This is a genomic window from Arthrobacter sp. NtRootA1 (assembly GCF_019976975.1).
GTDB lineage: Bacteria > Actinomycetota > Actinomycetes > Actinomycetales > Micrococcaceae > Arthrobacter > Arthrobacter aromaticivorans.
This window is the reverse complement of the sequence record NZ_AP024630.1, coordinates 3,156,974-3,272,316: the sequence shown is the minus strand read 5'-3', so window position 1 is coordinate 3,272,316 and position 115,343 is coordinate 3,156,974. Positions and strand designations below refer to the sequence as shown.

Sequence of the window (115,343 nt, the reverse complement as noted above, 5' to 3'; positions counted from 1 at the left end):
TGCTCGGGGCCGGGGAGGACATCGGCACCAGCCACCGCGGCGTCGACCCGCTGCTGGACGCGCACCACCAGGCCGGCGTCCAGCGAGGAGGCCTTCGACCGGCGCATCCGGGCCGCCTGTTCCTGCTCTTCGCGCAGCGCCGCGATCCTCGAACGCAGAACCGGCCGCGTGGAGCCGTCCTCCACCGGAACCAGTTCCCGCGAGACCCGGGTCATCGCGGCGATGTCGTCGACCGGGAGGTCGGCGATCGCCTCGGACTGGCCTGACTGGTCGAGGTACTCCATGGCCGCCAGCAGCAGCCGGCGGCGTTCGGCCGCGGCTGCGGTGAACTCCCGCCGGGCCCGCTCGCCGATCTCGACATCGGCCACGAAGTCATAGCCCAGGTGATGCAGGTCCAGTGCCTTGACCTCGTCGAAGGGGTGTACGGTCCCGGTCTCGATCGACAGCTGGGTGGAGAGCGCCGTATCCCCGCCGGCGACGGCGCTGCGCTGGTCAGCAGGACCGGCGACGAGCACCAGCCCCGAGTCGGCCAGGTCGGTGCGCAGCTCCTGGAGCCGTTCGTCGTAGACCTGCTTCATCGTCTCGATGCGCGCGTCCAGCACCGCCCGTCCGGCCTTGCCCGCGGTCAGGTGCCGTCCGCCGGGCTGGCCGTAGATTTCGCGGCCCATCTCCTCGGCCTGGTCGGCGTCCTTCATCCGCTGCAGCGAGGCGTCCTGGCGCAGCGCCATCAGCGAGAGCAGGCGCTGGCCGTACGCGGCGACCTCCTGCTGCTGGGCGTACCACTGGCTGGCGTCGCCGACAAACGGCAGGAAGTGCTGGTACTTGCTCATCACCCGCCGGTGCCAGTCCTCTTCGTAGCGGTAGAAGTCGTAGAGCGGCCGGGAGTCCTCTACGGCCACTTCAGCCTTCTCGGCACGCTCCCATTGCCGTGCCAGGTCCCGGTAGGCGCTGGCTTTGGACTTGTGATGCTGCAGGCGGGAGGCATAGCTGCGCAGCCGGAAGCCGAAGGAGACGACATCGTCCTCCGAGCTGCCGTGCTGCTGCTGGCGCTCTGCGGCCAGGGCGGCCATCTCGGCGTAGTCCATACCCATCACCTCAAGCATCGGCGTACGCACCCGCAGCTCCTCCTCGGGCAGGGCGCGCAGCATCTGGTAGACGCCGTTGACCGCCCGCTCGGTGATCTGGCTGCGACCCGCGTCGACCAGGCGCTGCCACGCGTCGGTGGGCAGGCCCTCGGCCTTGCGGCGCTGATTGGCGTACTCCACGACCCTCTCCATTGCCGCCGGCAGCGGAGAGCCCGGCCGCTCCAGCTGCTCGGCCACCAGCTCGGAGACCAGACGGTTGGCTTTGCGCATCCGCAGATCGTTGGTTCCGGCGCGCCACAGCGAGCGGTCGGCGGGCAGGCAGGCCAGCAGGAACTGGGGGAGGGCCTCTGAGCGCATGCGCTCGTGTGCCCAGCGCTTGATGAAGGTCGTCACGTTCCTGCGCTCGTAACCGACGGCGCTGGACAGGTGCGCGACGGCCTGCTTCTCGTCCAGCCAGGCGTCCACGCCGCGCCGCAACCGGGACTTGTGCCGGTCCAGAAGCTTGCCCCGCTGGGTGCCGTCCTTAGCCAGGTGGCCGTGTCCGGCGTCGACCATCGCCAGGTGGCAGTGGACGTGCTCGGTGTCGACCTGGATCACGCCGACGTAGCGCAGGTCGTCGAAACCGCTCGTGCCCGAGCTCATCCGCTCCAACCCGTGCATGATCGCCATCCGCAGCTTCATCTGGTCGATGTGGCCGCGGTAGTCCCCGCGGCCTTCGCAGTGAAAGTCCTCGCCGACGATGCGGTGCCGTTTCAGGTATTCCTCATCGAAGGAGAGCACGGTCTTCAGCACCGTCTTGCCGCTCTCGAAGTGTTTCTGGATGTCCCGGGATGCAGCCCGCAGCTGCTCGTCGGAGAGCGACACTGAGCCGTAGCCGAAGGCCACGCCGCCATCGCCCTGGGCCTGGCGCATTATCGTCTTGGCCTCGACCCTGCTCGTCCCGGCGCGCTCGACCGCGCAATCGCGGGCCATGTAGCGCAGGATGAAGTCGTCCGTGCGCAGCCGCTGGATCGGCGCGAGCGACTCAGTCGCCTGCTCGCGCGCCATGTACCGGGTGACGTAGTCGCCGGGGGTGCCGCCCCGGGACCCCTTGCCGCCGGGCAGCGGCACACTGAACTCGTTGACGATGACCACTGACTGCTTCAGGCCCATCCCGCCTCATCCCTCCGTCGTGTGAATGCACAGAACCCCGGCCGCTGTCCTCCAGCGACCGGGGCCCGTCCTGACTGCTCTGCCCGCCTCGGCCTCAGTGGCCCAGGCCGTGCCCGTCTTCCTCGCCGAAGTCGAGGTCGGCGGCGCGGCGGGAGGCCTCGCGCTTGCGCTCCTCGAGCGTCGGCGCGGGCACCTCCTGCCCGGTGGCCTCCTCATCCAGACCAAAGTCCAGATCGTGGGTCGCGCCGGCATCCGGCTCCGCGTCCGCAGGGACGGCAGCATCCTCCGGTCCGTCCAGGTGCAGGGCCGGGGCCACACGCTGGTGATACAGGTGCTCGGGCGTGCCCTCAGTGCGCTCCAGCTCAGCCTGATACCGCTCGCGCTCCGCGGTGATCTCGGCCTCGACCGCCAGCAACTGCGCGGTGACGCCCTCGGCAGCCGGCTGCTGCGCCTCCGGCCGCTGGAGGTTCTCCGCCTGCGCGACCAAGTCGAGCTCGTCCTCGCTGAACAGCGAGTTGATCGCGTCGGAGCGGGCCCGCAGGCCCCGCTGGTCGACGACGGACTCAACCAGACCATGACCATCCTTGGAGCGATCAGCGAAGTAGGCCGCCAGGTCGTACTCGGTGGAGGCCAGGTCGATCTCGAGATCGGCGATGCGGTGCACGTTCATAGAGACCACGGGGGCATCGGCCTGGTCCCCGGACGGGGTGAGCACGAGGGCATCCACCCTGGCGGGCAGCTCCCACTCGATCCCCGTGAGCTGGTCGGGCACGGTGAACGAAGGGCTGAAGTAGCCCTTGGCCGCCAGTGCGACCAGCTGCTCGTCGTCGAACTCGTAGAAGGCGTCGACCTTCTCGCCCTGGCCGTGCGAGTAGGTCACCTGGGTGATCCCGTACGGAAGCGGCTCGGCGGGAGTGATCGAGCGCAGCTCGCCCACGACGTGCAGATAGGGCCGGTAGTTCTCCTCCTTGCCGCGGTGCTTGAGCTCGACAGAGTCGACCAGCACCCCGATCTGGGCATCGAGGCCGTCGTAGCGGTGCGCCTGCACGCCACGCTCCCGCAGGGCCCGGTCGGCCCACACGTCATTCATCATCAGTCCAGCAGTGCGCATCAGTTGCTCCTCTTCCGGTTGGTCTTCTGGCTCGGGCGGGTGGTCCTGGGGGCGGCGGTGGCCGGGGTCAGCGCCGGGGTGCGGGCGTCGCGCACAGCCTGGATCCGGCGGGTGGACCAGCGCCACATCCCGCGCATCGCGGCGATCTCCGCGGCGGCCAGCAACAGGACCACAAACAGCAGCGGGGCGATCCACATCGCGACGGTCCCGGCCATGGTCAGGTCGCCGCTTGCTGCGCCCGACTGCCGGTGCAGCCACGCGCCGAGCATCGGGATCACGACCATCGCAGTCATCGAGGCCAGCACGTAGTCGGCGATGAGCACGACCGAGCGGAAGAACACCGCCCAGATCAGCACCGGCGATCCGCCGGAGCCCTTCCCGGGGGCCAGGCGGCGCAGCGCGCCGGCCAGCTTCGAAGGGCCACGCCCGGCCTTCGGCTTGGCCGGGGCCCTCTCGACGGGGACTGCAGTGGCAGCCTCCACCCGGGCTTCGTGCTCGGTCGCGCTGCCGGTCTTGTCCAGAGTCTGGATCGTCATTTGTCTCGTCCTTCGTTGTTGTCGTGTCGTGTCTGTGCGGGTGTCCCGCCGGTCAGCCGCTGTGGCTGGGTCCGGGGCTGGCGGTCTCGGCCGGTGAAGCAGAGGCAGGCGGCCTCTGCGCGACAAGCTGGTCCCGCGTCCGGCCCGAGGCCCGGTACGCTTCGAACGAGGCGACCGTGCCGTCCTGTCCGGTGGCGAAGGTGAAGACCACGTACTCACTTTTGGCCGTGGACTTGCCGTCGGCGGAGACCGGGTCCAGGCGCGCCACTCCGATGTAGGAGTAGTCCAGGCCCTTCACCGCGGCAACGTCGACGTCGAAGTCGGCCAGCTGGTACGCCGTCCCCGCGCCCTTTCCGGCACCGGTCGCTGCCATCCATTCCGGGATGAACTCGGTGAGGATCCGGGACGAGGTTCCGAGAAACGCGTACCGGGCATCGAGGGCGGCCTGCGTCTCCTTAACGGTCCGCGAGGCAGCCGAGGAATCCGTCAGGCTCAGCAGCACCGAGCGCGCTGCGGCCCGGTCCCGGTCGGCCCGCTCGGCATCCATCCCCGGCAGGGCAGCCAGCAACCGGGCGTGCTTGGTCTCAAGTGCCGCCTGCGCGTCCTCCTGCTTGCCCTGGAGCTGGACGATGAGCTGGTCGGCCTTGGCGTCGGCGTCCGCAGAACCGTCGGCCAGCAGTGCCAGGGCCAGAGAGAGCAGCGACAGCGCCAGCAGCGTTCCGGTGCTGCAGACCAGGACCTTCCCGGCCCTCGCGCGCACCCAGTCCTTCACGTCCTCGATCACGGTGCCTTCACCTCCTGCCGCAGGGCCTCGCCCGTGGTCGTCGTTCCGGTCTGGACCCCGGAGAAGCTCTTGCGGGTCATGTCGTAGTCAGCCCGGGCCCAGGCCAGTACCGCCGGGGCCTGCCCGGCCGCCGGGCGGGTCTGCACCGCCAACCAGGTGACCCGGATCGTGCCGTCCACCTCGACCGAGTAAGGGCGCTGGGCGACCCACTTGAAGCCGGAGTCGAAGCTCATCGGAATCTCGTTGCCCGCGGCGACGTCCTTGTCGGAGGCCAGCAGGTACCAGGGTTGGAGCGTGGCCTGCCCGACGTCGGGGGCGAAGTGCGGGGTGAGGTTCCGGCGCGTCGGCTCGGCGGCAGCCTGGTCCAGCGTCCCGCCCGAGTCCGCCACCGAGGGTGTCAGGTGGCGGTACTCGTTCTGCAACCGGGCGATCTGTTCCGCAGCTCCCTGTGCGGTGACCAGGGCGCGGTCAGCGTCCTCGGCCTCCGGGAGGGCGTCGGTGCGCACCTCGGCGGTGCGGATCTGCTCGCGAAGGGAGACGATCTGCTGAGCCTTGTCGTGGCTGACAGTGGCCTCGCCACCAGAGAGACCTGCGCCGGCCAGGAAGCAGAGCAGCGCAGCTGCCCCCATGCACACCCCGCCGATGGCCGCCCGGCGGCTCATCAGTGCACCCGGGACATTTCCGTCCCCAGTGGGGTCGGCGTCGCCCGGTGCCGCACCGGCGTCCGGCGCGGCCACGAAGCGGGTCTTGCGGACAGGCTTGTCGGCCTGCACACCCGACTCGCCGATCTTTGTCGATGCCATTGCCCCTCAACTCGCTCTTCGTCTCGAATACCAGTACAACTCTATCAAGAAGATGAGTCGAAAGGGAGTCGGATCATCTGGAATGACGAGTCGAACCGCCAGCGGGAATGGCGGACAGACCAGAGACCTTCCCTTGCGCGTCGACGGTGAGGTACACCAGCACGGTCCGGTACGACTTGACCCGATCCGGTGCCACCTTGTTCTGGGACACCGCATCGGAGGTAGCCGCCACCTCGACCTGCACGGCATACGTGTACTCGTCCGCGGTGACCTTCACGACCTCGAGGTCCGCGTCGGCATTGACCGCCGAGTTCAGCCCTTGGGTGTCGATGTAGTAGTAGCGCTTGCCCGAGGCGTCTTCGTTGAAGCGCGCCGGCGGCATGAACTGCTTCAGGAACTGCTCGTCCTCGGACAGGTGGTAGCGCTCTTTCAGGTCCCGGCGAGCGGCCTCGTAGGCCTGGCCGGAGTCCCAGGTGAATGCCGTCTTCACCAGGCGGTCCACGATCTGGGTGTCGTCGTGGATCCGGCTCTGGCTCACGCCGAGCGACTGCATGACATCCTGCTCGACCTGCTCGGACTTCGCGGTCCCGACCGAGGCAAGCTGACCCTGAAGGCCCGTGATCGTCTGCTGCTGCTGATCCAGTGCGCTGCGCTGGGACCCCCATGTCAGGCCGGTCACCGTCACGGCGGTAACCAGCAGTACCGCGACCCCGACCACCAGAGCGTTGCGCCGCATGAAGCCCTGTCCCGGCGCTGCCGTTTCGTCCGTGCCGTCAACCTGCTGCTCCTGCACCATCAGCCCTCTCCGCTTCCGTTGCCCGTCGTCGATGCGCCCTGCTGGTGCTCCGCGCCGGCGGCGGTCACCACGACCTTGAGATCGGCGAAAGTCCCGGCCTTCCCGTCGTAGGAGTAGGCCGCGTTCGCCCACGCCAGCACCTGTCCACCCGCGGTGTCCCGGCACAGCCAGATCACCCGCGCCGTGCGCGTGGTGCCCGTGGCGTCCTGGGTGGCGAGGTCCGGCATCACCGACTCGACCGACCAGGCGTATGCTCCGGGCGAGGAAGCCTTCAAACCCTCGTAGCGCACATACCAGGGGAACCGCGGGTCGATCTGCGTGCTCGGGTCGAACGGCGTCACAGAGGTCCAGGAGTAGGCCCCCTTCTCGTCGGCCAGGAACGAGCGCGGGCTGAACAGGGGTGCCAGCGTCCGGCGGTGCTCGGCGATCTGCAGTGTCGCGGCGTTCGGCGTACCGTTGCCCGCATTGGGCTGTGTCGCCGCCTCGTGGTGCAGCTGCGCGAAGCGCTGCTGGGCCTCCGCGACCTTCTGGGCGTCCTTTGCGGCTGCCTCCATCAGCCGCGTCATCTTTCCGGTCAGATCCGGGTCGACCGGAGTGCTCCTGGCATCCTCGATCTGGACCTCGAGCGCGGAGATCCGGTCGGCGTTGGCCGCGTGCTCCGTCTCGAATCCCTTGCCGCTCACTCCCGCGGCCGCCGCGAGCCCGAGGATCGCCACGCCCATCGCGGCGCTCAAGACCAGGCGCGTCCGCCGCGCCGAGTCCTCCGGAGTGCGTGCCTGCCGCTCTCCTCGCCGGTCGGAGCGCCAGCCCTCGAAGCGGGCCTCGAGTTCGACCCCGCTGACCCGCCTTCGGGTGGCGGGGGCCTTCAGCTTCTTCGGCGCGCCGTCCTCGTCCTCGACCGTGTCCCCGGCCCTGCCACGCGCATCATCGTCCGCACTCGTCACGATGCCCGCCCTTTCTCGCGTTGTCCTCATACATGACTCCCAAGTCTATCTGCAATGGTCATTCAATAACGAGTCTGCCCCATTCGACAGGTTATTGCGCACGGATCGGGACGCAGAAAGGGCCGGTGCCCGGATCGTCCGGACACCGGCCCTGCTTCCGCCGGCTACGCCGGCAGGTTGCCGCCCGTGGTGATGAGGTCCGTGACGTCGACGAACACCCACCCCTCGGACTTCATCCGCTCCGCACTGTCAACGCGAACGCGGCCCATGAACGCGCAGTAGCCGGCCTCACCGAGGATGACCTTGTCGCCCTGCACGCCCAGCACCACGAGGGTGTGGCCCGCGGACCCCGTACCCGGCCCGGAACCGACCGAGTACGCCGTCGGTATACTCGAGACCTGCTTGCCCGTCATGGACGCGATCGCGTGGGCTGTCTGGATGCCGTCGCCCGGCGGGTACTGCTGGAACGAGGTGTACTTGTTCATGAAGTAGACCGAGAACGACACGCAGTTCATGGCGTGGTTCTCGCCGCAGGAGCCCGGTCCGCCAGCGCCGTACTTGTCGTCCAGGAACTTGTCGCCCTCCTGGTTGTACAGGTCGATCAGCTGCCGGGCCTGCTCCTCGTTCATGCCGCCGTCGACGAGGCTGCCCGGGCGCACCTTGGTGTCGCTGTCGCAGTTGCCGAAGATGGAGCGGATCCCGCTGCCGACCGTGTCGACAATGCCGCCCACGATGTCCTGGACCCCGCCCACGACCGAGGTGTCGACGGTCCAGCCGCTCATCTTGCCGAACCACATCTCGGCGTCGGCCTTACGCTCCTGCAGCTGTGAGGCGTTGTCGGCCGAGCGCTCCCACTTGTCGTGGAAGTGCAGTGCAGCAGCAGAGGGAGAGCCCTGCGAGGTCTTGATCATGTCCTTGAACACGGCCACGTCCCCCGGGCTGTCGCCCTCCGCCATGAATGCCAGCTGGGCCTTGATGGTGTACCAGTCCAGGTTCTTGGACTTGGCATAGTCCAGGACCATCGTGGTGCGCCCGTTCGACCACTGGCCCAGACCGATGCCGCCGTGCGACTGGCCGGGGATGTGGGTGAAGTTCCCGTCCCAGGCGGTCTGCTTGCGCGGGCCGATCTGGTAGGGCTCGTTGTAGATGCCCTCCACGCTGGTGGGGTCCACGCCCGACTCCTGCGACCAGTTGCCCAGGATGCCCGCGATGTTCTCCTCTGGCATACCCCAGGTCTTCAGCACGGAGTAGACCGCCCGGGCGTTCGCCTCGGTGTTCGCCGGGACGTCAGCGCCGGGGCCGTTGCGGCTGACGTTGACGATGCAGTTGGTCATGGTCGAGCCGCGGCCGCCATCGAGGCCGGCCTGGTCGAGCACACCCGTGAGGACCGTGCTGAGCACAGCCACCGCGGCAACGGTCGCAGCCACCCCGGATGCGGCCGTGGCCACCGGGGCGACGGTGGCCGTAACGGTGACCCCGAACACGGCTCCTGCTGCCTTGCCGACCAGCCCGCCCAGTGCGATGAACGGCGCTGCGATCGTGTGCCCGACCGCCTTGGCAATCCCGAGGATGAAACCCCAGATCATGCTGGCCGCGTTGGCGGCCATCGCGAGCATTGCGAAGAACATGGTCTTGAGCCACTTCAGGAAGGCCATGACCATGAGAAGCCCCGCAGCCGGGGGAGCGGCCGCCGCGGTGCCGCCGACGGCGACACCCTTAGCGGTCTTGGACAGCAGCTGGCCGTCCTTCTCCTTCTGCGAGGTCCGCTCGTAGCCGGTGCCCCCGGCACCAAGCCGCTTGTCGGCAGACTCGGCGTCCGGACCTCCGCCGGTGACCTTGGACGCACCGTCGACAACATCCTTGCCGGTCTCCAGGCCCACATTCTTGGCAGCGCCGACCGCTGCCCCGGGCAGCGCGCCGACACCGCCGGCGGCGGCTCCGGCCTGCGCCCCGGCGACAGCTCCCGAGGCAGCCGCTCCCGCGTACCGGCCGGCACCGCGGCGGACCGCGCTGCTGCCGTCACCCTCGACCGCCTTGCGGGCAGCTCCCCCGGCCGCCCCGGCGGCGACACCGTCGAGGCTCTTGGCAACCTTGGCAGCCTTGCTGGTCTTGCTGGCTGTGTCGGCCGCACCTGCGGCCTTGCCAGCGGCAGCCCCTGCGTTCGGGGCCGGTGCGGCTCCCAGGTGCTTCGACCCGCGGCCCGCAGGCGTCGGGTCCACGGGCTGCGGCGCGGGGGAGGCCCCTGGGGTTTTCGGCAGGCCCTTGGCTGAATCCCCGGACGTGGAAGGAGTGGAGGCCGCTCCGGTACAGGGCCCGGCGCGGCGTTCGCCGGACCCCTCACGACGAGGAGGCTGCGACTCCTCCTTCGCACCCCCGTCGGCGGACCTGCGGTCCCCGCGGGGCGATGCAGCGCGCCGGGCCGGTTCATCCCGCCGCGTCGGCTTGTCGATGGCCATAAGCTTGTCCTTTCCGGCTCGATGCCTGGGTGGTGACTGCCCGCTCCGTGGAGCGCGCTCAGTGGTAGACGGTCAGGAAGTCCCCGGCCGAGTTCGCAGTGCTGTTGGACTGCACATCGCGCAGCTTCACGTCCAGACCGAGCAGCTCGAGCAGAAGCCCGGACTGGTACTCCGACTTGGCCTTGCCGTAGTCCTGGTAGGCCTGGGACAGGTTGTTCATCACGTTCGTGAGCGGGCGCATCGTCACATCGGAGGACCGGTAGTCCTTCTTCAGGTCGGTGCCGTCGGAGAGGACCCACTTCATGTCCGAGACCTGCTGGCTCGTGCTGTCGCTGCCCTCGGCGCGCTTGTCGGCGAGGAACTGCACATAGCCCTTACCGGCGGGCACGAGCGTGTCGAGGTAGCCGTCATAGACGTTGCCCGCGCGCCAGTTGAAGTCGAATCCGCCGGGCACGACATGGCCCGTCTTCAGCTCCAGCGTCGCCTTCCCGTCCTTGGCCTCGGCCGCCGAGGCACCAGCCACCTGATCACCTGCGATGGAGGTCGGAACGGCCGGCGGACGGAGGAAAAGCCCATCGACCTTGGTGGTCGCCAGGTCGGAGGTGTACGACTCGACCTGCTTCAGGCTCGTGCGCATCGCGAGCAGCTTCTGGTCGAGCTTGTCCCGCGTCTGCTGCTCCTGGGTCTTCAGCACGACGTCGTAATAGGCCCGGGCCGGGTCGAAGCTGGCCGTGTCCAGGGCCGGGATGTCGGTGGTGCCCGACGCACCCGGGTTGATGATCACGCGCCACTGGTCGTACTTCTTGAAGCTCGAGTCGCCCACGACCTGGTCATCCCTGCTCTGCTGCCGCTCGTCGTAGGTCAGCTCGGCGTTCGCGCGGACGGTCAGGTTGAGCACCTGCCGGTCGAAGGGCCGGTCCGCGTCCAGGAGGACCCCGACGTAACCGGTCGAGCCGAAGACGTGGAAGGTGCCCCTGATTCCGCTGGTGCTGACCTTTTCGGTCTGCAGCTTGTCGTTGGTGCCCAGCAGGAAGGCCTGGTAGTCCGCCGCGTTGTACGAGATCGCCGCGCTGGCGGGGAAGTGCATCATGACCAGTGCCCTGTTGCCGGTGTGATTGGTGTAGACCCCGTCGACCGTGCCCTTGAGCTGGGTCTTCGAGGAGGTGAACTCGGTGTTGTAGAGCGCGGTGTGCGACACCGCGTCGCTGCCCGCCTTGAAGGCGGCGGCACCCGAGCCGGCCACCACGACCAGCCCCATCACAGCGAAGATGCCGAAGAACACCCCGAAGCGCTCGATTGCGTGGTGCGAGTCGAGCTTGAACCGCTTGCCGAAGGCCAGCGCCTTGTCCTTGATCCCCATGTCCGTTCCCGTTCGTCCTGTTCCTTGCTCTGCCTGTCCTGCTCGTCGTCAGCGCCGTCGTCCGACCCCGGAAACGACGCACCGGGCCGGTTGAGGCCTGGTGACCTCAACCGACCCGGTGCGGTCCGTCGACGCTTTGTGTGCCCGGCCGTTGATTCCTGCCGCGCCGGGCTTAGCCCAGGACGCCGCTGGTCAGTACGTGGCTGACCGTCTGCACGAGGACCGAGCCGCCGCCGAGGTCCTCGAGGGTCTTCTGGCCGCCGGAGCCGATGGTGTTGATCAGCGACCACCCGCCGGTGCCGAGCGCGCCGCCGACCAGGATGAGCAGGGCGATGGTGCCCCAGCCCTGCTGCTGGCCCGCGGACTGCGGGGTAGCCATCAGCTTCTTGATCAGGAGCACGCCGCCCCAGACCAGTCCGACCGCACCCAGGAGCATGAGCAGCAGCCCGCCCCAGAGCTGGATCTGGGACTTCGCGTTCTCCAGGAAGCTCGTCAGGTCCCACGCCGCGGTGGGCAGGGCGACCCGCTCGAATGCCGCCTCGTAAATCTTCGTCATGGTTCTTTCCTCTCGCCTATCGAATGGTCGCTTGCATGACATGTGTCACGAGGCGACTGGCATAACCGATTCGCCTAGACAGAGCACAGCGCCCTATCAATGGTCTCTCCCGATGCGACGTGACTCCCCGTTGAGCGGAACGAAATGCCTACAATCATGCGGCCGACCCCTCTCTAGGGACTCGTATACGTGCACATCTTCAGTGACCAATCTACATCATTCGAGTCATCAGTCATAGTCGTATCAGTGACGAGTCGGATACGATTCCGGAATGTGCTCGAAGACCAGCGCAAACGAGGTGTCGGCGCAATGACTGACGTTCTGCTCAAAAACGTGTAGATTTCACATGACGGGGCGCGCGGTGTGCGGCTCCGGCACGGCTCGGCATACGCTTCTTGCTGAGCCCTTCGCGCCCATGTACCCGACCAGGAGCCCAAACCAGATGAATGCCTTGCCCGGAGACCTCTTCGCCCGCCGATTGCGACAGGAGAGGGAACGCCTGGGCATCAGCCAGGCTGAGCTGGCCCGCAGGATCGCCGAGATTCTAGGAACGAACGTCGATCCTTCGGCGGTAACCCGGATAGAGCAGCAGATCCGCGCCGTCCGCCTGGATGAGGCGGTCGCCGCCTCCAAGGCCCTGGACGTCCCCCTGGCGATCCTGGTCGCCGAGGATCCGGAGGCAGAGAGCGAGGCCCAGCTGCAGCAATACCTCGCTGACCTCGCAGCGGCCCAGCGCGAATGGGAGAAGAACAGGTTGGAGGTGCTGCGGCTCTCCAAGGCCATTCAGGTGCTCGGCGGCGGCGCGCAACTCAAAGGTGTCGTCGACTTCCGCCTCCTGGAAAGCATCGACGCCCGCGTTCCGGTCGAAGAGGACGACCAGCACGGGCACCGGGTTGCCCCCGGCATCGAGGGGTCTACAACCCCAGACGCATGACGCTGTTGCGTGCCGCAGGATTGAACTCGCGGTCGTAAACGTCTACCGTCGCTGCCCGGCTCCACCGGCCGGCGCGCATGATCTCCTCCGTGCTCGCACCGTTGCGCCGTGCCTGGGTGACGTGCCCGGCCCGCAGCGAGTGGAAGCCGTAGGCGGCAGGGTTCATCCCCGCCTCGACCATGCGCGAGAGCAGCATCGTGTGCAGCGCGTCGCCGCTCACCGCCCGTGCATGGATCCGGGCGTCCTTCCTGTTGCGGTAGGTTGCCCGGAGCAGGGGCGCGCCCGAGGCCAGGTCGGCGCTGCTGATGAGCGCCGTCGAGCCGGCGGCCCCGCAGACGTGCTCCTCGAGACCGTACGAGAACAGCTGCTGCATGATCCCGCGACGTCGTGTGCGGGCGTTGTCCTGCCGGGCGAGCCCGAGCAGCGCGACCCAGCGGTGCACCGCACACGGGGGACAGGATGCCGGCGAGCTCCCGAACGGCAGCACGACCACGTCCGGCAGCGCGTTCTCCGGGTCGGCCTTCGAGGCCCCCACATGAACGTGGACACCATCGACCGGGTGCAGCTCGAGCCGGTTCAGCGTCAGGGCCGCCGCCTCGCTCCTGCGCAGGGCCCCTGCGAACCCGAGCCACACCGCCAGGGCGTCCCTGGTGGCTGACACGCCTGCCGGATATGTGTCGTGCTCCATCACCGCGATGATCCGAACCACGTCGTCCAGAAGCAGCGGGCGCTTGCGCCGGGGCCTGGTGGCCCGCAGCTTGGCCAGCCCGCGCACGAGATCCACCACGCCGCGGTGGGCCGTGGGATCCAGAAACCCGCCACGCAGGTGCCTCTCGCCGATACCGGCCAGGCGCTGGCGGATCGTCGCGACGGAGAACCGGGGGAGCCCGTCGTCATCGAGCTGCGTGGACATCCAGGCGACGTACCAGCGCACCGCCTCGGGGTGCGCAGGCAGCGCCTCCAGACTGTGGCCGGCGCAAAAGTCCTCGAAGGCACGCCACGCGTTGGCGTAGGCACGCCGGGTGGCCGCCGACAGGGTGTGGCCTTCCAAGGACCGCGAGATCTCCTCGAGCTCGCGCAGCTCGTCGTCCACCTCCGGCTCCAGCGGGACCGTCGGGGCGCTCAGTGCTGCAAGCCTCGCCTGTGCTGCCATGACTCCAGTCTCGACTCACTGGCCGGAGAATCCAAGTCGCAATGGTCTGTTAGTGGCGATTCCCCATGTCCGCGATCGACGGGGCGACTTCGAACCGGGTCTCTGGTAAGTGCGCTTATCGGGGCATGGAGAAGGACTGCCTTCGCGTGACGCGGTGATCGTTGAATCACTCACAACCAGCGCATAGTCATGCACTCGGCTGCAGGGACATGAAGAACGAAAAGCCAGAGCTGTCCAGCGCCCGGTGGGACAATCAAGAGAATGACGACTGCCCTGCCCGATCTCTGGCTCGACTGGTGCTCGGTCGTGGGTAAGCCCACCGAGTTGGTCGACGACGCCACCCTTGCTCTCTTCTCCAGGCAGGTCGGAGCATCGCGCGCTGTGCTGGCCTCGTTACGGCGAATGATCAGTCAGGAGCCAACCGTCGCCCCGGCCTGGCCGCGCTGCCACAAAGACAACCCCGAATCGCTCCGTCGGCTGGTGAAGCGCGCCACCGTACTGATCCAAGATCCTGCGACCCAATGGGTCTTCCGTCTGCGCCTGCGGCGAATGCTCTTCGCCGCGGTGATGATCGCGCCGCCCGGGCACGGGGGACTGGGCCTGGACCGAGCAGGTGCGCTGGGGCTCAGGCCGAATGAGATGCAACGGCTGCGCCCACGTATCGGCGTCGCACCCGATGCGCAGTCCTGCCCCGCATGCGCCGCGTGGTCGTGGCTCGACGTCATCGGCACCAACAACGGGTGGTCACACGAATCCGTCAGAGCACTGGGCCGCCGCCGTGACCAGAAGGACGACGAGCACCGTCATCTGCTTCCCGACGCGAGTCCCGACTGGCTCCTCTGCGTCGGGATGCTGCCGGCGATCGATCGGTGGGGCTACATCGACCCTTATTCCTCAATGCACCCCTCGTCACTCTCGGCGGTCATCCGCGCCATGGACGCCCTGCTCGAGGGCCCCGTGCCTGTCCCAGCTCCAGTGTCGGATCCCGAACCTCGTCCCGCCGCGCGCGCGATCTCGCCGCAGGAAGAAGAGCGGATCCTCGCCAGGGCCGACGAGCTAACCGCCCGTGTCGCCAAGATCCTCCGCGAGTACGGCTGACGCTGGAAGCAACGGCTGCCCGAGCTCGCCGAGCTGCGTAAAACTCGTGGACCGATTCAGGAAGCGAATCAGGCTCCGAAAGGCCTCCACCAGCTAGATTTGCCCCGTGCCGGCCGAGGGGCCTTCTTATGCGCTGACATACTGTCTCTATCATGGTGACGTTACTCCATTTACTGGATAACCATCGGGTCAAAGCTCGACGTGCTAAGGAAGATCGGAGTTGGGGGATGGCAACTGGAACCGAGGCTGGGCTGCTGGAGAGTCCGAAGCCGCAGTCGGTCTACAAGCATGGGATTCTTGAGCAGTACGTCATTAGGTTCGCAACGATGACGGCGAGCAAGCTGACGCCGAAGAGGGCGGTGCTGTTCGACGGCTTTGCCGGTCGGGGACGCTTTGACACCGGCGAGGCAGGATCCGCCGAGCGCATGATGATCGCTGCTCAGAAGGCTAAGAATTCCACGACGATCGACCTCTTCCTTGTGGAGAGGAACCGTGAGGACTTTGTGTCTCTCGACAAGGTGGCCGATGAGTACCGTAACCGTGGCATCCATGTTGACAGCCGGAACGGGGATTGCGGGCAGCACCTCGACGAGGTCAGGCGGCTCGCCGCCGGCGCGAGCCTGTTCGTTTTCCTTGACCCCTGCGGCGCGGGGCTGCCTATGGATTCGATCAAGGACGTACTCCATAAACGAGGTTCATGGCCTCGCACAGAGGTACTGCTGAATTTCAACGCTGACCTCATTCGCCGTGCTGGCGGACAGCTGAAGAAGGGGCAGTTCGGCCTTGGGGGCGTCGCCAAAGCTGACGCGGTGTGCGGAGGTCAATGGTGGCGTGACGTGGCATTGCACGCGCACACGGCTTCCGGCGGAACCTCCTGGGAGGCGGCAGCGGACGCCGTCGCACACGAGTACGCCCGACGACTCGCGGCCGGCACCAACTATGGCAGCGTCGTCGCGCCGGTGCGACGGCAGGTTCATCACCAGCCCGTGTACTACTTGATTTTCCTCACCCAGGCTCCGTATGGCTTCTGGGTGTTCGGAGCTGCCGCGGCAAAGGCACGGGAAGAATGGATCGACTGCCTCGGACCAGACCCCGACGAACGTGAGGGCATGCTCTGGGACACTGTCGCAGATCAGTTCGAACGGGAACACGACTCGGCGACCAAACACATCACCGACAATCTGCGTTCTTTGGTGTCGGACGGTCGGCCGAAGGCGGTCGTCGACCACGTCCGGGAGGTCTATGGCGATCTCTACGGCGAGGCCAAGGAGACGGCCTTCTCGGCCGCACTTCGCGCGCTCGTGAAGTCAGGCGAGATCGAGTTCGCCACCAAAGGAGCCAAGTCTTATCAACACGTCATTCGCAAGGCCGCTGGCTAGGCTAACGCTGCTGCGAATCGCGGCATATCGTCCCAGGTGCGCCCTCCGAGTTCGCGTCCGTTGGCCTTTGGCGTCCGCCCGCCCCACTGCTTGAAGAAGAACGCCACATCGGCTTCAAGGCACTGGTCGCGGATGTCCTCGGCCCAGGTCGGATCCATGGGTCGTGCGCGCGGACCGGACTCGCCACCGACGATCACCCAGTCGATGCTTTCAAGGTTCAGTGTCGGCAATGCTGTGATGAGCGGTTCGCAGGACAGAAATCGTGTTGCGGCTGGTACAGCTCGAAGGTAGTCAATGCGATCGACGACATCAAACGACTCCACCGAGACTCCCATCCACAGGTTGTCTGGCCAGTCGAGCTTGTCTGCCACCCTCGCCATCCGGTGTGCCCGCTTGGTCAGCACCTGGTAGGTGTGCTGTGGTGTCTGGCGCATGACGTCAAAGATGTCGCGAATGAAGTCGAGCGGAACCTTGGCGTGGAACAAGTCGCTCATCGAATTCACGAAGACAATTTTGGGTTTGCGCCAGCTAAGGGGCTGCTTCAATGCTGCCGGGTGCGTCGTGACCCCGAATCCAGGACCGGAGGTCCGGGGGTCACCGTCGGTCTGGTACTTCTCCGCACCCATGGCCTTCAGACGCTTCGCGAGCGCCAGAGCGTAACAGTTATCGCACCCTGCAGCGACCCGATCGCAACCTGTGACAGGGTTCCATGTCACCTCAGTCCACTCAATCCCACTGTTCGTCGACACAGTCTCACCCTTCTCATAACCACTGCGACTAGCAATGCGTTCCATGCAGTTGCTGATCGTCGCGCGAACCGCGGTTATCCGACCGGCGCATGGATCTAGATCTTGGCCCGATCATCTCACGGCACGAGCGACGTATGGCTTCGCACCACGCCGCTCGTGCCGTGAGATCTACCGATTGGACTTTCGAATCCAGGCGCGGTATCCCCAACGAACTGTTGCTCGACCGAGCGATCAGGCAAGAAGAAGATCAGTCCATGCCCCATCGCGGCGCGTTGATCATGGTGATACGCCATTCGCTTGTTGAGCCTCTGCCTCCTCGTCGAAGGGGACATCAACTTGCACGAGCTGATGGATCTCACCGGAAGGAAGCGCGAGGTACTGCACGGTATCGGGCAGATCGATCTGTGAAGGCATTACCCGTTCGCGAAAAGCTGCCTGCCGGCCAGCGATCGACTTCTTGGTTTCTCGCCAGCGACCCGTGAGCTCCACCGTGGTGAGCGCCTGCGTTACTTGAGCCTCGAGACTCTCAGCTTGTTTCACATCCGCTGCGTGTCGCTCAAGAGACTTTCGGAACGCAAGGTACTGGTTATCAGGATCGGCAAGCGCTGCTTTCGTGGCGTCTGCGAGAAGAGCTTTTCGTCCGAGAGCGACAGCGGCGCGAGCGAAGTGAAGTTCGCGAAAGAAGTGGTCGTGATCTTTCGTTTTGCCACCTAGGGCTTCTTCGAGTTTGCGATAGTCGACGGCACCGCTGGCGCTGTCAGACTTCAGGAGTGACTGGATGGTGGACCAGGTTTCCTCCAAGAATACGTCCGCCTTGTGGAACTCCTCTCCGGCTTTTTGCTGTACAACGTCCAGATCGGGAAGATTGCCGTCGAGTATGGAACTGATTGCTGCAGACAGTCGTTTGTCCGTCGTCCGCTGGGCCGCAATACGCGTGTCTACGTATCGCTTCTCCTGACGTCCCAGGATCGTCTCGACCCGCCGCTGATGGACTCGCTGTTCTCGCTGAGCCAGCATGTCAATAGCCATCACCGACGCACCCACTGCCAAGACCGGCCAGCCAGCAATCGCTGCACCTCCCACCCCCACCGGGTACAGGACGGCCTGAGCTGAGATACTGGCGGGTCCGCGCGCGAATCCGCGGAACCCGCTGGTTCCAACCGCGCGAACAAGCTCGGCACCCTTCGGCAGCACTACCTTGAAAAGTGTGGCACTCTTTGGATCCACTGCACGGACGATGTTGGTGAGTGCTTGCTGAAGGGCCGCATTCACTGGAACCGACTTGTACTTTGTAAGCTCAATGTCGGTGATCGGATAGTACTCGTACGCCATGGGAATTGAAGCGACCTCAAGGGCCTGCTCGACTGAGACAGATGCACCGGTTGTAGACAAGACGGCCTCTGGAACCAGGATCCCCGAAGCGGGGAGAACCTGAACGGGTGCCAAGGTCTCGCTCGGCGAAGGCTCAGCCGCCAGTGCGGTTCTTGCCGCGTTGTCTCCGCGAGCACTTCTGTGCCTGCGAAGAGTGAGAGTAAGGAGCCCGCCAGCGGATACGACGACTGCGACTGCCAACGCGATCCAGAGTTCGGTCATTGCGACAGCCTAACGTGATATTCCGGACGATGTCCTGCAGGTCAAGCCTCGCAACTCATGCAGGCTTAACCCGTTCAAACCCAGTCAAACCCTAAGAAGACGTGCAGTTGAAGCTAGGATGGCTTTTATTCGACGTTCCAATCCCGACTGGAGGCTGCACCGTGGCCGAACCATGGCTGTCCGCCGATGGCATTGCCGCGCACCTGGGGATCACGAAAGACACGGTCTACACGTGGATCAGTGATAAACGCATGCCGGCCCACAAGGTCGGCAGGCTCTGGAAGTTCCAGGCAAGCGAGGTCGATGAGTGGGTCCGCAGCGGTGGCACTGCAGCATCGAGCGACGTCGAGAAGTCGAGCTGACGGCCGCAGCTGAAGGAATATCTCTCGGACAAAGCCGGAACTACTTGCCTGAAAAACTGAAAGGGGGGTGACACGTGATCGAGCAACATACCGCAGCGCAGCGCTATGCGCTCTCATTTACCAGTGGTGCCCTCCTCCTGCATGAGGCGGCGATCGTTGCGCCCATCTATTTGCGAGAGCGCGAGTGGGCAAAAGTCCGAACCGAGATCGCCGCGGAGAACCTACTGCAAGCACGCACGCTTGCCTCTGGGTCCAGGCTCGCGCGAGAGATTGTCCAGCGGCTCGCCGTTCTCACGGGCGACGAGATTGAACTGCTCATCGAGGCAACGTCAACGGAGCGCGGGCACTTGATGTGGGCGGCGGCCTGTCGTCGATATGACTTTATCGGAGAGTTCGCTGAGGAGGTCGTACGAGAGCGGTTTCTCTTGCTGACTCCGACGCTCACACATGACGATTTCGACAGCTTCATGCGTGGCAAGTCTCTGTGGCACACCGAACTGGCTGAACTCAAGGAATCCACGCGGCGCAAGTTGCGTTCAAACTTGTTCCGGATGCTTATGGAGGCGGGCTTGCTTACCGACGGCGGAGGCATACAGCAGGCCGTGATGTCTCAACGCGTCGCCAGGGCTTTGGCGGCGGGTACTCCGAATGACCTGCGCTTTTTCCCGACCACCGATACTGCTTCCAGGAGGGCCCAGTCGTGACACGGACCGAGCTATCTAACCAGGAAGAGCACCTGTTCGCTGTTCTCAGTGGCAGACGATTTCTCCAGATGGAGGGCCTGAGCAACGAGGTGCCGTTCTTCATCTACCCCTACGAACCCGAGGATGCACTCGGGGTCGCGGGATCGAAGAAGCGCATCAAGAACCGGCTCGCGAACAAGGGCATCGTGGTCCGCGAGGTCAACCTCTACGATCTGTCGGTGGAGATTCTCAAGGAACGCGGAGTCTGGGATCGGTTGATCGCGCTCGAACCCGAGCAGGATAAGGCCGACTTCCGTGAGTTGCTCCAGGGGATGCTCGACCCGCAGCTCCACATCGCGTCCGCGATTCGCGCCAAGCTCGACGAGGGTGACTTCGACATCTTCTTCCTCACAGGCATAGGCGAGGTATTCCCGTACATTCGTTCGCACAACGTGCTGCACAACTTGCAGAGCGTCGTGACCGATAAGCCGATGCTCATGTTTTTCCCCGGCCGCTACGAGCAGTCCGACACGCTGGGGTCATCCCTGGTGCTGTTCGGTCGGCTCAAAGACGACCAGTACTACCGAGCCAAGAACATCTTGGAACAGGAGGCTTGACTCGATGAATCTGAACCAGATCTTCGCCAAGGACGTCCAGCGCCCGATAGAGGGTGTCATCAAGGCTGACGACACCGCGCATCTAGGTACCGAAGTTGATGAGTACGTCTTGACCAACGAGGCAGCCAAGGGCATGGAGCTGTTGCTTGAGGCATACACGGACTACACCAACGCCAACGGCGTGTGGATCTCGGGCTTCTTCGGTTCCGGTAAGTCGCACTTGTTGAAGTTGCTTGCGCACCTCCTCGGCGACGTGGAAAGCCAGGACTTCCCTCGGGCGCGTGTCTCCGAGAGTTTCCGGTCCAAGGCGCAGGATGCGTTTCTGCCGGCGCTTTTGACTAAGGCTGAGCGGATCCCGGCGAAGAGCCTCCTGTTCAACATCGACCAGAAGGCTACGCTCATCACGAAGGACCAGACCGACGCCTTGCTGAAGGTGTTCGTCAAGGTCTTCGATGAGAGCCGCGGCTACTTCGGTAACCAGGGTCATGTTGCCCGGTTCGAGCGGGATCTGGACAATCGAGGCCAGTACGAGGCGTTCAAAGCCGCATACGCCCGCATCTCCGGGCGGGACTGGGCGCAGGGACGTGAAGAGGGCGTGCTCGAAGAGGTCAACGTGGCCAAGGCGTACGCCGAGGTCAGCGGCCAAACCGAGGGTACGCCGGCCAACATCCTCACCAAATACCGCAACGAGTATTCGGTCTCCATCGAGGACTTCGCCGACGAGGTGAAGGCGTGGCTCGACAAGCAAGAAGACGGCTACAGGCTGAACTTCTACGTCGATGAGGTCGGCCAGTTCATCGGATCGAACACGCACCTGATGCTGAACCTCCAGACCATCGCCGAGTCGCTCAACACCAAGTGCCAGGGCCGGGCGTGGGTGTTCGTGACCTCCCAGGAAGACATGGACAAGGTCGTCGGCGACCGCACCAGGCAGCAAGGCAACGACTTCTCCAAGATTCAAGCCCGGTTCGCCACCCGTGTAAAGCTCACCAGCGCCGATGTGGAAGAGGTCATCCGCAAGCGACTGCTGGAGAAGAACGAGGCGGGCGAGGCCGCGCTGAATTCGATCTATGCAGAGCAGCACGCCAACTTCAAGACCCTGTTCGACTTCGTAGACGGCGCGAAGACATACCGCAACTACACCGACGAGGCACACTTTGTCGGCACGTACCCGTTCGTCAGCTACCAGTTCCCGCTGTTCCAGGCGGCGATCGAAGGCATCTCTGACCACAACGTGTTCGAGGGCCGCAACAGCTCAGTCGGTGAACGCTCGATGCTCGGCGTCGTGCAGCAGGTCGCTAAGGGCGTCGGCGACGTCGAGGTTGGCAGGCTGGCGACCTTCGACCACATGTTTGCGGGCATCCGCGCTTCACTGAAGTCAGCCGCGCAGCGTTCGATCGACGTTGCCGAGCGCAACCTGGACAACGAACTGGCTGTGCGGCTGCTCAAAGCGCTGTTCCTGGTGAAGTACGTCGAGGGTTTCCACGCCACCCCGCGCAACCTGACCGTGCTGGTTTACGACCGTTTCGGGCTCGACCTGCCCGCACTGTCCAAGCAGGTGCAGGAGGCACTGACGCTGCTGGAGACGCAGACTTACGTGCAGCGCAACGGCAACCTCTACGAATACTTGACCAATGAAGAGCAGGTCATCGAGGAGGAGATAAAGAACGTCGATATCGACGCCTCGGAGGTCAGTGGTCGTCTGTTCAAGATCGTTTCCGGTGACGTCGTTCGCCAGAGCAAGCTGCGGTACGCCAAGAACGGACAGGACTTCGCATTCGGATACAAGCTTGACGATCAGGTGTACGGGCAGCAACGCGAACTGACAATCCACTTCATCAGCCCGGAGTACCCGTTCGGCCCCGAAGAGACCCGGATGCACAGTGCGGGCAAGGACGAGCTGCGCGTCATCCTGGAGCCCGATGAGCGTGCACTTTCGGACTTGCGCCTGCTGATCAAGACGGAGAAGTACACCAAGCGCAAGCAGACGACTTCGCTGTCCGCAATCGAGGACCAAATCCTGCGCTCGAAGGCGACGCAGAACGTCGAGCGCGAGAAGGAACTCATCGAGCGAGTCCGCCGGGCAGTTGGCAAGGCTGCCCTCGTGATCAACGCCGCCGACGTGACCTCTTCCTCGCAAGACGCCATCACGCGCGTCACCGACGGCTTCCAGGACCTCATCAGCCGAACCTACACCCAGCTCAGCCTGCTCGGCGGGGTTACGTATAGCGAGCAGCAGGTTGCCACCTTCGCTAACCCGGACCTGTCAGGCATGTTCGATGATTCGGCGCTGTCGATGCTGGCTGTCCCAGGTGATGAGGTACTTTCGTTCGTGCTGCAGCGCGACCGGCTCGGTGAGCAGGTAACGGTCACGACGATCGTGGATGCATTCCAGACCAAGCCCTACGGATGGGATCTCGCCTCGATAGAGGTCGTCATCGCCTGGCTCGTTGGAAACTCGAAGATCACGGTCACCGTCGATGGAAACGTGCTGAAGCGGACCGAGGTCGCTGCCATACTCCGCAACACGCAAAAGCACTCGCACGCGGTGCTCGGCCCGCAGAAGCTCTTCGAGGAGCGCAAGGTCGCGTCGTTCCGCAAGTTCTGCTCCGACTTCTTCGACGAGGCCACCCCACCGAAAGATCCGCTGGAGCTGGCCCGACACGGCAGCGAAAGGCTGGGGGCAAAGCTCGATGAGCTGAAGGCTCGGGTGAACGGGTCGAAGTACCCGTTCGTGGAGCAATTGGCTGCCCCCATCGCCTTGATCGAACGGGCCGTGGGCAAGCCCGATGACTGGTACCTGGTTGAGTTCAGTCTTAGCGACGAGCTGCTCGACGCCAAAGAGAGCGTTATCGACCCCATCCAGTCGTTCCTGGGCGGCGGCCAGAAGGTCATTTACGACGATGCTGGCGCGCTGCTCGCCGCGAACGCGAACAACCTCGGCTACCTGCCCCAAGGAAGCGACGCTGATGTCGTCAAGCGGATCCTGGACGACCCGAACGCCTTCCGCGGTAACCGCATGACCCAACTCAAGCAGGCCGCAGACGCCCTCCGTGCGCAGGTCGAGGAGGCACTCGCTGCCAACCGCAGGATGGTCATAGAGGTTATCGAAGGACGCAAGAACGAGGTACTCGACAGCGCCTACTACAGCAATGCCACCGAGGAAGCACAGCAGCGGGTCAACCGAACAATCGACCAGATCCTCGCACGCGTCCGTAATGAACCGCAGATCGCGCTCATCCGCGAGCAGGGCAACAGCTTCGAGGAAAACACCTACCCGGCGCTGCTCGACCAGCTCGCATCCTCTGCCCGGCCCACGGGCGGCGAAGACGACACTGCGACAGCGCCTAGGCAGACCATCTCGGTAAGGACGATCACCGTGCCCGGTGCCCACGGTGTTTTGGAGAACCCGGAGGACGTCGACCGGTACCTTGATGCGCTCCGCAGCGCGCTGCTGAACACGCTCAACGACGGAAAGCGAATCGCACTCTGATGGAAACCGCACCGCTGAAGTCATTCGCCGCCTGGGCGCGCACAGCTATCATCCGCGAAGTGACAGCCCGCATCTCCGTCGTCCTCGCATCGCAAGAGTTGCGCCAGGAGCAGCCCAAGGCCATCGCCGCACTTGAGAAGGCCGTCTACACCGCCGGCGGCGGCAACAACGGCCGTGACACGGTAGCTGACAAGGTTGCCTACACCTGGTTCAACCGCATCATCGCGCTGCGGTTCATGGACGCCAACGGCTATACGGGCATCGGCGTCGTCTCGCCCGAACGGGGCCACAAGGGAGGCCAGCCCGAGGTTCTTGCCGAAGCCAAGCGCGGGAACATCGACAGCACGGTCGTGACGAACAAGCGCACGGCTGAGACCGTCACTAGTTTGCTCAACGGCACGCGCCGCAGTGACGACCCGCAGGGCGAGGCGTACGCGCTGCTGCTTGCTGAGTACTGCCGCCATTGGAACCGCTCTATGCCGTTCATGTTCGAGCGGGAGGGCGATTACACCGAACTGCTCATCCCCGCGAACCTGCTCGCCGATGACTCTGTCCTGGCCCGCGCCGCGACCGTGCTCACCGAAGAGGTCTGCGAGGACGTCGAGGTCATCGGCTGGCTTTACCAGTTCTATATCTCGGAGCGGAAGGACGAGGTCTTCGCCGGGTTCAAGAAGAGCCGGAAGGCCGGCGCGGTTGAGATTCCCGCTGCCACCCAGCTCTTCACCCCGCACTGGATCGTCCGCTACCTCGTCGAGAACTCACTCGGAAACCTCTGGCTGCTGAACCGGCCCACCTCGCGCCTGGCTGAGCAGATGGACTATTACATCGCTCCGGTCGATGAGGAGACCGACTACCTCAAGATCAGTAAGCCGGAGGAGCTTAAGATCATTGACCCCGCCTGTGGCTCGGGGCACATGCTCACTTACGCATTCGACTTGCTCTACATCATCTACGAAGAGGAGGGTTACGCACCGTCCGAGATCCCCGGGCTTATCCTTGCAAACAACCTCTTCGGCACAGAGATCGACCCGCGGGCGGGAGCCCTCGCAGCCTTCGCGTTGACAATGAAGGCTCGGGCTAAACAGCGCACGTTCTTCAACAAGCAGGTCCCGCCGAGCATATGCGTGATTGAACCCATCTGGTTCCGACCGGACGAAATTGACTTCCTCGTTACTCGTAGTGGTGACCGGCGCGAGGAGGAAGCGTTCTGGAACCAGTTTGCCAAGGCCGACACCCTCGGTTCTCTAATCCAGCCCAATCCCGACGTAACCGCCCGGCTCGCGCACCATCTCGATACGCTAGACGCGAGTGACGACATGCTGAAGGCGGGCACGATCGAGTTGGCAAAGCGTGTAGTCGAACAGGCCACCTACCTAGTGGGTTCCTACGTTGCAGTCATAGCGAATCCGCCCTACATGAGCAGCGCTACTATGAACGCACAGTTGACCGACTTCGGCCGCGAGGCGTTTCCCTCTTCTAAGTCAGACCTATTCGCGATGTTCATTGAGCGGAGTCTTGAACTTGTAGTGCCGCGTGGTCTTTGCGCGATGGTCACCATGCAGTCCTGGATGTTCCTTGCCTCGTTCGAGGATCTTCGACGGCTGGTCCTAGGGCGTGCTCCAGTTCAGGGACTTTTGCACCTGGGGGCGGGGGCTTTCGACACGATCGGCGGTGCGGTTGTGTCAACCTCTGCGTTCGTGCTTCAGCGCGAGGCACCTTTGGAGCGAATGGGGGTCTATGTGGACCTCACTAGGGGCCGATCCGAGGCCGAGAAGCAAGCACAACTGCGCGAAGCGATCGACCGAAAGGACAACGTCTACTACGTCCGGTCCCAAGAGTTCCTTGTGGTTCCACGTTCGCCCTTCACGTATTCCCTCAATGAGCGGACTGTTTTCGCACGGCCCAGCATCGGTGCAGTGATGGAGTCCGGTGGTCGACTGAAAACACATGGAAACGCCAAATACGTTCGCTATCACTGGGAAGTTGCTGCATCGACCAGCCGTTGGCGTCCTTTCCATAACGGAGGCGGACAGGCTGCCTACTACGGAAACGACGAAGAAGTAGTCGACTGGAGCGATGACGCCGTTTCAACGTACGGGCGGCACGGCGGGTTGCCCAAGGCAGCTACTTTCGACATGCCTGGCCTTACTTGGTCGATGGTAGGTTCCGTCGATAACTCGTTTCGAATCCGGGAAGGTGGCGAGCTCTTCAGTTCGGCCAGTCCGACACTTGTCTCCCCTTCCAAACCAGTCGCTCTTGCCTATTGCGCCGCGCTCAACACACCGACAATGGCGTCGCTGCTCCGCGCCATCAATCCGACGATCAATAACTACGTTGCGGACGTCGCCGCACTCCCTCAGCTAGACGTTGCGTCTTTGGACAGTCTGGTCCAGATTGGCGAGGCAGGACTAATGACCGCGATGGCGAGGGCAGCTCGTTCTGAAACAAGTCGTGTCTTCACAAGCTTAGGTATGTCCGGACACAATTTGTCGCTTCAGGCTTGGATCGAGGAGCAAGCCCGGACCCTTGAGGCCGCGATCGCCAGCGAATTTGACCTTCGTGCGCAGGCCGAAGGAGTGGTGTCGGCAGACTTTGGAGTCTCAGCGCGACCTGTTGTCGGCGAGGACTCAGTACCTGCTGGGTACGTGTCTGAGAGGGTTCGCGACGTTATGTCATTCGCCGTCGGTTGCATGCTCGGGCGCTATAGTCTTGACGAGCCCGGGCTGATCCTGGCTGACCAAGGCGCGGCCCTGCATGATTACCTTGCGAAGGTTCCCATGCCCACCTTCACCCCTGATGCAGACAACGTGATTCCGATTGTCGATGGGGACTGGTTCGAGGACGACATCGCAGAGCGATTCCGTCAGTTCCTTCGAGCTGCGTTCGGAGAGCAGCATTTCGAGGCGAACCTGCGGTTCATCATCCAAACGCTCGGCGTGAAGAACCTGCGCGACTACTTTGTGAGGACCTTCTATAAGGACCATGTTCAGCGGTACAGGAAGCGCCCGATCTACTGGCTGTTCTCCAGTCCCAAGGGGTCGTTCAACGCGCTGATTTACATGCACCGCTATACACCGTCGACCGTCTCTACGGTGCTCAACGAGTACTTGCGTGAGTTCAAGGCGAAACTGGAGGCCAGTCGTCAGCACCTTGAGCGCCTCGCCGCGGGCAGCGGCTCAGCGAGGGAGAAGGCTGCAGCTCAGAAGGAGATCGACCGCCTACGCAATGTCGTGCTCGAACTCGACGAGTACGAGCACGACGTGCTGTACCCGCTGGCAACCCAGCAGGTACAGATCGACCTCGACGACGGCGTGAAGGTGAACTACCCGAAGCTCGGTGCCGCGCTGAAGAAGATCCCCGGCCTCGAGGCAAGCGATGAGTGATACATCCTCCGTCCGGCCTCACCTGGAGCGTCGTTTCGAGAGTCAGCGGGTGGTGTTTTGGCACGACCCTGAAGGGGAGTACACCGCTGACCTCGACACGCTCGGCCTGGAGGGCGTGAAGACTGTGCGCGTCACTAACGACGAATACGCGGTCAAGAACCGGCTGCTGCACGACGAGCCCAAAACGAAGTTCCTTGTTTACCGCTCGGGTGCCGTGCCTACGGGGATCGGCAACTGGCTGCTTGACCTGGAGCTGGCCTACGGCGTGTTCACAGCGGACCGGACCTCTCTAGTGCGGCAGGAACTCGGGCTCACCGCCGACGGTATCGACGAGGTCGTACTGGCGTCCGAGAGCTTCTTCCGCGTGGCCAAGCGCGTACAGGGCCTGAAGAAGCTGCTTGACGCTGATGATGACGCCCGGCTGCTGCAAGCCAAGATGTCGGCCGTTCTGCTCGGTCAAAGCGAGCACAGCCTGCTGGAAATCACGCGCACCCTGCTGATCGAGAACGCCAGCGGTACGGATGCAAAGTACAGCGCGCTGGCCGAGCACGGCCTCGACGACTTCTACTGGCAGGGTGCGGCATCGATCTACGGCTACATGTCGCCGAGCCCCAGCATCGGCGATCTTGTGCTGTGGGTGTTCCGGCAGGCTAACGCCGGATTCAAGTCCGAACGACCCGGCGGCTTGCGCAACATCCAGCTCGACTTCGGGAGCTTTCGCAACGATCGGCGCAGCCAGGAAGCATTAGCGACGCTCGCAAAGCGCGCAGCGCGAGACCTGGACTATGCCAGCACCATCGAGGACGCAAGCTTCCGCGACCTGTTGGGCAACGACCTGTTCGAGGAGGCTGACCGCAAGATCATCAGCGACCTGGCGCGCGGTGTCGCTGAGAGAACGGTCCCAGCCCGCGAGGTTACAGAGGTCATCCGCAGTCGCCAGAGCAGCATCTGGGTCGACGGGTACCGCAAACTGTATGCAGCGATCGGCTGCGCCTCGGAGCTCCTGACCGCGCTCAGCACGCTCAACCTGTCGATGCAGTCATTCGACGAAGGGCTGGAGCGATACCGGGATAACTGGTTCCGCATCGACCAGCTCTACCGGCAGTTCACATACGCGGCCCGCACCGCAGAGTTCGCCGGGCCGCTGGAGGCGCTGCGCGCCCAGGTGGAGAAGTTCTACGCTAACAAGTTTCTCTACGACCTGGGCAACGCCTGGCAACAACAGGTCGATGGCATCGACCGGTGGCGTTCCGCCGTCCTCCGACCGCAAACCTCTTTCTACACCGACCACGTAGCGCCCATCACGAGGGACGGCCGACGCAAGGCCGTCGTCATCATCTCGGACGCCCTGCGCTATGAGATCGCCGACGAACTAGGCTCACGCGTCCGCCAGGAAGACCGCTACGACGCGGACCTGAAAGCCATGCTCGGCGTTCTGCCCAGCTACACCCAGCTCGGCATGGCAGCGCTACTGCCACATAGCACGATCGGACACTCCAAGGACGGCGATCCCGTCATGGCCGACGGCCAGCGCACGGACGGCACCGCGAACCGCAGCAAGATCCTCGACGCCGTGGACGGGAAAGCGATCCAGGCCGAGAACGTGTTTTCCCTTACCCGGGACGAACTGCGGGAGCTGTACCAGCAGCACCAAACGCTATACATCTACCACAACCGCATCGATGCGACCGGGGACAAAGCAGGCACCGAGCGCCAGGTCTTCGAGGCAGCCGAGGACACGCTTCGCGAACTGGTCGATCTGGTCAAGCGACTGACCAACGCGAACGCGACCAACATCCTCATCACAGCCGACCACGGCTTCCTGTTCCAGGACACGGCACTCGAGGACGCCTTCTACCTGTCGACCCTGCCGCAAGGCGACGACATTAAGGTGATCAACCGCCGTTACGTCCTCGGTCACGGGTTGAAGGAAGTCCCTGCGTTCAAGACCTTCACGTCAGCTCAACTGGGCCTCGATGGAGACCTTGACGTGCAGATACCAAAGTCGATTCATCGGCTGCGGCTTCCCGGAGCAGGCTCACGATTCGTCCACGGCGGTGCGGCCCTGCAGGAGATCGTCGTCCCAGTGCTGGCGATCAACAAGAAGCGCAAGAGCGACGTGCGAACGGTCAACGTCAAGATCATGCCCGAGTCTGACAAAATCACCACAGGTCAGCTGGTCATCAAGCTGTTCCAGACGGAGCCGGTGAGCGACAAGGTTCACCCCCTTGTGCTGCGCGCGGGGCTCTACGTCGGCGAAAGCCTCATATCCAACCAAGTCTCGCTCACGTTTGACCAGGACTCGACAGACCAGCGTGACCGCTATCAGAACGCGCACATGCTGCTCAGTCAGGACGCAAACGACTACAACAACCGCTCGGTGGAGTTCCGGCTTGAAGAAGTCATCCCGGGCACCAACCAGTGGCGTGTCTACGCCAAGGCGAGCTACACGCTGAAGCGATCGTTCGCCTCGGACTTCGACTTCTAAGGAGAGTGCGGCTATGAGCGAAGTGAGCGAGGTCAGTCCAGAGATATCCTCTGGGGCCAACGCACCGGCAGACGCCACTCCGGTGCAGAGCGACCTGGACCGTAAGATCAACCAGCTCTTCCCGGGCGTTGTAGTCCGCAAGGACCTGGTGAAGGCCGTCAAGGGCAACGCCATTGTGCCCTCCTATGTGCTGGAGTACCTACTCGGCCAATATGCTGCCTCCGACGACGAAGCCACCATCCAGGCAGGCATCGACACGGTGCGCAAGATCCTCGCCGAACACTACGTAAACCGGAACCAGTCCGAACTCGTGAAATCCACGATCAAGGAGCGTGGGCGTCACCGCATCATTGACAAAGTGACGGTCACGCTCAACGAAAAGGATGATGTCTACCAGGCAGAGTTCGCCAACCTCGGCATCAAGGGCGTGCTCGTCGAATCCGCGACGATCAAGGCCCACCCAAAGCTGCTTGTCGGTGGTGTTTGGTGTATCTGCGACATCGAGTACTTCCACAGTGACGACGCCCGAATGGTGCCGTGGATACTGGGGTCGATCAAGCCCATCCAGTTGTCGAAGTTCGACTTCGAGGGCTATCTCGCGGCGCGGAGCGAGTTCACAACCGGCGAATGGACTGACCTGCTCGTGCAGTCGATCGGGTTCAATCCCGAACTGTTCGGACGCCGTGCAAAGCTCATCCAGCTTGTGCGGCTCATCCCATTCGTCGAGCGAAACTACAACCTCGTCGAACTCGGGCCCAAAGGCACCGGTAAATCGCACATCTTCTCGGAGTTCTCACCCCACGGCATGCTCATCTCCGGTGGCGAGGTCACGGTCCCCAAGCTGTTCGTCAACAACTCCAACGGCCGCATCGGGCTGGTCGGCTACTGGGATGTCGTCGCGTTCGACGAGTTCGCGGGTAAGAAGAAGCGCACCGACAAGGCGCTCGTCGACATCATGAAGAACTTCATGGCAAACAAGTCGTTTTCCCGCGGCGTCGAGACGCTCGGCGCGGAGGCGTCAATGGTGTTCGTCGGCAACACGTCGCACACCGTGCCCTACATGCTCAAACACTCCGACCTGTTCGACGAGCTTCCCGAAAGCTACCACGACTCGGCGTACCTCGACCGCCTGCACCACTACATCCCAGGCTGGGAAGTCGACACCATCCGAGGTGAGATGTTCTCCAACGGGTACGGGTTCGTCGTCGACTACATCGCCGAGGTGCTCAAGTCGATGCGTTCGGCGGACTACTCCGACCGCTACCAGCAGCACTTCACACTGTCATCGGACATCTCGACACGAGATCGCGACGGAATCCACAAGACCTTCTCCGGGCTGATGAAAATCCTTTACCCGCACGGGGAAGCCTCGGCCGAAGAAATCGAAGAGATCCTGCAGTTCGCCATCGAGGGCCGCAAGCGCGTCAAAGACCAGATCCTCCGCATCGACTCAACGATGGCAAACGTAAAGTTCGGCTACCTCGACAAGGCCGGTACATGGCATTCAGTCTCCACGCTTGAAGAGGATGAGTACCCGGCGTACTACTACCGTGAGCGCCGCGTAAGCACTGACGCGGAGGAGGCGACGGGCGATCCAACTGGACACGCCGCGACTTCTGCGGAAGACGGTCAACCAATTGCGCCCTCGCCTATCACCGTAAAACCGCTGTTTGAGGGCCACCAGGAGTTCCAGGAGAACCAGCGTGGAGTCTCCTTCGAGACTCTCTTGGTCCCGTACCTGCGTGGAGCCACGCAGATCACCATAACTGACCCTTACATCCGGCAGTTCCACCAGGCACGTAATCTCATGGAACTCATCGAGTGCATCGCGGCCACCAAGGACGCGGCCGACGAAGTGAGTGTCCGGCTCGTTACTTCTGAGAACACCGAGGGACAGGACAAACTCCGCAAGCAGTACGAACTATTGCTGAAGGTCAAGCAGGGAGCCTCTGTCGCCGGCATCAACGTCGACATCATCTTCGACGGAGCCATCCATGATCGGTCCATCCTCACCGACACCGGATGGAGGATCCTGCTCGGCCGCGGGTTGGACATCTTTCAGTACATCACGGGCGACGCCTTCGAGCTGGCCACCAAGCTTCAGGAATACCGTCAAGTCAAGGCTTTTGGCATAACTTACATCCGGGACGACGCGTGAGCGCAGCTCGTTACTAATGTGTCCGGCAGACTTACCCAGGCCCGGTGGCTGAGTTTTGCGCGGTTCCCAATTGCGTCACGCGATCCCTGATGTCAGCAAGCGGTTCCGTCAACTGGTCTGCTATGCCGGCCAGATACACGAAGGCCTCAGTGCCTAGCAGCACCATGCTCGGCAGCATCGCACGGAAGTGATTGTGCGGGGTTGGTTCCATGTGAAGATGCATTCCGGGCTCATCAGGGTCGAACTCGACATAGGCTTCTGAACTGGTCAGCGTTGCGTGGGATTCTTGGGTGTCCGTAAGCCAGATTTGGAAAAGAATGTGGTAATCGGGGATGTCGTTCATCAAGGACTTGAGGTCTTTAAAGGAGACGCTGTCCGATCCGGGATCCGCTTCGGATTTGAGTAATTCGATGATATCCAGCGCGCGATCGGGTAGAGGGGTGCCGGCCTCTGCCGCAAGTGTGACGTTGCCCAAGCTATGTTTGCGCTTGTTCAATGCTGCTTCGACGAATCTGCGGGTGTCGACGGTGGTGGCCCAGTGGAGCCTGATGACGTGTTCAACGACGGAGCGTCGGAGCGGGGCGCACTCGACGCCGAGTCCGCGCTGTTCTAAGAGCCTGATGGCCTCGGCAGTGCGTAGGGTTCGCATAAGCCACCCCCACGCGATGCCGACGGCACGGACCGCTGCCTCGTCATCTCGGTTCCATTCACCAAGCGGAGTCGGCGGCAGCGGCGGTAACTTTTCGATCAGTGTTCTGAAGTCCGCCAGGATTTTATCTTCTTCGCCGTCACCCGGGCTCTTCGTGGTCGTCATGCTTCAAGACTGACGCCCGATTTGGCCAGCCGCAATTCACGACAGCGAGTGAACCGCACAAGGTCTTGAGCAAAGCGCGGCAGCCTCCGAAGCGCTGCCGGCACCACTGGGACGAGTTGCCGGTCGTCGTGGCATAGAGATGAAGCTGTGCACGCCGTGGTCCGGACACCTAAAATATGTGGATGCCAATCCTGTCAGCTCTGCTCGGCTCGGGCACGCAGTCGCCGCCGCATACGTGTCCCATCCGGACACGACCAAGCGACGGGCCACTATAGCTGCCGCGCCCGGCTCGTGACGTAAGGTGTTGCAGTGTCTGATTTTGCTCTCGACTTAGCTGCGGAGACAACAGTTTCGCTGGTGCCGGCTTCGCGTGCTTCCCTCACTCTCGGCCATGTGCTGACCGGCATGGGCGCGGACCGTGACCCGGCGGTCCGGCTGGACGATGTTTTGCTGATCCGCCATGCCTTCAGGCCCGGCGACCCCACCGCGCTGCGTGGCCCCGAAGATCTGACCGAGGAACGGGTCATTGCCTACACAAGGGAGCAGGGTCTCTCACCCAGGCAATTCCCCGCCGACCCTTCCCAATACTGGGTGATCCTGATCGCCGACGGTAAGCGCCGCTCGCGGCTGTGGGGCACCTTGGAGAACCACGGAGAGCTGGCCGCAGAGCGCACTGAGGTGAACCGTTTCTTCGACCTGCGCATGTCGGGTTTCCTTGCGCCCCTCAATGACCGGCTCGTGATCGAATGGGACAGCCCGCGGAACTGGCACCGGCGCGCCTCCAGCGCCGCGAACCTGCCGGTATTGGAGATAGCCGACCGGGACAAGGTTCCCTTCCCTGGGTTCGACGGCGTACTGCTCAATTACCACGAGCTCCGCGACATGGTGGAGAACCCACGCTATGCCGATTGGCGGGCTGCCTTGAAGGAAGTACAGGGCATCTACCTCATCACCGACTCCACCAACGGCAAGCAATACGTTGGAAAGGCGGATGGTGCTGAGCGCATTCTCGGACGGTGGACGAGCTACGCGCGCGACGGTCACGGCGGGAACGTCGCGCTGCGCGAGCTTGTCTACGACAGCGCAGCCGGCGAAACGACAAAGACAGACCACGCCCGGCATTTTGTCTTCAGCCTTCTTCGCGTGTTCGGACCCAGCACACCCTCCACAGAGGTGGATTCAGCAGAGTCTCACTACAAAGACGCACTGATGACACGACAATTCGGCCTCAACAGAAACTGATCGACCGATGACACCACGTCCACGCCGCGCCTGGCAGGCGGCAGTAAAAGCCAAGCAAGAGTCCAAGGAACTGGGCGAGCTGCACGCGATCGAACCAGCCTCCCGGCGCAGCGATGGCTCACCCAAAGTGGGCCCTGGCCAGGTTTACGTGGTGAGCTCCGGCAAGGTCTATCACCCGGCCTGGTGCAACTCAGTGGGCAACGTCTGGGACGACAACCCCAAACGGCTACTGGTCGTCGAGGAGACCGGTGTTGGCGGCCGTCACGCCTGCAAAGCCTGCGACGAACCCCTGCAGGCCTGACTTTGCATATTTAGCGGATACGACTGAGTCAGGCCTCCGGCGGTCCTCTCCGTAAGAGACGGTCCGCCCGCATAGGATGATCCCATGTCTGAACCCGAGCCAATCATGATCCGGAACAGTCTGCCGAACATCCTCGCAAATGAGGCGTATGGCCCGGATTGGAAACGCACGCAGGATGTCATGGTGGTCATAACAGTAGGTGGTACTTCCACTCACCTGGCTTTGAAGTCTGCACCCACCACGACGCTATGCGGTCAGAATTCCCGGTTCGTGGCCCGCGCCTGGTTTCTCCTCAGCGGCTGCATGAAGTGTTCAAAGGCTGGTCTCAAACAGGGCATCGCCACAATCACCGATACAGACGGCACACTCATCGACCTGGCGACCAACACCGAGAGCAAGCTGCCGGAGCACTAAGCTCTTGCCGCTTCGAAGGCAGCTTCCTGAATCTCCATTGAGGGACCGGGCCAGACCTGAGTGATTGCCTTGGTCAGGACTACAGAGCGCTCCTTAATGTCGGCTTCAGTCCAGAGATCGATGTGGCTCTGGATGATTTCTTTGTTGAGCACCAGGAGGCTGAAGGCGTCGAGCAGCGTCCGCTTACCCTTGCCGGACTCACCACCGTCGACGAGTCCCGTGGCGTCGCTGTCTGTCCACGGACGGTTGGATAGCGAACCATTGAGTGACTTGGTCACGAGCGTAAGATTACCGATCGTGTTTACGACCCGGTCACGGACAGCTGCCTCTTCGGGAGTGAGTCTTGGCGGCGGATCCCAGTGGGTTCGCCAACCTTGCGGCATGACGTGCTCGATTTCCAATCCCCATGGAAGCTCGACTGCTTCGTACTTCGTGCTTTGGTTGCGAAGTTGTTGCTCTACAGCACGGAGGACTACCTGGAGCCGCCACTGGCGGATGTTCCCGTAGAGCTTCACATCAGGGAGTGTCGTGAGCATCTCTTGATCGGAAGGCCAGTAACGGGTCTCCGCGGTCTGCTCCGAAAGAAACTTCCTTATGGCGTTTCCGGCTTCGCGAGCATCAACGCTCCCGAGCGACTTCAAGGTGGCGACCATGAAGCGGTTTACATCCTTGGAGGTCTTCCGCAGGAGTGTGCGGCGGATAACCCAACTTTCGATGGCATCCAGTGCTATCCGCACCTGGTCGCGGGGAACCGAGTGGTTCTCGGAGAGGAGCCAGAGGAAGAGGGGGGTGGTGGCCGCCAGCTCCATCGTTTCGATAACCCGGGAGCGGAACCGTCCTTCGGGCGTCGCTACGTCGAGTTCGCTGAGGCCCCGGTAGGTGTCGGCATCCTTCCGCAGTTCCGTCAGCAAGGCTTCCGCCTTGGCGGGAGTGGACAGTCGCGACCCTGCGTAGTCCGCGAAAACTCTGAACACCAACTCCGCTTTGACTTCTTCCTGTAAGCGCATCGTGAGCCAGTACTGCAGAAAGATGTCCACGCGAGACCGAATCTGACGGCCTTGGGAGATTTCAGCCCGCCACCATACGGTATCGAAGTCGGCCCAGTGCGTCCTGGACCACTTGTCCACGTCAGCACCAATCTGTTCGCCCTTGCGGAAGACCCAGTTCTTGATGAGGTCCGCTTTCAGCAGAGGTGTGCCCCCGGTCGTTCAGCGTTTCGAAGATCAGCTGTGAGTCTTCATGTCCTGACAAGTCGATGGCGACGACGACCAGTCGATGTTCAAGCGTCGAGCATAATTCCTTGGCGCGGAGCTCTTCAGTTCCGGGTGGGACGATCCCTTCCTCATCCGGCGTTCCTATCAGCCACTGTTCTATTTCGCGCCGGAAAAAGTCGTGGGCCTCGATGACTCGATGCTCCTCGACCCGCGGTTCCTCTGGATCCATGGCATGGGCAAAGGCGCTTCGGTCCGCCTGGGATGGCCAGAGTTTGAAGCGCTCGATGCGGCCTTTGAAGGTCAACGCCTTGTTCAGAATGAGCTCTTCGAGCTGATCCGCTTCCGTCTGGTGTCCGCGCCCAGCGACGATTTCATGTGCAGCATCAAGCAAGAGCTGAAGTGTCGTCATGCGTTGTTGGCCGTCGATGACCTCGTGTCGTGTCACATCGCCGGCAGATGGTGTCTTCGACTCGTAAACAACCGCACCGAGGAAGTGATTCGGAATTGGGGGTTTACCCTCCTCAAGAAGATAGCTCTCGGTGACCCGGACCACGTCGTCCCACAGAGGGGCCCACTGGCTCTCCTCATCCCAGACATAGGGACGCTGAAACGCGGGAATCTCAAAATGGCGACGACCCTCGAAAAGATCTCGCGGGCTTCGAGGATGAGTATCCACTGCATGCACCTTTCGACTACGACGTCCTCCGTCACACGCTATCGGTCAACTAAGCACGAAGGCGACAAATCCTGCGCAATAGTCTTTGGGTCGCCGGCAAGCTCAATACCACCTGAGCGGGCTGAGCGTCGAGGCGATCCATCGCGAGTTCGATACCGGCCGATATAGTCGTGTGTATGGGATTCAACTGGGAGCAGGTCCTCGGGACCAAGGGCGCAGGCCTCTCCGACACCTACGACCAGAGCGCCTCCGACGCGCTGTACCAGGACCACCCGAGCGCGGCTCCGCCAGCAAGTCCGGAAGACCCGGGCGATGAGGTCGTCCGCCTGCCGTTCGACGAGAGCTGAGCCTCCAAAACTCCCACGCCGGGATGTCCGTTTTCGGACATAATCGCAGGTCACCGCGCATGCATACTTAAGTGTGCACTCCCCCAGGTGCGGGCAAGACGATGCTCGCAGAGCGTCTGCCGGGACTTCTGCCGGACCTGGCGGACAAGGCAGCAATGGAAGTTACTGCCATTCACTCCCTGGCTGCGGTCCGCTCATCAACCGGCACATTGCTCCGGCGGCCCCCCTTCGAGAATCCCCACCACAGTGCTACTGCAGCTGCCATCATCGGCGGAGGTTCGGGACTTCCCCGCCCGGGTGCTGCCTCGCGGGCACACCGTGGGGTCCTCTTCCTTGACGAGGCTCCCGAGTTTGAACGACGTGTCCTGGATGCCCTCCGACAGCCCTTGGAGAGCGGTGAACTGGTCATTCACCGTTCTGCGGGAACAGCAGCTTACCCCGCTCGCTTTCAACTGGTCCTGGCATCCAATCCTTGCCCATGCGGCAAAGCGTCGGGCAAGGGAATGGACTGTACTTGCACCGCAATAATGCGCAGGCGGTACTTCGGCCGAATATCGGGTCCTCTCCTGGATCGCGTCGACATACAACTCCAGGTGGAACGCGTGTCTCTTGCCGATTTTGGACAGGCAGGTATGGAAGAGGGAACCGACGCCGTCGCAGGACGGGTACTGGCTGCGAGGCAGCGGCAGGCTGAGCGCCTGGGCGCATTCGGCATTGAGACCAATTCCCAAGTGCCAGGACGCACCCTGCGCGGGGAACTGAGGCTGGCACCGGGCACCACGCGCATCCTGGACACGGCCTTGGAGCGTGGCATTCTCACGGCCCGAGGCTACGACCGCGTACTTCGCTTGGCGTGGACACTGGCAGACCTGGACCATAGCAACATTCCCACTGCAGACCACATCGGACAAGCGCTCGGCCTCCGGCAAGCAACGACGACAGCATGAAGGACAACGTGACGAAGGACGAAGTGGCAACGGAAGGCGCAAAGGCAGCAGTGTTGGGAAAACAGGAAAAGGAGAGGCTGGCACGGGCAGCATTGGCGCGTCTGATGGAACCACAGGATTCCGTAGGGCTCGCGTTGGTTCATGCTGTTGGAGCTATTGACGCGCTGGGTATCGCGACCGGCGAACTCGCTGCCGGGCCACGCCTCGAGCAGGAAATTTCCACCTTGCTCTCCGAAAGCGGAGGCCAGGCTTCCTGGCCGGGGCTCACGGCAAGTAAGCGACGGTGGGCTCCACGTGTTCCGGACCTCGCGCCGGACCGTGACCTGGAGACGATGAAGAGGCTCGGTGGCCGCCTGATCGTTCCCGGCGATGAGCTATGGCCTGAGCAATTGTCGGACCTCGGCCTTCAGGAGCCTTTGTGCCTGTGGTGGCGCGGACACGAGCAGCCCCTTCCCTCAATGCGGCAGACCATCGCGCTGGTGGGGTCCAGGGACAGCACGAGCTACGGAGCATCTGTGACCGGGGACCTTGCCTACGGCTTGGCTCAACGTGGGTATTGCGTAGTGTCCGGCGGAGCCTACGGCATTGACGCCCACGCCCACCGTGGGGCCCTCCGTGGTGGGGTCGCAAACGTACCGACCATTGCGGTCATGGCTGGGGGAGTGGACCGCTTCTATCCCTCCGGGAACGAGGACCTTCTTCGTGCTGTGGCCAACCAAGGAGCGGTGATTTCCGAGGTTCCACCCGGATCTGCTCCTACAAGGTACCGATTCCTGCAGCGAAACCGCCTCATCGCTGCGCTGGCGGCTGTCACGGTGGTGGTGGAAGCTCGATGGCGTTCAGGCGCACTGAACACAGCCCATCACGCCGAGAGCATTGGGCGGGTGGTGGCAACTGTTCCCGGGTCCATTCACAGCGCGAATTCGGCTGGTTGCCATAGGCTGCTCCGGGATGGCGGGGCGATCTGTGTGACGGACGTCGGAGAAATTGCTGAATTGGCCGGGCGGAACGGCGAGGTGACTGTCTCTGACAAGGATTCGGCGGCCGCACCCCATGACGGTTTGTCTTTGGAAGACCTGATTCTCTTGGATGCCTTACCTCTTCGATCAGCAAGTTCCGTGGAGAAACTCACAGTGGTTGCCGGCCTCAGCCCGGACTCTGTGCGTGCGGGCTTGGGCCGATTGGGACTGCTGGGGCTCGCATCCTCTGAACGGGGGGCCTGGAAGCGCACCAAGAATGCGTAGGGCGGACAAGTCGCGAAGCATGTTGATACGCAGCGACGGTCCATGTTGCTGGCAAAGTTGGAAGGGTGGACGCAGAATCATTGCCAGCACCGCTAAAGAGTGCAGTGGAGGGTTTCGAGCGCTACCTCCACGGTGAACGCGCGAGGTCGGCACATACTGTCCGCGCATATCTGGCAGATGTGCACAGCCTTCTCGGATTCGCGGTCCAGGAGGGAATACGCGATCTCGATCAACTTGAGTTGGGTTCTCTCCGCCGATGGCTGGGTGCGCAAAGTGAAGCCGGGATGGCCCGGTCGACTCTTGCCCGCCGGGCCGCCACGGCCCGGGCGTTCACCAAGTGGGCTCTGCGGGAGGAACTCATCGCCACGGATCCAGCCATTCGCCTGCAAGCTCCTAAACGCGTGAAATCGTTGCCTGGAGTCCTCCAGCAGCAGCAAATTCTCAGGGTCGTGGATAGCCTTGACGCTGCCGCGGCGGATGGAGGTCCTCTGGCCCTCCGCGATCGTGCAATGGTGGAGTTGTTGTACGCAACCGGCGTGCGGGTTGGGGAGCTTGCCGGGCTGGACATCGATGACATGGATCAGGATAGAAGGACCCTCCGCGTCATTGGCAAGGGAAACAAGGAGCGTACCGTTCCTTTCGGAGTTCCGGCTGCCCTTGCCATCGACGATTGGCTTCGCCGGGGACGTCCGGCACTGGTAACTGCCACGAGCGGCCCGGCTCTGTTCCTGGGCGTAAGAGGAAACCGCGTTGACCCACGTCAGGTCCGTGCGGTTGTAGCCGTCCTGCTGCAGGCACTTGGCGATACGGCCGCAACGGGGCCTCACGCCCTGAGGCATAGCGCCGCAACCCACCTGCTGGATGGTGGGGCTGATCTTCGGGCCGTGCAGGAAATTCTTGGCCACAGTAGCCTCGCCACTACCCAGATATACACGCACGTTTCCGTGGACAGGCTTCGGAAGAGCTACCAGCAGGCCCACCCCCGGGCCTGAAAATGACGCCCCAGGAGTTGCACTGGCGGAAAAGGGAAGGGTACGGCAAAATGAAAGCACCACGGCCGAACCTTCAATTTAGGGTTGAGGGTTCGTTTCGTGTCACAATCAAAGAGCTAAATTGAATAGCTGCAGGGTCCGTAAGAACGACAGGACCGGGCAGCAACAGCAAGACATCCGCCGCAGAGGTCGTTGGGGAAGACGTACCTACAGCTATGGAGGATGGAATGTCTGTTGCAACAACCCGCGGTGTCCTTTTCGTGCACTCGGCCCCTACGGCGTTGTGCCCGCACGTTGAGTGGGCCATCGGATCGGTCGTGGACAAGCGGACCGATCTTGAGTGGACCCCTCAGCCAGCTGCGCCCGGAATGTTCCGTGCCGAACTGTCCTGGACAGGTACGCCCGGCACCGGCGCCCAGTTGGCGTCTGCTCTTCGGGGCTGGGCACATCTGCGGTACGAGGTGACTGAAGAACCGAGCCAAGGCGTGGATGGCGCACGCTGGTCGCACACTCCGGAATTAGGGATCTTCCATGCCGTCACGGATGTGCATGGCAACATCATGGTCAGCGAGGACCGCATCCGCTATGCCTATGAGTCAGGAGCTGGAGACCCGTCTGCCGTTTACCATGAGTTGTCGTTGGCCCTTGGCGAAGCCTGGGACGAGGAACTGGAGCCGTTCCGCCACGCCGCTGAGGGCGCCCCGGTCCGGTGGCTGCACCAAGTCGGGTAGCAGCAACTCCTGACCACCAAAACATTCCCATAGCAACAGAGAAGGGCCCACCTGCTGGTGGGCCCTTCTCTTCTACTTACCTAGGGTATTTACCTCGCGGCATCCGGCGAACGCAGGTCTTAGACGTTGCGGACGGCGATGACGGCATTGTGTCCGCCAAAGCCGAAGGAGTTGCTCAGTGCGACGATGTCGCCCGAAGGCAGGTCACGGGCGGAGGTTACGACGTCGAGGGGGATCTCGGGATCCTGGTTCTCGAGGTTGATGGTGACGGGTGCCTTGCGCTCATAGACGGCCAGGACGGTGAGGACAGCCTCTACGGCCCCGGAGGCGCCCAGCAGGTGCCCCATCTGGGACTTGGTGGCAGAGACGGCAACGCTGTCCACGTGAGCCCCCAGCGCGGCACGCAGGGCCGTGTACTCCGGCCTGTCACCTACGGGAGTGGAGGTGGCGTGGGCGTTGACGTGGACTACGTCCTCAGCCTGGATCCTGCCGTCGAACATTGCGGCCTTGAGTGCACGGGTGGCGCCGAGACCTTCGGGGTCAGGAGCTGTGATGTGGTAAGCGTCAGCCGTGACCGAGGTTCCGGCAAGCTCAGCATAGATGCGGGCGCCGCGGGCGATCGCGTGCTCTTCGGCTTCAAGTACCAGGGCGCCCGCACCCTCACCCATGACAAAGCCGTCACGGTCTATGTCGTACGGGCGGGAAGCGCGCTCGGGATCGTCATTGCGGCGGGAGAGTGCCTGCATGGACGAGAAAGCCGCCAAGGGCATTGGGTGAATCGCAGCTTCCGCTCCACCGCACATGACCACATCGGCCTTGCCCGAGCGGATCAGGTCCAAGCCAAGATGCAGGGCCTCAGTACCGGATGCGCAAGCTGAAACTGGGGTGTGGGCTCCGGCCCGGGCGCCGAGGTCAAGGCTGACGGCAGCGGCTACGCCATTGGGCATAAGCATGGGAACGGTCATGGGCAGTACCCTCCGGGGACCCTTGTCCCTGAGCGTGTCCCATGCATCAAGGAGCGTCCATACGCCGCCGATACCCGTGGCAAACGCCACCGCCAGACGGTCGTGGTCGATGTCCTCGATGCCGGCGTCAGCCCAGGCCTCACGGGCAGCGATGACACCAAACTGCGTGGACGGGTCCATACGCTTGGCTTCCACCCGGCTGAGGACTTCCAGGGCCGGCGTCGAGCACCGGGCAGCAAAGTGGACGGGGAGGTCGTACTTGGCCACCCACTCGTCTTCGAGCGTGCGGGCACCTGAGACCCCTTTCAGCGCGTTCTGCCACATTGTGGGGACGTCGCCGCCGATGGGAGTGGTGGCCCCCAGACCGGTTATGACTACTTTGCGTGCCATGCGATCACTCTCTGTCGGATCAGCCGTCCCATCTGCAGTTTTTGCAGGGGCGGCAGGAAAAACTTTGGGCGTTACTGCGGCTGTGCCGGGCACAGGGTCAAGCACCCTGGCCCGGCACAGCAGGTTTCAGGCTTAGGCCTGGGCGTTTGCGATGAAGCTGACGGCGTCCCCGACCGTCTTGAGGTTCTTGACCTCTTCGTCCGGGATGCGTACGCCGAACTTCTCTTCGGCGTTAACGACGATGGTCATCATGGAGATGGAGTCGATGTCCAGGTCCTCGGTGAAGGACTTGTCCAGCTCGACGGCTTCGGTAGCCAGGCCCGTTTCTTCGTTGACGATTTCAGCCAGGCCGGCCAGGATTTCTTCGTTGCTAGCCATTGTTGGCTCCTTTTCTTGTTGTGCCGGCTATGCCGGAAAGGGGGCAAACCGCGGTTACGGTTTGGGTTTGTTAAGTCATATTCAGTTGGCTGGAGGCCGCGGGGACTGTCCAGGTCTATGGCAGAACGACAACCTGGGCGCCAAATACCAATCCGGCGCCGAAGCCGATCTGCAATGCCAGCCCACCGCTGAGTTCAGGGTTCTCCTGAAGTAGGCGGTGCGTGGCCAGGGGGATGGAAGCAGCTGACGTATTGCCGGCTTGGGCGATGTCGCGGCCAATGAGGACTGTTTCGGGAAGCTTCAGCTTCTTCACCATCTCATCGATGATGCGCATGTTCGCTTGGTGGGGAACAAAAGCGGCGAGGTCGCTGGCTTCGATTCCGGCAGCGTCCAGCGCTTGCTGGGCTACCTTGGCCATTTCCCACACGGCCCAACGGAAAACGGTCTGGCCGTCCTGACGCAGCGTAGGCCAAACATCCTGCGTTGCAGAGATGATTGCAAGGTCATCCGTTTCGTCCGAGTGACGGGCGGATTCACCCAGTTTCTTGACGTCCTCCAAGGAGTGGGTCATTCCGATCGCGTCCCACTTGCTGCCATCCGAGCCCCATACCGAAGGTCCGATGCCGGGAGTGTCAGAGGGGCCCACCACTACTGCGCCGGCGCCGTCGCCGAGCAGGAAAGAGATGGTTCGTTCGTGGTTGTCAATGACATCCGAGAGCTTCTCGGCGCCAACCACCAGGACGTATTCGGCAGCACCTGAGCGGACCAGCGCATCTGCCTGGGCCACGCCGTAGCAGTACCCCGCGCAGGCGGCGGAGATGTCGAAGGCAGGGGCCGGCGTCGCGCCCAAACGCTCCGTAAGGGCAGCGGCGGCCGATGGCGTCGCATAAGGGTGGGTCACGGTGGACACGATGACCGCACCCAGCTGGGATGGTTCGATCCCGGCCTGCTGGATGGCTTCACGGGCGGCACCTTCGGCCATGTCGATAACGCTGACGTCAGCGGCTGCCCGGTGGCGGGTGATGATGCCGGTACGCTGCCGGATCCATTCATCGGAGGAGTCAATCCACTGGCAGACGTCGTCGTTGGTGACGATGACATCGGGACGATAAGCGCCGATGCCCAGGATGCGGGCATTCTCGTTGACCCTAGCTTTGTTGAGTACGGGGGTGCTCACGCCTGTCCCTCCAATTCGGCGAAAAGTGCCAGGGCCGCGGACAAATCATCCGGGGTTTTGACAGCAACTGTCTTGACCCCTGGCATTCCACGCTTGGCCAAACCAGCCAGCGTGCCGGCGGGAGCCAGTTCGATCAGGCCGGTAACTCCGCGGGTCGAGAGGTTCTCCATGCACTGGTCCCACCGGACGGGCCTGGAGACCTGCGCGATCATGCTGTCGACGGCGGCAGAACCTGCCGTAACTTCCTGGCCGTCATAGTTGGACAGCAGGGGGACAGTCGGGTCCTGCGGCGACAAGGAAGGCTTGAGGGCTTCCAATGCGCTCACGGCGGGAGCCATGTGTGCCGTGTGGAAGGCGCCGGCGACCTTCAGGGGAATGACGCGAGCCTTGGCCGGTGGGTTGTCCGCCAAAGCCTTAAGCTGCTCGAACGTTCCTGCGGCCACCGTCTGGCCGGCTCCATTCACATTGGCGGGAGTGGCGCCCGATGCCTCGATGGCTGCAAGGACCTCCGCGGGGTCGCCACCTACGACGGCACTCATGCCTGTCGGGGTTACCGCAGCTGCGGCAGCCATACTATTGGCCCGCTCGCGGACGAAAGTCATGGCTTCCTGCTCAGTGAGGACGCCGGCAAGGGCTGAAGCTGTGATTTCACCGACGGAGTGCCCTGCAAGGACAACCGGAAGCGTGTTGAGTTCTACGTCGAACAAAGACTTGGCCGCCACCAAGCCCGCGGCGACGATCAGGGGTTGGGCCACTGCGGTGTCTTTGATGGTTTCTTCATCAGAGGTGGTTCCGTGGGCCTTGAGGTCGATGCCTGCGATCTCGCTCAGGGTAGCCAATTGGCCTTCGACGGAGGGGAGTTCCAGCCAAGGGGCCAAAAATCCAGGGGTCTGGGAGCCCTGTCCAGGGCAGACGATTGCAAGCACGTATCCAGCTTTCCAAATTGCCACGTGATCCACTGGTGTTTTCGTACACCAAGCTCACTGGGTCAGTTTGTAGGAAGTCTACAACGGTTCAGTTCTGTGAACGCGATGCGTGACGCTCGGGGGCGGCTTTGGGCTGGGCCGAAAGCCGGCCCACCACCAGGGCAGTTTGAAGTACGAAAGCTTCCCTTGGGAGGAGCGGATCCCAGCCTGTCACATCGCAGACACGCTTCAAACGGTAGCGCACCGTGTTGGCATGGACGAACAATTCACGCGCTGTGGCCTCCAATGAATGTCCCAACTCGAGGTACGTTCCCAAGGTCTCCACCAAGCCATTTGAGGCTGCCAGCAGCGGGCGGTAAATATTCTTGATGAGTGACCGCCGGGCCGCATCATCCCCGGAAACAACGCGTTCCGGGAGGAGATCGTCCGCTGCAACAGGTCGAGGCGCCGAGGGCCAGGCGCGCGCGGCGGTAAGGCCAGCGAAGGCGGCCTGGGCCGAAGTACTGGCCTCCAGCAACGAGCCAGCCTCCGGCCCGTAGACAACGGCGCCCGGCGCAAACAGTTCACTGAGTTTTACGTACGCAGTGTCGCGGTCTTGGACCCCGCCGAGGATGAGGATGAGGCGGTCACCCTGGATTCCAACCAGCGCGTCTTCTGCGAAACGGCCGGCAGTCCGGCGTAAATCGCTGACGTAGCTGGCGCTGGGCTCCGATGGCGAGTTGCCCACCATGACGGTGAAGCGCTCCTGCGCCTTCCAGCCCAAGGCGGCGATCCTTGATCGCAACGCGTCTGTGTTCTCACCCCGCAGGATTGCGTCCACGATCAGCGCCTCAAGCCGGGTATCCCAGGATCCCCGTGATTCCGCTGCGCGGGCATAGACATCCGCGGCCGCGAACGCCACTTCCCGGGAGTAGCGAAGCACCGCCTCGCGCAGCGAAGGCTGGTCCGATTCAGGGGCGATCACAGGAACCTGGTCCTCTACCACCTCCACCACAATCCGGATCAACTGCAAGGCTTTCTGCAGGCTGATGGAGCGGGTCAGCTCAGTAGGCGCATTACCAAAGACGTCGGTCAGGATCCACGACGGCGAACTGGGTCGCTCATACCAGGTCACGAAAGCGGCAATGCCATTTTGGGCCACGAGCCCCAAGGCGGAGCGTTCATCAGAGCTCAGCCGACCATACCAAGGCAGCGATTTTTCAAGCTGACGCATGGTGCTGGTGGACAATTGCCCTACATTTGCACGGAGCTGCCGCAGGGTCTCCGCCTTTTCCGGCGACAATGCCTGGGTTGCTGCTTTGCGCTTTGTAGTGATTTTGCTGGGCTCTGCCATGGAACGAGCATACGGTGCATCTCAGGCAAGCTCCATTTGTGCGAAGGCTACAACTTATGTTGCCGCTCGTCACGTCATGTTGAGCGCTGAAAGGCCTTTATTAAACGCCCGACGGCGGCTCCCACCTTCCGCTGGAAGCCGCCGTCGCGGTTACTGCTTGAGTTGCTACAACCTGGACTGTTGCCCTGGTTTACGGGTACCCGGCTTGTTAGGCGTCTCCGCCTGCTCCGCCGGTGGTGCCGGCGTTTACATCCAAGAGCCGGTACTTATCGATGGCCTTTTCCAGCGCACCTTCTTCCACTTCTCCCTTGGCGGCGAGCAGTTGGAGGGTTTTGGCGACGATGGAGTGGGTGTCGTTTTTGAAGTAGCGGCGTGCGGCTTGGCGGGTGTCGGAGAAGCCGAAGCCGTCTGCTCCGAGGGAGGCGAAGTCGTTGGGGATGAATTGGCGGATTTGGTCGGGGACGGCTTTCATGTAGTCGGACACGGCGATGACGGGTCCGGTGGTGCCGGCGAGTTGTTCGGTGATGAACGGGGTGCGGGCGGGTTGGCCGGGGTTGAGGAAGGCGTGTTCTTCGGCGGCGAGTCCGTCGCGTCGGAGTTCGTTCCAGGACGTCACGGACCAGACGTCGGCGGCGACTCCCCAGTCTTCGTTGAGGATCCTGGCGGCGTCCAGGGCCCAGGGCACGGACACGCCGGAGGCGAGGATGTTCGCGGTGGGCCGGTTGCCGTTGCCGGTGGTGTTTTCCGGGGCGGGGGCGAGGCGGTAGATGCCTTTGAGGAGCCCGTTGATGTCCAGGTTTTCCGGTTCGGCGGGTTGGGTGATGGGTTCGTTGTAGACGGTGAGGTAGTACATCACGTTTTTATCTGACGCGGTTTGTATGCCTTGCGCGTCAGCGTCGGGTCCGTACATTTGTTCGAGGCCGTGGCGGATGATGTGGCCGATTTCGTAGCCGTAGGCGGGGTCGTAGGTTTTCACGGCGGGGTTGGTGGAGGCCAGCAGGGGTGAGTGCCCGTCGGCGTGTTGGAGTCCTTCGCCGGTGAGGGTGGTTCGTCCTGCGGTGGCGCCGATGATGAAGCCGCGGGTCATTTGGTCCGCGGCGGCCCAGAAGGAATCTCCGGTGCGTTGGAAGCCGAACATGGAGTAGAACACGTAGATCGGGACCAGGGGTTCGCCGTGGGTGGCGTAGGAGGTTCCGGCGGCGGTGAACGCTGCGACGGCGCCGGCTTCGTTGATACCGGGGTGGATCAGTTGCCCGGCGGGGGATTCCTTGTAGGCCAGAACGAGGTCCCGGTCCACGGAGAGGTAGTTCTGGCCCTTGGGGTTGTAGATTTTCGCGGTCGGGAAGAACGCGTCCATGCCGAAGGTGCGGGATTCATCCGGGACGACGGGCACGAACCGGGCACCGAAGTTCTTGTCCCGCATGAGGTCTTTCAGGAGCCGGACGAAGGCCATGGTGGTCGCGGCTTGTTGTTTGCCCGAGCCGCGTTTGGCGACTTCGTAGGACTTGGCCTCGGGCAGGGTGACGGGGGTGTGGGTGCGGCGGCGTTCGGGGACGAACCCGCCAAGTTCTGCCCGGCGTTCCATGAGGTATTTGATTTCCGGGGCGTCCATGCCGGGGTGGTAGTACGGGGGCCGGTAGAGGTCCGCGTCGAGCTGGTCATCGGTGATGGGGATGCGCAGGTGGTCACGGAAGGCCTTGAGGTCTTCCATGGTCAGCTTTTTCATCTGGTGGGTCGCGTTGCGGCCTTCGAAGTGCGGGCCCAGGCCGTAGCCCTTGACGGTTTTGGCCAGGATCACGGTGGGTTTGCCCTTGAACTCCACCGCTGCCTTGTACGCGGCGTAGACCTTGCGGTAATCGTGCCCGCCGCGTTTGAGGCCCCAGATCTGTTCATCGCTCAGGTCCGCGACCATGTCCTTGGTGCGGGGGTTCTTGCCGAAGAAGTGGTCCCGGACGAACCCGCCGGACTCGGCCTTGTAGGTCTGGTAGTCACCATCGGGGGTTTCGTTCATGATTTTCACCAACGCCCCGTCGGTGTCCTTTTCCAGCAGGGAGTCCCATTCCCGGCCCCAGACGACCTTGATCACGTTCCAGCCCGCGCCGCGGAAGAACGCTTCGAGTTCCTGCATGATCTTCCCGTTGCCCCGCACGGGCCCGTCCAGGCGCTGGAGGTTGCAGTTGATCACGAAGTTCAGGTTGTCCAGGTTCTCGTTCGCTGCCAGCTGCAGCAACCCGCGGGACTCGGGCTCGTCCATTTCCCCGTCGCCCAAAAACGCCCAGACCTGCTGGTCGGAGGTGTCCTTGATGCCCCGGCCCTGCAGGTACCGGTTGGACTGGGCCTGGTAGATCGCGTTCATCGGCCCGATGCCCATGGACACGGTCGGGAACTCCCAGAAGTCCGGCATCAACCTGGGGTGGGGGTAGGAGGAGAGGGCGTGGCCTTCCTTGGACTTTTCCTGGCGGAACCCGTCCAGGTCCTCTTCCGAGAGGCGGCCTTCCATGAACGCCCTGGCGTACATGCCCGGGGACGCGTGTCCCTGGAAGAACACCTGGTCCCCGCCCGAGGGGTGGTCCTTGCCGCGGAAGAAATGGTTGAACCCGACCTCGTACAAGGTCGCCGCGCCCGCGTAGGTGGAAATATGCCCACCCACCCCGATATCGGACCGCTGCGCGCGGTGGACCATGACCGCGGCGTTCCAGCGCATGTAGGCACGGTACCGGCGCTCGAACTCCTCGTTCCCGGGGAACTCCGCTTCCTGGTCCACCGGGATCGTGTTCACATAATCAGTGGTCGTCACCATCGGCACACCCACCGACCGGGCACCAGCACGCTGCAACAACGAACGCATAATGTACTGGGCACGCTCCGTGCCCTGCTCCGCGATCAACGCATCAAGGGACTCAATCCACTCCGCGGTCTCTTCCGGATCACGATCAGGCAGCTGGGCAGTCAACCCGCTGAGGATGTGTGAGGTCTCTTCTCCTGCAGCCACGTCCAACCTTCCTTTAGGCGCATGCATCGGCGCCTCAGGTCTGGCAGGGTAACTGCCCGTCATGAACGCGTCGTGTGCGACATCTCGGTTTCAACAGCCCGGTCGGATGCGCCGGGCAGGTCTTGTGAGCGCATGGCTGCCCAGTAGAATTCCTCGGGGCGATCGCCCTGCAGCCAAAGCGCTCATGGCCACTCTAGCTTTGACAGCGGTGGGATGCGTAGCCGTGGGGCTTCAGGGGCGTTGTATGTCACACCTTGGCGCTCTCCGTGACGGACGCCACGCGATTGTCACAGCTTCGAAACACCCTAGGTAGTGCGGAATATGCGTCATCGCAGGGACAATGGCTTGAAGCACACGCCCAAAGGGTGTTGGCTGTTAGTAATGGAAGTCACTTCAAAAGGAGGAAACGTGAGCGAGGCCGACGCCGCCACATCGGTAAATGTGGCGGAAAGATTGGGTTTCAAAGACGGGGATCTGATTCAGGAACGCGGCTACGACGACGACGTCGATTTCGACTTGCGTGACGACATTGAAGATGTCACGGGCTCTGAGCTGTTGGATGAAGATGATCACGACGTCGTAGACGCTGTTATTTGCTGGTGGCGGGACGGCGATGGTGACCTGGTCGATGCTCTGATGGATTCGCTCACCACCTTGAAAGAGGGCGGCGTGGTGTGGGTTCTGACCCCCAAATCCGGCCGCGACAACTACGTCTCTCCGGCGGACATCCAGGACGCGGCGCCCACGTCGGGGCTGCACCTGACCACTTCTGCCGGGGTATCCAAGGACTGGAGCGCCACCCGCTTGGTGCCGAAGAAGAACAAGTGACGGAAGTCCAGCAAGCGCCGGCCCCCGTACTCGTTCCCAGCGTCGGAGAGGTAGCGCCTGACTTTGAACTGCTGAATCAATATGGCGAGCCCGTCCGTTTATCGGATTTCAGGGGTCGCAACGTTGTGGTGGTGTTCTATCCGTTCGCGTTCTCCGGCATCTGCACTGGAGAACTGTGTGAGATTCGCGACAATATCGGCGCTTTCGAAGACTCGAACGCCACGGTCTTGGCGATCTCCGTGGACAGCAAATTTGCTTTGCGCGCGTATGCGGAGCAAGAACGCTACGAGTTCGATCTTTTGGCTGATTTCTGGCCACATGGAGCTGTGGCACAGGCTTACGGTGTCTTTGATACCCAGAGTGGGATGGCTCTTAGGGGAACGTTCATCATTGATGCCGAAGGATTGATCCGGTATGTGGTGGTCAATCCCCGGGGACAGGCGAGGGACCTCGCAGGCTACCGCCAGGCGCTCTCTGAATTGAGAGTGCAGCAGGGGTGAACCAAGTGCGGCCCGGTGTTGGCATGACCGGCTTCGCCAGCATGGAGCCGGCTACCCGTGCCACTTTGGAGGCCGGGGCCGAGACGGCGTTGCAGGAGGCCGTGGACATCCTTGGCGGCAAGCGGCTGGCCATGCTCACCGGTGCCGGACTGAGCACCGATTCGGGAATTCCTGACTATCGGGGGCCTGGTTCAGCGCCACGGAGCCCCATGACCTATCAGGAATTCATCGGCAGTGCTGCCAATCGACGGCGGTATTGGGCCCGGAACCATATCGGCTGGTCCCACCTGCGGCATGCTGATCCAAATGCCGGCCACGCCGCCGTCGCCCTCATGGAACGGCGGGGCCTGCTGACCGGACTCATCACCCAAAACGTCGACAGGCTCCACGAGGACGCCGGGAGCACTAATGTAGTGGATCTGCATGGGCGCTTCGATCAGGTGATTTGCCTTGAGAATGGACACATTTTTTCCAGACAGCTGCTCGCCGCCATCCTTGAGGAGCTCAATCCGGGGTTCGTAGCAGCAGCGCTTGAGGCGGGCGTGGTGGAGATGGCACCAGACGCCGATGCCACCGTGGAAGATCCAGAGCTTATAACGTCATTCGTGGTGGCAGTTTGTCCTGTCTGCGGCGGCACGCTGAAGCCAGACTTCGTCTACTTTGGCGAAAATGTTCCAAAAACCCGCGTCGAACTGGCGTATGCCATGGTGGACGCAGGCGAAGCTCTCTTGGTTGCCGGCTCCTCGCTCACCGTGATGAGTGGGTTGAGGTTCGTGCGCCATGCGGCGAAGGCAAGCAAGCCGGTGGTCATCATCAACAGGGGATCCACGCGAGGTGATGAATTTGCCGCCCTGAAACTTGAAGTGGGAGTAAGCGGCGCCCTGGATTATCTCGCGCGGAATTTGCCCGACCTTTCTGATGTGGGGGACTCGATTGGTGTTTCGCCCGAGTGATCATGTAGAGTCGTTGTTCGTTGGTTGAAGCGCTAAGGCACTGAAACCGAACTTTGGGTCTTTAGCTCAGCTGGTAGAGCGCCACGTTTACACCGTGGATGTCATCGGTTCGATCCCGGTAGGACCCACCAAGAAACCCCGCCATCCTGGACCGCAACGGTTCGGAATGGCGGGGTTTTCCTTTTCCCGAAAAGCACCCTGACGCAAAAAGTCAGTGCCCGCCCCTAGTGTCTGGCTCATGGAACAGGTATACATCCGCACTACAGGGGGCGGCACGGCAACTACAGTGGTCCGGAGCGGCCGGGAATGGCAGATTGCCGAAGAGCCGTTCCGATGGTTCGAGAGGGTGCCGTGGTGGGAGAGCTCCAAGAGAATGCCCCGGGGGCAGGGCCGCGTGGATGTTGAGGTCCTGCAAGTCCAAGTGCGGCTGGGAACCAACGCCAGATCCAGCCTGGCAACCTGGGAACTCGTGCGGGACGGAAGCGGTGGGGGCTGGTACCTGCGTGGCGACGAGCGGGCGGCTGCGTAGGATTCGCGCCGGGAAATGGATGAGCTCTCCACCACGACTATTGGGGGATGCCGCGGTGGAGAGCTCGAAAATGAATATACAGCGAACTTTTCGGTTTGGAAAGTAAAGCCCGCCTTGAGGCCTTGTGTGTCGGCAAAGTCCCCATTCCTCCCGGCAGCAGAGCAGGCAGTCACACTATGATGGGTAGTGTTCAGCTGATTGAACAGCCGGTTCGACGCGACGTCCGGTTTGATATGACGAAGGAGAATCATGGCCGATTCCCGCATTGCCCGCTCCGAAGGACTGGGCGCCTCATCGCCAGCGCCTGCGGTGACCCGCGCAGCGGCCGTTCTGGAAGCATTGGCAGAATCGCCGTCGGGCCGCCTCACCCTTAGTGATCTGTCTAGGGAGTTGGGAATCCCTAAGTCTTCCACGTCCAATCTGCTGCTGGCGCTGGAAGAAGCGCGGCTTATTACCAGGCAGGGCGCGGACTTTGGCTTGGGGCGAAAGCTCGTGGAGCTGGGTGCAGCCTACTTGAGCCGTTTGGACGAAGTGCAGGAGTTCTACAAATACTGTGAACAAGCACCCACCCTGTCCGGAGAAACTGTCCGCATCGCCATGCTGGACGGGGACCACGTCATTTACCTGGCGCGTTATGAGGGTCATCCTGCAGTTCGACTGACGTCCAACATAGGCGACAAGATGCCCGTCTCCCTCTGCAGCGTAGGAAAGGCGCTCCTGGCGCAATTGCATGATCACGACATCGACGCCATGTTCCCGGATGGCATGGAACTTCCGGTCATGACGCCGAATTCGCTTCGCACGGCCGAGGAACTGAAGGCGCAGATCGCCACGATCCGCAAGCAAGGTTTTGCCTTTGAGGACGAAGAATCCACGGTCGGCGTGGTTTGCCTCGCCGTTCCCGTGCCCACCCACGGAGCACATGGTCCTAGCCTGGGACTTTCTGTTACCGCATTGAAGGCTACTTATTCAGAGGAGCAGGGTGCGCTCATGGTGAAGGAACTCAAGGACCTAGCCCGTTCCTTGGGGAATCCGATGGGTTAATGCCGTGCTGCACGTCACATTCGTCGGGTTTTGAATAAATCTGATTTCAATCTTGGCAGCGTGTTCATCAAGCTGTACGCTGTTCATCATAGTGATCTTGGCGGTGATGCCATCACTATCTCGTCGGGCCAACGGGGGCCTGGGGTGATTTTGAGGGAGTGCTTGTGACAACTCGTACTAATGCAAAGCTCGCAGCTGAGGCTGACGATTCAGTGGTTGAGCCGGAACAGCTTCGCAGGGCGACGCTGGCCAGCTCCGTGGGTTCTGCCCTGGAGTACTACGATTTCTACATCTATGGCCTGGCCTCGGCCTTGATCTTTGGCCCCTTGTTCTTCAAACCTTTGGGGGAGAGCGGGGCTTTGATCGCATCCTTTGCCACCTATGGCGTGGGATTTGCGGCCCGGCCGTTCGGCGGTATTTTCTTCGGATTCATCGGAGACAGGTTTGGCCGCAAAATGGTCCTCTTGCTGACAATTGGCATGATGGGCCTCGCAAGCTTTGCCATCGGCCTGCTCCCTACCTTTGAGCAGGCCGGAATGCTCGGCGCTGTACTCCTGGTGACCTTGCGAATCATCCAGGGCTTGGGCGCCGGGGCGGAACAGGCTGGAGCCACAACCCTGATATCAGAAGTCGCTCCGCCGAAGCGTCGCGGCTACTTCGCGTCACTCCCATTCGTGGGCATTCAACTCGGAACCCTCTTGGGCGCCGGAACCTTCGCACTGTTGCAGTTGGCAGATAAGGATGCTTTTGAGGCATGGCTCTGGAGGGTGCCATTCCTTGCCAGCTTCGTCCTGATCATTGTTGCCGTCTTCATTCGCCTGAGGTTGAAGGAAACCCCGGTATTCCAGGAATTGGAGAAGCACAAGAATGTGGTCAAGAACCCTGTCGGCCAACTTTGGAAGCACTCCAGAAGGAACGTGCTGGTTGGTATAGGACTCCGTATGGGAGAGAACGGCAATTCCTCCATCTATTCGGCCTTGCTGATCTCCTTCATGTCGGTCAAGGAAGGTGTCTTCCCTGGAGACAAATTCATTGGCCCTGTGGGACTTCTGATTGCCGCTGGATTCGCTGCCGTCATGGTGGTGACGTTCGGAGCACTGTCTGACCGCTTTGGCCGCGTGCGGGTTTACCGCTATGGCGCCTTGTTCCAGGCTGTATTCGCCATCCCCGCGTTCTATCTGGTGACTCTCGGAAACGTGACGCTCGTATGGGTAGTCATGGTGGTTGGTATCGCGCTGGGTGTCCAGTCCATGCTGGGCCCGCAGTGCCCGTTGCTACCTGAACTGTTTGGTTCCCAGTACCGCTTCACCGGAGTTGCGCTCAGCCGGGAAATCTCTGCGGTGCTGGCAGGCGGCCTTGTGCCCCTGCTCGGCGCCATCCTCCTGGCGGCCACGCATAACTCCTGGGTTGTCCTCGCGGTCTACTCGCTCGTGTTGGCCCTGATTTCCTTCATCACGACATTCTTTACGCCTGAAACAGCAGGACGGGACCTGCTTGCACTTGAGGACGCCAGGTAGCACGCCGGTAGCCGCCAAACTTTGGCACAAAAAAGGCTCCGACCCCTTTGGGGTCGGAGCCTTTTGCATCAGGACTTGCTGGGGCCTAGTAGAAGTGAACCGGATCCACCAGGTGGGGAAGGTCGCCACCGTCCAGGAATGTACGGAGGTTGCTGCAAAAACGCTCTGCGATGAGGCGGTTTTCGGCCGAGCTCAGTGCGGACGTGTGCGGCGATACCAGTACCTTGGGGTGGTTCCACAGGGGGCTATCCTGCGGGAGCGGCTCTATTGCAAAGACGTCCAGGCAGGCATAGCCAACCTGACCGGTGTTGAGGGCCTCAAGAAGGGCGTCCTCGTCCACCACTGTGCCACGGCCAACGTTGACGAACACGCTACCCGGCTTCATTGCGGAGAAGATCTCGGTGCTGAACAGCTTCTCTGTGTACGGAGTGCCGGGAAGTGTGTTCACTACGGCGTCAGCGTCGGCAACCAGAGCCGCAAGGCCGTCATTGTTGGTGACCTCGTCGATGCCTTCAATGGCCTCGACGTTACGTTTGGTGCCGCTTACCTTCATGCCCAGGGCGCGGGCGATTCGTGCGGTTTCCATGCCGATCTCGCCAAGCCCGGCTATGACCACCTTGGATCCGTTGACCAACTTGGTGGGTGTCCGCAATTGGGGCCAAAACTTGGCCGCTTGGTCCTGGGCCATTTCGGCGCTGCGCTTGAAGCCGTTAAGGATGCCAAAGGCGGAGAATTCCGCGAGCGGCAAGGCGTGGACTCCGGCAGAGGTAGTGACGCGGAATTTTCGGAGCGTCTCAGTATCGAGGCCCGAAGCCTTGACGGCTCCGCCAGCCCCAGCGGCCATGGCGTGAATCCATTGAAGATGGGGATTGCTCCGGGCAATCCGGGCAAGGCCGGACGGGCTTTCATTAGGGAAGCCGTACAGAATCTGGGCCCGGTTGAGCATGGCCCAGTAGCGCTCTTCCTGCTCCGGCGTCCGCTTGAAATCCGGGTCCCCACTGTGGTCGGCCGGGAATCGCTCGGGCGGAAGGAGGTCTGGTTCGTACAGGACAGTTACGGAGGGATCTACGGCGCGAATGCGCTCCACATGCTCAACTTCGAGCGGCACAGCGATCGCGATGGTAAGTTCATCAGTCGTCATGGTGTTCATCATACTGAATGGAGGCTAGGATATTGAACAGATTTCGTTTTGATGCACACAAAGAAGTGAGGTTCTTCACGACATGACCAGCAAACGTGTGGGTTTCGTAGGCTTGGGCCTCATGGGGGCTCCCATGGCTGCCAACATCGCTAAAGCAGGATGGGTTGTCAGGGCATGGAACCGTTCCGACTCTGCTTTCGAAGGCCTTGCCGGCATCAACCGGGTGGGCAGTGTTGCCGAACTCCGGGACGAACCAACCATCGTTTTCATGCTTCCGGATCTACCGTTCATCGAAGAGGCCGCAACAGACTTGCTCGATGCCTGGCGGAGTGAACCGCCGAAGCCGGGCACCGCCGTCGTGATTATGAGCAGCGTTTCTCCAACGGACGTCCGGCAGTTCGGCGAAAGGGTCCATCAGGCCAGCGGCGGGAACGCCGTGGTGGTTGACGCGCCAGTAAGCGGCGGCACTGCTGGCGCCGAAAACGGAACCTTGGCCATTATGGCAGGGGCGTCCGAAGCGGACTTTGAACGGCTTCAGCCGCTCTTTGAAACTATGGGAACAACGGTCCGCCGCATGGGGCTGCTGGGTTCGGGCTCGCTCGCCAAGGCGTGTAACCAGCTGATTGTCGGAACCACGACGGCGGCACTCGCGGAGGCTGCTGAACTTGCCGAACGCTCCGGAATGGATGTTGCCGCCCTGTATGAAGTCCTCGCTGGAGGCCTGGCAGCAAGCCGGGTGTTGGAGATTGTCGGGCCACGCTTGGCGGCCAAGGACTATACGCCCACCGGACCGGCCAAGTTCATGCACAAGGATTTGGCGTTCGTGGTCCAAAGCGCCGAAAGTGTGGGCTCCCCGGTACCCATGGCCTCTGCGGCAATCCAGCTCTACGGCGAACTCAAACGCCAAGGACTTGGCGATCAGGACCTCGCCGTCGTCCGCCAGGCGATAGCCAATCTTGCCATGTCTTCGGCTGCCAACTAAGTACCGGCCCCAACTAAAGTACCTGTCCAGACAAGAAGGAATGCAAAAGAAACATGAGTGGACTATTTGACCTGAGCGGCCGTGTTGCGTTGGTGACGGGTTCGAGCCGGGGGATTGGTAACGCGTTGGCGCGGGGTTTGGCTGATGCTGGTGCGACGGTGGTGTTGAACGGGATCAATCCCGAGCGTTTGGAAGCTTCACGGGACGCTATGGCGGCTGGCTTCCCTGCAGGGAGGGTGCACAGCCGGGCGTTTGATGTGACGGATGCGGTGTCGGCTGCCGAGGGGGTGGCGTGGATCGAGGCCAATGTTGGTCCGTTGGAGATCCTGGTGAACAATGCCGGGATCCAGCACCGGGTTCCCATGCTTGAGCTGGATGTCAGGGACTGGGACCGGGTGATCAGCACGGATTTGACGAGCGCGTTCCTTGTGGGCCGGGAAGCGGCCCGTCATATGATTCCCAGGGGCAGGGGGAAGATCATCAATATCTGTTCGGTCCAGACGGATCTTGCACGCCCGACGATTGCCCCATATGTGGCGGCAAAGGGCGGGCTGCGTAACCTGACCCGGGCGATGACGGCGGAGTGGGCTGCGTCGGGGTTGCAGATCAACGGGATCGCGCCGGGGTATATCCATACCGAAATGACGCAGAACCTGGTCGATGATGAGGCGTTCAATTCCTGGATCCTGGGCAGGACCCCTGCCCACCGGTGGGGGACGGTCGCTGACCTTGCCGGGCCTGCTGTGTGGCTGGCGTCGGAGGCGTCCAATTTCGTCAATGGCCAGACGATCTTCGTTGATGGCGGAATGACGGTGGTGGTCTGATGGGCATCAATCTTCCCGGTTCCGGTCCTGCGGTGGTTGCCCACGGCAAGGGGGACCTGCGGATCGAGGACGTTGCGTTGAAAGCTCCGGCACCGGATGAATCGATCGTGCAGATCGCCTACGGCGGGATCTGCGGCTCGGACCTGCATTACTGGTTGCATGGCGCCGCGGGGGAATCGGTCCTGAAGGCCCCGATGGTCCTGGGCCACGAAATTGTTGGCACCGTTCTCCAGCAGGCAGCTGACGGCAGCGGCCCGCTGGCCGGCACCGCGGTGGCCGTACACCCGGCCACTCCGGCCCCGGGAGACGCCCGCTACCCGGCGGACCGGCCCAACCTTTCACCCGGCTGCACGTACCTGGGCAGCGCGGCCCGCTATCCGCACACGGACGGGGCGTTCAGCCGGTACGCGAACCTGCCCTCGCGGATGTTGCGGGCGCTGCCGGAGACTCTGGATCTGCGGACCGCGGCGTTGGTGGAACCAGCCAGCGTCGCCTGGCACGCGGTCGCCCGGGCCGGTGACGTGGCCGGAAAGACGGCCCTGGTGATCGGCAGCGGCCCGATCGGTGCCCTCGCGGTCGCGGTCCTCAAACGCGCCGGCGCCTCCCGGATTGTGGCGGTCGATATGCATGACAAGCCACTGGAAATAGCACGCGCCGTGGGTGCCGACACCGTCCTGAAGGGCGACGACGCGGAGGCCATCGCGGCGGTGGAGGCCGACGTCGTTATCGAGTCCTCAGGCAGCCACTACGGCCTGGCCTCGGCGATCAAGGGCGCAACCCGGGGCGGGAAAGTGGTCATGGTGGGGCTGCTGCCCTCGGGCCCGCAACCGGTCTTCATCTCCCTGGCCATCACCCGCGAACTGGAACTGCTGGGATCCTTCCGCTTCAACAACGAAATCGACGACGTCATCGCAGCACTGGCCGACGGGTCCCTGTTCGTGGACCCCGTGATAACGCACGAGTACGACCTCGCCCATGGACTTGAGGCATTCGACGTAGCCAGGAACTCAGCCCAATCCGGCAAAGTCCTGCTGAACTTCCAGGATTAGTTTTTCGCCACGGGTACGAAGACGCGGGGCTGGTCGTTCCAGCTGGGGGCCAGCTCCGCGATCGTTTGGCGCATTATTTTTCCGGCCGCATCCCTGGCCTGCTGACCGTCGCCGGCGTCGATGGCGTGCGCGACGTCAATATGCCACTGCAGCGCCTGCTTCTGGGGGTGCTCCGGCATAAGTCCGTGGACCGTACGTCCCGTCAGGGTCTCTGTAACCTGGCCAATCAGATTGGCAAACATCTCGTTTCCAGAGCCGGAAAGCACCAGTGCATGGAAGCGGATGTCGAGGTCAAGGAACCGTGGCATGTCTCCGGCGTCGCCGGCTTCCTTCATGGCCAGCGAAATATCCACGAGTTCCCGGCGAAGGGTTTCCGGAGCGTTCCCAGCTGCGAGTTCCGCAGCAACAGGCTCGACGGCGGAACGCAGCTCAGCGAGCGACCTCAGTTGGGCGCCACGGCCTTCCCCAGCCAGGCGCCAGCGAATGACCAACGGATCAAAGGGATTCCAACGATGGGCCGGGAGGACGCGGATTCCCACACGCTTGATGGTCTCCACCAGGCCCAACGACTGCAGGACGCGGACGGCCTCACGGACCACCGAGCGCGAAACGTTGAGCTCGTCTTCCAAATGTTCGGCCAGCATGACGTGGCCGGTGGGAAGGGCGCCGCCCACAATCCGGGTTCCCAGATGCTCTACGGCTCGGTGGTGGAGGCTGGTTGACATAGAGGTAAGCATAGTGGGGCGAACACGTTCCGCGTGTAGCATCCGATGCCGCTTGGCGCCGTGCGGAAGTCCCGCACATCATAGACTGTTTATGACGCGGCGCCGTTCCAAAACGTGGGCGCCGCTTTCCTGCTCATGGCTTAAATACGTATGGTTTATTACAGCCCCTGGTTATGAAATCGCTTCCTGCGTGTCCGCAGGACTGTTTGTACACGATCGAATTGGAGTTTTGATGTCAGCACACATCGGTGTCACCGGCCTTGCGGTGATGGGCGCCAACCTGGCCCGCAACCTGGCCCGCAACGGCTTCACCGTGGCTCTCCACAACCGCTCCGTGGAAAAGACCGACGCCCTGCTGGAAAAGCACGGCACGGACGGCGACTTCATCCGCACGGAAACGCTGCAGGAACTCGTCGACTCCCTCGAAAAGCCCCGCCGTGTCCTGATCATGGTCAAGGCGGGCGCTCCCGTGGACAACGTCATCGAGCAGCTCGAACCGCTGCTCGAAGCCGGCGACATCATCATCGATGCCGGTAACTCGCACTACGAGGACACCCGCCGCCGCGAAGCCGCGCTGGCCAAGAAGGACCTGCACTTCGTCGGCGTCGGTGTTTCCGGTGGCGAAGAAGGCGCCTTGAACGGTCCCTCCATCATGCCCGGTGGCTCCAGGGAGTCCTATGACGCCCTCGGCCCGCTGCTGGAGAAGATTGCCGCAAAGGTCGACGGCGAACCTTGCTGCGCCTGGATCGGCACCGACGGTGCCGGCCACTTCGTCAAGATGGTCCACAACGGCATCGAATACGCCGACATGCAGGTCATCGGTGAAGCATTCGATCTCCTCCGCTCCGGCGCCGGCATTGAGCCCGCCGAGCAGTCCAAGATTTTCGCTGAGTGGAACAAGGGCGATCTGTCCTCCTTCCTGATCGAAATCTCCGCCGAGGTCCTCGGCCATGTTGACGCCAAGACCGGCAAGCCGTTCGTTGACGTCGTCGTGGATGCCGCAGGCCAGAAGGGAACCGGACGCTGGACGGTCATCTCCGCCCTGGAACTCGGCTCCCCGGTCTCCGGCATCGCAGAGTCCGTTTTCGCCCGCGCACTGTCCTCACAGGCCGAGCAGCGCAAGCTTGGCCAGGAACTGCTGGCTGGCGAAGAAGCCTCCGTGGAGATCCCTGAGACGTTCGTTGAGGACGTACGCCAGGCGCTGTACGCCTCCAAGTTGGTTTCCTACGCCCAGGGCCTGGACATGCTGACCTCCGCTGCCAGGGAATACGGCTGGGACCTCAAGCTGGACGAGATCGCTTCGCTGTGGCGTGCAGGTTGCATCATCCGCGCAGAACTCCTCAAGGACATCACCAAGGCCTACGCTTCCGAGGAGAAGCCTGCCAACCTCCTGTTCGCGCCGGCTTTCACCAAGGCCATCGCTGAGGCCCTCCCGGCCTGGCGCCGCGTTGTAGCCACCGCTGTCCAGCTCGGCATTCCGGTACCGGTGTTCTCCTCCTCGCTGGCATACTACGACGGCCTGCGTCGCAAGCGCGTTGCTGCTGCGCTGATCCAGGGACAGCGCGACCTCTTCGGTGCGCACACCTACGGCCGCGTTGATGCCGAAGGTACGTTCCACACGCTGTGGGGCGAAGACAAGTCCGAAATCTCGGCAGTCGACACCCACTAAGGTTCCTCAGCAAGGCCGGTTCTTCCCAGATACGCTGGGAGGAGCCGGCCTTTGCCGTGTCGGAACGGGTACTGGGCCATCGCGCGGGTGCCACGAGCCAAGGAGCCAATGCCATGCCCGAACGCATCGCTTTCGTCACGGGGGCGTCTACCGGCATTGGTTTTGAGACGGCGCGCGCCCTGAGGTCCGCAGGTTTCATTGTCTACGCCGGCGCGCGTCGGGTGGAGAAGATGCATCCACTTAAGGCGCAGGGAATCACCGTCATGCACTTGGATGTCACCATCGAGGACTCCATGGCCTCAGCTGTGGCGCTTGTTGAAGCAGCACACGGGCACATAGATGTCCTGGTGAACAACGCAGGGTACGGCTCCTACGGCTCCCTGGAAGAGGTTCCCTTGGCCGAAGGCAGGCGCCAGTTCGAGGTGAACGTGATGGGTTTGGCGAGGATGACGCAACTCGTCATTCCCAGGATGCGGGATGCGGGTTCTGGCCGGATCATCAACGTCTCGTCCATCGGCGGAAAGATTTATGAGCCCCTGGGCGCTTGGTATCACGGGACCAAATTCGCAGTCGAGGGAATGAGTGATTCTTTGCGGCTTGAGTTGAAACCGCACGGCATCGACGTCGTCCTCATCGAGCCCGCCGGAACGGACACCGAATGGGGCACCATTGCCGGGGAAGGCCTGTTATCGGCGTCCGCTAGGGGTCCATACAAAGGGCAGGCCCACGTCATGGCAGCAGCCTTGGCGTCAACATCCGGCCAGCTGATATCTACGCCTCCGAGGGTAGTGGCCAAGGCAATAGTTCGCGCGTCAACGGCAAAACGCCCCAAGACCCGCTACCCGGTGGGTAGGGGAGCCTGGAGCGTCCTGGCCTTACGGAGGGTTCTTCCTGACCGCGTCTTTGACGCCGTGCTGTGGAACTCCTACAAGAGGTTTACTGGCTAGCTCAGCTAGATCCGGTATTCGATGTAGTACTCAGCCGGGTCAACCGCCGGCTTGGTTTCGGACTTCGCGTCGCGGTGCCGCCATGTCGCCGGAATGCCCGTGATGATCGACTCCGGGGGAGCGTTCTTGACCACTACGGCGTTCGCACCGATTGCGCTGTCTGCACCGATCGTAATGGGACCCAGGACCTTGGCGCCTGCGCCGATGGTCACACGATCCCCGATGGTGGGATGACGCTTGACCTTGGCCAGGGAGCGGCCGCCGAGCGTCACGCCGTGGTAGATCATGACGTCCTCGCCGATTTCAGCAGTTTCACCGATAACGACGCCCATGCCGTGGTCGATGAAGAAACGCCGGCCGATGGTGGCGCCGGGATGGATTTCGATGCCCGTCAGGAACCTCGCCAACTGGGAAATCAGGCGGGCGGGAAAACGAAGGGCCGGGTTTTGCCAGAGCCGGTGGGTCACGCGGTGTGCCCAGATGGCGTGCAGGCCGGAGTAGGCGAAAAAGTTCTCAAAAGAACCTCGAGCCGCCGGGTCATGTGACCGGGCGGCGTCGAGGTCTTCCTTAAGCCTTGCGAAGAAGCTCACAAAGACCTTTCTACAGGAAATGAATGCTAGTGGGCGAAGTGTTAGCCGCGGATATCGTCAAAGAGGACAGTGGAGATGTAACGCTCTCCGAAGTCCGGCACGATCACGACGATGAGCTTGCCCTTGTTCTCCGGGCGCTTGGCGACTTCCAGCGCACCCCATACTGCGGCACCGCCGGAGATGCCGGCGAGGACGCCTTCTTTGGAACCCAGGGCGCGAGCGGTGGCAACCGAGTCCTCAAGGGTAACGTCGAGAACTTCGTCGTAGACGTTGGTGTCCAGGACCTCCGGGACGAAGTTGGCGCCCAGGCCCTGGATCTTGTGGGGACCCGGGCTGCCGCCATTAAGAATGGGGGAGTCCTTGGGCTCAACGGCAATGATCTGGACCTCGGGCTTGCGCTCCTTAAGGACCTGCCCGACGCCGGTCACGGTACCGCCGGTTCCGATGCCGCCAACAAAGATGTCTACCTCGCCGTCGGTGTCCGCCCAGATTTCCTCGGCAGTGGTGTTGCGGTGGATCTCCGGGTTGGCCGGGTTTGCAAACTGCTGAGCCCAGATGGAGTTCTCCGTGTTGGCAACAATTTCCTGGGCCTTTTCAACGGCGCCGCGCATGCCTTCGGAACCGGGAGTCAGGACGATCTCTGCACCGTAAGCGCGAAGCATGACACGACGTTCGGTGGACATGGTCTCAGGCATGGTCAGGATGACCTTGTAGCCTCGTGCGGCACCAACAAGGGCCAGCGCGATTCCGGTGTTACCGGAGGTGCCTTCCACAATTGTTCCGCCCGGCTTCAGGGCGCCGGACTTTTCGGCGGCGTCAATGATGGCCACGCCGATGCGGTCCTTCACGCTGTTGGCCGGGTTGTAGAACTCAAGCTTGACCGCAACGGTGGCCTCAAGGCCTTCGGTCAGCCGGTTCAAACGGACCAGCGGAGTGCGGCCGACCAGCTGGGTGACGTCGTCGTAGATCCTTGCCATGAAGATTATGCCTATCTCTGAAGAGGGAATGCTGAGGTCAGCCTAACCAGCCGCATCGAAACCCTGCTAAGCAGTTAGCCATGCAGAGTAATATTTCCGCGCTTTGGCCAGTTTTGGATTGATGATGACCTGGCAATAGCCCTGGTACGGGAATTTGGCGTAGTAGTTCTGATGGACTTCCTCTGCCTCATAGAACTCGGGTAGCCGGCTCACTTCCGTCACAATCGGATTGGCCCAAAGTGCTTGCGCGCGCTCGATGGCTTCTTCGAAGAGGATCTTTTCCTCCGTAGTGGTGTAGAACATTGACGAACGGTATTGGGTACCTGTGTCGTAGCCCTGCCGGTTCAGCGTGGTGGGGTCGTGCAGCGCGAAGAACATGTCAAGCATGACTTCCTCCGGCACCACGGTTTCGTCGAATGTCACCGCAACTACCTCTGCATGGCCGGTCGTTCCCGAGCAAACGTCATAGTAGTCAGGGTTTCGGACATGGCCACCCGTATAGCCGGAGACCACGGAACTGACGCCGCGGGTTTTCTGGTAGACGGCATCAAGGCACCAGAAGCATCCACCACCAAGTACAAAAGTTTTCATGATCTCTTCAATGGATTGGAGGGCCTGATGATTCCCGCAATACCTTACGGGAGAATAACGCCGCTGGGCAGGTACGGCAGCAACCAAGACTGCCCCATCCGGCCCAGTAGGTAAGAATAAGAGTATGGAAGCAGTAGACACCGCCATTTCTGATGCGGATTCCGGCGACGACGCCGGGACAGTGGAAGCGAGCGGAGACCCAACCCTTGGCCAGGTGTTGCTTGCTGTTGAGGAACTCTGGCCGGAGTCCTTGGCTGAGGATTGGGACGAGGTGGGCCTCGTAGTTGGACGCCCCAACACACCCGTCACCAAGATCCTGTTTGCTGTGGATCCCACCCTTGCTGTCATCGACGAGGCCATTGAGTGGGGTGCCGGACTCTTGATTACCCATCATCCGCTGCTGCTCAAAGGCGTGAACTCCGTCGCCGCTACCTCGGCCAAGGGCTTGGCGGTGCATCGGCTGATCGAAGCTGGCACCGGACTCCTGACCGTCCACACCAACGGTGACTCCGCAGTCGGCGGCGTATCCGACGTATTGGCGGACGCCTTTGGCCTGGAGAACGTTGCTCCGCTTACTCCTGCCGCCAATGGTTTGCCCGAGGAAGGCATTGGCCGGGTTGGTGATCTTCCTGAGCTCATGACCCTTGGCGATTTCGCTGCCCGCGTCTTTGGGATGCTCCCCGCGGTGGCCGGAGGGGTCCGCGTGGCCGGTGACAAGGACGGTCTGCTACGGCGCGTCGCCGTCTGTGGTGGTGCCGGGGACAGCTTGTTCGATGCCGTCAGGGCCAGCCATGCAGATGTCTACGTGACGGCCGACATGCGGCACCACCCGGCGTCGGAAGCGCGGGAAGGTGCCGTCAACGGCCGTCCGTACCTCATTGACGTTTCGCACTTTGCCAGTGAATGGCTGTGGCTGCCCGTAGCCGCTGAAGCGCTCGGCAATGTACTTACAGACCAGGGCTACGATGTCGAGATCCGCGTGAGCAGCACCAATAGCGATCCCTGGGACTTCATACTCACTCCCGGCGGGGACTAGAGTCTAGAAGACACGGACGAACCCACTCAACGGTGGCCGTCCATCCGGAACTGATTCCCAGCTCCGGAAGCGACACAAGCGGAGGTAAGCGTGGCGAAAGCAGCACCGGCAGAACAACTGAAATTGCTTGAACTGCAGGGACTGGACGCCAAGCTCAAATCGTTGGCCGGCCGCCGGAAGGTGCTGGAAACAGATCCACGGATAGCTGACCTGCAGGATGCACTGAATGTAGCCAATGGTGAACTTGGCGCCGCCAAGATGGCGGTGCACGACGCCGAAGCCGAACTGCGTCGTTCCGAAGCGGACGTGGAGCAGGTCACCTCCCGCATCGAACGTGACGAGGCCAGGCTCAACAGCGGAACCGGTCTCTCCAAGGACCTGGTGGCGCTTCAGAGTGACATCGCATCCCTTAACAAGCGCCGCTCGGACCTTGAGGACGTTGAGCTTGAAATCCTGGAGCGTTTAGACACCCTGCGGGAGCGCCAGGCCGCACAACAGGCCATCGTGGATGACATCCAGGGTTCATTTGCCGGCATCCGCGCAGAATTGGATGAGGCGATTGCTGAAATCGCCGCCGAGGAAACCCTGGTCCGCGGGCAGCGTGCCGCGTTCGCGGAGGCCCTCGACGCCGGAATGCTTGCAGTCTATGAGAAGACGATCGCCAAGCGCGGCGTCGGCGCCGCCAGGCTCTTTCACGGTAAATCGGAAGGTTCAGGCATGATGCTCAGCCCCGGCGACCTCGCTGAAGTCAAGGCTGCGGCTGACGACGACATCGTTTTCTGCCCGGACTCTGGATGCATCCTGGTCCGTTCGGCGGAGTGGAACTGACCTAGCTGCCCAGAATGATATTCAGGGCGTGTGGCTTGCGGGCCGTACCGGAAACGAGTTCCGCCATCCAGACCTCCTTGGCCGCTTTCAGCAGTTGATCAGGTGTTGCGGGCACCTTGCCACGCCTGGTCAGCAGATGCCTGGCAAACTCACCCCGCGTGTGTTTGGCGAAGTGGCTGACCACGGTGCGCTTGCCGTTTGCCTCGTTGAAAACATTCACCGTCACGGTTTGCAGTGCTGGTGGAGCCCACGCAGCTGCATACGTGCTGGAGCGGCAATCAACCAGCAATTCTCCTTCAGCTCGTTCGGCGAGGGCCGCATTCAGGTTCGGCTTCCAGAACGAGGCGAGGCGTCCGACGTCGGGCAGTGCCGTTCCCATGGACAGCCGGTAAGCCGGCACATGGTCACCAAAACCGATGGCACCCCATAATGCCGAAACCACCAGAATCGATTCGGTTGCCTTGCGTCGTTGGGCCGGCGTCATGGAATTAAAGCCGAGCGCGTCATACAGGACTCCGGAGTAGACCTGGTGGGCCGGCGCCGCTGGTTCCGCATGCAGCCGGGTATTACGTTCGACGTCGTCCTTCAGCGAGGCGCCGACGCCAAGCAATGCCAGGGCGTCCTCGTGCGCGCTAACCGTGCCCAACGAGTCCAGGACCTTGGCGCGGTACGGGTTGAGCTCCGGAAAGCTGAGCGACTCCCATTCGACGGCGGGACCTTTGACGGCGGGGGTCTTGCCTTCGGAAGGCGGCAGCAGAATCAGCACCAGACGATATTACCGGGGACGGAGGCAACCCTCGACGCCGGTAGACTGTACGGCGGATGGGTTGACCAGGCGGTCGCGCGTCACGCAAGTGGCTCGAGGAACGTCCGGGCTCCGCAGAGCAGGGTGGTGGGTAACGCCCACTCGGGGTAACCCGCAGGCCAGTGCCACAGAAAACAGACCGCCTGCGCGTGGTGATGCTTGCATCAGCACACGGCAGGTAAGGGTGAAACGGTGGTGTAAGAGACCACCAGCTCCCTGGGTGACCGGGGAGGCTAGGTAAACCCCACCCGGAGCAAGGCCAGACAGGACACGTTTGAGGGCTGCTCGCCCGAGTGTCCGGGTAGGCTGCTGGAGGGCGCCGGCAACGGCGTTCGTAGATGGATGGCCGCCACTCCTTTGCCGGCAACGGCAAGGGATGACAGAACCCGGCGTATCGGTCAACCCATCCACACATTTGCCACTAGGTCCCAGGCATGTGACGTCCATTGTGACTGCCATGTGAGTGATTTCACGCCCCCGGGCGCCCAAGAGGGCACCCTTCCGCCTTAGACTTGTTATGAACGTAGATGTTCTGCCGCCGGGACTGCGTTCGCAGCCGGCGGTCTTTTCTTTGCAATCGTTCAAGGCGCTGTGGGCGGACCGAAGCCCGGCCAGTGCTCGTGCCGCAGGATTACTCCGGGCGGCCGCCATCTGCATACGAGGACGTATGTGGTTGACCCAAGGAAGGTAGTTCTGTGAGCCAGACGTCAGATTCTTGTCTTGATAAGTGGATGGGCCGGGAGGCTCTCGCCGAGGCCATGATTCCGGTAATCGGCCGGTTGTACCGGGAAAACAACGTGGTCACGAGCATCCACGGCCGGAGCCTGATCAACAAGTCGACCATGAACATCCTGAAGGCCCACCGCTTTGCGCGCCGGATGAGCAACACCGAGCTCCTGCTCGAAGAAACTGCACCCCTGTTGAACGCGCTTGCTGAGCTGGAACTCGGCGCGGCTGCGATCGACATTGCCCGTCTCACGGAGAAGTTCCGCGTCGAGGGCCACGGCACCTCCTTGGATGAGTTCCTGCGGTCTGAGCTCGCCGAAATCGTCGGAAAGCGTGGCGCTGATGACCGCACCAGCACCGACGTCGTGCTGTACGGCTTCGGCCGCATCGGCCGCCTCCTGGCCCGCATCCTGATTGAAAAAGCCGGTGGCGGGCATGGCCTGCGGCTGCGTGCCATCGTCGTCCGCAAGGGCGCCGAGAACGACCTCGTCAAGCGCGCCAGCCTCCTGCGCCGCGACTCCGTACACGGTTCCTTTGAAGGAACCATTCGCGTGGACGAAGAAGCCAACACCATCACCGCCAACGGTGTTCAGATCCAGGTCATCTACTCCGACAACCCCGCAACCGTGGACTACACCGCCTATGGCATCGAGGATGCCCTGGTAGTGGACAACACCGGGCGTTGGCGCGATGCTGAGGGCCTGTCCCAGCACCTGCAACGCAAGGGTGTTGCGCGCGTCCTGCTGACGGCGCCGGGCAAGGGCGATCTGAAGAACATCGTCCACGGAATCAACCAGTCCGACATCTCCGATGACGACAAGATCGTCACGGCTGCGTCGTGCACAACCAACGCCATCACGCCGGTGCTGAAGGCCATCAACGACAAATTCGGTATCATCCACGGCCACGTTGAAACGGTGCACTCGTTCACGAACGACCAAAACCTGATCGACAACTTCCACAAGGGCGATCGCCGCGGCCGTTCGGCGGCCCTGAACATGGTTATCACGGAGACGGGTGCAGCCAAGGCTGTTGCCAAGGCGCTTCCGGAACTCCAGGGCAAGCTCACCGGCAACGCGATCCGCGTACCTACCCCGGATGTGTCCATGGCGATCCTCAACCTCAACCTTGCCAAGGGCACCACGCGCGATGAGGTTAACGACTACCTCCGCGAAATGTCGCTGCACTCGCAGTTGCGCAAGCAGATCGACTACATCGACTCTCCGGACGTTGTCTCCACCGACTTCGTCGGTTCCCGCCGGGCAGGCATCGTTGATGGCCTGGCCACTATTTCCAACGACAAGAACCTCGTTCTCTACGTTTGGTACGACAACGAATTCGGCTACTCCTGCCAGGTAGTCCGTGTCATGGAGGAAATGGCCGGCGTAAACCCGCCGTCCTTCCCTGCCCGCGACATCGTGGCGCCTATTGCAGTGCTTGAGGCAGCGAACGCCTAAGCCGGAAGTATTCACGGGTTTCCCGGCTGAGTTACTGGTATCAGCCGGGAAACCTGACCAAAATGGGTTCATGGAAAATGAATCAACTTTGGAACACGAGACAACGCTGGAACATGCGCTGGATGTAGCACGGGCCAACCACAAGCAGGCACAGAAACTGCTGGACCACGCCATTGCAGCAAACGCCGCGGGGGACGTCAGCGACGAGCGCGTCCAGCAATTGCGCACGCTGCTGGAGGTGGCTGCTGAAGACCTCCAACGCGTTATGCGCGAGCAGTAACCCGGGGAAGTTCCCCACACTGCAGTGTGACTTCTCCTACACACTGTGAATATCGGCTCTGACTGTCGGTGCCGTGTCCTACGCTCGTAGGACACCACCCACCCCGACTGGACGGAGCCCCTTGAGTATCACCTGGTCTGCCTACAAACGCGCGCGCAGACGATCACGCCAAGCTTGGGCCATTCTAGGATTAGTAGCCGCAACCCTCGCGGCAGGCCTGTCTTGGTTCTTCACCACAGGCCAGTTCAACGCAGCCGAGCCATGGGTCTCCGGTCCCAGTGATGCGCCGGTCTTTAATCCCGCTTGGATGAAACCCATTGCCGGGATCGAGGCCGTTCCCGCGGAGAAGGCAAGCGCGGCACTCGCACAGCTGGAAGTTAAGGGACGGGCATCCCAGGAAGACTATGAGCGAACCGCATTCGGCCAGGCATGGCTGGATGCCGATCGAAACGGATGCGACACCAGGAACGACATCTTGCGCAGGGACCTGTCGTCCGTGGAGTTCACCAGCGGCTCCTCATGCAGGGTTGCCACTGGAGAGTTCCAGGAACCCTACACGGGTGCCCACGTGACCTTCCGCCGAGGTCAGGACACCAGCGCTGATGTTCAGATCGACCACATTGTGGCTTTGGCCGACGCATGGCAGAAGGGTGCCAAGCAATTAACGGTGCAGCAACGCCAAAGGCTGGCAAATGATCCGTTGAACCTGATTGCGGCTGATGGCGCCGAGAATGTGAAGAAGGGCGCAGGCGACGCCGCCACTTGGCTGCCGCCGAACAAGAACTTCCGGTGTCACTACGTAGCACGGCAGATCTCCGTCAAGGCAGCCTACAAGCTCTGGGTCACCCAGGCGGAGAAGGACGCCATGATGCGCGTCCTCTCTTCCTGTCCGGATCAGCAAACCATTTACAGTGCCAGGTGACCGTGTCCCAGTTGCCAGGTACCGCCGTCGTCGATTCTCTCCAGGACAACGCGCTGAAGGGAGGTCTCCCGCGGTAGCCGGTCCAGGCCCTCAAGCCCCCGGTGCCGAAACGTGAAATAAACCGCATCAGTGGGCGCATCGGTGCACCTGTCCAGTGTGAAACGGCGGGCGAAGGATGCGATGTTGCTGTTTGGAAGCCTTTTAACCAGGTAGGGATCCAGCATCCAGGACTCGCACGTGGCCACAGTGGCTGGCTTGTCCGGGAAATAGTGCGGAAAGAACGAACGTGCCTCGTCAAAGCTGGCGTCTACCAGGGCGGGGGAGAGGCCTCCGTCCTCGGGAATGTGGATACCCAAGACCCAATCGGATGCGTACGCCACGTTGCCCGAAGGCCCGTCGTCACGCGGGCTCCGGATCAAATGGAATTGCAACCGGCCGAGCCGGAACAGATTCCCTGCCATATGCAACGTCAGCCAGCCCCACGTGTCCAGGCCGAAACGTCCATGAACGCGGCGGTTGATGCGGAGCTGGAGCCCCACGTCGGCGAGGGTGGCTGCTGACACGTCGGCGCTGATTCCCAGTTCCAAATGGTATGAGTGGACTCTGGGTGCGAAGCGGAGCAGCGCCTCGACCCAGACACTCTCCCCAGGCTGCCTGGGCGAAACTGCGTCGGCCGAAATACTGTCGGCCGGAAAAGTGCCAAGCCGTTGCTGCAGCAGCTCCAATGCTTCCAAGACGTTGCCACTGGGGTTTCCGTCCAAGAGCGCGGCGCATTCCATGGCGTCCTCGCCGGTAATGTCCAGGAGCTCGAACAATTCTGCATGGGGCGCTTGGGTCATCGAAAATCAGTGTCCGAAAGGATCGGGGTCGACGCCAGGCATCCATGTCAATCCGGGAACGCCCCAACCGTTCTTCTTGGCCTGCTTCATTGCCTTCCGGGCATATCGGTCCACAAGGCGGTTGACGTAAAGCTTGCCGTCCAAATGGTCGTACTCGTGTTGCATGACTCGAGCGAACCAGCCTGTAGCCTCGAAATCCACCGGTTTTCCGTCACCGTCAAAGCCTTGCACGCGGGCCCATTCAGCGCGCTGCAGAGGGTAGTGCTCTCCGGGGAAGGAGAGGCAGCCTTCAACGTGCTCTTCCGGGTCCGGGAGGGCTCCGGAGATCTTTGAGAGCGTCAACACGGGATTCACCAGAACGCCTTGATCCGGGGCGTCGTCGTCGTTGGCGTACTTATATACAAAGATGCGCTTCCCGACTCCCACCTGGGGTGCGGCGAGACCAACTCCGTTCGCGGCTTCATTGGTTTCGAACATGTCCGCGATGAGTTTTCGGAGATCGTCATCGAATACTTCGACTTCACTTGCCCGACGATGCAAAACGGGTTCGCCCCAAATGGTCACAGGGAGGACGGTCATGTCAGCTCTTCCTTGGTCGGGCCAAAACAAAACAAAGGCCGCACCGGATAACCGGTGCGGCCTTTGTGGAAACCGGCTTCTAAGCCAATCTCGGCGGGGTGAGCGACGGGGGTTGAACCCGCGACCTCCTGGACCACAACCAGGCGCTCTGCCAACTGAGCTACGCCCACCATGTGCCTTTTTTCGGTAAGTCCGTATGACCGGCATTCCGTGAAGGCAACGACAAATAGCTTACCTGCTGTTTTGGGGTGAAAAGTCCACTTTTGCCGGTTTCGACGAAAAAACCTTCAAAAATGGCGCAGATCACATGGTTTCTGTTGAACTCAGAGTCTCAGCAGTCGCCGTGATGTCCTTGGAGATGCGCTGGGCGGTAGCAGTGTCGGGCCCAGGGGCGGGTACAAAAACGGCCTGCCTGTAGTAGCGGAGCTCGTCGATGGAATCCTTGATGTCGCCCAGTGCGCGATGTCCGCCATGCTTGGCGGGCGACTGGAAGTAGGCCCGCGGGAACCAGCGGCGCGAGAGTTCCTTGATGGTACTGACATCGATGACGCGATAGTGGAGGTGCTCCACAATGTTCGGCATGTCCCTGGCCAGGAACATCCTGTCCGTGCCCACCGAGTTGCCTCCCAACGGGGCCTTGCGTGGGTCCGGAACCCACTTCTCGATGTACTCAAGCACCTGCGCCTCGGCCTCGGCCATCGTCTTGCCGTGGGGGAGTTCGTCAAGGAGTTTGGAGCGCGTGTGCATGTCGCGAACGAAGTCGTTCATTTGCTCCAGCGCTGCGTCGTCGGGCTTGATGACGACGTCCACGCCATCGCCCAGTATGTTGAGCTCGGAGTCCGTCACGAGCGCCGCAACCTCGATCAGGGCGTCGTTCTTGAGGTCCAGGCCGGTCATTTCGCAGTCAATCCAGACGATGCGTTCATTAGTAATAGGCACGCGCCTAGCCTATCCTTCAGGCGGTTCCAAGTGCTCCGATGGTAGGATTTTTGAGCACGGCAGTGTCCTTTCTTCCTGCCGTGGACAGCCCCCAGAAATTCAGATTTCTGTCCCGGAACGCAACGGGCAAACGATTGGATGAAGACCACATGACGGTGCCTGTACCCGCCGCCCAGAAGGCAGGGAAAGAAGCGCCGCCCGCGGATGCTGCTGCCAACGAAGTGGATAACGCCAGGTCCCCGCTGATCGCCGGTTTCATTGGCTCGATGTTCCTTGTCTTCGGCTCGCTGGGCGTTGGCTGGCTCGCACCGGTGTCTGAACTTCGCCGGCTTCCGCTTTTCATCTGGATGCGCACCGAAGGTGTGGGCGTCGCGCTGTCCATCGTCCTGCTGGCTGTTGGAGGCATGCTGCTGGTCCGGGCCTGGCTGCGCCTGGGGCAGCGTGTCCGGGTTTGGGGACTTCAAGCCCGCAAGGCCACGTTGCAGGCTGTGGTGGCCTGGGGACTGCCCATGATGTTCACTGTCCCGCTGTTCAGCAGGGACGTTTACGCCTACATCGGGCAAGGCAGACTCATGGTTGAGGGGATGAATCCCTACGAGAATGGGATTTCCGCCCTCCCGAACTACTTCCAATTGGGCGCCGACAAGATGTGGACGGAAGCTCCCGTTCCCTACGGCCAGTTCTTCCTCTGGATCGAACAATTCGTTGTTTGGGTGACCAATGTCCAACCTGAGGCTTGCATCATGCTGTTCAGGCTGGTGGCAGTTGCGGGCGTCATACTCTGCATCATCTACGTGCCCAAGCTGGCAGAACTCCACGGTGTCAATCCGCACCGTGCACTATGGTTGACGGCCGCCAACCCCCTCTTTCTCACCAACTTCATCGCCAGTGTCCACAATGACGCGCTCATGATCGGGCTGGCCTTGGCAGGTCTGTACTACTGCGCCACCCGCCGGGTGGTCCTGGGCTTGGTGCTGGTGACACTCTCCATTTCGGTCAAGCCAATTACGGTGGTCTTCCTGCCCTTTATCGGCTTGCTCTGGGCGGGCAAGGGTGCGTCATGGCCGCGTAAGATCCTTTTCTGGTTCCTGACAGCAGCCCTGACCTTTGGCCTCCTGTACGCCATGAGCCTGGTCAACGGGTTTGGGTTTGGGTGGGTGAAGGGCCTGTCTGCCCCCGGGAGCGTCTGGATTTGGTATGCGCCCATCGGTTTGATCGGCTTGGTTGTCGCCTCGATCTTCAATGTATTTGGACTTGACGGCTGGGGCATGGCGAAGTGGGTTTACGACGCCGGCAAAGTGCTAATGGTGGGAGCCATCGCCTGGCAGGTCTTCCGGGGAGAACACGACCGCCTGATGCGCCGGCTCACCCTGGCCTTTGCGGCGATCGTCCTGTTGGCCCCGATGATCCAGTCGTGGTACGTCGTGTGGTTGATTCCATTATTTGCGGTTACCGGCATACGCAATGATTGGCAGGTGAAGGCTGTCTACTTCGTGGTGTCGTTCTTCATGGTCTACGCCATCTCGGACCAACTGGATGTGTTTCCCTATCTTCAGAGCGAGGATCTCGGCCTTGCCCTGACCCTGGCGCGGAACGCGGCAGCCATCATCGCGCTCCTGTTTGCCGTCTACTTGATCTTCGTGGATCCGAAGACGAAAAGCCTTTTCCGCAAGCGCGACGAACCAGGCCTGCGCCCGATCATCTGAGGATTGCCTGAGTCTCCCGACGGCTCCTGGCCGACTGCTTAATGTGAGGACAGCCGAATGCTTAATGTGAGGACAGAAGCCGTACTGCCTCACGTGTGGAGAGCGGGCTGAGCGCTGGAGCATTCTCTGCGGCGAATGCCCTGACCCACTCGGGGTTCGTCTTGCTGTACTCCCGCAAGGCCCATCCGATGGCCTTCCGGATGAAGAACTCGTTGTCGGCAAGGTTGGGTTTGATAACGGCCGCCAGCAGCCCGGGGTCCGTCAGCGTCTTGGCTGCCAATTGAGCAGTAATGGACGCCCTTCGGATCCACATGTCCTCGTCCGTGGACCATTGCAGCAAAAGAGGCGTCATGGTGGACCTATGGGCAAGGAGAAGGGCACAGAGACGGTGGGCCACTCCGTCGACGAGGTCCCACCAGGCGCCGGTGCGGATTATTTCCTCATAGACAGGCAGCATGGCAAGGTCTTCCTTGACCATCGGCAGGCCTGTCAACTCAATGGCTGCATATCGTTCTTCGCGCGCCTGGGCATTCCGCCACAAATCATGAACGGCCTCCCGAAGGCTGCCGGGTGAAGAGATGGGAAACTGCCTGGCCGCCGCCTTGGCGATTCTTCGCACCTCTGGCACCCGGATACCCCACGAGGGCATGTCCGACTTCATATACGCCTGCGCTCCCCGGGCACGCTCGGGATCCCCGGCAGATCGAAGTTTTGACCGGATGGCCTCAAGCAGGTCCTTGTTCTCCATTCCTCAACTGTATGACTGGGCAGTATGACTGGCCGTCCTGGGAAGTGTCCAACCCGGAAATCGTCTTTGTTCTCCGCCCCATACAAGCGACCGCGAGGCCAGCAGTCTTATGCGGTCTTGCTGTTGACTCGAACGATGGCGCGCCCGGGAATGGGAGTTGATACCACTGAGAACCCACTTTCAACGAACAGCGAAACCGTGCCGTGATACAAGTCGGACGGAGCAGCCTTTGGACGAAGGCTGGTGTCGACGGGATACGCCTCAAGGGTGGTGGCTCCGTTATTGAAGGCATGGTTGACGGCTGCCCGGAGTAACGTCGCGGCAACTCCTGATCGCCGATGGTTCGGTGAAACCACAAAACAGCTCACCGACCAAAGGGTCCCAACGTCAACGGGCGGCAGGTCCGCTGCCCGAAGAAGCTGCGACCGTTCTATGCGGGGATAGTTTGCCCGCGGTTCCACAGCGCACCAGCCGACCGCCTGACCACCCCGGAATGCCAGCACCCCTGGCTCTGGATCCTCGTCGAAGCGGGCCCGCAGGAGCTCCTTGAGTTCGGTTGGTGCCTTGGACCTGAATTCCTTGCCCGGGAGGGCGAACCAGCGGCACCAGCACCGGGATGGCTCGCCCTTGACCCCGAATAATTTCTCCACGGCCTCCCAGGATGCCGGAGCTGTCTCCAGTCGGGGTACTGCTGCGTCGTATGCCATGGACCCAGAGTAATCTCCACTGTGGGGCTACTGCGGGGCTGGTCCCACCAGTTTCATCGCGGTCCCCGACGCGAAGGTTCAAGCCCCGGCACCCACCAACTCACCTGTGGTGGTGTTTACCACCAGCGGACCGGCGCCGTCCGGATCGTCGACGTCCACTGTTTCTGTCTCGTCCTCCGGGGGCGCTTGTTCGTTGTCGCCGGCCTCCCACTCAATCCCCGGATCTCCAAGCTTCCCGGCTGCCTCGCCGGAGGGGTTTGAGTCGGCTGGAGCCGACGTCCCGTTCATCCGGGTGAAGTTCGCAGAACCCCACATGAGATCGTGCCCGACTGATTCCGCGTCGATTTCTGCCACATGGTAGATCTTGCCCTCGTGTTCCCACTGCCTTAGACGGAGTTTTCCCACGACGATGACGCGTTGACCCTTCTTCACGCTGCAGCCAACGTGGCCGGCCAAGTAGCGGAAGGACTGCACCGTGTACCAGTTGGTGTTGCCGTCCACCCATGTATTGCTGGCCCGGTCGTAGCGCCGTTCAGTTGTCCCGAGGCGAAATGAAGCAGTGGACGTTCCGCGTGTGGTGGTCGAACTCTTGACTTCCGAGGCTACAAAGCCCCGAAGAGTAATGGTGTCGTTCATGGTGGTCCTTCTCGATGTAGGAAAGTGCCCGTCCGGCCCTCTTAGCCTCATGCATGCAAACAAGGCTGGGGAGAGCGGTCTTGCCCTATGTGAATAACTCCGCCTCGCAGGGTTGTTGTGGAGGAGAAGTGCCTGTGGGCGTGGGCTGGCAGGCTGCAGTCCGAATGCACTGTAAACTCTTTGTGGCGCCAGCGGCTTAGGCTTGTATTGGCGCCTGTGCGCCCCAGTAGCTCAGGGGATAGAGCAGCGGCCTTCTAATCCGCCGGTCGGGGGTTCGATTCCCTCCTGGGGCACAGGAAATCCCCCGGAACCTGCAGGGTTCCGGGGGATTGATTCTTTAACTACGTGGCTCTTTAGGCTGTCACTCAAGAAATTCCTTGAGGTTCTGAAGAACCATGCGCCACGTCGCTGCCGAATGCTCCACTTCTTCTTCGCTCTTGTTGTTGCCCTGCGTAATGGTCACGGATGTTCCTTTGTCCGCATCGGCCAGGCGGTATTCCACCGTGTGATAATTTCCGGGGGAATCGGGAAGTCCCGATGAAGGACTGTAGTGAGTGGTTTTCAAGAGCTGCAAGGGTTCGAAGGCCAGGATGATGCCCTTGTCCTCGTATGCCTTGCCGTTGTACTCGCCGGAGTAAGTGATGGGATCGCCTACCCGCCAGGTTGTTTCGACATTGGTTCCGAGGAAGTATTCCTTGATGAGGCCAGGATCGGTCAGGGCCTTCCATACCTGCTCGCGCGGGGCGGCAACGGTGATCGACGCCTCGGCGTCAGGGATTTTTCCTTCCATGGGTTTCTCCTTCCCGCGGCCGCCGATTCAGGCGCGCCACCACTTGGCCCACGCTACGCCCGCGGGCCGTCCATGGGAATGGCAGAATGGCTATGTGATGAGCAGGGGAACCAGGGTGGAGCAGTCGAGTCGTGAAAGCAACTTTCAGCTGAACGGTAGGGCTGCCGGGGCCTTCCTGGTCCTTGTTGCTGCCCTTGCACTGACGGCATGCGCTGCATCGTCACCACAACCTACGGCAGGCCCAACTTCTTCGAGCCCCACATCCCTCCAAGCCAGTGCTGAACCCAGCGTGGACCCCGCCATAGTGGCCACGAGCACGGCTGTGGAGGCAACGCTGAAGAAGATCGTGGCGGCCAACCCCAAACCGGATACGGAATCCGTTCGCGCAGCCCTGGTATCAGCGGGCATTCCCCAAGCCAACGTGGAAGTGTCCGTCAGCCGGACGCCCACAGGTCTTGATGTTGATGCGTTGGAAGCCGCGGCGCTGGCAGGCGATAGTTGTGTCATGGGCCAGATCCGGGATGGAGGCGTCGTGATGAGCGTTCTGCCAGTACTTGCCACCGGGAAATGCTTCGTGGGCAGCGTTCGTTAGCAGTACTTCCCCACGGAGCTGCTGACAGGGCCCGATAGCACCGAATGTGAGATCTGTCCGCCTACCCACTAGATTTAAGGGCATGGCGGAATTCATTTATACGATGACCAAGGCTCGCAAGGCCGTTGGCGACAAACTTATTTTGGACGACGTCAGCATGTCGTTCTACCCCGGCGCGAAAATCGGCGTCGTAGGCCCGAACGGTGCTGGCAAGTCCACCATCCTGAAGATCATGGCAGGACTGGACACTCCTTCAAACGGCGAGGCCCGCCTGAGCCCCGGTTACACCGTGGGCATCCTCTTGCAGGAACCGCCGCTGAATGAGGAAAAAACCGTCCTTGGCAACGTCCAGGAAGGCGTTGGCGAGATCTACGGCAAGATCCAGCGTTTCAACGAGATCTCCGAAGAGATGGCCAACCCGGATGCAGACTACGACACTCTGCTGGATGAGATGGGCAAGTTGCAGGAAGCGATTGACGCTGCCGATGCCTGGGATATCGATTCCCAGCTCGAGCAGGCCATGGACGCCCTGCGATGCCCGCCGGCTGATTCCGATGTCACGGTCCTCTCCGGTGGTGAGCGCCGCCGCGTAGCGCTGTGCAAGCTTCTCCTCCAGAAGCCGGACCTCCTGCTCCTTGACGAGCCCACCAACCACTTGGACGCCGAAAGCGTACTGTGGCTTGAGCAGCACCTCTCCCAGTACCCCGGTGCCGTCCTTGCCGTGACTCACGACCGCTACTTCCTGGATCACGTGGCTGAGTGGATCGCAGAAGTCGACCGCGGCCACCTTTACCCGTACGAAGGTAACTACTCCACCTACCTGGAGAAGAAGAAGGCCCGCCTTGAGGTCCAGGGCAAGAAGGACGCAAAGCTGTCCAAGCGCCTCAGCGAAGAACTTGAATGGGTGCGCTCCAACGCCAAGGGCCGCCAGACCAAGTCCAAGGCTCGTTTGGCCCGCTATGAAGAAATGGCCGCAGAGGCCGAGCGCACCCGCAAGTTGGACTTCGAAGAGATCCAGATTCCTCCGGGTCCGCGCCTGGGTTCCGTGGTCATCGAAGCCAAGAATCTGAAGAAGGGGTTCGACGACCGCGTCCTGATCGAAGACCTCTCCTTCTCGTTGCCCCGCAACGGCATCGTTGGCGTTATTGGACCGAACGGTGTGGGTAAGTCCACCTTGTTCAAAACCATCGTCGGCATGGAGCCCCTGGACGATGGTGAGCTCAAGATCGGCGAGTCCGTAAAGATCTCCTACGTGGACCAGTCCCGCGGCGGTATAGATCCCAATAAGTCTCTCTGGGAAGTTGTTTCCGAAGGCCACGACTACATCCAGGTGGGGCAGGTCGAAATGCCTTCGCGGGCCTACGTTTCGGCGTTCGGCTTCAAGGGACCGGACCAGCAAAAGAAGGCTGGTGTCCTCTCCGGTGGTGAGCGTAACCGTCTCAACCTTGCATTGACCCTTAAGCAGGGTGGCAATCTTCTGCTCCTCGACGAGCCCACCAACGACCTCGACGTCGAAACCCTGAGCAGCCTGGAGAATGCCCTGCTCGAGTTCCCCGGCTGCGCCGTGGTGGTCTCCCACGACCGTTGGTTCCTGGACAGGGTAGCAACCCACATCCTCGCCTACGAAGGTGACGACGAGAACCCCTCCAAGTGGTACTGGTTCGAAGGTAACTTCGACTCCTACGAGGAGAACAAGGTGGAGCGCCTCGGCGCTGATGCCGCAAAGCCGCACCGCGTGACGCACCGCCGCCTGACCCGCGACTAGCGGGTCGCCACAGGCACAAAATGAGGCCGGTCCCAACAGGGACCGGCCTCATTGCTAGGGAATTCTGACCATCCCCTCCTGTGCCACGGTCGCAACGTGCAGGCCTTCGCGGTTGAATATCCGCCCGGTAGCCAAACCACGTGCCCCTTGCGCGCTGGGGGACTCCTGGACGTACAGCATCCACTCGTCCACCCGGACCGGCCGGTGCCACCACATGGCGTGATCGAGGCTTGCGACGCTCATGCCCGGCGTCATCCAGGCGAGGCCGTGTTTGCGGAGGATGGGCTCCAACAAGGTGTAGTCGCTTGCGTACGCCAACGCGGCCAGGTGCAGCTTGGGGTCGTCGGGCAAGGGTCCCATCGTCTTCATCCAGACGGCATTGGTGGCCACGCGCTCGCTTGGCGGTGACACGTAAAGTGCGGGGTCGATGTGACGGACGTCGAACGGCCGCTCCGAGGACATATGCCGTGCCAACGGGTGGTCGAATTGAGCCAGCAACTCAGCCGTGCTGGGCAAGGATTCTGGGTCCGGAATGCCTTCAGGCATTGTCGCTTGATGATCAAGGCCTTCATCTTCAACCTGGAACGAGGCGATCATTGAGAGGATCGGGACACCGTCCTGATAAGCATGAACGCGCCGCGCCGAGAAGGACCGACCGTCACGCAACCGTTCCACACCGAAGGTGATGGGCTTATTGGCGTCGCCGGGCCGCAGGAAATAGCCGTGCATGGAGTGCGCCACCCGGTCTGGTTCCACGGTTCGCATGCCAGCCATCATGGATTGGGCTAGAACCTGGCCGCCGAAGACACGATGCCGGGGCTGTTTTTGGGAAGGTCCAAGGAAGATATCCTCATTGGTCCGGGCTCCGTCGAAGTCACCCAGGTCCAACAGGCCAATCAGGACTTCCGTCGGATCTTCTGAGGGTGCCTCAAACTTAAGGCCAGCGTTCGTGTCAGTCATGGTTCGACTCTAGACGGCCCCCGGACCCCTCTCAACCGCGGACATGCCGGTAGAGTCGATGCTGTGACAGACCTCTTGACCCAGTCCTTCCGCTTTGCTGATCCCCGCGACCTCGTTGACCTGCGGACCTTTGTCACGCGTGCCAAGAGCATCGATGACGGCGCCATCCGCCTGCAGGCTGCAGGCCAGGTATTGGCCGCCTACGTGTGTGTGCTCAGGCCACGCATCCTGGGCGAATCAACTCCCACTATCCTTGGGTTGCGGACCATGGCGCTTGCAGAACCCGCGCAGGCCGATGTCACGGTGACGCTCGCCTCTGTCATGGACCGTCTTGCCCGCTCGGGTGCCGACGACGTCGAGTTGCCCATTCCGCCGTCGACGGTTTCGGAGTCGTGGGCTGGCGTCGGCGCGCCCAGGAGCGGTTGGGCAGTCCTGGGGACGGTGCTCGACGCCGACCTGAAGTCAGCAGCGGAAGCCGGCATTGCAGAGGTGGCTGGCGTGGTGCCCACTGCCGCCGGCGCTGCCGTTGTGAATACGGCCCGGGCCGCCGTGTGGGGACGAGAGCTCCCCGGACTCAGTGACCTGCCTGCCGGTGCAGCCTTCGCTGCCTTCGCCTTGGGATTCCTGGGCGCGGGCGAGCAGCAGCTGTTCCGCAATGGACGGTGGTTCCGCCTAAGTGGTCCTCGTGGCCATGTACTGGTTCGCACGGGCGCAGGCTTAGGCCTGGGCTTCTAGACCCAAACGACGACGCCCAGACGACAGCATTCAGACGGCCGAGGGGCTGTTCACCATGGTCAGGGCAGCGCGTTCCATGTAGTCCCAAAGGGTTCCCTCGTGAAGCGGCGACAACCCTAACGAGTCCACTGCTGTCCGCATGTGGAAGAGCCAGCGATCCTTCGCTTCGGGCGTGACTCGGAATGGCATGTGGCGCATCCGCAGGCGTGGATGGCCGCGCTCCTCACTGTAAGTAGTGGGACCACCCCAATATTGTTCCAGGAACATGAGGAAGCGCCGTTTGGCCGGTTCCAAGTCTTCTTCGGGGTACATGGGCCGCAGTAGCGGATCCTGCGCAACGCCGTCGTAGAAGACGTCAATCAGCTTCACGAAAGTATCGTGACCGCCCACGGCTGCATAAAAGCTGTCGGTGTAGGCAGGTTGGCTGAAGGGATCATTCTGCATCAGCTGGCGTCGTGGACCAGCCTGGGGGTTCGTGTCACTCACTGGCCTTCTCCTCAGCCTTCTTGGCAGCATCATTGTCGTCGGGTTCCGGCGACTCCAACGGAACGTAGTCTCCCTGCGAGCGGTTGCCTACGCGCAGGATTTCGCCGTTTCGCAGATACCAGATGGCTCCGTCCTCAGCGCGGACCCGCGTAATGCGCAGGCCCACTGATTCAACGGTACCAATCACTTCGCTGGTAACGATCACATCGCCTATTCCGTACTGGTCTTCGATGGTGATGAAGATACCGGCGAGGAAGTCACGGATCAGCTGCTGCGCACCGAAACCGATAGCGACACCCAGTATTCCCACGCTTGTCAGCAGGGGCGCGACGTCCACGTTCATGAACTTGAGGACGTAAATAATCACGATCACCACAACCACGACGCTCACGAGGCTTGTCAGCAGAGTGCCGATGGTTTCGGCGCGCTGTGACCGGCGTTCGTGATCCAGCGCACGGATTGCCGGTTGCACCCATTTGAAGTGTGGCTTCTTGAAGAAGGAGCTGCCCGCGGATACCCGCCGTGTGATGCGCAGGATGATGAACCGCGCCACGATCCAGACAAGCAGGCCTACGCCTAAAGTGATGAGGATCGAAACGAAGTCTATTTTCTCCGGTTCAATGGTGATGGTTTCCGCCAAGGGGATGGAGGTCAAGGTGGAATAACTCCTTGTCGTCGGCCCGTGTTCGCCGGGCGCGGAACACTCTGTCCACTTCCAACCCTATCGCCGTAGCGTGACGGTATGCGCATCCTGGTCCTTGGCGGTACTGCCTTCCTGTCAGCTGAAATCGCCAAGCAGGCGCTTGCCTTGGGGCACGACGTCACGTGTCTGGCCCGTGGCAGCCAGGCGAACCCGCCCGACGGCGTGGAATGGGTCCGTGGCGACCGCGCCTTGGGCAGTGCAGCATATGAGGACGTGAACAGTAGCTGGGACGAGGTTGTCGACGTTTCCAGGGATCCTGTTCAAGCGCGGGATGCCCTTGAAGCGTTGGTACCGAGCGCACGCCATTGGACCTTCGTGTCCAGTTGCTCGGTGTATGCGGATCATTCCGTTCCGGGTGCTGACGAGAACGCGGCGCTCCTTGAACCTTTGCCTGAAGGACAAGCCGGCACTCCGGAAACCTATGGTGAATCAAAATCTGCGATCGAGAGCTTGACCCTCACGCTGGTGGGGCAGAAAGCCCACATTGTGCGGGCAGGTCTCATTGGAGGGCCAGGGGACGGCTCTGACCGTTACGGTTATTGGCCTGCACGTTTCGCAGCCAATACTGGGCCGGTTCTAGTGCCGAACATTCCAGATGATGCCACCCAGATCATCGACGTCCGTGACCTCGCCGGATGGATCATTCAAGGGGCGGAGATGGGCCTGACCGGCACGTACAACGCGTTGGGAGACGTAGTTCCGTTCAGTGAGTACATTTCCGAATCCAGCCGCGCGGCGCTGGGCCAGGAGAGGCAGCCCGGCACGGACGCGAAGATACCGTTGAGCGTAACTGTCCAGGCCGACGAAGACTGGCTGGTGGAGCAAGGCGTCGATTACTGGGCAGGGCCGGACTCACTTCCTCTCTGGCTGCCCCCGGACCACGACGGCTTCCAATCGCGAAGCAATCAAGCGGCGAAGGCGCTCGGTATGACATTGCGCCCGTGGCAGGAGACTCTCCGGGACGCCTTGGACTATGAGCGAAGCCTGGGCCTGGAAAGGGAGCGCAAGGCAGGCTTAAGCCGTGAAACTGAACGCAGGCTGGTAGGACTCCTGCGGGAGCAACAGGCCTAAGGCGGGTTTAGCAGACTCAGGCCGCTGCCGACGTCGTCATTGGCTCGTGCAACACCGGGAAGTTGACACTGCGGGCTATGAAACAGACCTGATTGGCTTCGTGGTGAAGTTGCGCCATCATTGCCGAGTGAGCCGGGTCCGCAATGGTGACGTGCGGCTTCAGGGTTACGCTCTCGAATTGGCCGCTGCCGTCACGGTTTAGCTTCATGATGCCCTCGGCGTTGTCCTCGTAGCCGGTGACGATAACCCCATGTTTTACCGCCACGTGCAGGAAGGAGAGCATGTGGCATTGCGACAGGGCAGCAAGCAGGAGTTGCTCGGGGTTGTAGCGCGTGCGGTCGCCGTGGAACGTTGGATCTGCGGAACCCTTGAGGATGGGCAGCCCGGGAATCTCTACCTCATGATCCCGCGAGTACCCTCTGTAGCTCTCTGTACCGACGCCCAGATTTCCAGTCCAGCGGACGGTCAATGCATAGTGGTGTTCGTTGAGGCCCATGCGGACAGTTTAGCCATCTGCCAAACAGCGCCAGCACAGGCCCCAACGTACGGCTTAGGCGTCCACGTCCACGTCCGCTGCCCGGGCTCGGAGCGCCCGTGCCACGGCGTCCCGGTTTTCCAGCATCATTCGGCGCAGCGCTGCACTTCCCTCGGGCAGGTCCGCGAGGAATTCGTCCGTCCGGTCCACAGTGGCCTGGGTTGTGAGCTGTGCCGGATAGAGGCCCACGACGATCTGCTGGGCCAAAGCGTGCGTGCGTTCTTTGACAATCCCGGGGACCGCTTCGAAGTACTTTTCAGCGTAGGGTTCCAGCAAGGTGGTATCCGGCACCCGCATGAAGCCGGCCACTGCCGAGGCTTGCAGGGCGTTGGAGAGCTCGCCCTTGACCACGATGGAATCCCACGCGGCAGCTTTGGCTTCCGCTGTGGGAATAGCGGCCTTGGCCTGTGCCGCGGCATTTTGGCCGGTGGAGGTGTTGTCGTGGGCGAGTTCCTGGTCGATGCGCTCCTGGCCCTGCCTGCCGCCGGCCACCAAGGCGGTGAGCAGCTCCCACCGCATGTCCTGGTCGACGGTAAGGCCTTCAAGGGTGTCGGTCCCGTCCAGCAGCGCCTGGATGCGGTCCAGCTGCTCCGTGCTCCGTGCCAGCTGCGCGTAAGACTTCACGAACTGCAACTGCGCATCCGAGCCAGCATCCACCGCCGCCGCGAGGTCCCACAGTTTGTCGGCGGCAGCGATCGTTGCCTCCAACTTGTGCTCAGCTGCCACATAGTAGGTCAGCGTCGTGGCTAGCTGCCGCAGTTGAACGAGGATCACCGAGGAGTCTGTTTCCTCTGCGATGTTCGCCAGGATTAGTTCGACGTAGCCGCGTGCAGGAGTTTCTCCGTCCCGTGCCGCATCCCATGCGGAGCCCCACACCAGTGTGCGGGGCAAGCTGGCGGCAAAATCCTTGAGATGCGCTTTCGCTGTGGCAAGCGAATGAGCATCCAGGCGTACTTTGGCGTAGGCGAGATCATCATCATTGAGCAGGATGAGGTCCGGGCGTGCGAGGCCAGCCAGGGTGGGCACTTCGGTCCGTGGGCCCTCGACGTCCAGCTCCTCGCGGTGCGTCCGCTCCAGCTTGCCTTCCCCGGACAGGTTGTAGAAGCCCACGGCCAAGCGGTGTGGGCGCAATGTGGGCTGTTCATCGATGGCTGTCTGCAGGATGCTGAACGAGGTGATGGTGCCGTCTTGCTCCACATCCACCTCGGGAGCCAAGGTGTTCACGCCGGCGGTTTCCAGCCAAAGCTTGCCCCATACGTCAAGGTCCCGGCCGCTTGCGGCTTCCAGTTCCACCATGAGATCTGCCAGTTCGGTGTTTTTCCATGCGTGCTTGGCGAAGTACGTGCGAACACCTGACATGAACTGTTCGGGTCCAACCCAGGCAACCAACTGCCGCAGGACAGAGGCGCCCTTGGCATAGGTGATCCCGTCGAAGTTGACTTCCACGTCTTCAAGGTTGTTGATTTCGGCGAAGATCGGGTGTGTGGTGGGTAGTTGGTCCTGGCGGTAGGCCCAGGATTTCTCCACTGATGCGAAAGTGGTCCACGCCCGGTCGAAGGCAGTGTTTTCCACTGCGGCCAGGTGGGACATGTACTCGGCGAAGGATTCGTTGAGCCAGAGGTCGTTCCACCAGCGCATGGTCACAAGGTCCCCGAACCACATGTGTGCGAGCTCGTGCAGGACGGTGATTGCACGGCGTTCGATCTGTGCGCCGGCAACCTTGCCACGGAAGATGTATCCCTCCAGGATTGTCACCGCACCGGCGTTTTCCATCGCACCGGCATTGAACTCGGGGACGAACAGCTGATCGTACTTTTCAAACGGGTATGGGCAGCCGAACTGTGCCTCGAAGAATTCGAAACCCTGGCGGGTAAGTTCGAAGATGTTGTCGGCGTCGAGGTACTGCATCAACGATTTGCGAGCAAAGACGCCCAGCGGAATGACCCTGCCGTCCGAACTGGCGACCTCCGACCGGACGGATTGGTACGGTCCTGCGATGAGGGCGGTGACATACGAGGACAGACGCGGCGTGGGAGCGAATTCCCACACTGACCTGGCACCGCCGTCCTCGCCTGCATCGGTTTCAACCGGTACCGGGGTGGGGGAGTTGGAGACGACGTCCCAGTGTGAGGGCGCGGTGACGTGGAACGTGAAGCTGGCCTTCAGGTCGGGCTGCTCGAAGACAGCGAACATCCGCCGGGAATCCGGAACCTCGAACTGGGTGTAGAGGTAGACCTCCCCGTCTACCGGATCCACGAAGCGGTGGAGGCCCTCGCCGGTGTTCATGTAGCGGGCATCAGCGACGATGGTGAGCTCATTCTCTTCGTCAAGGTTTGGAAGCTGGATGCGGATACCGTCTGATACTTCGGCGGGATCGAGTTCGGTGCCGTTCAGCGTAACGCTGTAAACGGTCTCGGTGACGGCGTCGATAAACGTTGACGCTCCAGCCTTTGCCGAAAATTTCACCACCGTGGTGGATCCGAAGACTGCGGCCCCCTTGGTCAGGTCAAGGGTGACGTTGTAGGACTCGACATTGAGGATTTCAGCGCGCTGCGCGGCTTCGACGCGCGTCAGGTTAAGGCCTGGCAAGTGGTGCCTCCGGAAGTTTGGGGTGGCCGGCCGGGCCGGGGGTCCGGTCGATGGTGTGAAGCCATTCTTTCACTCCAAGCGCCGATGGCAAGGAGGTGCCACCACAGTGTCGCTGCCAGGGAGTAGCGTTGGATCATGGGAACGTTCCGGGAGTCTCTTGACATACGCGCACTCAGGTTTGCACTCGCCTTTCCGTTGCTACTGGCCATTGGTTTCGTCGTTTGCGCCCAGATGCTTCGAAACGATCTTCCGGATCCGGTAGCAGTGATGTGGAACGCCGACGGCGGCACCGCTTTTGCGCCCTTCGGCGCCTACGTAACAGGCGGCGCAGCCCTGATCACGTTCTTCGGTTGGGTCGCCTTCCTCCAAGCCGTTCCGCTTTCGCGGCCCGTGGTAATGCGAAGGGTCATGATGGGCCTTGGCCTCATGGTGAGCCTTTTCGTGACCACAGTCCTCGCTGCCGGATTGGTTGGGCAATCCGGCGTGGGGGAGGCGCGCGCTTCCCACGTAGATCCGATCGTCCTCGCCATGGGTAGCGGTGCGGCAGTATCCCTCGGCGTCGTCCTCATGTTCGCTTTCAAACCGGATCCGCGCTGGACGCGCGAGGATGATCAGGCCCTCGAAGCCGAACGCCTCCACATCACGGACCCGGACCTCGCGCGGGACACCCTGCGCATGTGGGTCCATGCCCGCAGCTCAGTCTTCGTCATGATTATCGTGTCCGCACTGTTTCCAGCCGCGCTGATTGCCATTGCTGTCCCGTGGCTAGGGGCCTTGGTGGCTGCTGCAGCGCTGGTCGGCGCCGGATTCCTGTTCGCCCGCGTCCGGGCGGACAGGGGCGGGCTGCAGGTCTTTGCAGGTGGCGTTGTACCCGTCCTGACCGTTCCCGCCGTCGACATCGCGGCGGCTGCTCCCGCTGAAGTAAAAGCTGCAGACTTTGGTGGCTGGGGGTGGAGGCACCATGACGACGCGACCGCGATGCTGGTCAGCAGCGGTCCTGCCGTCGTCGTAAGGAAACTTAACGGACGCAGGGTTGCGCTGAGTGCCGGCACTGCCGCCACTGCGGACAAACTCGCCGGAATCCTGAACCGGGCGGCCGAGCGGGCCCATCCCGGTGGGCAAGCCCAGCAACCCGGCGCGCGGTAACCTAGGTAGCGCATCCCACATCGCCGCGCCCGGCCAGGTGCCACACCGGCGCGCCAGAAAGAATGGACTACCCGTGACTAAACCCCGCGTCCACATCGCCACAGACCACGCCGGCATGGAACTTAGCGCCCACTTGGTCATCCACCTCACTGCCAAGGGCTACGAGGTTGTGGACCACGGACCCAAGGAATATGACGCCCTGGATGACTACCCGTCTTTCTGCATCAACGCAGGAGTTGCAGTGGTGGCTGACCAGCAAGCAGGCGTTCACGCGCTGGGCATCGTTCTGGGTGGTTCGGGCAATGGCGAACAAATTGCCGCCAACAAGGTCAAGGGTGTGCGTGCCGCGCTGGCTTGGAACCTCTCTACCGCCAAGCTCGCGCGCGAGCACAACGACGCCAACGTAGTCGCCGTTGGCGGCCGTCAGCACACGGTGGAAGAAGCAACCGAGCTCATCGAGGCCTTCCTGCAGGAACCTTTCAGCAATGATGAACGCCACGTCCGCCGTATCGGCAAGATTGCGGCTTACGAGACCACCGGCGAGATCGTCGAGTAGTGCCTGAGGGGCACTCCGTCCACAGGCTGGCCCGCCAATTCCAGGATGTGTTTGGCGGCCGGCGTTTGGAGGTTTCCAGTCCGCAGGGACGATTCACAGCCGGTGCGGAGCTTCTGGACGGTCATGTGATGGTTGAAGCTGTTGCGCACGGAAAGCAGCTTTTCCTAAGGTTCGACCACGATCTTTTCCTCCACGTTCACCTTGGTCTCTATGGTGCTTGGAGCTTTGGCGGCGATAGCTCCTTCACGGGGGCCTCCAGCATCGGCGCGCCTCGCCGGATCGGTGAGCGCGAGACTGCCTCGTCTGAGGGGGAGTCCAGCGCTGAGGCGGACTACGCCGGGCCTCCCGCCCCGGTGGGTGCAGTCCGCGCCCGCTTGGTCTCGGACAACGGCTGGGCCGATCTTCGTGGAGCCACTACTTGCGCCGCTGTTACGTCCCATGAAGCAGAAGCTGTGCTGGGCCGGCTGGGCCCTGATCCGCTGCGTAACCGGCCGGGGGACCGGGACGAGTTCATCCGCCGGTTGCGACGCCGCAAGACCGCCGTGGCCTTGCTGTTGATGGACCAATCTGTGCTGGCAGGGGTCGGAAATATTTACCGTGCCGAGGTCCTCTTTCGTCAGGCTGTGGATCCATGGACTCCTGGAAACATGATTGATGCTGCGACAGCGGGCAAGTTGTGGGATGACGCCGTCCTTGCCATGTCCGACGGCGTGCGCGACGGTCGGATCGTCACCACACCGCCAGCGCTATGGAGCGGTAACGGCGCCTCAGCGCCCGACGCCGATGCCCACTTTGTCTATAAGCGCGAAGGGCAGCCCTGCCGCGCTTGCGGGACGTTGGTAGGCATGGCAGAAATCGGCGCCCGCAAACTGTATTGGTGCGCTGGCTGCCAGTTGTAGCAGCGCTTGTCATTTGTAAGAGCGCTGGGTTATAGGACAAAACGTGTGTAAATCCCGGGTGTGTCATGATCGTCCGGCCCAGCCTGCGCGGTGCCAGAGGCCTTCATCGGGGCTGAGGCCGGTGCTGTAGATCTCGGGGCCGGGCTCCGGTTCTGTGGTTGTGCTGGCGTTGGTCCTGCCGGGTTTGTAGTGCCGGTTTTCGATGAGCTTCGCCGGGGGCCGGGGTTGGTCGCTGTGGAGGTAGAGGTACCACTCGATGGCGCGTTTTTGGTGGTCCTCGCTCATGCCCCGGTGGGCCCGCAGGATCAATCGGAGTTGCGCGTTGGTGCCTCCTTCGATCCGGTTGGTCGTCGAGGCGATATCCAGTCCGGTGTATTCAGCCTGCAGATAGGTAAAGAGGGTCCCGGCTTGGCCGAGTCGTTCCAGCAGCCGGTAGGCCTTGCGGAGTCTGTCGTGGGTGTACCACCAGGTTTGGTTGGCCCGGACCCATCCCGGAGCCATGGCCGTAGCGGTGCGGTAGGTGCGGGCCTTGACCAGATGCCCGTGTTCCTGATGCCAGTCATTGAGACCCGCGAGCCAGGCGGCTGCTTCGGCGGGGGCTTTGATCCTGGTCAACGCCCGTCCCAGCCGCAGCAATGCTTTGCCCGCATCCGTTCGGGGCCGGCTGGTCAGGTAGGTCCGGACATTGCGTTGGACATGGACCAGACACCGTTGGACCGCGGTTTCTGACCAGCACTCCGACAGGGCTGCGGCGATCCCCGAACCGCCGTCAGTGATCACCACGCGAGGGGCAGGGAACCGTTGCAGCAGCGCCGCCCACGCGGCCTTTTTCTCGGTGTCGCACCACTGCCAGCCAAGCACGTAATCACCGGCAACAGCGATCAGGCAGCACCACGACCCGACAAAGATCCCATCGACCTGGATCTGGTCATGGACCTCCCCGGTCACGGGAATGCGCGGGGCGATGTTCCAGCACCAGGCCGTGCGCCGTCGGAAGGACCGGGCCGTGCCGAACATGGTCAGCGACGACTGGCCTGAAGTGCCTAACAACCAACCAAGAAACGCCTCCAGCTCAGCGCGACGGCTGACATCCGGACGTTGACCGGAACGGCTCGCCCCGCAGTTCAGGCACCGGTAGCGCTGTTTGCCCGCTGCCGTTTTCCCGTTCCGTACCAGCGTCTGGCCGCAGACCAAACATTCCCCAGATATGCAAGCACCCCAGCCACCCTAAGCTCCAAAAGCTTAGCTATCCCGGAATTCGCCCGCCAGCGCTGGAAAGCAGGCCCAACCAATACACACGTTTTGTCCTATAACCCAGAGCGCTTGCCGGTCCTAACAACGAAAAGCCCCAATCCGAAGATTGGGGCTTTTTTACTGGAGGGGACGACGGGAATCGAACCCGCGTAATCAGTTTGGAAGACTGAGGCTTTACCATTAAGCTACGTCCCCGGATGGATCTCCTGCTGGATCCTTGTATGGATCTCTCGCTTAGGACATCTTCCCGGTGGCTGTTGAAGCCGGGTACAACTAAACCTAATTCCGGCGGCGGTGTCAAATGTGCATTCCGGGCCCGCTTGCCCGTAGACTGTCCTGTGCATTCGGGGTGTAGCTCAGCTTGGCTAGAGCGCCTGCTTTGGGAGCAGGAAGTCGCAGGTTCAAATCCTGTCACCCCGACTCTGTGTTTCGTATCCGCCTCAGGGATGCGGCAGAACCCCATACCCACAAATTCAGGAGTACTTAGACTGTGAAGAGCGCTGTCGAGAACCTCACCCCCACGCGGGTCAAGCTCAACGTTGAGGTTCCCTTTGAGGAACTGAAGCCGAGCATCGATGCCGCTTACAAGACTGTTGCTTCGCAGATCCAGGTCCCCGGATTCCGCAAGGGCAAGGTTCCGTCCAAGCTGATCGACCAGCGCGTTGGCCGTGGCTATGTCCTGGAAACCGCCATCAACGATGGCCTCAACGGCTGGTACCAGGCCGCTGTCCAGGAAACGGGTGTTCGCCCCCTGAGCCGTCCTGAGGTTGAAATCACCGAGGTTCCGGACCCGTCCGCAACCGACGGCGAGCTCAAGTTCCAGGTGGAAATTGACGTACGCCCCGAGATCGAGCTGCCGGACTACGCAGGCATCAAGGTTGAGGTTGCTGCGGCCGAATCCTCTTCTGAAGACGTCGACAAGGCCCTGGATGAACTTCGTGGCCGCTTCGGCACCCTGAAGTCCGTGGAGCGTCCCGCACAGAACGAGGACTTCCTCACGATCGACATCACCGCCACGATCGATGGCGAAGAAATCGACTCGGCCTCAGGCTTGTCCTACCAGGTTGGTGCCGGCACCATGCTTGAGGGCCTGGACGAGGCCGTAACCGGCCTGTCCGCCGACGAAGAGGCAATCTTCGACACCACCCTCGTTGGTGGCGACCACGCCGGCGAGGCGGCCCAGGTGAAGGTTGTTGTCAAGGCCGTCAAGGAGCGCGAGCTTCCTGAGGCCAACGACGACTTCGCCCAGCTGGCCTCGGAATTCGACACCCTTGCTGAGCTCCGCGAGGACCTCGCCAAGCAGGCTGCCGATTCCAAGGTTGTCGGACAGGGTGTTGAGGCCCGCGACAAGGTTCTGGACAAGCTTGTAGAGCTCGTCGAGGTCCCTGTTCCGGCTTCGGTTGTCGAAGAGCAGATTGAAGCTCACTTCAACCCGGAGAACGCCCACGGCGAAGGTGACCACGACACCGAGGAACACCGCGCCGAGGTCAAGGCCAACACCGAGCGCGCCTTCCAGAACGAGGTCATCCTTGACGCCATTGCGGACAAGGAAGAAGTTGAGGTCAGCCAGAACGAGCTGATCGACTACATCGTCAGCACGGCAAGCCAGTACGGCATGGACCCCAACCAGTTCGCCCAGATCATCGATCAGAGCGGCCAGGTTCCCATGATGGTTTCCGAGGTACGCCGCCGCAAGGCACTGGCCGTTGTGCTGGGCCAGGCCGAGGTTGTCGACTCTGAAGGCAACAAGGTCGACCTCAGCGACTTCGTCCGCCCCGCAGGCGAGGTTGCTGCCGACGAATCTGCAGTCGCCGAAGCCGGCGAGGAAGCGGATGCTGTCGCCAGCGATGACCCCGCAGCCGTGAAGTTCTAGTCAAAACGCATCAACCGACCCCGGATCAGCAGATCCGGGGTCGGTTTGTTTTAAGCCCTGAACGGACAAGTCCGCATACAATAAGCGCGCTGGATCTGCGGGCCCGCTCCAATCGTGCGCCGTCAGCGAACAGCGCGATTCCGGCGAACAAATCGTCCCTGAAAACGGTTAGTGTCCAAGTAGTGAAGTTCAGTGAGGTCACTGGCACCAGCGAGAGGTAAGTACTTATGTCACAGCAATCAGAGGCTCCCCGGATGGCAACTGTCGATCCCGCAGCCCAGGACAACTACATCTACAACCGCCTGCTGAAAGAGCGCATCATCTGGCTTGGCTCTGAAGTCCGTGACGAGAACGCCAACGCCATCTGCTCGCAGCTGCTCCTCCTCTCGGCTGAAGACCCCGAGAAGGACATCTACCTTTACATCAACTCGCCCGGTGGCTCCGTGACGGCCGGCATGGCCATCTACGACACCATGCAGTTCATCCCCAACGATGTTGTCACTGTTGCCACCGGCCTGGCTGCCTCCATGGGTCAGTTCCTGCTCTCCTCCGGAACCAAGGGTAAGCGCTACGCGACCCCCAACGCCCGTATTCTCATGCACCAGCCTTCCGGTGGTATCGGTGGCACTGCTTCGGATATCAAAATCCAGGCCGAGCTGATCCTGCACATGAAGAAGGTCATGGCGGAACTCACTGCCGAACAGACGGGCCAGACTGTGGAGACCATCCTCAAGGACAACGACCGCGACAAGTGGTTCACGGCCACCGAGGCCCTGGAGTACGGCTTCTTCGACAAGATCTCGGCCCACGCAGGCTCGGTAGCTGGTGGCGGTGGAACGGCCAACCAGTCGAACTCCGAGCCAGGCTCCGAAAACTAACCGGCACCAAAGAACCACTGAAACCCAGGAGTAATGACATGAACTACAACTTCGGATGGTCTGCCGGTAATCTCCCAACCAGCCGCTACGTCCTGCCCCAGTTTGAAGAGCGTACCCCTTACGGCTTCAAGCGCCAGGATCCGTACACCAAGCTGTTCGAGGACCGCATCATCTTCCTCGGCGTCCAGGTTGACGACGCTTCTGCCGATGACATCATGGCCCAGCTGCTGGTCCTTGAATCGACGGATCCGGACCGCGACATCACGTTGTACATCAATTCGCCAGGTGGATCCTTCACCGCCATGACGGCGATCTATGACACCATGCAGTACATTCGTCCCGAGATCCAGACGGTATGCCTGGGCCAGGCAGCCAGCGCGGCTGCTGTGCTGCTTGCAGCAGGAACTCCGGGCAAGCGGCTGGCACTGCCGAACGCACGCGTGCTGATCCATCAGCCCGCGTTGTCCGGCGGCCAGGGCGGCCAGGCATCCGACCTCGAGATCCAGGCTGCTGAAGTCATGCGCATGCGTACATGGCTTGAGGACACGCTGGCACACCACTCCGGCCGCACGTCCGAGCAGGTCAATAACGACATCGAGCGCGACAAGATCCTGACCGCGGCCGAGGCCATGAGTTACGGCTTGATTGACCAGGTTCTGGACTCCCGCAAGATCAAGCCCCAGGCAATCGCCAGGTAGCAGACAGTAAAACGACGCCGGTGCGGTTCGCGAAATATGGACCGCACCGGCGTTCTGTTTCCGCCCAAGCAGCCCATTGTGACCTAGAGTGGATGTTGTCACGGTGGTGCCAACCCCGGCCAGGCCGCACACTTGAGTACGGCGCGGAGCCGCATCACCCGCATGTAACGAAGGGATTCACACATGGCTCGGATTGGCGAGAGCACGGACCTGCTGAAGTGTTCTTTCTGCGGAAAGAGCCAGAAGCAGGTACGGAAGCTGATTGCCGGGCCCGGTGTGTACATCTGCGATGAGTGCATCGAGCTTTGCAACGAGATCATCGAAGAAGAACTTGCGGAAGTTTCGGACCTTGGCAGTTTTGAATTGCCCAAGCCCCGGGAGATCTTCGATTTCCTGCAGGAGTACGTCATTGGCCAGGAACCTGCCAAGCGGTCGCTGGCGGTTGCTGTGTACAACCACTACAAGCGCATCCAGGCTGGTCACGCTCCCAAAGCCGGCAGCCTTGGTGAGGGTCCGCATCACGAGGATGTGGAGATCGCCAAGTCCAACATCCTGCTGATTGGCCCAACCGGTTGTGGCAAGACCTACTTGGCACAAACGCTGGCGCGCAGGCTGAATGTGCCGTTCGCTGTAGCCGATGCCACGGCGCTCACGGAGGCAGGCTACGTTGGCGAGGATGTGGAGAACATCCTGCTCAAGCTCATCCAGGCGGCAGATTACGACGTCAAGAAAGCCGAACAAGGCATTATCTACATTGACGAGATCGACAAAATCTCCCGCAAGAGCGAGAACCCCTCGATCACCCGGGATGTCTCGGGCGAAGGAGTCCAGCAGGCCCTGCTGAAGATCCTCGAAGGCACAGTTGCCTCCGTGCCGCCACAGGGCGGACGTAAGCATCCGCATCAGGAATTCATCCAGATCGACACCACCAATGTGCTCTTCATCGTGGCAGGCGCATTTGCCGGTCTCGAGGACATCATCGGTTCCCGGTCCGGGCGCAAGGGCATCGGCTTTGGAGCGCCGCTCAACGAGGTCCGGGACAACGTGGACACGTACGGCGAAGTCATGCCCGAAGACCTGCTGAAGTTTGGACTCATTCCGGAGTTCATCGGCCGCCTGCCGGTGATCACCACCGTCTCGAACCTCGACCGTCCTGCATTGATCCAGATCCTTTCCACGCCCAAGAACGCCTTGGTGAAGCAATACCAGAAGATGTTCCAGTTGGATGGTGTTGAGTTGCAATTCGACGACGACGCGCTGGATGCCATCGCTGACCAAGCGCTTGAACGCGGCACAGGGGCACGTGGCCTGAGGGCCATCATGGAAGAAGTGTTGCTGCCAGTCATGTTTGATCTCCCGAGCAGGGATGACATCGCAACTGTGGTCATAACCGCTGATGTCGTGGATAACAAGGCCCAGCCGACCATGATCGGCCACGACGTCGTAGCGAAGCGCCGGAATAAGTCGGCCTAGCCAGCCGTTGGCCTAGTAGCGGCGGTTTCACTGATTCAGCGTCGCTCCACGCCCGTTTCCACTCTTGTCGAGGAGTTTCCTGTGCCCGAACAGAATTTGCCTGAGCAGTCCGTCAACAAAGCCGATTTCTGGTTCGATCCCGTTTGTCCCTTCGCATGGATCACATCGCGCTGGATCGGCGAGGTGGAGCAGGTGCGGGGTATTGAGACGGATTGGCATGTCATGAGCCTGTCGGTGCTCAACGAGGGCCGTGACCTTCCCGGCGACTACCGGGCAATGATGGACGACAGCTGGGGTCCGGTGCGTGTGATCATCGCGGCCCAGGAACTGCACGGCAGCAGCTACGTCAAGCCGTTGTATGACGCCATGGGGGAGCAGATCCACCATGAGGGCAACAAGGACCGTACTTCCGTGATTGAGAAGGCCCTGGCAGAGGTTGGGCTTCCCGCTGAACTGGCACGGTTCGCTGGTTCCGACGACTACGACACGCAATTGCGCGCCAGTCATGAGGCTGGCATCTCTTTGGTGGGCCAGGATGTCGGAACACCCGTGGTCGCCGTAAACGGTACGGCCTTCTTCGGCCCGGTCCTCACCCGGATTCCGAGGGGCGAAGGGGCGGGACAGCTTTGGGACGCCACGGTAACCCTTGCCGGGTACCCGCACTTCTTCGAAATTAAGCGCAGCCGCACGGAAAGCCCTGAGTTTAACTAGAGCTTCGCGGTTCAACCTGAACCAGAGCTGCCTGGAGCTACTTCAAGAAGCGTGACGTGCGCCGGTCCGCGAGGATCTTTCCGTTGGTTTGGCAGGTGGCACAGTACTGCAGTGAGGTGTCCGCGAAGGACACCTCACGCACAGTGTCACCACAGACAGGGCAGGGTAGCCCGGTCCTGGCATGCACCCTGAAATTGCTTCGCTTGGTGTCCTTCAGCTCGCTGGAAGGCTTTCCAGCTGCCGCGTTCACTGCACCCACCAGAACTTCTTGCATCGCGTCGTAGAGCCGCTGTACTGTTTCGCCGCCGAGCGACTTGGCGATGGCGAAGGGAGAGATTTTGGCAGCATGCAGAATCTCGTCGCTGTAGGCATTGCCAATCCCGGCGATGACACTTTGGCTGCGGAGAAGTCCCTTGATTTGTTGGGAACTTGACTTAAGGATTGCTGCCAGGGCATTTTCGTCGAAGTCGGGGCTGAGTGGTTCCGGGCCAAGGGTTGCGATTCCAGGAACATCCAAGGGATCCCTTACTACGTAGATGGCCAGGCTTTTCTTGGTGCCGGCTTCCGTCAGGTCAAGACCGATGTGGGCATCGTCGGCCACCCGGTGCAGCAATAGTCTGGCGGCGATGTTGCTCTTGCCCATGCGGAGCCCTGCTGACGAGGGATGCTCGGTGTAGCGAACCCATCCTGCCTTGGCCAGGTGGAAGACGAAAAACAGGCTCCCGGCGTCGAGGCTGATGAATTTGCCGAAGCGCTGGGTGCCCTGGATGGTCCGGCCCTCAAGTGAGCTGTAAGGGGGATCAGCCGTCTTCAGGGCTGCGATGGAGTTAATGCGGACGTCGGACAGTACGGCTCCACGGAGTTGGGTGTCCAGATACGTGCACAGGCCGTGCACTTCGGGAAGTTCCGGCATGAGCATACTCTGCCATAGCTTTGCCCGGGCTGCAGGAAAGCTGCACGAAAAAGGCCTCCGCAGAACTACAGGATTGTAGTTCTGCCGGAGGCCTTGTGCATGGTCTCCGACGGGACCACAATGGTTCTTACCCACTTCGAAAGAAGAGGGACACGGAAACCAAAGATTCAGTGATATGCAACCAACGCAGCCTTTGGCAAAGTTGGAAGCAAGCTACCTGTGACGAGGTAGTAAGACCTGAAATTCCGAGGATTCCGCCAGACTGTCAAGCCGTCACCGGACAGCCGAAAAGTCGAAGCCCCACCAACGGCAAAACGCTGATGGGGCTTCCCCTTTGCCCAAAAATGGGCCAAGGACGCGGGCTGGGCTACGACGCGGGCGTTTCCTCTGCCGGTGCCAGGACAACATCGCTGACCGTGAGCTCACCCTCGCCGGACTGGAGTGCAATCTCCTGTGCGTTCGCGGCCGCCTTCAGGTCCCCGAGTCCAGCCTTGAGCTGCGCAACAAGCATCTCATTGGCGGTGATGGATGCTGAGAGTACTGCGGTGCGCTGCTTCACCTTGGCCTCGGACTTGGCCTTGCGGATGCCACTGAGTGCTACCCCAACAGTGCCAAGCATTGTGGTGTCGCCGTCGGCGATTTCCAGTGCGGCCGGCCACTGGGCGCGGTGAACCGAGCCGGAGCGCCACCAGCTCCACACCTCTTCGGTCGCGAAGGGCAGGAATGGCGCGAAAAGGCGCAGCAAGGAGTCCAAGGTGGTGGCCAGTGCAGCCAGCACGGATGCCTGTTCCGACTCCCCGGCCGCACCGTAGGCGCGGTCCTTGATGAGCTCGACGTAGTCGTCAGTGAACTGCCAGAAGAATGACTCTGTGATCTGAAGTGCCCGGGCGTAGTCATAGTTGTCGAACGCCTTGGTGGACTGGGCAACCACATCGGACAACTGCGCGAGCAGTGCACGGTCCAGCGGATTGGTCAGTACGGAGAGATCGCTGGACACGACGGAGTTTTCGGTGGCCCCAAGGTTCAACACGAACTTGGACGCGTTGAGCAGCTTGATGGCCAACCGCCGGCCGATCTTCATCTGCGCGATCTCGTAGGCCGTATCTGCGCCGAGCTTGGCCGAGGCTGCCCAGTAGCGGACAGCGTCCGAGCCGAACTCGTTCAGGACATCCGTGGGAACAACCACGTTGCCCTTGGACTTGGACATCTTCTTGCGGTCCGGGTCAAGGATCCACCCGGAGATAGCTGCATGCTTCCAAGGCGCGCTCTTCTGCAGGGCGTCGGCGCGGACAGCGGAGGAGAACAGCCACGTGCGGATGATGTCGTGACCCTGGGGGCGGAGGTCGAAGGGGTAGACCTTGGAGAACAGTTCCTCGTCACGGCTCCAGCCACCCACGATCTGCGGGGTAAGGGAGGACGTGGCCCAAGTGTCCAGGACGTCGGCGTCACCGGTGAAGCCGTTGGCCTGATCGCGCTGAGCTTCCTCGAAGCCTGGGGCTGCATCCGCGGCGGGATCCACGGGGAGCATGTCATCCGAGGGCAGGATGGGGTGGTCGTAGTCCGGGTTGCCCTGGGCATCCAGCGGATACCAGACGGGAATGGGCACGCCGAAGAAGCGCTGGCGGGATACCAGCCAGTCGCCGTTCAGGCCCGCAATCCAGTTCTCGTAGCGGGAGCGCATGAAGGAAGGGTGGAAGTTGATTTCCTGGCCACGGCCGATCAGGCGTTCGCGGCGTTCTTCATCGCGCCCGCCGTTGCGGATGTACCACTGGCGTGAGGTCACTACCTCAAGGGGCTTGTCACCCTTTTCGAAGAAGTTCACGGGGTGCGTGATCTTCTTCGGTTCGCCGTCCAGCAGGTCTGCTGCAGTGAGAAGCTCCACTACGGCTTCCTTGGCGGAGAAAGCAGTCTTGCCAGCGATCGCTGCGTAGGCTTCCTTGCCGGCGTCGGTGGTGATCCACTCCGGGGTCTCGGCGATGATGCGGCCGTCGCGGCCCATGATGGCGCGGGTGGGCAGCTGCAGTTCACGCCACCACGTGACGTCGGTCAGGTCACCGAAGGTGCACACCATGGCGATGCCGGAACCCTTGTCCGCCTTGGCGAGAGGGTGGGCCTTTACTTCGAGCTCTACATCAAACAGCGGGGATTTCACTGTTTTGCCAAAGAGCGGCTTGTACCGTTCGTCGTCGGGGTTTGCCACCAGCGCGGCGCAGGCGGCAAGAAGCTCCGGGCGCGTGGTTTCGATGAAGATCTTTTCGCCGGCTTCGGTGAAGAAGGGGTAGCGGTAATACGCGCCGGCTACCTCTCGGTCCTCCAGCTCAGCCTGCGCCACGGCGGTGCGGAAGGTAACGTCCCAGAGGGTGGGAGCCTCGGCCATGTAGGCGTCACCGGCAGAGAGGTTGGCGAGGAAGGCACGCTGGGATACCGCACGGGAGGTGTCATCGATGGTGCGGTAGGTCAGGTCCCAGTCCACGGACAAACCGAGGGTCTGGAAGAGGTTCTCGAAGACTTTTTCGTCCTCCACAGCGAGTTCCTCGCACAGCTCGATGAAGTTCTGGCGGGAAACGACGTCGAAATCGCGCTGGTTCTTGGCTGGCTGCGCAGGCGGACGGTAGTCGGCGTTGTACGGGATGGCGGGATCGCAACGCACACCGTAGTAGTTCTGGACGCGACGCTCGGTAGGCAGGCCGTTGTCGTCCCAACCCATGGGGTAGAAGACGTTCTTTCCGGTCATGCGCATGTAGCGGGCCTGGACGTCTGTCTGGGTGAACGAGAACATGTGCCCCACGTGAAGGGAGCCCGAGGCGGTTGGCGGGGGAGTGTCGATCGAGTAGACATGCTCCCGGGTGGTGTCCGGATTGAACTTGTAGGTCCCTTCGTCCAGCCAACGCTGCGTCAGCGTGGCCTCCAGGCCTTCGAGGGCCGGCTTGTCGGGAACGTTGATGGGGGCGGTGGCGGGCGTGTCTGTACCCTGCGTTGATTCAGCCATGGGTCAATTGTTCCATGGCCCGCCGTTACGGGCTGCTTCGGCCGGTGCCGGCGACCACCGATAGTGTAGTGCCATGACTTTGGCAGCACGGACGGCTTATCCAGTTCAGAACAAAACGGCAGTAGTTACCGGTGCCAGCACGGGCATCGGCGAGGCCACGGTGCGGGCGTTGGCCTCCACAGGCTGGAAGGTCTTTGCGGTGGCCCGCAGGGCCGAACGACTGGGTGCGCTGGGCGCCGAAACCGGCGCCATTCCGTTTGCGGCCGATATCACCAGCGACGACGACGTCTCTGCCCTTTTGCAGGCAGTTTCCAAAGCCGGGGGAGCCGATACCCTCATCAACATTGCCGGAGGTGCCCGGGGCGCGGACATGATCGCGAATGCCGATACTGAGGATTGGGAGTGGATGTACCAGGTAAACGTCCTGGGCACCATGAAGATCACCCGGGCATTCCTTCCGATGCTGAGGGAGGACGGGGAAGGAACCGTACTTAACCTGACATCCACCGCCGGACTGGCCGCTTACGAAGGCGGCGCCGGTTACAACGCCGCAAAGTTCGCCCAGCACGCCATGACCAACGCCCTAAGGCTGGAAGAAGTGGGTCACAACATCCGTGTCATCGAGGTAGCGCCGGGCCTGGTCCACACGGAGGAATTTGCCCTTAACCGGCTGGGCGACAAGGACGCCGCCGCCCAGGTCTACGCCGGAGTCGAAAAGCCCCTCACGGCAGAGGACGTGGCCGACGTCGTCAAGTACGCAGTCTCCCTGCCACATCACATCAACCTGGACCAGATCGTTGTCCGCCCGGTGGCCCAGGCAGCCAACCACAAGCTCATCCGCAAGGAAAGCTGAAGCACGGGCGCACTCTAACTGGCGGGGATGACCAGCGTTGCCACAATGGCCGCATGGTCAGAACCGGAAACCTGGTGGACCGCGTAGCCACTGCTGCTGATTCGGGGCGAAGTAACCATATGGTCGATCACGATTCCCGGAAGAGGTGGTCCCTCCATTGGCCAGGTGGGGGAGAACCGTCCGCCTGAGGCTGTTCCAACATCGACGAGCTTTTTGCCGTCCTGTCCACCGCCCAGGGCAGGGTCAAGCAAGGCGCGGAACTCGGTGTGATCGTAGGTGGAGTTGTAGTCACCCATCAGCAGGTGATGCCCTGGACGGGAGGCCTGACGGGCAACCTGGACAAGGTCGCTGCGCCACTGCTGCATCCGCTCATCAACCGGGGGCAGAGCGTGAACGTTGGTGAGGTTCAACGTGGCCTTGGAAACGTTGTCCGGATCCGTGATGAAGACCCGCGTGACGTCCATCCGGAATGGCGTATCGGGCAGGAGCCCCTCCGGCTGCAGACGGAAAACGGAATATACGGCGCCACCGGAAGCGTCGTCGTTGGGTTCACTCAGGAGGTTCGGCAGTATTGATTCCAGGCCTTCGGAGCGTAGTCGGTCTTCCAGCCCTTGCGTATGCTCCTGGAACGTCAAGAGTTGAATACCGTTCTCCCGGACCAACTTCACGATGGCACTTGCGTCAGCCTCACCGTATTCAGTGTTGAGGCTCATCACCTTCACGGAAACAGTGGCGGTCCCCGCAGGAACTGCTTCTGGCCTTCCGGTGTCCAGCGGAAACAGCCAGAACAATTGGAGAGCCAAGAGGGCCGCCGTCGTGATGAAGACCCACAGCCGGCGCCCAAACAAAGCAAGGACCATCGCCAGCGCCGAGGGCAGGACCATCCACGGGGTGAACGACAACAGTTGAACCACCACCAGCGGCCACTCCGTGGGGACCGCCCTGAACAGGGACATTCCTGCCACAGGCAACACCAAGAGCAGAGCCAGGACCGACCACGCAGGGGATGCTTGGTGAGCCAGCCAGCGTCTGACCGGGCCTGAGGTCGGAAGGACAGAGGCAGGGTTGGTCATGGGGTCGAGTCTATGCACCCGACCGCCTCCAGCTGGTCCACCCGAAGGATGATCCTGCGAGTGGAGCGCGGGCCTCTCCTGCCGCTAGACTTGGGAGACAAGCGTTGACCCGGCCATCACCGGTGAGCTTCCGGAAGAACATCCCTGAACGCCCACGTGGCGAAATCCAAGCGGCGGTCAGGGCCCAGTAGAACCGGACGGGTAAGCCCGTCACAGCAGTAATGAGAGGCCGGAACCGGCCGTTGCCCCACCCAGGGCGCCATGGTTCCGGTAAGTGAGGTGGTACCGCGGCAACAGCAAACGCTGAAGCCGTCCTCGCATCCTGACAGTCAACCAGCTATCACAGGATATGAGATGACCCACTACCCCAAGGCCTCAGCGTCTCCTTCAGGCACGCAAGGCGTGTCCGCTTCCGTGAAGTTCCCGGAAATCGAAGAGCGCATCCTCAAGTACTGGGAAGAAGACGGCACCTTCCAGGCAAGCATCGACCAGCGCGATGCCGGCAAAGACGGCAGCAACGAATTCGTCTTCTACGACGGCCCGCCCTTCGCCAACGGCCTCCCGCACTACGGCCACCTCCTCACTGGCTACGCCAAAGACCTCGTAGGGCGCTACCAAACGCAGCGCGGAAAGCGCGTAGAACGCCGCTTCGGCTGGGACACGCACGGCCTCCCCGCCGAACTGGAAGCCATGAAACAGCTGGGCATGACGGACAAGACCCAGATCGAAGCCATGGGCATCGATAAATTCAACGACGCCTGCCGCGCCTCGGTGATGAAGTACGCCAACGAATGGAAGGCCTACGTCACCCGCCAGGCCCGCTGGGTGGATTTCGACAACGATTACAAGACACTCAACGTCGAGTACATGGAGTCAGTGCTGTGGGCCTTCAAGCAGTTGCACGAAAAGGGCCTCACCTACAACGGCTACCGCGTCCTGCCGTACTGCTGGAAGGACGAGACCCCTCTGTCCAACCACGAACTCCGCATGGACGACGACGTCTATAAGAACCGCCAGGACCAAACCGTCACGGTGACCTTCCCCATCAAGGCTGGCACATCCGAACTCTCACAGGCGCTCGCAGGCGTCCAGGCCCTTGCCTGGACCACGACGCCCTGGACGCTGCCCACCAACCTGGCGCTCGCCGTCGGGCCTGACATCGCTTACGCAGTCCTGCCCGCCGGTCCGAATGGCGTCAAGGCTGCGTCGGCGGAAGCGCCGGTCACGGGTAGCTTCCTTCTGGCTGCTGACCTCGTGGGGACCTACGCCAAGGATTTGGGGTACGACGACGCAGCTGCCGCAGCTGCCGCTGTCGTGTCAACGCATACAGGCGCCGAGTTGGCGGGCCTTGAGTACGAGCCGCTGTGGAACGACTTCGCCGATGCTGAGAAGTACGGCACCCAAAACGCCTGGCGCTTCCTTGTGGCCGACTACGTCACCACCACAGACGGTACGGGAATCGTGCACCAGGCTCCGGCCTACGGTGAGGATGACCAGAAGGTCTGTGAAGACGCCGGAATCCCCGTTGTCCTGTCCGTGGACGAGGGCGCGAAGTTCCTTCCATTGTTTGCGCACGGAGAGCTGGCCGCCATCGTGGGCCTGCAGGTCTTTGATGCGAACAAGCCCATCACCCAGGTGCTTCGCGCCGACGGCCGCCTGGTCCGCCAGGCCAGCTACGAGCACAGCTACCCCCACTGCTGGCGTTGCCGGAACCCGCTGATCTACCGTGCAGTGTCCTCGTGGTACGTGGAGGTCACCAAGTTCAAGGACCGCATGTCCGAACTGAACCAGGAGATCAACTGGATCCCGGGCAACGTCAAGGACGGCCAGTTCGGCAAATGGCTGGACAACGCCCGCGACTGGTCCATCAGCCGCAACCGGTACTGGGGCTCACCTATCCCGGTATGGCAGTCGGACGACCCCGAGTACCCGCGCACGGATGTGTACGGTTCGCTGGCGGACCTGGAAGCCGATTTCGGCCGCCTGCCGGTCAACAACGAAGGCCAGGTGGACCTGCACCGTCCGTTCATCGATGAATTGACCCGACCCAATCCGGACGACCCCCGTTCTCCGGCGGAGGGCCAGTCCACCATGCGTCGCGTCGAGGACGTCCTGGACGTCTGGTTCGACTCGGGCTCGATGCCGTATGGCCAGGTGCACTACCCGTTCCAGAACGAGGAATGGTTCGACACACACAACCCTGCGGACTTCATCGTGGAGTACATCGGCCAGACCCGCGGCTGGTTCTACATGCTCCACATCCTGAGCACCGCATTGTTTGACCGCCCGGCTTTCCGCAACGTCATCAGCCACGGCATCGTGCTGGGCTCGGACGGACAAAAGATGTCCAAGAGCCTGCGCAACTACCCGGATGTTTCCGAGGTCCTGGACCGTGACGGCTCCGACGCCATGCGGTGGTTCCTGATGTCCAGCCCCATCCTGCGAGGCGGCAACCTGGTGGTTACCGAGCAGGGCATCCGCGACGGCGTCCGCCAGGTCATCCTGCCGCTGTGGAACGTGTACAGCTTCTTCACGCTCTACACGAACGCCGCGAACTCCGGTTCAGGTTACGAAGCGAAGCTGCGCTACGACGGCTACTCCGACACGTTGGACCAGTATTTGATGGCCAACACCGGGGACCTCGTCCGCAGCCTGACCGAAAGCCTGGATTCCTACGACATCTCCGGCGCCTGCGATGAACTCCGCAGCTACCTGGACATGCTGACCAACTGGTACGTTCGCCGCAGCCGGCAGCGCTTCTTCGACGAGAATGAAGACGCGTTCGATGCCCTGTACACGGCCTTGGAAGCTGTATGCCGGGTCTCGGCGTCCCTGCTGCCGCTGGTGACCGAGGAGATCTGGCGTGGCCTGACCGGTGGCCGCTCTGTGCACCTGGCTGACTGGCCTGATGCTTCGCTGTTCCCGGCCAACGCCGACCTCGTGGAGGCCATGGACCGCGTTCAGCAGATCTGCTCCACCGGTTCAAGCCTGCGCAAGGCCGCTAACCTGCGGGTCCGCCTGCCGCTCCAGGAACTGACGGTTGTGGCACCTGGCGCAGATGCGCTGGAAGGCTTCGCCGCCGTCGTCGCTGATGAACTGAACCTTCGCTCCGTCCGCTTGCTGGACGCTGCTTCGGCTTCGCCGGAGGAATTCGGCATCGAGCAGAAACTGGTGGTCAACGCCCGGGCTGCTGGACCGCGCCTTGGCAAAAACGTGCAGCAGGCCATCAAGGGGTCCAAGTCCGGTGATTGGTCCGTGAACGATTCCGGCGTGGTGGTGGCCGGGGGACTCGAGCTTGAGCCGCATGAATACAGCCTGGAGACTGTGGTGGGAGAGACGTCCGACGGCGGTGCTGCCGCCCAGAAGGCCGTCTCAGTGCTCCCCGGTGGTGGATTCGTCGTCCTGAATACCGAGGTCACTCCTGAGCTTGCTGCGGAAGGCCTGGCCCGCGACCTGGTTCGTGCCATCCAGCAAGCACGCAAGGATGCCGGACTGAATGTCAGCGACCGCATCCGCACATCTGTCGAGGCGCAGCAGGACGTCATTGATGCGCTGGAAACCAACGCTGAGCTCGTCAAGACCGAGACGCTGTCCTTGGAACTGGAAGTACTTCTCTCCAGCGCCGAGGAACCGCGCGTCACCGTAGCAAAGGCAGGGGCCTGAACCATGACTGACGAATTCTCCGTGGAAAGCGTCTACGCCGAACTTCTTGGCCGGGCACCTGAAAACAAGATGGAACCCCGGTTGGCGCCGCTTTTCAGGGCCATGGACGTGCTGGGGGAGCCCAACAAGGCTTTCCCGATCATCCACATCACGGGAACCAACGGCAAGACCTCCACGGCCCGCATGATTGAGGCCGGGCTCCGCGCACACGGGTTGAGCACAGGCCGTTACACCAGCCCGCACCTTTCAAAAGTCACCGAGCGCATCAGCATTGATGGTGAGCCCGTATCGGATGCGACGTTTGTTCGGATCTGGGATGAGATCCGGCCTTACCTGGAAATCGTTGACAACGAACTCATAGCTGAGAACCAGCCCCGGCTCACGTACTTCGAGTGCGTGACAATCTTGGGTTTCGCGATTTTCGCAGACCAGCCGGTGGATGTCGCGGTCGTGGAAGTCGGCCTGGGCGGCATTACGGATGCCACCAACGTGGGCGATGGCCAGGTCTCTGTTATCACGCCGATTTCCCTGGACCACACGGATCTCCTGGGCGACACCACCGAGGACATCGCGTATGAGAAGGCCGGGATCATCAAACCCGGTGGCTTCCTGGTGAGCGCTGCCCAGCCGGTGGACGCTGCCCAGGTCCTGCTGGAAAAAGCCCGCGAGGTGGATGTACCGTTCCGCTTCGAGGGTGTGGAATTTGGCGTAGAGTCACGCACCGTAGCTGTAGGCGGACAGGTCATCACCGTCCAAGGCCTGGCGGGTCGCTACGAAGACCTCCTTCTGCCGCTGCACGGTGCCCACCAGGCAGAGAACGCCGCCGTGGCTGTGGCCGCGTTGGAAGCGTTCTTCGGTGGGGGGGAGAAAGAGCTCGACCTTGACGTCCTGAAGGAAGCCTTCGGCAACGTGACGTCCCCTGGCCGCTTGGAAGTGGTGCGGACTGCCCCCACCATCGTGGTCGATGCCGCCCACAACCCGGATGGCATCCGCGTCTCGGCGGAGGCGATCCGTGAAGCCTTCAGTTTCAGCAAGCTCGTGGTGGTAGTGGGAGTACTCCGGGAGAAGGACGCCGAGGAGATCCTGAAGACCTTGAAGGAGCAGCTCGGAGACCTGGCAGAGGAGTTCTGCTTCACCCAGTCCAATTCGCTGCGCGCCGTCCCTGCAGCGGAACTGGCCGAACTCGCCGTCGATCTTGGCTTTGGCGAGGACAACGTCCACATCGCCGAGAAACTCGATGATGCACTGGAGTGGGCTGTCGAACGGGCTGAGTCCAACGATGACCTTGCCGGCGGCGTCCTGGTCACCGGCTCCATCACCCTGGTGGCCGAGGCACGCATCCTGCTCGGAAAGGAAGGTGCCTGAAGATGGCCAAGCTGACCAAGGCCCAACGCGAATGGCGCCCTGGCATGCCCAAAAAGCGCCGATCCACCAAGGTGATGTTCGCTTCCACCGTGCTGTTGCTCGAAGCTTTCGTAGCGTTCTTCGGCACGTTGGTGGTCTTTGGATTGAAGCGGGGCGAAGTGGCTCCCGGAATCATCCTGGGTGTAGGCATCACGCTTAGCGTAGTGCTCGTCCTGGCATGTGCCGTGTTGTCCAAGCCGTGGGGTGTAGGCCTCGGCTGGGGGCTGCAGGTCCTCCTGATCCTGACAGGAATCGCAGAGCCCATGATGTTCATCGTCGGCATCCTCTTCGCGATCTGCTGGTGGTACGGAATCCGGACCGGGATGAGGATCGATCGCGAGGTGGCGCAACGCGACCGGGAGCAGGCTGAATGGGATGCGGCCCACCGTGACGAGGCAGGCCCGGAAACCCCGTAAACTGGCTGGGAAACCCACCCACCCATCACATTGGAGCAACTGTGAGCATTGAACGGACCCTTGTCCTGATCAAGCCCGACGGCGTCGCCCGCAACCTCAGCGGAAGCATCCTCGCCAGGATCGAAGCCAAGGGCTACGCCCTGGCTGAGCTGAAGAAGGTCAACGCGACCCGCGAGCTGCTGGAGCAGCACTATGAAGAGCACGTGGGCAAGCCGTTCTACGAGCCACTGGTGGAATTCATGCTCAGCGGCCCGGTCATTGCGGCTGTCTTTGAAGGCCATCGCGTGATCGAGGGCTTCCGCTCCTTGGCGGGCACCACTGACCCCACTACTGCGGCACCGGGCACTATCCGGGGCGACTTCGGCCGCGACTGGGGCCTGGCAGTCCAGCAGAACCTCGTGCACGGTTCGGACTCTGTTGACTCCGCCGAGCGTGAGATCAAGATCTGGTTCGCGGGCTAACGACGCCTCACCGAGATAACAGTTAAGGCCAATGTTCGCAAAGAACATTGGCCTTAACTGTTATCTCGCGGAGTTGGTTTAGTAACCGGACGTACCGGCGAAGACGTGGATGAAGGCAAAGAAGATCGTGGCGATCACGGCTACATACAGCAGTGCCACGACGATCCATCCGGAGTCGCCCAGGACCTTGGCCAGTGCAGGCGGTGCTTTGATGACTCCATGGGAGATGTTGCGGATGGTCACCCAGACGAACATGGGGATCATGACCGCCCACACCACCATGCAGAACGGGCAGAGAATGTTGATGACGTACAGGGCCTGGGACCACAGCCACACAACAAAGGCAAAACCGAGGGTTACGCCCGCCTGCAGGCCCAGCCAGTAGCCGCGTGAATATTTGGCGCCGGCCAGGAGTCCCATGGCAGTGGTGATGATCACCGCAAACGCGACGATCCCGATGAACATGTTGGGGAACCCGAAAACGGAACTTTGCGGTGTCTGCATCACCGCTCCACAGGAAACCCATGGATTCACATCGCAGAGCGTGATGTGGTTGGGGTCCTTGAGTACTTCCAACTTCTCAAGGACCAATGCCCCCGAAGCCAGCCAGCCGATGACGCCGGTGATCAGCAGGAGCCACGCAAATGGCTTGTCTTGCACTGCTTTAGGCAGATGGTCAGGCCGGGCCGCGCGCTGCAATCCCGGCTCCGTGGTCTTGCCACCCGCGGGGGTGGAGGCTTGATTGGCCAGGTTTTCCCTGGCGGTGCTTGGCATCGCGGACGCAATCCCTTTCGACAATGACCCGGCCAGTCCGGGAACGGCTCTTGTGAGGATTGTAACGCCGGAGGCTGGACACGGTCCCCAGCTTCTGAAGGCACTGTCCCCACCGTGCGACACAGTCTCCTACGCTTCGAATGTGCAGGGGTGTGAGAGAATGAACATGGCCGGAAGCCGATCCACATTCGGAATCCGGTCCGGTGACTTGTTCCCAAGACCGCCAGCATGAGCAGGGCCTGCCTGGATCACGTGATCCCCGGCATGCCCGCCATGAAAATGGACGGCACCTGGTTGTGGCAGCAGAACAACGGGTTTCAGAGCAAAGCCACTGGCCTTCCAGGGCTGCCGCACCCCAATGATGGTGCGAACCGGAAGGAATACTACCGACTTCTGTCAACGCCTGAGGGTTTTGACAAATAATTGCCCCACTGGGCGCCGGATGTGGCGGCGTCGCTGGGGCAGGAGTGTTGCCACATATGGATAATGACCAGGTTGTAGCCGTTAATGAAGAGGCAGCTACCGCGGAAACTGCGGAAGCGCCTAAAAAGACCACCCGGACCCGGCGCAAGGCTGCGCCCAAGCAGACTGCAGTAGCTGCCACCGAAGAAGTGGCCCCTGCCGAATCCGTGGCTGGCATCGAAGAACCAGTCAAGGCGCCAGCGCGTCGTAGCCGCGCGCGCAAGACAACGGTGCCTGCTGAGCCTCTCCCCGGTTTTGACGAGCCGGACGCGGTAGCGTCCCAGCCGGAAACCGATGCCGAACCTGCCCCTGAAAAGCCGGTCCGCCGTCGTCGGACTACCAAGCCCAAGGACGTTGACGCCGTAGACGCAACGGCAGCTGAGGAGCCTTCACCCGCTGCTGAAACCACGGACGCCGTGTCCCAGCCTGAGCCGGCCACCCCGGGCCCCGTTCCTGCAGAAGCAGATGTTCCTGCAGGGGCTGACGTTTCTCCAGAAGGCGTCCCCGCAGAAGACGTTTCTGCGGAAGGCATTTCCGCAGAAGGCACAGTTCCCGCCGAGGAAGAGTCTGAAGCATCCGAGGAGTCCGCCCCCGGTTCAACGTCTTTGTTCCTGGAGCCGGTCTCCATTACGTCCATGATCTTCCAGGCCCCTGACCTCAGCACTGTGACGCGTCCGGCCGTCGAGGAAAAGGCCGAAGAGGCTGAAGACGAAACTGCGGAAACCCGGTCAACTGACGAGCTGGAGGATTCCAGCAGCCGTCGTCGTCGCCGGAGCCGCGGCCGGCGGGGCCGCCGCGGAACGGAACGCGATGAGACCGATTCCGAAGACGGCGCTGAGACTGAGGATGAAGAAGATGCTCCGGCAGCGGAAGCGCTCGAAGAGGGCGTCACGTCGCGTCGTCGCCGGCGTCGCCGCAGGGGTGACCAGGATCTTGAACTGACTGGCGGGTCCGACGACGACCCACCCAACACGGTGACCCGTGTCCGCGCGCCCCGCCCGATCACTGAGACGGCCCCGTCAAACCGGGTTACCAGCGTTAAAGGTTCCACCAGGCTTGAGGCTAAGAAGCAGCGCCGCCGCGAGTCCCGCGAGACCGGACGCCGCCGCCAGGTAATTACAGAGGCTGAGTTCCTTGCCCGCCGCGAGTCCGTGGATCGCCAGATGATCGTCCGCCAGCGCGACGACAGAATCCAGATCGCGGTTCTTGAAGACGGCGTATTGGCTGAGCACTTTGTGTCCAAGACCCAGCAGGACTCCCTCATTGGCAACGTGTACCTGGGCAAGGTCCAGAACGTCCTGCCCTCCATGGAGGCTGCTTTTGTTGACATCGGACGGGGCCGCAATGCGGTGTTGTATGCCGGTGAAGTGAACTGGGATGCAGTAAACCTTGAGGGCCAACCGCGCCGGATCGAGAATGCGCTGAAGTCCGGCGATTCCGTCCTGGTGCAGGTTACCAAGGACCCCGTTGGCCATAAGGGCGCCCGCCTCACCAGCCAGATTTCCCTTCCGGGCCGCTACCTTGTGTACGTGCCGGGCGGTTCCATGACCGGTATCTCGCGCAAACTGCCCGACGTCGAACGCAACCGCCTCAAGCGCATCCTCAAGGACCGCTTGCCGGAGAACGCCGGCGTCATTGTGCGCACGGCCGCAGAGGGTGCTTCCGAGGAAGAACTGACGCACGACATCAACCGTTTGCGCGCGCAGTGGGAAGGCATTGAAGGGCAGGCGTCCTCCACCAAGGTGCTGGCCCCGGAATTGCTCTACGGCGAGCCTGACCTGACCATCAAGGTGGTCCGGGATGTCTTCAATGAAGACTTCTCCAAGCTGATCGTTTCCGGCGACGACGCGTGGGACACCATTGAGGCTTACGTCACCTACGTTGCTCCCGACTTGGTGGGCCGCCTTGAGAAGTGGACCAAGGACCAGGACATCTTTGCTGCCTGGCGGATCGACGAGCAGATCCACAAGGCACTGGAGCGCAAGGTTTTCCTGCCGTCTGGCGGTTCCCTTGTCATCGACCGCACCGAAGCCATGACCGTGGTGGACGTCAACACAGGTAAGTTCACCGGCAGCGGTGGAAACCTGGAAGAAACCGTCACCAAGAACAACCTTGAAGCGGCCGAGGAAGTAGTTCGCCAGCTGCGCCTGCGTGATATCGGTGGCATCATCGTCATCGACTTCATCGATATGGTCCTCGAATCGAACCGTGACCTGGTGCTCCGCCGATTGGTGGAATGCCTGGGCCGTGACCGCACCAAGCACCAAGTGGCCGAAGTGACGTCGCTGGGCCTGGTGCAGATGACGCGCAAGCGCATGGGCACAGGCCTGCTTGAGGTGTTTGGTGAGCAGTGCGAGCACTGCGCCGGGCGTGGTGTCGTCACCCATGACGAGCCCGTGGAACACCGACGCGCCAACGTTGTTGCTGCCGAGCACCACCGTCCGCACGCCGAACCCCAACAGCCTGCCGCGCGCACGGATCGCAAGCGTCGCCGTGGGAAAGGTGGGGGAGCCGCAATGGCCGAAGTGCCCCCTACGCTCCACAGCACGCCTACCGCCCCCGCGGCTCCGGCGGCCACTGAGTCCGTGGACCCGGTCCGCCAGGCCAAGGCTGAGGCCACCAGGGCAGCTCTTGCCACCATCGCCGCCGCAGCGCATGCCGCCCACTTGCACGATGATGAGGTTCACCGTGCGGAGGAGCAAGCCCGCGCAGCAGGCCAGCAGGCTCACACGGATGAATCCGCCCCTGAAGCTGCAACCGGCGATGCCGGGGTACCGGCTGCACGTGATGCCGCCAGCCATGACGCTGCGGTTCGGGAAGCACGCTCCACCCCAGTTCTGCGTTTCGGTGGCGAAGAAGTGGCTCTGCCGTTTGTGGAACACCACGAGGAACCACCTGCCGGTAAGCCGGCCATGAGCCTGGACCTGTTGGCAGAGGCATTTTCGCACCTCGGTGCTGCACCGGCTGCGGAGGAAGAAGCGACGGCTGCGGTTTCCGAACCCGCGACTGCTTCCGCGGTTTCCCCGGCCAGTTCTCCTGCTGTCACTGAGGATGAGCACGATCATTCATCGCGTTCCCGTGGCCGTCGCGGCCGAAGGAACCGCAGTGCCAGCAGGGCGCAGGGTGCCGCCAACGAAACCAGTGTGGAACATCACGACGTAACTGCTGCCGCCGCAGGTGGATCGGCCCATGAGGCCAAGGCGCCGGCAGCAGAAGAGCCTGCCAAAAAGAAGGTAGCTGACGAGCCCATCATCCTTGGGGTGGGAGTTCCTGCTTCCGAGTTGTAAGCACGGCACACACCACTAAGCAGTGACATGGTCGTAGAGCAATAAGAGTCCCGCAGCATCCGTTTCGGCGGATGCTGCGGGACTCTTTCGTTGCTGCCAGTCACATCCATTCCCGGAGGCCGTCCGGTTCCCGGGCCGACGGGCTTACGGGCTACGCTAGGAAACTGACACGGGGTGCCGGGCACTGGGCCTGGCTGAGATCCAGACCCGTTGAACCTGTCCGGTTAGCACCGGCGAAGGGATGTCCACCATGGCTTCATCGTCGAATTCCGCTGTCTACCCCGTTGGTATCGGAGCAGTTCCGGCCCGGCCACATCCGCGGGTGCTCAGCATTGCAGGCTCGGATCCTTCTGGCGGCGCCGGAATCCAGGCAGACCTGAAGAGCATCGCAGCGCACGGCGGCTATGGCATGGCTGCCATTACGGCTTTGACGGCCCAGAACACCCTGGGCGTCAGCGCTGTTCATGTTCCGCCCGTGGAGTTCCTGCGTCAGCAACTGGACGCGATCAGTAGCGATATTGACATTGATGCGGTCAAGGTCGGGATGTTGGGTGACGCGGCTGTCATCGACGAAGTCCGCAGTTGGCTCGAAGAGGTGCGTCCCGCCGTCGTGGTCCTTGACCCGGTGATGGTAGCCACCAGTGGCGACCGTCTTCTGCATGAGACTGCCGAAGCATCTCTGCGCAGCCTCTTGCCGTTGGCGGATCTCATCACCCCAAACCTTCCCGAACTGGCGATGTTGTTAGGTGAGCCAGAAGCCCCGGACTGGGCGACGGCGCTTGACCAAGGCAAGCGACTGGCTGCTGAGTGCGGAACGACCGTTTTGGTGAAGGGTGGCCACTTGGCAGGAAACGACTGTCCGGATGCGCTGGTCAACACGAGCGGTTTGCTGCGCCAGGACGTCATCGAGGTGCCGGGGACCCGAGTGGATACCAGGAACAGCCACGGAACAGGGTGCTCGCTTTCCTCGGCATTGGCCACGGTCCAAGCCCGCACGGACGATTGGGAGGCATCGCTCCGCGAGGTCAAGCCGTGGCTGCTGCAGGCCCTCGCGACGGCCGACGGCCTCAAGGTAGGCAAGGGTAGCGGGCCGGTCCACCACTTCCATCACCTGGAGCCAGCGCTGAATCCTGCCGGGAAATCCGGTGACTTTGCCGCGCGGCTGTGGGCCGAAGCTGTACCTGAATTGGAGGCAATATACGGCCTCGCTTTCATTCAGGGCCTGCAGTCGGGGCGTCTGCCGGAGCCCCAGTTCAATTACTACCTCGCCCAGGACGCCATCTACCTGAACGGCTATTCCCGGGTTTTGGCGCGTGCGGGTGCGCTTGCCCCCACGGAAGAAGAACAGCTCTTCTGGGCAAAATCATCGCAACTCTGCCTTGAGGTCGAGTCCGAACTCCACCGGGACTGGCTGAGCACGCGTCCGGCTTCAACAGAAACCGGACCCATGACAAGGTCGTACGTGGACCACCTGCTGGCGACATCGGCTTCGGGCAGTTACGCCGTTTTGCTGGCGGCAATCCTGCCCTGCTACTGGCTGTACGCGGAGGTAGGGCAGCAACTTCACGCGGCGTATGTCGAAGCCGGCGCTCCCAGCGACCACCCTTATGCCGCCTGGCTGAAGACATACGCGGACGAGGAGTTTGCTGCCGCAACCCGGAAGGCGATCGACTTTACCGATGCTGCGGCAGCTGGCGCCTCTGCGCAGGAACGCAAGGCCATGGTTGAGGCCTTCGCCCAGTCCTGCCGCTACGAAACGGCCTTCTTCGATGCCCCCAGGCTCTTCGCCTAAGCACGGTTTCCGAGGTTGCCGAGTGGAACAAATCCACAAAGCTCCAGCGCGTCGCGGGCCAAACCGCAGTATCGCCGTGCAAATCCTGTAGGCTGTATGGGCACGGTGCCGGGAGAGTCCGTTACAACTGGTGGCGCAAGTCACTCGATAGCCTCCGGACCCGGCCTCATTTGCAGCTGAAGGTCAAACTAGCGTAATCTTGATCTTCGGTGCTTACGCCAACACTTGGGTTATGCCCCTTGGAATTGTTCATGGGATGACTCGCGGGCTTCGATCTGAAGTCCACGGCGTTGAGGCACAGCGCGAACCAAGCCTGATTCCGGTTCAAGGTTCCGCACGCAAATTTAGTAAGAAACGTCGAGAGAAGTGAGTACCCAAGTGGTGTACGCGATTGTCCGCGCAGGCGGCCGCCAAGAAAAAGTTTCCGTTGGAGACTACGTAACGCTGAACCGCGTCCCCGGTGGAGCCGGCAGCACGCTTGAGCTGCCCGCCTTGCTCCTGGTTGACGGCGACAAGGTCACGTCCGCTGCCGCGGACCTGGCCAAGGTCACGGTCACGGCTGAGATCCTTCAGGACCTTCGCGGTCCCAAGATCGTCATCCAGAAGTTCAAGAACAAGACCGGCTACAAGAAGCGCCAGGGTCACCGTCAGGAACTGACCAAGATCAAGATCACGAGCATCAAGTAACTTTCGTTACTCTGTTCAGATTTTCAGTTTCCCCAGAAATTTAGAGGCAGGCATTTCACATGGCACACAAAAAAGGCGCGAGCTCCACTCGCAACGGTCGTGACTCCAACGCACAGCGCCTCGGCGTCAAGCGTTTCGGTGGCCAGGTAGTTTCCGCAGGCGAGATCATCGTTCGCCAGCGTGGAACCCACTTCCACCCGGGTGCAGGCGTCGGCCGCGGTGGCGACGACACCCTGTTCGCACTCGAGGCCGGTGCGGTTGAGTTTGGTACTCGCCGCGGTCGTCGCGTAGTGAACATCGTTGCTGCTGCAGCTGCAGAGTAACAACAAGTTCTGAACCGGTGGAGCGGGCCAAACGGCCCGCTCCACCGTTCTTTTAACCGCATTACAATCGATTGGGGCGCTTATGGCGCTCTGGTTTTTGCAACAGCGCTGGCAACAGCAAGAGGAGATTCACGTGGCGAGCTTTGTAGACCGGGTAGTCCTGCACGTATCCGGCGGAACCGGCGGCCACGGCTGTGTCTCTGTCAAGCGGGAAAAGTTCAAGCCACTCGGTGGTCCTGACGGCGGCAACGGTGGCAATGGTGGAGACGTCATCCTTCGGGTTTCCGCGCAGACCACCACCCTGTTGGACTATCACCACGCCCCCCACCGCCACGCCACCAACGGTGGCCCTGGCATGGGCGATTGGCGCGGCGGCAAGAACGGCGAAACCTTGATCCTTCCTGTGCCGGACGGCACCGTGGTGAAGACCAAGGACGGCGAAGTCCTGGCTGACCTCGTTGGCGAGGGCACCGAGTATGTTGCGGCTGCAGGTGGCCAGGGAGGCCTTGGAAATGCCTCGCTTTCGTCCCAGAAGCGCCGTGCCCCCGGCTTTGCGCTGCTGGGCATCGAAGGCGAATCCAGCGACATCGTCCTGGAGTTGAAGTCCATCGCCGATATCGCTTTGGTCGGATTCCCGTCCGCAGGAAAGTCCAGCCTCATTGCAGCGATGTCAGCTGCACGGCCCAAGATTGCCGATTACCC

101 protein-coding genes, 5 tRNA genes, 1 other RNA gene, 1 pseudogene and 1 riboswitch (2 of these 109 running past the window's edge) are annotated in these 115,343 nt (G+C 62.0%); of the genes and pseudogenes, 61 read left to right on the top strand and 47 right to left on the bottom strand.

What is annotated here, in order from left to right; all coding sequences use genetic code 11:
• From mobL to LDN90_RS14690, 10 genes are all read right to left on the bottom strand, one after another.
• Window positions 1–2,237: the 5' portion of a relaxase MobL gene (gene mobL / locus LDN90_RS14735; RefSeq protein ID WP_142938904.1), read on the bottom strand. Its footprint begins 40 nt before the window's first position; the window shows 2,237 of its 2,277 coding nt (coding positions 1–2,237); the start codon lies at window positions 2,235–2,237; the stop codon falls past the left edge of the window.
• A gap of 94 nt (window positions 2,238–2,331) precedes the next feature.
• Window positions 2,332–3,348: a hypothetical protein gene (locus LDN90_RS14730; protein WP_142938905.1), complete on the bottom strand. Its 1,017-nt coding sequence runs from the start codon at window positions 3,346–3,348 to the stop codon at window positions 2,332–2,334.
• Window positions 3,348–3,884, bottom strand: a complete 537-nt coding sequence (locus tag LDN90_RS14725) for a hypothetical protein (RefSeq protein ID WP_223946285.1) — start codon at window positions 3,882–3,884, stop codon at window positions 3,348–3,350. The genes LDN90_RS14730 and LDN90_RS14725 overlap by 1 nt, the downstream gene beginning before the upstream one ends.
• Before the next feature lie 52 nt (window positions 3,885–3,936).
• On the bottom strand, window positions 3,937–4,668 hold the full coding sequence (locus LDN90_RS14720; protein WP_142938924.1) for a hypothetical protein: 732 nt from the start codon (window positions 4,666–4,668) through the stop codon (window positions 3,937–3,939).
• Window positions 4,665–5,471 carry a hypothetical protein gene (locus LDN90_RS14715; protein ID WP_142938925.1) on the bottom strand — a complete coding sequence of 269 codons (807 nt, stop codon included), beginning with the start codon at window positions 5,469–5,471 and terminating at the stop codon, window positions 4,665–4,667. The genes LDN90_RS14720 and LDN90_RS14715 overlap by 4 nt, the downstream gene beginning before the upstream one ends.
• A gap of 73 nt (window positions 5,472–5,544) precedes the next feature.
• Window positions 5,545–6,267: a hypothetical protein gene (locus tag LDN90_RS14710; RefSeq protein WP_142938926.1), complete on the bottom strand. Its 723-nt coding sequence runs from the start codon at window positions 6,265–6,267 to the stop codon at window positions 5,545–5,547.
• Entirely contained in the window at window positions 6,267–7,211 is a 945-nt protein-coding gene (locus LDN90_RS14705; RefSeq protein ID WP_142938927.1) for a hypothetical protein, read from the bottom strand. Before LDN90_RS14705 ends, LDN90_RS14710 begins: the two co-directional genes overlap by 1 nt.
• A 164-nt stretch (window positions 7,212–7,375) precedes the next feature.
• A complete protein-coding gene (locus LDN90_RS14700; RefSeq protein ID WP_223946284.1) occupies window positions 7,376–9,667 on the bottom strand; it encodes a phage tail tip lysozyme in 2,292 nt (763 codons plus the stop codon).
• A 58-nt stretch (window positions 9,668–9,725) separates the two neighbouring features.
• The gene (locus LDN90_RS14695; protein ID WP_142938929.1) at window positions 9,726–11,027 is read right to left on the bottom strand and encodes a hypothetical protein; all 1,302 of its coding nucleotides are present in this window, start codon (window positions 11,025–11,027) and stop codon (window positions 9,726–9,728) included.
• Between the two features lie 172 nt (window positions 11,028–11,199).
• Entirely contained in the window at window positions 11,200–11,583 is a 384-nt protein-coding gene (locus LDN90_RS14690) for a hypothetical protein (RefSeq protein WP_071416501.1), read from the bottom strand.
• Window positions 11,584–12,025: 442 nt separating this feature from the next.
• Here LDN90_RS14690 and LDN90_RS14685 point away from each other — a divergent pair, with 442 nt between their 5' ends.
• Window positions 12,026–12,517, top strand: a complete 492-nt coding sequence (locus tag LDN90_RS14685; RefSeq protein ID WP_142938930.1) for a helix-turn-helix transcriptional regulator — start codon at window positions 12,026–12,028, stop codon at window positions 12,515–12,517.
• Here LDN90_RS14685 and LDN90_RS14680 read toward each other — a convergent pair.
• Window positions 12,498–13,670: a hypothetical protein gene (locus tag LDN90_RS14680; protein ID WP_142938931.1), complete on the bottom strand. Its 1,173-nt coding sequence runs from the start codon at window positions 13,668–13,670 to the stop codon at window positions 12,498–12,500. The genes LDN90_RS14685 and LDN90_RS14680 overlap by 20 nt on opposite strands.
• 261 nt (window positions 13,671–13,931) lie before the next feature.
• Here LDN90_RS14680 and LDN90_RS14675 point away from each other — a divergent pair, with 261 nt between their 5' ends.
• Together LDN90_RS14675 and tcmP are read left to right on the top strand one after the other, a co-directional pair.
• Window positions 13,932–14,768: a hypothetical protein gene (locus LDN90_RS14675; protein ID WP_142938932.1), complete on the top strand. Its 837-nt coding sequence runs from the start codon at window positions 13,932–13,934 to the stop codon at window positions 14,766–14,768.
• Window positions 14,769–14,995: 227 nt separating this feature from the next.
• The gene (tcmP, locus tag LDN90_RS14670; RefSeq protein ID WP_160147649.1) at window positions 14,996–16,147 is read left to right on the top strand and encodes a three-Cys-motif partner protein TcmP; all 1,152 of its coding nucleotides are present in this window, start codon (window positions 14,996–14,998) and stop codon (window positions 16,145–16,147) included.
• Here the strand turns inward: tcmP and LDN90_RS14665 are convergent.
• The gene (locus tag LDN90_RS14665; protein WP_142938934.1) at window positions 16,144–16,896 is read right to left on the bottom strand and encodes a phage Gp37/Gp68 family protein; all 753 of its coding nucleotides are present in this window, start codon (window positions 16,894–16,896) and stop codon (window positions 16,144–16,146) included. The genes tcmP and LDN90_RS14665 overlap by 4 nt on opposite strands.
• A gap of 276 nt (window positions 16,897–17,172) precedes the next feature.
• Entirely contained in the window at window positions 17,173–18,228 is a 1,056-nt protein-coding gene (locus LDN90_RS14660) for a hypothetical protein (protein ID WP_223946283.1), read from the bottom strand.
• 422 nt (window positions 18,229–18,650) lie between these two features.
• On the opposite strand from LDN90_RS14660, the gene LDN90_RS14655 reads away from it, so the two are divergent.
• From LDN90_RS14655 to brxL, 7 genes are all read left to right on the top strand, one after another.
• Entirely contained in the window at window positions 18,651–18,851 is a 201-nt protein-coding gene (locus LDN90_RS14655; protein WP_142938936.1) for a helix-turn-helix domain-containing protein, read from the top strand.
• 74 nt (window positions 18,852–18,925) lie between these two features.
• The gene (locus tag LDN90_RS14650; RefSeq protein ID WP_223946282.1) at window positions 18,926–19,555 is read left to right on the top strand and encodes a DUF1819 family protein; all 630 of its coding nucleotides are present in this window, start codon (window positions 18,926–18,928) and stop codon (window positions 19,553–19,555) included.
• Window positions 19,552–20,151 (top strand): DUF1788 domain-containing protein, encoded by a 600-nt coding sequence (locus LDN90_RS14645; RefSeq protein WP_142938937.1) that lies wholly within the window; start codon window positions 19,552–19,554, stop codon window positions 20,149–20,151. Before LDN90_RS14650 ends, LDN90_RS14645 begins: the two co-directional genes overlap by 4 nt.
• Window positions 20,152–20,155: 4 nt before the next feature.
• A complete protein-coding gene (gene brxC, locus LDN90_RS14640; RefSeq protein ID WP_142938938.1) occupies window positions 20,156–23,644 on the top strand; it encodes a BREX system P-loop protein BrxC in 3,489 nt (1,162 codons plus the stop codon).
• Complete coding sequence (pglX, locus tag LDN90_RS14635) at window positions 23,644–27,027, top strand: BREX-1 system adenine-specific DNA-methyltransferase PglX (protein WP_142938939.1); 3,384 nt, start codon at window positions 23,644–23,646, stop codon at window positions 27,025–27,027. The genes brxC and pglX overlap by 1 nt, the downstream gene beginning before the upstream one ends.
• Window positions 27,020–29,515, top strand: coding sequence for a BREX-1 system phosphatase PglZ type A (gene pglZ, locus LDN90_RS14630; RefSeq protein ID WP_142938940.1), 2,496 nt, complete (start codon window positions 27,020–27,022; stop codon window positions 29,513–29,515). Before pglX ends, pglZ begins: the two co-directional genes overlap by 8 nt.
• Before the next feature lie 13 nt (window positions 29,516–29,528).
• Entirely contained in the window at window positions 29,529–31,673 is a 2,145-nt protein-coding gene (gene brxL / locus LDN90_RS14625; RefSeq protein ID WP_142938941.1) for a BREX system Lon protease-like protein BrxL, read from the top strand.
• Between the two features lie 31 nt (window positions 31,674–31,704).
• Here brxL and LDN90_RS14620 read toward each other — a convergent pair whose 3' ends face one another.
• Window positions 31,705–32,487, bottom strand: coding sequence for a DUF5677 domain-containing protein (locus tag LDN90_RS14620; RefSeq protein WP_142938942.1), 783 nt, complete (start codon window positions 32,485–32,487; stop codon window positions 31,705–31,707).
• Window positions 32,488–32,796: 309 nt separating this feature from the next.
• Here LDN90_RS14620 and LDN90_RS14615 point away from each other — a divergent pair, with 309 nt between their 5' ends.
• The 3 genes from LDN90_RS14615 (at window position 32,797) to LDN90_RS14605 (ending at window position 34,444) form a co-directional block, all read left to right on the top strand.
• Window positions 32,797–33,729 carry a GIY-YIG nuclease family protein gene (locus LDN90_RS14615; RefSeq protein ID WP_223946281.1) on the top strand — a complete coding sequence of 311 codons (933 nt, stop codon included), beginning with the start codon at window positions 32,797–32,799 and terminating at the stop codon, window positions 33,727–33,729.
• Between the two features lie 7 nt (window positions 33,730–33,736).
• A complete protein-coding gene (locus LDN90_RS14610) occupies window positions 33,737–34,030 on the top strand; it encodes a hypothetical protein (protein WP_142938943.1) in 294 nt (97 codons plus the stop codon).
• A gap of 84 nt (window positions 34,031–34,114) precedes the next feature.
• Window positions 34,115–34,444, top strand: coding sequence for a hypothetical protein (locus tag LDN90_RS14605; RefSeq protein WP_142938944.1), 330 nt, complete (start codon window positions 34,115–34,117; stop codon window positions 34,442–34,444).
• Here the strand turns inward: LDN90_RS14605 and LDN90_RS14600 are convergent.
• Both LDN90_RS14600 and LDN90_RS14595 read right to left on the bottom strand, forming a co-directional pair.
• Window positions 34,441–35,481, bottom strand: coding sequence for an HNH endonuclease family protein (locus LDN90_RS14600; RefSeq protein ID WP_223946280.1), 1,041 nt, complete (start codon window positions 35,479–35,481; stop codon window positions 34,441–34,443). The two genes, LDN90_RS14605 and LDN90_RS14600, sit on opposite strands and share 4 nt — an antisense overlap.
• A gap of 91 nt (window positions 35,482–35,572) precedes the next feature.
• Window positions 35,573–36,334, bottom strand: coding sequence for a DUF262 domain-containing protein (locus LDN90_RS14595; RefSeq protein ID WP_223946279.1), 762 nt, complete (start codon window positions 36,332–36,334; stop codon window positions 35,573–35,575).
• Window positions 36,335–36,510: 176 nt separating this feature from the next.
• Here LDN90_RS14595 and LDN90_RS14590 point away from each other — a divergent pair, with 176 nt between their 5' ends.
• From LDN90_RS14590 to LDN90_RS14570, 5 genes and pseudogenes are all read left to right on the top strand, one after another.
• Window positions 36,511–36,681, top strand: a complete 171-nt coding sequence (locus LDN90_RS14590) for a hypothetical protein (RefSeq protein ID WP_160147650.1) — start codon at window positions 36,511–36,513, stop codon at window positions 36,679–36,681.
• Window positions 36,682–36,761: 80 nt separating this feature from the next.
• A pseudogene (locus LDN90_RS14585) lies at window positions 36,762–37,628 on the top strand (ATP-binding protein); the annotation flags it as partial.
• Complete coding sequence (gene dprA / locus LDN90_RS14580; RefSeq protein ID WP_223946278.1) at window positions 37,625–38,872, top strand: DNA-processing protein DprA; 1,248 nt, start codon at window positions 37,625–37,627, stop codon at window positions 38,870–38,872. The pseudogene LDN90_RS14585 and the gene dprA, both read left to right, overlap by 4 nt.
• Before the next feature lie 65 nt (window positions 38,873–38,937).
• Window positions 38,938–39,864, top strand: a complete 927-nt coding sequence (locus LDN90_RS14575) for a tyrosine recombinase XerC (protein WP_223946277.1) — start codon at window positions 38,938–38,940, stop codon at window positions 39,862–39,864.
• 227 nt (window positions 39,865–40,091) lie between these two features.
• Window positions 40,092–40,595, top strand: coding sequence for a DUF3145 domain-containing protein (locus LDN90_RS14570; RefSeq protein WP_216923837.1), 504 nt, complete (start codon window positions 40,092–40,094; stop codon window positions 40,593–40,595).
• A 119-nt stretch (window positions 40,596–40,714) separates the two neighbouring features.
• Here the strand turns inward: LDN90_RS14570 and LDN90_RS14565 are convergent, their stop codons facing one another.
• From LDN90_RS14565 to aceE, 6 genes are all read right to left on the bottom strand, one after another.
• Window positions 40,715–41,950 carry a beta-ketoacyl-[acyl-carrier-protein] synthase II gene (locus tag LDN90_RS14565; protein ID WP_216923836.1) on the bottom strand — a complete coding sequence of 412 codons (1,236 nt, stop codon included), beginning with the start codon at window positions 41,948–41,950 and terminating at the stop codon, window positions 40,715–40,717.
• Window positions 41,951–42,082: 132 nt separating this feature from the next.
• Entirely contained in the window at window positions 42,083–42,328 is a 246-nt protein-coding gene (locus tag LDN90_RS14560) for an acyl carrier protein (RefSeq protein WP_011692310.1), read from the bottom strand.
• Window positions 42,329–42,443: 115 nt separating this feature from the next.
• The gene (locus LDN90_RS14555; RefSeq protein ID WP_216923835.1) at window positions 42,444–43,505 is read right to left on the bottom strand and encodes a beta-ketoacyl-ACP synthase III; all 1,062 of its coding nucleotides are present in this window, start codon (window positions 43,503–43,505) and stop codon (window positions 42,444–42,446) included.
• Window positions 43,502–44,431 (bottom strand): ACP S-malonyltransferase, encoded by a 930-nt coding sequence (locus LDN90_RS14550; RefSeq protein WP_223946276.1) that lies wholly within the window; start codon window positions 44,429–44,431, stop codon window positions 43,502–43,504. Before LDN90_RS14550 ends, LDN90_RS14555 begins: the two co-directional genes overlap by 4 nt.
• Before the next feature lie 88 nt (window positions 44,432–44,519).
• Window positions 44,520–45,764 (bottom strand): PucR family transcriptional regulator, encoded by a 1,245-nt coding sequence (locus tag LDN90_RS14545; protein WP_216923833.1) that lies wholly within the window; start codon window positions 45,762–45,764, stop codon window positions 44,520–44,522.
• A 208-nt stretch (window positions 45,765–45,972) separates the two neighbouring features.
• On the bottom strand, window positions 45,973–48,783 hold the full coding sequence (gene aceE / locus LDN90_RS14540; RefSeq protein ID WP_223949303.1) for a pyruvate dehydrogenase (acetyl-transferring), homodimeric type: 2,811 nt from the start codon (window positions 48,781–48,783) through the stop codon (window positions 45,973–45,975).
• A gap of 381 nt (window positions 48,784–49,164) precedes the next feature.
• Here aceE and LDN90_RS14535 point away from each other — a divergent pair, with 381 nt between their 5' ends.
• The 7 genes from LDN90_RS14535 to LDN90_RS14505 all read left to right on the top strand — a co-directional run bounded on the left by LDN90_RS14535 (window position 49,165) and on the right by LDN90_RS14505 (window position 54,127).
• Window positions 49,165–49,584 carry a DUF3052 domain-containing protein gene (locus LDN90_RS14535; protein WP_216925434.1) on the top strand — a complete coding sequence of 140 codons (420 nt, stop codon included), beginning with the start codon at window positions 49,165–49,167 and terminating at the stop codon, window positions 49,582–49,584.
• A complete protein-coding gene (locus LDN90_RS14530) occupies window positions 49,581–50,084 on the top strand; it encodes a peroxiredoxin (RefSeq protein ID WP_216925435.1) in 504 nt (167 codons plus the stop codon). The genes LDN90_RS14535 and LDN90_RS14530 overlap by 4 nt, the downstream gene beginning before the upstream one ends.
• Window positions 50,081–51,037, top strand: a complete 957-nt coding sequence (locus LDN90_RS14525; RefSeq protein WP_223946275.1) for an NAD-dependent protein deacetylase — start codon at window positions 50,081–50,083, stop codon at window positions 51,035–51,037. The genes LDN90_RS14530 and LDN90_RS14525 overlap by 4 nt, the downstream gene beginning before the upstream one ends.
• A 55-nt stretch (window positions 51,038–51,092) precedes the next feature.
• Window positions 51,093–51,168 (top strand) — tRNA-Val (locus tag LDN90_RS14520).
• Between the two features lie 107 nt (window positions 51,169–51,275).
• Window positions 51,276–51,566, top strand: a complete 291-nt coding sequence (locus tag LDN90_RS14515; RefSeq protein ID WP_216925437.1) for a hypothetical protein — start codon at window positions 51,276–51,278, stop codon at window positions 51,564–51,566.
• A gap of 249 nt (window positions 51,567–51,815) precedes the next feature.
• Complete coding sequence (locus LDN90_RS14510; RefSeq protein WP_216925438.1) at window positions 51,816–52,610, top strand: IclR family transcriptional regulator; 795 nt, start codon at window positions 51,816–51,818, stop codon at window positions 52,608–52,610.
• A gap of 158 nt (window positions 52,611–52,768) precedes the next feature.
• Window positions 52,769–54,127, top strand: a complete 1,359-nt coding sequence (locus tag LDN90_RS14505; RefSeq protein WP_216925439.1) for an MFS transporter — start codon at window positions 52,769–52,771, stop codon at window positions 54,125–54,127.
• Window positions 54,128–54,212: 85 nt separating this feature from the next.
• Here LDN90_RS14505 and LDN90_RS14500 read toward each other — a convergent pair whose 3' ends face one another.
• Window positions 54,213–55,280 (bottom strand): D-2-hydroxyacid dehydrogenase, encoded by a 1,068-nt coding sequence (locus LDN90_RS14500; protein WP_223946274.1) that lies wholly within the window; start codon window positions 55,278–55,280, stop codon window positions 54,213–54,215.
• 70 nt (window positions 55,281–55,350) lie between these two features.
• On the opposite strand from LDN90_RS14500, the gene LDN90_RS14495 reads away from it, so the two are divergent.
• From LDN90_RS14495 to LDN90_RS14485, 3 genes are read left to right on the top strand one after another with little or no spacing between them, the layout of a single operon-like run.
• Entirely contained in the window at window positions 55,351–56,250 is a 900-nt protein-coding gene (locus tag LDN90_RS14495; protein ID WP_223946273.1) for an NAD(P)-dependent oxidoreductase, read from the top strand.
• A gap of 53 nt (window positions 56,251–56,303) precedes the next feature.
• On the top strand, window positions 56,304–57,074 hold the full coding sequence (locus LDN90_RS14490; RefSeq protein WP_223946272.1) for an SDR family oxidoreductase: 771 nt from the start codon (window positions 56,304–56,306) through the stop codon (window positions 57,072–57,074).
• On the top strand, window positions 57,074–58,123 hold the full coding sequence (locus LDN90_RS14485; protein ID WP_223946271.1) for an L-idonate 5-dehydrogenase: 1,050 nt from the start codon (window positions 57,074–57,076) through the stop codon (window positions 58,121–58,123). Before LDN90_RS14490 ends, LDN90_RS14485 begins: the two co-directional genes overlap by 1 nt.
• Here the strand turns inward: LDN90_RS14485 and LDN90_RS14480 are convergent.
• Window positions 58,120–58,848 carry an FCD domain-containing protein gene (locus LDN90_RS14480; protein ID WP_216925444.1) on the bottom strand — a complete coding sequence of 243 codons (729 nt, stop codon included), beginning with the start codon at window positions 58,846–58,848 and terminating at the stop codon, window positions 58,120–58,122. The genes LDN90_RS14485 and LDN90_RS14480 overlap by 4 nt on opposite strands.
• Before the next feature lie 232 nt (window positions 58,849–59,080).
• Between LDN90_RS14480 and gndA the strand changes: the two genes are divergently transcribed.
• On the top strand, window positions 59,081–60,517 hold the full coding sequence (gene gndA / locus LDN90_RS14475) for an NADP-dependent phosphogluconate dehydrogenase (RefSeq protein WP_223946270.1): 1,437 nt from the start codon (window positions 59,081–59,083) through the stop codon (window positions 60,515–60,517).
• 113 nt (window positions 60,518–60,630) lie between these two features.
• Window positions 60,631–61,464: an oxidoreductase gene (locus LDN90_RS14470; protein ID WP_223946269.1), complete on the top strand. Its 834-nt coding sequence runs from the start codon at window positions 60,631–60,633 to the stop codon at window positions 61,462–61,464.
• A gap of 5 nt (window positions 61,465–61,469) precedes the next feature.
• Here the strand turns inward: LDN90_RS14470 and epsC are convergent, their stop codons facing one another.
• The 3 genes from epsC to msrA all read right to left on the bottom strand — a co-directional run bounded on the left by epsC (window position 61,470) and on the right by msrA (window position 63,622).
• Window positions 61,470–62,054, bottom strand: coding sequence for a serine O-acetyltransferase EpsC (gene epsC, locus LDN90_RS14465; RefSeq protein WP_216925447.1), 585 nt, complete (start codon window positions 62,052–62,054; stop codon window positions 61,470–61,472).
• Between the two features lie 41 nt (window positions 62,055–62,095).
• Entirely contained in the window at window positions 62,096–63,031 is a 936-nt protein-coding gene (gene cysK / locus LDN90_RS14460) for a cysteine synthase A (RefSeq protein ID WP_216925448.1), read from the bottom strand.
• A 66-nt stretch (window positions 63,032–63,097) separates the two neighbouring features.
• Window positions 63,098–63,622 (bottom strand): peptide-methionine (S)-S-oxide reductase MsrA, encoded by a 525-nt coding sequence (msrA, locus tag LDN90_RS14455; RefSeq protein WP_223946268.1) that lies wholly within the window; start codon window positions 63,620–63,622, stop codon window positions 63,098–63,100.
• A gap of 124 nt (window positions 63,623–63,746) precedes the next feature.
• Here msrA and LDN90_RS14450 point away from each other — a divergent pair, with 124 nt between their 5' ends.
• Window positions 63,747–64,658: a Nif3-like dinuclear metal center hexameric protein gene (locus LDN90_RS14450; RefSeq protein ID WP_216925450.1), complete on the top strand. Its 912-nt coding sequence runs from the start codon at window positions 63,747–63,749 to the stop codon at window positions 64,656–64,658.
• A 90-nt stretch (window positions 64,659–64,748) separates the two neighbouring features.
• The gene (locus LDN90_RS14445; protein ID WP_223946267.1) at window positions 64,749–65,486 is read left to right on the top strand and encodes a C4-type zinc ribbon domain-containing protein; all 738 of its coding nucleotides are present in this window, start codon (window positions 64,749–64,751) and stop codon (window positions 65,484–65,486) included.
• Between the two features lies 1 nt (window position 65,487).
• Here the strand turns inward: LDN90_RS14445 and LDN90_RS14440 are convergent, their stop codons facing one another.
• A complete protein-coding gene (locus LDN90_RS14440; RefSeq protein ID WP_223946266.1) occupies window positions 65,488–66,252 on the bottom strand; it encodes a peroxide stress protein YaaA in 765 nt (254 codons plus the stop codon).
• Window positions 66,253–66,309: 57 nt separating this feature from the next.
• On the opposite strand from LDN90_RS14440, the gene rnpB reads away from it, so the two are divergent.
• From rnpB to LDN90_RS14420, 4 genes are all read left to right on the top strand, one after another.
• Window positions 66,310–66,701, top strand: an RNA gene (gene rnpB / locus LDN90_RS14435) — RNase P RNA component class A.
• 321 nt (window positions 66,702–67,022) lie between these two features.
• Window positions 67,023–68,474, top strand: coding sequence for a glyceraldehyde-3-phosphate dehydrogenase (locus tag LDN90_RS14430; protein WP_263426297.1), 1,452 nt, complete (start codon window positions 67,023–67,025; stop codon window positions 68,472–68,474).
• A 70-nt stretch (window positions 68,475–68,544) separates the two neighbouring features.
• A complete protein-coding gene (locus tag LDN90_RS14425; protein ID WP_216925454.1) occupies window positions 68,545–68,754 on the top strand; it encodes a hypothetical protein in 210 nt (69 codons plus the stop codon).
• A 121-nt stretch (window positions 68,755–68,875) separates the two neighbouring features.
• Window positions 68,876–69,676, top strand: coding sequence for an HNH endonuclease family protein (locus tag LDN90_RS14420; protein ID WP_216925455.1), 801 nt, complete (start codon window positions 68,876–68,878; stop codon window positions 69,674–69,676).
• On the opposite strand, the gene LDN90_RS14415 is transcribed toward LDN90_RS14420, so the two are convergent.
• The 4 genes from LDN90_RS14415 to orn all read right to left on the bottom strand — a co-directional run bounded on the left by LDN90_RS14415 (window position 69,661) and on the right by orn (window position 72,033).
• Window positions 69,661–70,515, bottom strand: coding sequence for an acyltransferase domain-containing protein (locus tag LDN90_RS14415; protein WP_223946264.1), 855 nt, complete (start codon window positions 70,513–70,515; stop codon window positions 69,661–69,663). The two genes, LDN90_RS14420 and LDN90_RS14415, sit on opposite strands and share 16 nt — an antisense overlap.
• Before the next feature lie 6 nt (window positions 70,516–70,521).
• The gene (gene def / locus LDN90_RS14410) at window positions 70,522–71,094 is read right to left on the bottom strand and encodes a peptide deformylase (protein WP_223946263.1); all 573 of its coding nucleotides are present in this window, start codon (window positions 71,092–71,094) and stop codon (window positions 70,522–70,524) included.
• 97 nt (window positions 71,095–71,191) lie between these two features.
• Window positions 71,192–71,264 (bottom strand) — tRNA-His (locus tag LDN90_RS14405).
• A 133-nt stretch (window positions 71,265–71,397) separates the two neighbouring features.
• Window positions 71,398–72,033, bottom strand: a complete 636-nt coding sequence (orn, locus tag LDN90_RS14400) for an oligoribonuclease (RefSeq protein ID WP_216925458.1) — start codon at window positions 72,031–72,033, stop codon at window positions 71,398–71,400.
• A 149-nt stretch (window positions 72,034–72,182) separates the two neighbouring features.
• Between orn and mptB the strand changes: the two genes are divergently transcribed.
• Window positions 72,183–73,739 carry a polyprenol phosphomannose-dependent alpha 1,6 mannosyltransferase MptB gene (gene mptB / locus LDN90_RS14395; protein WP_216925459.1) on the top strand — a complete coding sequence of 519 codons (1,557 nt, stop codon included), beginning with the start codon at window positions 72,183–72,185 and terminating at the stop codon, window positions 73,737–73,739.
• 61 nt (window positions 73,740–73,800) lie between these two features.
• On the opposite strand, the gene LDN90_RS14390 is transcribed toward mptB, so the two are convergent.
• The 3 genes from LDN90_RS14390 to LDN90_RS14380 all read right to left on the bottom strand — a co-directional run bounded on the left by LDN90_RS14390 (window position 73,801) and on the right by LDN90_RS14380 (window position 75,830).
• On the bottom strand, window positions 73,801–74,487 hold the full coding sequence (locus LDN90_RS14390) for a DNA alkylation repair protein (protein ID WP_223946262.1): 687 nt from the start codon (window positions 74,485–74,487) through the stop codon (window positions 73,801–73,803).
• 107 nt (window positions 74,488–74,594) lie between these two features.
• The gene (locus LDN90_RS14385; protein WP_223946261.1) at window positions 74,595–75,194 is read right to left on the bottom strand and encodes a GNAT family N-acetyltransferase; all 600 of its coding nucleotides are present in this window, start codon (window positions 75,192–75,194) and stop codon (window positions 74,595–74,597) included.
• 78 nt (window positions 75,195–75,272) lie between these two features.
• Window positions 75,273–75,830, bottom strand: coding sequence for a single-stranded DNA-binding protein (locus tag LDN90_RS14380; RefSeq protein ID WP_223946260.1), 558 nt, complete (start codon window positions 75,828–75,830; stop codon window positions 75,273–75,275).
• Window positions 75,831–76,050: 220 nt separating this feature from the next.
• Between LDN90_RS14380 and LDN90_RS14375 the strand changes: the two genes are divergently transcribed.
• Window positions 76,051–76,123: transfer RNA gene (locus LDN90_RS14375), tRNA-Arg, on the top strand.
• Between the two features lie 68 nt (window positions 76,124–76,191).
• On the opposite strand, the gene LDN90_RS14370 is transcribed toward LDN90_RS14375, so the two are convergent.
• Window positions 76,192–76,620 carry an SRPBCC domain-containing protein gene (locus tag LDN90_RS14370; RefSeq protein ID WP_223946259.1) on the bottom strand — a complete coding sequence of 143 codons (429 nt, stop codon included), beginning with the start codon at window positions 76,618–76,620 and terminating at the stop codon, window positions 76,192–76,194.
• Between the two features lie 97 nt (window positions 76,621–76,717).
• Here LDN90_RS14370 and LDN90_RS14365 point away from each other — a divergent pair, with 97 nt between their 5' ends.
• The gene (locus LDN90_RS14365; protein WP_223946258.1) at window positions 76,718–77,212 is read left to right on the top strand and encodes a hypothetical protein; all 495 of its coding nucleotides are present in this window, start codon (window positions 76,718–76,720) and stop codon (window positions 77,210–77,212) included.
• Between the two features lie 82 nt (window positions 77,213–77,294).
• Entirely contained in the window at window positions 77,295–78,977 is a 1,683-nt protein-coding gene (gene ettA / locus LDN90_RS14360) for an energy-dependent translational throttle protein EttA (RefSeq protein WP_223946257.1), read from the top strand.
• Between the two features lie 54 nt (window positions 78,978–79,031).
• Here ettA and LDN90_RS14355 read toward each other — a convergent pair whose 3' ends face one another.
• On the bottom strand, window positions 79,032–79,937 hold the full coding sequence (locus tag LDN90_RS14355; RefSeq protein ID WP_216925465.1) for an acyl-CoA thioesterase II: 906 nt from the start codon (window positions 79,935–79,937) through the stop codon (window positions 79,032–79,034).
• 63 nt (window positions 79,938–80,000) lie between these two features.
• Here LDN90_RS14355 and LDN90_RS14350 point away from each other — a divergent pair, with 63 nt between their 5' ends.
• Window positions 80,001–80,672 (top strand): hypothetical protein, encoded by a 672-nt coding sequence (locus LDN90_RS14350; RefSeq protein ID WP_216925466.1) that lies wholly within the window; start codon window positions 80,001–80,003, stop codon window positions 80,670–80,672.
• Between the two features lie 30 nt (window positions 80,673–80,702).
• Here the strand turns inward: LDN90_RS14350 and LDN90_RS14345 are convergent, their stop codons facing one another.
• Window positions 80,703–81,116, bottom strand: a complete 414-nt coding sequence (locus tag LDN90_RS14345) for a globin (RefSeq protein ID WP_223949302.1) — start codon at window positions 81,114–81,116, stop codon at window positions 80,703–80,705.
• Between the two features lie 34 nt (window positions 81,117–81,150).
• Window positions 81,151–81,813, bottom strand: coding sequence for a mechanosensitive ion channel domain-containing protein (locus LDN90_RS14340; RefSeq protein ID WP_216925467.1), 663 nt, complete (start codon window positions 81,811–81,813; stop codon window positions 81,151–81,153).
• A gap of 87 nt (window positions 81,814–81,900) precedes the next feature.
• On the opposite strand from LDN90_RS14340, the gene LDN90_RS14335 reads away from it, so the two are divergent.
• Complete coding sequence (locus LDN90_RS14335; protein WP_223946256.1) at window positions 81,901–82,932, top strand: NAD-dependent epimerase/dehydratase family protein; 1,032 nt, start codon at window positions 81,901–81,903, stop codon at window positions 82,930–82,932.
• A 16-nt stretch (window positions 82,933–82,948) separates the two neighbouring features.
• Here LDN90_RS14335 and LDN90_RS14330 read toward each other — a convergent pair whose 3' ends face one another.
• Together LDN90_RS14330 and pepN are read right to left on the bottom strand one after the other, a co-directional pair.
• Window positions 82,949–83,428: an OsmC family protein gene (locus LDN90_RS14330; RefSeq protein ID WP_223946255.1), complete on the bottom strand. Its 480-nt coding sequence runs from the start codon at window positions 83,426–83,428 to the stop codon at window positions 82,949–82,951.
• 54 nt (window positions 83,429–83,482) lie between these two features.
• Entirely contained in the window at window positions 83,483–86,056 is a 2,574-nt protein-coding gene (gene pepN, locus LDN90_RS14325) for an aminopeptidase N (RefSeq protein WP_223946254.1), read from the bottom strand.
• A 135-nt stretch (window positions 86,057–86,191) separates the two neighbouring features.
• Here pepN and LDN90_RS14320 point away from each other — a divergent pair, with 135 nt between their 5' ends.
• The 3 genes from LDN90_RS14320 to LDN90_RS14310 all read left to right on the top strand — a co-directional run bounded on the left by LDN90_RS14320 (window position 86,192) and on the right by LDN90_RS14310 (window position 88,657).
• Window positions 86,192–87,202, top strand: a complete 1,011-nt coding sequence (locus tag LDN90_RS14320; RefSeq protein ID WP_223946253.1) for a hypothetical protein — start codon at window positions 86,192–86,194, stop codon at window positions 87,200–87,202.
• Window positions 87,203–87,317: 115 nt separating this feature from the next.
• Window positions 87,318–87,758 (top strand): ribose-5-phosphate isomerase, encoded by a 441-nt coding sequence (locus LDN90_RS14315; protein WP_263426296.1) that lies wholly within the window; start codon window positions 87,318–87,320, stop codon window positions 87,756–87,758.
• The gene (locus LDN90_RS14310; RefSeq protein WP_223946251.1) at window positions 87,758–88,657 is read left to right on the top strand and encodes a DNA-formamidopyrimidine glycosylase family protein; all 900 of its coding nucleotides are present in this window, start codon (window positions 87,758–87,760) and stop codon (window positions 88,655–88,657) included. Before LDN90_RS14315 ends, LDN90_RS14310 begins: the two co-directional genes overlap by 1 nt.
• 63 nt (window positions 88,658–88,720) lie before the next feature.
• On the opposite strand, the gene LDN90_RS14305 is transcribed toward LDN90_RS14310, so the two are convergent.
• Together LDN90_RS14305 and LDN90_RS14300 are read right to left on the bottom strand one after the other, a co-directional pair.
• Complete coding sequence (locus LDN90_RS14305) at window positions 88,721–89,851, bottom strand: IS1249 family transposase (protein ID WP_223945982.1); 1,131 nt, start codon at window positions 89,849–89,851, stop codon at window positions 88,721–88,723.
• 181 nt (window positions 89,852–90,032) lie between these two features.
• Window positions 90,033–90,106, bottom strand: a tRNA-Gly gene (locus tag LDN90_RS14300).
• A 150-nt stretch (window positions 90,107–90,256) separates the two neighbouring features.
• On the opposite strand from LDN90_RS14300, the gene LDN90_RS14295 reads away from it, so the two are divergent.
• The 6 genes from LDN90_RS14295 to LDN90_RS14270 all read left to right on the top strand — a co-directional run bounded on the left by LDN90_RS14295 (window position 90,257) and on the right by LDN90_RS14270 (window position 95,544).
• Window positions 90,257–90,331: transfer RNA gene (locus LDN90_RS14295), tRNA-Pro, on the top strand.
• 70 nt (window positions 90,332–90,401) lie between these two features.
• The gene (gene tig / locus LDN90_RS14290; RefSeq protein ID WP_223946250.1) at window positions 90,402–91,784 is read left to right on the top strand and encodes a trigger factor; all 1,383 of its coding nucleotides are present in this window, start codon (window positions 90,402–90,404) and stop codon (window positions 91,782–91,784) included.
• A gap of 254 nt (window positions 91,785–92,038) precedes the next feature.
• Window positions 92,039–92,662, top strand: a complete 624-nt coding sequence (locus LDN90_RS14285; RefSeq protein WP_275964122.1) for an ATP-dependent Clp protease proteolytic subunit — start codon at window positions 92,039–92,041, stop codon at window positions 92,660–92,662.
• Between the two features lie 38 nt (window positions 92,663–92,700).
• Window positions 92,701–93,360, top strand: a complete 660-nt coding sequence (locus LDN90_RS14280) for an ATP-dependent Clp protease proteolytic subunit (RefSeq protein WP_216925476.1) — start codon at window positions 92,701–92,703, stop codon at window positions 93,358–93,360.
• Between the two features lie 183 nt (window positions 93,361–93,543).
• Window positions 93,544–94,833, top strand: coding sequence for an ATP-dependent Clp protease ATP-binding subunit ClpX (gene clpX, locus LDN90_RS14275; RefSeq protein ID WP_216925477.1), 1,290 nt, complete (start codon window positions 93,544–93,546; stop codon window positions 94,831–94,833).
• Between the two features lie 96 nt (window positions 94,834–94,929).
• Entirely contained in the window at window positions 94,930–95,544 is a 615-nt protein-coding gene (locus LDN90_RS14270; protein WP_223949301.1) for a DsbA family protein, read from the top strand.
• Between the two features lie 37 nt (window positions 95,545–95,581).
• On the opposite strand, the gene LDN90_RS14265 is transcribed toward LDN90_RS14270, so the two are convergent.
• Both LDN90_RS14265 and valS read right to left on the bottom strand, forming a co-directional pair.
• Entirely contained in the window at window positions 95,582–96,457 is an 876-nt protein-coding gene (locus LDN90_RS14265) for a DNA-formamidopyrimidine glycosylase family protein (RefSeq protein WP_223946249.1), read from the bottom strand.
• A gap of 367 nt (window positions 96,458–96,824) precedes the next feature.
• Entirely contained in the window at window positions 96,825–99,446 is a 2,622-nt protein-coding gene (gene valS, locus LDN90_RS14260; protein ID WP_223946248.1) for a valine--tRNA ligase, read from the bottom strand.
• 73 nt (window positions 99,447–99,519) lie between these two features.
• Here valS and LDN90_RS14255 point away from each other — a divergent pair, with 73 nt between their 5' ends.
• Window positions 99,520–100,299 (top strand): SDR family oxidoreductase, encoded by a 780-nt coding sequence (locus LDN90_RS14255; protein WP_216925480.1) that lies wholly within the window; start codon window positions 99,520–99,522, stop codon window positions 100,297–100,299.
• Between the two features lie 14 nt (window positions 100,300–100,313).
• Here the strand turns inward: LDN90_RS14255 and LDN90_RS14250 are convergent, their stop codons facing one another.
• Window positions 100,314–101,372: an endonuclease/exonuclease/phosphatase family protein gene (locus tag LDN90_RS14250; protein ID WP_223946247.1), complete on the bottom strand. Its 1,059-nt coding sequence runs from the start codon at window positions 101,370–101,372 to the stop codon at window positions 100,314–100,316.
• A 354-nt stretch (window positions 101,373–101,726) separates the two neighbouring features.
• On the opposite strand from LDN90_RS14250, the gene ileS reads away from it, so the two are divergent.
• From ileS to ndk, 4 genes are read left to right on the top strand one after another with little or no spacing between them, the layout of a single operon-like run.
• The gene (ileS, locus tag LDN90_RS14245; protein WP_223946246.1) at window positions 101,727–105,035 is read left to right on the top strand and encodes an isoleucine--tRNA ligase; all 3,309 of its coding nucleotides are present in this window, start codon (window positions 101,727–101,729) and stop codon (window positions 105,033–105,035) included.
• Between the two features lie 3 nt (window positions 105,036–105,038).
• Window positions 105,039–106,400, top strand: coding sequence for a folylpolyglutamate synthase/dihydrofolate synthase family protein (locus LDN90_RS14240; RefSeq protein ID WP_216925483.1), 1,362 nt, complete (start codon window positions 105,039–105,041; stop codon window positions 106,398–106,400).
• A 2-nt stretch (window positions 106,401–106,402) separates the two neighbouring features.
• Window positions 106,403–106,855, top strand: a complete 453-nt coding sequence (locus LDN90_RS14235) for a DUF4233 domain-containing protein (RefSeq protein ID WP_216925484.1) — start codon at window positions 106,403–106,405, stop codon at window positions 106,853–106,855.
• 41 nt (window positions 106,856–106,896) lie between these two features.
• Window positions 106,897–107,316 (top strand): nucleoside-diphosphate kinase, encoded by a 420-nt coding sequence (gene ndk, locus LDN90_RS14230; protein ID WP_216925485.1) that lies wholly within the window; start codon window positions 106,897–106,899, stop codon window positions 107,314–107,316.
• Between the two features lie 78 nt (window positions 107,317–107,394).
• Here ndk and LDN90_RS14225 read toward each other — a convergent pair whose 3' ends face one another.
• Window positions 107,395–108,090 (bottom strand): vitamin K epoxide reductase family protein, encoded by a 696-nt coding sequence (locus LDN90_RS14225; protein WP_216925486.1) that lies wholly within the window; start codon window positions 108,088–108,090, stop codon window positions 107,395–107,397.
• 479 nt (window positions 108,091–108,569) lie between these two features.
• Between LDN90_RS14225 and LDN90_RS14220 the strand changes: the two genes are divergently transcribed.
• The 5 genes from LDN90_RS14220 to obgE form a co-directional block, all read left to right on the top strand.
• Window positions 108,570–111,839, top strand: a complete 3,270-nt coding sequence (locus LDN90_RS14220) for an Rne/Rng family ribonuclease (RefSeq protein ID WP_223946245.1) — start codon at window positions 108,570–108,572, stop codon at window positions 111,837–111,839.
• Window positions 111,840–111,999: 160 nt separating this feature from the next.
• Window positions 112,000–112,098: riboswitch (TPP riboswitch) on the top strand.
• Window positions 112,090–113,631 carry a bifunctional hydroxymethylpyrimidine kinase/phosphomethylpyrimidine kinase gene (locus tag LDN90_RS14215; RefSeq protein WP_223946244.1) on the top strand — a complete coding sequence of 514 codons (1,542 nt, stop codon included), beginning with the start codon at window positions 112,090–112,092 and terminating at the stop codon, window positions 113,629–113,631. (Overlaps the previous riboswitch by 9 nt.)
• A 378-nt stretch (window positions 113,632–114,009) precedes the next feature.
• Window positions 114,010–114,318, top strand: a complete 309-nt coding sequence (gene rplU / locus LDN90_RS14210) for a 50S ribosomal protein L21 (RefSeq protein ID WP_223949300.1) — start codon at window positions 114,010–114,012, stop codon at window positions 114,316–114,318.
• Between the two features lie 59 nt (window positions 114,319–114,377).
• Window positions 114,378–114,641, top strand: coding sequence for a 50S ribosomal protein L27 (rpmA, locus tag LDN90_RS14205; protein ID WP_021470683.1), 264 nt, complete (start codon window positions 114,378–114,380; stop codon window positions 114,639–114,641).
• 133 nt (window positions 114,642–114,774) lie between these two features.
• Window positions 114,775–115,343: the 5' end (the start) of a GTPase ObgE gene (gene obgE, locus LDN90_RS14200; RefSeq protein WP_216925489.1), read on the top strand. It continues 1,018 nt past the right edge of the window; the window shows 569 of its 1,587 coding nt (coding positions 1–569); the start codon lies at window positions 114,775–114,777; the stop codon falls past the right edge of the window.

Bases quoted from the DNA above. Each gene is read 5' to 3' on its own strand.
- LDN90_RS14315 (WP_263426296.1), top strand. From the start codon at position 87,318: ATGGAACTTAGCGCCCACTTGGTCATCCACCTCACTGCCAAGGGCTAC.
- ettA (WP_223946257.1), top strand. From the start codon at position 77,295: ATGGCGGAATTCATTTATACGATGACCAAGGCTCGCAAGGCCGTTGGC.
- LDN90_RS14700 (WP_223946284.1), bottom strand. From the start codon at position 9,667: ATGGCCATCGACAAGCCGACGCGGCGGGATGAACCGGCCCGGCGCGCT.
- LDN90_RS14510 (WP_216925438.1), top strand. From the start codon at position 51,816: ATGGCCGATTCCCGCATTGCCCGCTCCGAAGGACTGGGCGCCTCATCG.
- valS (WP_223946248.1), bottom strand. From the start codon at position 99,446: ATGGCTGAATCAACGCAGGGTACAGACACGCCCGCCACCGCCCCCATC.
- LDN90_RS14285 (WP_275964122.1), top strand. From the start codon at position 92,039: ATGGCAACTGTCGATCCCGCAGCCCAGGACAACTACATCTACAACCGC.
- clpX (WP_216925477.1), top strand. From the start codon at position 93,544: ATGGCTCGGATTGGCGAGAGCACGGACCTGCTGAAGTGTTCTTTCTGC.
- LDN90_RS14425 (WP_216925454.1), top strand. From the start codon at position 68,545: ATGGAAAATGAATCAACTTTGGAACACGAGACAACGCTGGAACATGCG.
- tcmP (WP_160147649.1), top strand. From the start codon at position 14,996: ATGGCAACTGGAACCGAGGCTGGGCTGCTGGAGAGTCCGAAGCCGCAG.
- dprA (WP_223946278.1), top strand. From the start codon at position 37,625: ATGAAGGACAACGTGACGAAGGACGAAGTGGCAACGGAAGGCGCAAAG.
- LDN90_RS14620 (WP_142938942.1), bottom strand. From the start codon at position 32,487: ATGACGACCACGAAGAGCCCGGGTGACGGCGAAGAAGATAAAATCCTG.
- LDN90_RS14280 (WP_216925476.1), top strand. From the start codon at position 92,701: ATGAACTACAACTTCGGATGGTCTGCCGGTAATCTCCCAACCAGCCGC.
- LDN90_RS14570 (WP_216923837.1), top strand. From the start codon at position 40,092: ATGTCTGTTGCAACAACCCGCGGTGTCCTTTTCGTGCACTCGGCCCCT.
- LDN90_RS14675 (WP_142938932.1), top strand. From the start codon at position 13,932: ATGACGACTGCCCTGCCCGATCTCTGGCTCGACTGGTGCTCGGTCGTG.
- LDN90_RS14515 (WP_216925437.1), top strand. From the start codon at position 51,276: ATGGAACAGGTATACATCCGCACTACAGGGGGCGGCACGGCAACTACA.
- LDN90_RS14385 (WP_223946261.1), bottom strand. From the start codon at position 75,194: ATGGCATACGACGCAGCAGTACCCCGACTGGAGACAGCTCCGGCATCC.
- pglZ (WP_142938940.1), top strand. From the start codon at position 27,020: ATGAGTGATACATCCTCCGTCCGGCCTCACCTGGAGCGTCGTTTCGAG.
- LDN90_RS14680 (WP_142938931.1), bottom strand. From the start codon at position 13,670: ATGGCAGCACAGGCGAGGCTTGCAGCACTGAGCGCCCCGACGGTCCCG.
- LDN90_RS14590 (WP_160147650.1), top strand. From the start codon at position 36,511: ATGGGATTCAACTGGGAGCAGGTCCTCGGGACCAAGGGCGCAGGCCTC.
- LDN90_RS14685 (WP_142938930.1), top strand. From the start codon at position 12,026: ATGAATGCCTTGCCCGGAGACCTCTTCGCCCGCCGATTGCGACAGGAG.
- LDN90_RS14690 (WP_071416501.1), bottom strand. From the start codon at position 11,583: ATGACGAAGATTTACGAGGCGGCATTCGAGCGGGTCGCCCTGCCCACC.
- LDN90_RS14265 (WP_223946249.1), bottom strand. From the start codon at position 96,457: ATGCCGGAACTTCCCGAAGTGCACGGCCTGTGCACGTATCTGGACACC.
- LDN90_RS14370 (WP_223946259.1), bottom strand. From the start codon at position 76,620: ATGGAAGGAAAAATCCCTGACGCCGAGGCGTCGATCACCGTTGCCGCC.
- LDN90_RS14380 (WP_223946260.1), bottom strand. From the start codon at position 75,830: ATGAACGACACCATTACTCTTCGGGGCTTTGTAGCCTCGGAAGTCAAG.
- LDN90_RS14365 (WP_223946258.1), top strand. From the start codon at position 76,718: ATGAGCAGGGGAACCAGGGTGGAGCAGTCGAGTCGTGAAAGCAACTTT.
- LDN90_RS14235 (WP_216925484.1), top strand. From the start codon at position 106,403: ATGGCCAAGCTGACCAAGGCCCAACGCGAATGGCGCCCTGGCATGCCC.
- LDN90_RS14415 (WP_223946264.1), bottom strand. From the start codon at position 70,515: ATGACCCAAGCGCCCCATGCAGAATTGTTCGAGCTCCTGGACATTACC.
- LDN90_RS14240 (WP_216925483.1), top strand. From the start codon at position 105,039: ATGACTGACGAATTCTCCGTGGAAAGCGTCTACGCCGAACTTCTTGGC.
- def (WP_223946263.1), bottom strand. From the start codon at position 71,094: ATGACCGTCCTCCCTGTGACCATTTGGGGCGAACCCGTTTTGCATCGT.
- LDN90_RS14480 (WP_216925444.1), bottom strand. From the start codon at position 58,848: ATGTCAACCAGCCTCCACCACCGAGCCGTAGAGCATCTGGGAACCCGG.
- LDN90_RS14490 (WP_223946272.1), top strand. From the start codon at position 56,304: ATGAGTGGACTATTTGACCTGAGCGGCCGTGTTGCGTTGGTGACGGGT.
- LDN90_RS14250 (WP_223946247.1), bottom strand. From the start codon at position 101,372: ATGACCAACCCTGCCTCTGTCCTTCCGACCTCAGGCCCGGTCAGACGC.
- LDN90_RS14430 (WP_263426297.1), top strand. From the start codon at position 67,023: ATGGGCCGGGAGGCTCTCGCCGAGGCCATGATTCCGGTAATCGGCCGG.
- LDN90_RS14470 (WP_223946269.1), top strand. From the start codon at position 60,631: ATGCCCGAACGCATCGCTTTCGTCACGGGGGCGTCTACCGGCATTGGT.
- LDN90_RS14450 (WP_216925450.1), top strand. From the start codon at position 63,747: ATGGAAGCAGTAGACACCGCCATTTCTGATGCGGATTCCGGCGACGAC.
- aceE (WP_223949303.1), bottom strand. From the start codon at position 48,783: ATGCATGCGCCTAAAGGAAGGTTGGACGTGGCTGCAGGAGAAGAGACC.
- LDN90_RS14215 (WP_223946244.1), top strand. From the start codon at position 112,090: ATGGCTTCATCGTCGAATTCCGCTGTCTACCCCGTTGGTATCGGAGCA.
- LDN90_RS14355 (WP_216925465.1), bottom strand. From the start codon at position 79,937: ATGACTGACACGAACGCTGGCCTTAAGTTTGAGGCACCCTCAGAAGAT.
- LDN90_RS14345 (WP_223949302.1), bottom strand. From the start codon at position 81,116: ATGCAGAATGATCCCTTCAGCCAACCTGCCTACACCGACAGCTTTTAT.
- LDN90_RS14565 (WP_216923836.1), bottom strand. From the start codon at position 41,950: ATGGCACGCAAAGTAGTCATAACCGGTCTGGGGGCCACCACTCCCATC.
- brxC (WP_142938938.1), top strand. From the start codon at position 20,156: ATGAATCTGAACCAGATCTTCGCCAAGGACGTCCAGCGCCCGATAGAG.
- rpmA (WP_021470683.1), top strand. From the start codon at position 114,378: ATGGCACACAAAAAAGGCGCGAGCTCCACTCGCAACGGTCGTGACTCC.
- LDN90_RS14725 (WP_223946285.1), bottom strand. From the start codon at position 3,884: ATGACGATCCAGACTCTGGACAAGACCGGCAGCGCGACCGAGCACGAA.
- gndA (WP_223946270.1), top strand. From the start codon at position 59,081: ATGTCAGCACACATCGGTGTCACCGGCCTTGCGGTGATGGGCGCCAAC.
- mptB (WP_216925459.1), top strand. From the start codon at position 72,183: ATGACGGTGCCTGTACCCGCCGCCCAGAAGGCAGGGAAAGAAGCGCCG.
- LDN90_RS14715 (WP_142938925.1), bottom strand. From the start codon at position 5,471: ATGGCATCGACAAAGATCGGCGAGTCGGGTGTGCAGGCCGACAAGCCT.
- LDN90_RS14660 (WP_223946283.1), bottom strand. From the start codon at position 18,228: ATGGCGTACGAGTACTATCCGATCACCGACATTGAGCTTACAAAGTAC.
- cysK (WP_216925448.1), bottom strand. From the start codon at position 63,031: ATGGCAAGGATCTACGACGACGTCACCCAGCTGGTCGGCCGCACTCCG.
- LDN90_RS14560 (WP_011692310.1), bottom strand. From the start codon at position 42,328: ATGGCTAGCAACGAAGAAATCCTGGCCGGCCTGGCTGAAATCGTCAAC.
- LDN90_RS14500 (WP_223946274.1), bottom strand. From the start codon at position 55,280: ATGATGAACACCATGACGACTGATGAACTTACCATCGCGATCGCTGTG.
- brxL (WP_142938941.1), top strand. From the start codon at position 29,529: ATGAGCGAAGTGAGCGAGGTCAGTCCAGAGATATCCTCTGGGGCCAAC.
- LDN90_RS14710 (WP_142938926.1), bottom strand. From the start codon at position 6,267: ATGGTGCAGGAGCAGCAGGTTGACGGCACGGACGAAACGGCAGCGCCG.
- LDN90_RS14390 (WP_223946262.1), bottom strand. From the start codon at position 74,487: ATGGAGAACAAGGACCTGCTTGAGGCCATCCGGTCAAAACTTCGATCT.
- LDN90_RS14605 (WP_142938944.1), top strand. From the start codon at position 34,115: ATGTCTGAACCCGAGCCAATCATGATCCGGAACAGTCTGCCGAACATC.
- msrA (WP_223946268.1), bottom strand. From the start codon at position 63,622: ATGAAAACTTTTGTACTTGGTGGTGGATGCTTCTGGTGCCTTGATGCC.
- LDN90_RS14220 (WP_223946245.1), top strand. From the start codon at position 108,570: ATGGATAATGACCAGGTTGTAGCCGTTAATGAAGAGGCAGCTACCGCG.
- LDN90_RS14335 (WP_223946256.1), top strand. From the start codon at position 81,901: ATGCGCATCCTGGTCCTTGGCGGTACTGCCTTCCTGTCAGCTGAAATC.
- LDN90_RS14730 (WP_142938905.1), bottom strand. From the start codon at position 3,348: ATGCGCACTGCTGGACTGATGATGAATGACGTGTGGGCCGACCGGGCC.
- LDN90_RS14330 (WP_223946255.1), bottom strand. From the start codon at position 83,428: ATGGGCCTCAACGAACACCACTATGCATTGACCGTCCGCTGGACTGGA.
- LDN90_RS14545 (WP_216923833.1), bottom strand. From the start codon at position 45,764: ATGGCAGAGCCCAGCAAAATCACTACAAAGCGCAAAGCAGCAACCCAG.
- LDN90_RS14695 (WP_142938929.1), bottom strand. From the start codon at position 11,027: ATGGGGATCAAGGACAAGGCGCTGGCCTTCGGCAAGCGGTTCAAGCTC.
- LDN90_RS14610 (WP_142938943.1), top strand. From the start codon at position 33,737: ATGACACCACGTCCACGCCGCGCCTGGCAGGCGGCAGTAAAAGCCAAG.
- LDN90_RS14225 (WP_216925486.1), bottom strand. From the start codon at position 108,090: ATGCCAAGCACCGCCAGGGAAAACCTGGCCAATCAAGCCTCCACCCCC.
- LDN90_RS14495 (WP_223946273.1), top strand. From the start codon at position 55,351: ATGACCAGCAAACGTGTGGGTTTCGTAGGCTTGGGCCTCATGGGGGCT.
- ileS (WP_223946246.1), top strand. From the start codon at position 101,727: ATGACCCACTACCCCAAGGCCTCAGCGTCTCCTTCAGGCACGCAAGGC.
- LDN90_RS14320 (WP_223946253.1), top strand. From the start codon at position 86,192: ATGGGAACGTTCCGGGAGTCTCTTGACATACGCGCACTCAGGTTTGCA.
- LDN90_RS14485 (WP_223946271.1), top strand. From the start codon at position 57,074: ATGGGCATCAATCTTCCCGGTTCCGGTCCTGCGGTGGTTGCCCACGGC.
- LDN90_RS14255 (WP_216925480.1), top strand. From the start codon at position 99,520: ATGACTTTGGCAGCACGGACGGCTTATCCAGTTCAGAACAAAACGGCA.
- pglX (WP_142938939.1), top strand. From the start codon at position 23,644: ATGGAAACCGCACCGCTGAAGTCATTCGCCGCCTGGGCGCGCACAGCT.